Genomic DNA, 114,131 nt, shown 5'->3' on the forward strand with positions numbered 1-114,131 from the left:
ACCGCGCCACTCCAAGCCGTCATCCCCGCGAAGGCGGGGATCCAGAGACTTCAGCGCAATGCCTCGATGAAGCCTTGGATGCCCGCCTTCGCGGGCATGACGGTAGGCGCGGGATTCGCGGTGTCTCTTCCCATGGGAATGGCGGCAGGCGGGTTTTACCGCGCCACTCCAAGCCGTCATCCCCGCGAAGGCGGGGATCCAGAGACTTCAGCGCAATGCCTCGATGAAGCCCTGGATGCCCGCGTTCGCGGGCATGACGTGGGGTGAATTTCGTGGCGCCGTGTGCGGTTGCGAAAGTCCGAACACACGAACGGCCGCACGCGGCGGCCGTTCGCTTTACTGCGGCGCGTGCGCCCGAACGCGGTGCGCCGTCAGCGCTTGCCGCCGAGCAGGTTGCCGCCGATCTTGAGCAGGTCGCCGAGGCCGAGCTGGCCGTCGCCGTCCTGGTCGAGCACCGCGCCGAGCAGGCCGCCGGCGCCGCCCTGTTGCTGGATGCGCTGATGCTCCTGGCCGAGCGCGTCGCCGAGCTGCTGCGGGCTGGCCGCGGCCTGGTTGCCGCCAGAGAACATGCGCTGGGCGAGGTAGGACAGCACGATCGGTGCGAGGATCTTCAGCAGGGTGTTGGCCTGGCCGCCGCCGAGGCCGGTGCTCTGGCCCAGGCCCTGCGCCGCGGTGTCTTCGCGGCCGCCGAAGATGTGGCCGAGGATGCCGGCGCCGTCGGTCTGGCGGCTGCCGCCGCCGCCGAGCACCGCGCCGAGCACGCCGCCCAGATCGAGCCCGGCCGCGCCGCCGCCGCCCGCGTCAGCGTGATCGCGCTGCAGCGCGCCGAACAGCGCCTGCGCGCCTTCGGGCTGGCTGGCGTTGCGGCCCAGCGCGCCGAGCAGCAGCGGCAGCGCCTGGCTCACCGCGCCCTGGGTCTGCGTCTCGGACAGGCCGAGTTGGCTGCCTATTTGCGCCAGCGGCTGGCCCTGGAGCTGGTTGAGGAGATCGTCGGTCAGCGAGGCGCTCATCGTTAAGTTCCGGTGTACGGGGAGTGCAGATGCTAGCGCCGGGCCGTTAGTGCGGAGTGATGCCGGTTGCGCTTTTCGGCGGGGCTGCGAAGCGGCGGTGGCGGCGGTGTGGCGCGTGGGTGGCGAGGGGTTTTTGCGTTGGCACCGGGAGGGTGGATGGAGGGGGCGCGAGAGGAGCGATGGGCGCTTGTTTTGCGGGGGATTCGAGGTCTGCGTTGTGACGGATCGGGCGGTGCCGCAGTTGGCGTATGACGACGCTGTAGTCGGGGGCGCGGTGGCTGGGGTGTCGCGGTCGCGGCTTGCGCCGCTCCTACAGGTAGGCCATGCGGGTGCGGGGCGATTGCGATAGGGCGATTGCGAAAAAAAGCGCCTGACGGTCAGGCCGCCAGGCGCGCAGGTGTCGCACAGGGTTTCTTGCTGCGGCCGCGGCCGCGGCCGCTTATTTCTTCAGATCGAAGCGATCGGCGTTCATGACCTTGTTCCAGGCCGCGACGAAGTCGCGCGCGAACTTCTCCTTGGCGTCGCCGCTGGCGTAGACCTCGGCGATCGCGCGCAGTTGCGAGTGCGAGCCGAACACCAGGTCGACGCGGCTGCCGGTCCACTTGGCCGCGCCGGTCTTGCGGTCGCGGCCTTCGAACGTCTCTTGCGCATCGGAGGTCGGCTTCCACACCGTGCCCATGTCGAGCAGGTTGACGAAGAAGTCGTTGCTCAGCGCGCCGACCTTGTCGGTGAACACGCCGTGCTTGCTGCCGCCGGCGTTGGCGCCGAGCACGCGCAGGCCGCCGACCAATGCGGTCAACTCCGGCGCGCTGAGGTCGAGCAGTTGCGCGCGGTCGACCAGCAGCGCTTCCGCGCTCGGCTTGTACTGGCCTTGCAGGTAGTTGCGGAAGCCGTCGGCGAGCGGTTCGAGCACGGCGAAGGAGTCGATGTCGGTCTGCTCGGCGCTGGCATCCATACGGCCCGGCGCGAACGGCACCTCGACCGACACGCCGGCGTTTTTCGCCGCCTGTTCGACGCCGGCGGCGCCGCCGAGCACGATCAGGTCGGCCAGCGAGACTTTCTTGCCGCCGCCGGCGGAGGCGTTGAAGTCGTTCTGGATGCCTTCCAGCGCCGCCAGCACCTTGGCCAGCTGCGCGGGCTGGTTGACCTCCCAGTCCTTCTGCGGCGCCAGGCGGATGCGCGCGCCGTTGGCGCCGCCGCGCTTGTCCGAGCCGCGGAAGGTCGAGGCCGAGGCCCAGGCGGTGGACACCAGTTCGGACACGCTCAGGCCGGAGGCGAGGATCTTGGCCTTGAGCGCGGCGATGTCGCCGGCATCGATCAACGCGTGGTCCACAGCCGGAATCGGGTCCTGCCAGATCAGCGCTTCGGCCGGCACTTCCTTGCCCAGGTAGCGCACGTGCGGGCCCATGTCGCGGTGGGTCAGCTTGAACCAGGCGCGGGCGAAGGCGTCGGCGAACTGGTCGGGGTTTTCGAAGAAGCGGCGCGAGATCTTCTCGTAGGCCGGATCCAGGCGCAGCGACAGGTCGGTGGTGAGCATGGTCGGCGGCTGGCGCTTGTTGGGATCGTGCGCGTGCGGAATCTTGTTCGCCGCGGCGGGATCCTTGGCCACCCACTGGTGCGCGCCGGCCGGGCTCTTGCTCAGTTCCCACTCGTAGCCGAACAGGTTGGCGAAGAACTCGTTGCTCCACTGCGTCGGCGTGCTGGTCCAGGTGACTTCCAGGCCGCTGGTGATGGCGTCGCCGGCCTTGCCGCTGCCGAAGCTGCTGGCCCAGCCCAGGCCCTGGTCGGCCAGTTCCGCGCCTTCGGGCTCGCGGCCGACGTGCGATTCGGGGCCGGCGCCGTGGGTCTTGCCGAAGCTGTGGCCGCCGGCGATCAGGGCGACGGTCTCTTCGTCGTCCATCGCCATGCGCGCGAAGGTCTCGCGGATGTCGCGTGCGGCGGCGATCGGGTCGGGATTGCCGTTGGGGCCCTGCGGGTTGACGTAGATCAGCCCCATCTGCACCGCGCCGAGCGGATTTTCCAGCACGCGGTCGCCGCTGTAGCGCTTGTCGCCGAGCCACTCGGTTTCCACGCCCCAATACACGCCTTCTTCGGGCTCCCACACGTCGGCGCGGCCGCCGGCGAAGCCGAAGGTCTTGAAGCCCATCGACTCCAGGGCGACGTTGCCGGTGAGGACCAACAGGTCCGCCCAGGAAATCTTGTTGCCGTATTTCTGCTTGATCGGCCACAGCAAGCGCCGGGCCTTGTCGAGGTTGCCGTTGTCGGGCCAGCTGTTGAGCGGGGCGAAGCGCTGCTGCCCGGCGCCGGCGCCGCCGCGGCCGTCGAAGATGCGATAGGTGCCGGCGCTATGCCAGGCCATGCGGATGAACAGCGGGCCGTAATGGCCGAAGTCGGCCGGCCACCATTCCTGCGAATCGGTCATCAGCGCGTGCAGATCGCGCTTGACCGCATCGAGGTCGAGGCTATTGAAGGCTTCGGCGTAATCGAAGTCCGCGCCCATCGGATCGGTCGCGGGCGCCTGTTGGTGCAGGATCTTGAGGTTGAGCTGGTTGGGCCACCAGTCGCGGTTGGAGGTGCCGCCGCCGGCCGCGTGGTTGAAGGGGCATTTGCTGGGGTTCGACATGGGTGCGTGCCTTTGACGGTGGGATCCAACGGTCGGGTGGCGATGGCGCGCGGCGTCGGCCGCGCGCCGCGGCGCTGCGCGAATCAGGAGCAGGGGAGCGGGAGTTGCGGCCGCGGGCCGCGATGCGCGAACGCGTCGACGTCGATGCCCGGCGCGCCGCAGTCGGCGCGTGCGAGCTGAGTTGGATCGTCCGGCTGGCGCATCGCTGGCGTTCGGAGTCGTGGGGTACGAGCGACGATAGGCGGACGCGATGCCGATGTGAAATCGATCCTTTCGACGTATCCGATAGAAATCGACTATGGAGCCGCGCCTGCCGCCTTCATCTCCGCCCGATCATGCGAGCCGGACCATGGCGGCGGCGTGACCGCGCTCGGAAATCGCGACGCGCGCCGCGCAACGCCGCGCTTGTTGCTGCGCAGCACGGCGGCCCGGCCGCGGCGCTGCCTACACTGCAGCGAGCGCCGGCCGCAGTGGCCGGCGTCGTGCGATCCACGGACAAGGAGACAGGACGATGGGACGGACTCGAGCGAAAGGGATGCGGATGGTTTGGATGGCGATGGCGGCGCTGGTGTTCGGGCTGGGCTTCGGCGCGGCTGCGTCGGCGTCCGATCCGGATTGCTACAGCGCGTGCATGGAGCAGTTGAACGATTGCGTCGCCCAGGCCGGCGGCGGCAGCACGCTGCATTGCGGGCGGCAGTATCGGCAGTGCACGTTGGATTGCTCGTTGCTTTGAATGTGCGTGTGCGGTGTGGGTTGCGGCCGCGTGCTTGAGGGGGCGCGGTCGCGGCTTGCGCCGCTCCTACAGGGGGCGGATGTAGGAGCGGCGCTAGGTGGTGATTACTAGGCTTCGTCGGCGGGCAGGCCCAGTGCCTTGGCGACGCCGGCGCCGTAGGCCGGGTCGGCCTTGCTGCAGTTGCCGATGTGGCGGCGCTTGATGAACTCCGGCGCATCGCCCATGGCGCGCGCGGTGTTGTCGAACAGCACCTGTTGCTGGGCCGGCGTCATCAGCCGGAACAGGTCGCCGGGCTGGCGGTAGTAATCGTCGTCGTCCTCGCGGAAGTCCCAGAAATCGGCGTTGCCGTTGATCTTCAGCGGCGGCTCGCGGTATTCGGGCTGTTCCTGCCACTGGCCGTAGCTGTTGGGCTCGTAATGCAGTTCGCCGCCGTAGTTGCCGTCCACGCGCATGGCGCCGTCGCGATGGTTGCTGTGCACCGGGCAGCGCGCGGCGTTGACCGGGATCTGGTGATGGTTGACCCCGAGCCGGTAGCGCTGCGCGTCGGAATAGGCGAACAGCCGCGCCTGCAGCATCTTGTCCGGCGAATAGCTGATGCCCGGCACCAGGTTGTTGGGCGCGAACGCGCTTTGCTCGACGTCGGCGTAGAAATTGTCGGGATTGCGGTTGAGCTCGATCTGGCCGACCTCGATCAACGGATAGTCCTTCTTCGGCCAGACCTTGGTCAGGTCGAAGGGATGGTAGGGAACCTTGTCGGCGTCGAGTTCGGGCATGACCTGGATGTAGACCTTCCACTTGGGGAAGTCGCCGCGCTCGATGGCCTCGAACAGGTCGCGCTGGTGGCTCTCACGGTCGCGCCCGATCAGTTCGCCGGCTTCGGCATCGGTGAGGTTCTTGATGCCCTGCTGGGTCTTAAGGTGGAACTTTACCCAGAACCGCTCGTTGTCGGCGTTGATGAAGCTGTAGGTGTGCGAGCCGAAGCCGTGCATGTGGCGGTAGCTGGCCGGAATGCCGCGGTCGCTCATGACGATGGTGACCTGGTGCAGCGCTTCGGGCAGGCTGGTCCAGAAATCCCAGTTGTTGCGCGCGCTGCGCAGATTGGTGCGCGGGTCGCGCTTGACCGCCTTGTTGAGGTCGGGGAACTTGCGCGGATCGCGCACGAAGAACACCGGCGTGTTGTTGCCGACCAGATCCCAGTTGCCTTCCTCGGTGTAGAACTTCAGCGCGAAGCCGCGGATGTCGCGCTCGGCGTCGGCCGCGCCGCGCTCGCCGGCGACGGTGGTGAAGCGGGCGAACATCGGCGTCTGCTTGCCGATTCCGTCGAAGATCTTGGCGCGGGTGTAGCGGCTGATGTCGCCGCTGACGGTGAAGGTGCCGAACGCGCCGGAGCCCTTGGCGTGCATGCGCCGCTCGGGAATGATCTCGCGGTTTAGGTTGGCGAGCTTCTCGATCAGCCACAGGTCCTGCATCAGCAGCGGGCCGCGCGGGCCGGCGGTCATGCTGTTCTGGTTGTCGACCACCGGCGCGCCGAAGGCGGTGGTGAGTCGGTTGCGCTTGGGGTCGTCGCTCTGGCTCATGCGGGGGCTCGCTGGAGGGGGAGGGGTTCGCGCACCATAAGCGCTGAGCGTGCGCTTTTGAAATCGAATGTTCCGACTCGTTCGATAGCGGGAGGCTATCGGGCGTTCATGGCGTTCAAGGTTGCGTCGCGATGGAAGCAGCGCAGTCGCGGCTTGCGCCGCTCCTACAGGGGCTGCGGATCGTGCATGGGCTGCCTGTAGGAGCAGCGCAAGCCGCGACCGCGAAAACCCGATAACGACGAACCCATCGCAATCCGACCGTGCGCGATTGCGCGCCGCGGCGCGAACCTCAATCCTCGCTCATCACATCGAACTCGCCCGCCAGCACCCGGTCGATGCGCCCGCTGCGCCAGCCGCGCACGCCGTCGCGCACCAGCGGCGAGGGCGAACGGCGATAACGGCGGGCGATGCGGCGTTCGGCTTCGAACGTCGGCGCCTGCGCGGCCTGCGGCTGGCGCGTGCGGCCGGGCAGGTCGGGCGCGACCTGCACCAGCACCGACAGGCGCTGGGTGGCGTCTTCGGCCTTGTCCTCGTACACGTGCAGGCCGGCTTCGTGCTCGAGCAGGTCGAACGCGCCGAAGCCGCTCACCGCCAGCCACGCGCTGCCGCGTTCGCGGTCTTCGCGTAGGACCTGCACGCGCATGTTGCGGCGCTGCGCCCAGCCCTGGTACATCGCCAACACGCGCTGCCACCATTGGCGCAAATCTTCGCCCTGGCGCTGCGTGGAATCGCTCAGGTCGATCTCCACCAGCGCGTCCTGCGGCCGTCCGGCGCGCAGCGCGTCGACCGCCAGCCCGAGCAGGAACAGCAACTGCGCCAGCGACTGGGCGAAGCTGGCATTGCCGCCGTCGCGGCTGAGCCGCTGCTGCAGCCGCACCGCGGTGTCGAGCGCGCTCTCGATGCGGTCGCGGCGTTCGATCCGGTCGAGCGCGGCATGGCGTTCGGGCGATTCCCAGAAGCCGGCCACGGCCATGCGCGCGTAATCGGCTTCGCGTTCGCCGCGCCATTGCGCGCTGAGCACGGTGTCTTCCAGCGCCGCCAGGCGCGCGTCCAGGCGCGCGATCGCGCCGGCGTCGGCGGACGGCGCGTAGACCAGGTCGCGCAGATCGTCCTCGCCCTGCGCCGGCGCGGTATCGCCGGTTAGTGCCGACGCAGGCTGCGCCGGCGCCGGGTCGATGAATTCGACTTCGAGCTTGTCGCCGGCGCTGCGCACGAACAGGAACTGGTCGCCCTGCGGCGCGCGGTGCTCGACGATGCTGCGCGCCAGCGGCGCCAGCAGGTAGTGCTCGATCGCCCGGCGCAGCGGGCGCGCGCCCAGGTCGGGGGTGAAGCCGCGGTCGAGCAGGAACTCGATCGCCGACGGCTCCCATTCCACCGCCCAGTCGCGGTTGCGCAGGCCGCGCCGGGTCAGCACCCGGCCCAGTTCCTTGTGCAGGATCTCGCGCATCAGCGCGCGATCGAGCGGGTTGAACAGCACCACCCGGTCGAGGCGGTTGATGAACTCGCGGCGGAAGGTTTCGTACAGCGCTTTCTCCACCGCGCTGCGCGAATAGCCGCCGCGCACCGAAGTGAAGCCGGGGCCGGCGCTGCGCGAAATGGTCGAGCCGGCGTTGCTGGTGAGGATGATGATGCTGTGGCGGAAATCCACGGTGTGGCCGCTGCTGTCGCTCAGGCGCGCGTCGTCGAACACCTGCAGGAACAGATCCCAGACCTTGGGATGGGCTTTTTCGAATTCGTCCAGCAGCACCACCGAGAACGGCTGCTCGCGGATGCGCGAAGTCAGCGAGCGCACGCCGGCGGCGCCGCCCTGGTCGGCGGTCAGGCGCCAGGCCGAGTCTTCGGATTGGTACTCGCTCATGTCCAGGCGCAGCAGGCGTTCGTCGCTGCCGAACAGCAACTCGCCCAGCGCCTTGGCCAGCTCGGTCTTGCCGGTGCCGGTGGGGCCGGCGAACAGGAACACGCCGATCGGGCGGCCGTTGTCGGTCAGGCCGGCCTTGAGCATGGCGATGCGGTCGAGCAGCGCGTCCACCGCTTCGTCCTGGCCGAGCACGCGGCGCTGGAAGAACGCGCGCAGGCGCTCCAGGTCCAGGCTCTGGCGGTCGTCGATCACCTCCAGCGGCAGGCCGCTGCGCTGGGCGATGGTCGACAGCAGGCGTTCGCCGTCGATCGGCAGCGCCGGCGGCTGCTGCGCTTCGGCGCCGCGCAGCGCGTCGTCGAGCAAGCGCAGCAGGCGGCCGGGTTCGTGCTGTTCGGGGAAGTACTGCGCGGCCATGCGCGCGGCTTCGGCGAGGGTGCGAGCGTCGGCGACCTCGCGGCCGGCGCGCTCGCTTTCCAGGCGCGCCCATTCGGCCGCGAGCGGCGCCAGCGCCAACGGATCGAGCGGGGCGACGCTGAGAATGTCGAAGTGATGCTTGATCACCGGCCGCGCCACTTGCAACTGCGCCAGCTGGCGCGGGCTGATCTCGCCGATCACCCGCAGCTGGCCGCGCTCGATCGCCGGCAGCACCAGGTCGAGCACGCCGGTGGGATCTTGCTTGTAAGCGCCCTTGGACAGCAGGTCGAAGAATTCCGGCGCGCGCCACAACGCCTTGTCGCGATGCAGCACCGACAGCATTTCGCGCACGCGCTCTTCCAGCTCGCCGATGTAGGACTGGCCAGAGAGGATTTCCGCGGCGCTGGCCTCGAACACCAGCCAGCCCTGCGCCTGCAGGCGCTGGCACAGCAGGTCGATCAGCACGCTCTTGCCGACGCCGTGCTCGCCGCTGACCAACACCGAGGCCGCGTCGGCCCCGGTCAGCAGTTCTTCCAGTTGATCCAGTTGCTGGCGCAGCGCCTCGTGCACGATCCGCTGGGCTGGCTTCGGTGCCGGGTTGACTCGCCCGAACGCGCCGAGCACGCGGTTCTCGCGGCGCGCGCCGGCGGCGCGCTCGACTTCGTCCAGCAGCGGTTGCAGCAGGGGCGAGTCGAAGCGCTTGAGGGTTTCGCTGAGCTGCTTGGCGTTGTTCTCGTCGAGCTCGTCGAGCGTCGGCGCGGGCAGCGGCTGGCCGCGTTCGCTGGCCCAGCGCAGGTAATCGCGCAACATCTGCCGCACCGGCGCGAACTCCCACCACCACGGCTGGGCGTGGCGCATCAGCTGCGGCAGGGTTGCGGCGTCGGCCAGGGTTTGCAGATGCTCGATCAGGAAATGCAGCGGATAGCCGCCGTACTGGCCGGCCGGTTCGATCAGCCGCTCGGGCGCGATGTCGCCGCGGCGCGAGGCGGCTTTGACGATCATCGACTGCAGCACGTAGCCGGTGCCGCTGAGCTGGCGGGTCAGCTCGTCGTGGCCGAAGGCGTCGCTGGCGAGCAGGTCGATGCCTTGGTGGAATTCGGGCAGGGCGAGCAGGTCCTGCGGGCGCTGGATGCGTTCGTCGACCGCGTCGATGCGGCGGATCAGGGCGAACAGGCGGTCTTGCGCGGATTCTTCTGCGGCGGGCGCGGGGTCGGCGGGCGTTTCCTCGGCGGCCGCGGGCGCGCTGTCGTCGCCGATGGCGGCGCTGGGCTCGGGCTGGATCGCGACGGCCGGCGGCGCGGCCTGCGTTGCCGCGGCCGGGCGATAGAGGCGGGCGAGAATCAGGCCGGCGACGATGCCGACGAGGAATAGCAGGGCTTCCACATGCGCTCCGGTGTCCGTTCCGGCGCACAGTTTAACGGCTGGGTCGCACGCGGATCGCGACGCAGGCTGCATCGTGGGTGTGGGTGTTGCGGTCGGCGCAGCGGGTGGTGAGTTCGCAGACGGGGCGCGGTGGGAGCCTGGACTTCAGAGCGGCGACGCGATGAAGCCCTGGATGCCCGCCTTCGCGGGCATGACGGTAGGTGGATTGCGCGGCATGCGTGTGCGGTCCGCGGTATGGCGGCAGGTTGCGGCACGGCGGCAGGTTGAGTCTCCCCGCGCCGCTTCCCGGTCGTCATCCCCGCGAACGCGGGGATCCAGAGACTTCAGAGCCATGTCGCGGTGAAGCCCTGGATGCCCGCCTTCGCGGGCATGACGGTAGGTGGGTTGCGCGGCATGCGTGTGCGATTCGCTGCATGGTGGCAGGTTGCGGTACGGCGGCAGGTTGAGTCTCGCCGCGTCGCTCCCCGGTCGTCATCCCTGCGAACGCGGGGATCCAGAGACTTCAGCGCCATCGCGCAACAAACCCGCGGATTCCAACCTGCACGCCCCCAACGCAAACCGATCAGCTCAACGCCTTGATCCGATACAACGCCTCCAACGCCTGCTTCGGCGTCAGTTCGTCCGGATCGATTTCCGCCAGCGCGTCCAGCGCCGCCGAAGACGGCGCGGCGAACAGGCCGAACTGCTGCGGCGCGTCCAGCGCGGCCTTGGCGAACGAGGGCTTGGGCGTTTCGCGGCCCTGGTTCTCCAGTTCGATCAAACGCCCGCGCGCCTGCTTGACCACCGACTTGGGCAGGCCGGCCAGCGCCGCCACCTGCAGGCCGAAGCTGCGGTCGGCCGGGCCGTCCTTGACCGCGTGCATGAACACCAACTGCTCGCCGTGCTCGACCGCGTCGAGATGCACGTTGGCGATGCCGTTGCCCGGTTCGGCCAGCGCGGTCAGTTCGAAGTAATGCGTGGCGAACAAGGTGTAGGCGCGGTTGTGGTGCGCCAGATGGCGCGCGCAGGCCTCGGCCAGGGCCAGGCCGTCGTAGGTCGAGGTGCCGCGGCCGATCTCGTCCATCAGCACCAGCGAGCGGTCGCTGGCGTAGTGCAGGATGTAGCTGGTCTCGCTCATCTCGACCATGAAGGTCGACTGGCCGCGGGCGAGGTCGTCGCCGGCGCCGATGCGGGTGAGGATGCGGTCGATCGGGCCGATCGCGGCGCGCGCGGCCGGCACGAAGCTGCCGATATGCGCGAGCAGCACGATCAGCGCGTTCTGGCGCATGTAGGTCGACTTACCGCCCATGTTCGGGCCGGTGATGACCAGCATGCGGCGGCCGTTGCTGTCGTCGAGCACCAGGTCGTTGGGCTCGAACGGATCCTTGCGCACCGCCTCGACCACCGGATGGCGGCCGCGCAGGATGCACAGGCCCGGCGCTTCGGTGAGCTCAGGCTCGGACCAGTCCAGGCTGGCCGCGCGTTCGGCGAACGCGCACAGCACGTCGAGTTCCGACAGGGCCGCGGCGCAGCGCTTGAGCGGTTCCAGGCGTTCGTTGAGCGCGTCCAGCAACTGTTCGTACAGCAGCCGCTCGCGCGACAGCGCGCGCTCGCGCGCCGACAGCACCTTGTCCTCGAACTGCTTGAGCTCTTCGGTGATGTAGCGCTCGGCGTTGCTCAGGGTCTGGCGGCGGGTGTAGTGGGTCGGCGCCTTCTCGGCCTGGGCCTTGCTGATTTCCAGGTAATAGCCGTGGACGCGGTTGTAGCCGACCTTCAGCGTGGCGATGCCGCTGGCGGCGCGTTCGCGCGCTTCCAGGTCGACCAGGAACTGGTCGGCGTTGGTCGACAGCGTGCGCAGTTCGTCGAGTTCGGCGTCATAGCCGGGCGCGAACACGCCGCCGTCGCGCGCCAGCACCGGCGGCTGCGGCACGATCGCCTCGGCCAGCAGATGCGCGTGCGCGTCGTGCTCGCCGAGTTCGTCGGCCAGCGCGCTCAGGCGCGGCGCATCGAGCGGGCGCAGCAGGCCGCGCACGTCCGGCAGCAGGCCCAGGCCGTCGCGCAGCGTCGACAGGTCGCGCGGGCGTGCGCTGCGCAGGGCGATGCGCGAGAGGATGCGTTCCAGATCGCCGAGCGCGCGGAAACGCTCGCGCACGTCGTCGCCGGCGCGGCTTTCCATCAGCGTGGCCACCGCCTGGTGGCGATGGCGCAGCGCCGCGCGGTCGCGCAGCGGCCGGTGCAGCCAGCGCCGCAACAGCCGCCCGCCCATCGGCGTGACCGTGCTGTCGAGCACGCCGAGCAAGGTGGTGCGGCTGTCGCCGTCGATGCGGCTGTCCAGCTCCAGATGGCGGCGGGTGGCCGCGTTCATGGCGATGGCGCCGTCGCCGGATTCCACCGCGATCGAAGTCAGATGTGGCAAGCGCTGCTTCTGGGTTTCTTCGACATACCCCAGCAGCGCGGCCGCGGCGGCGACTGCCAGCGGCTTGTCTTCCAGGCCGAAGCCGGACAGATCGTGCAGGCCGAAGAAACGCAGCAACTGGCGGCGGCCGCTGTCGACGTCGAACAGCCACGGCGCGCGCCGGCGCATGCCGCTGCGTTCGGATACGAAGGGCGCCCAACCGTCTTCGTCGGGCATCAGCGTTTCGGCCGGCTCCAGCCGCGCCAGCTCGGCTTCCAGCGCATCTTCGCTGGCGACTTCGTTGACCAGGAAACGGCCCGCGGCCAGATCCGCCCAGGCCAGGCCCCAACCGCTCTTGCCGCGCGAGACCGCCAACAGCAAGGTGTCGCGGCGCTCGTTGAGCAGCGCCTCGTCGGTGACCGTGCCCGGGGTGATGATGCGCACCACTTTGCGTTCGACGATGCCCTTGGCCAGCGCCGGATCGCCGATCTGCTCGCAGATCGCCACCGACTCGCCCAGCGCCACCAATCGCGCCAGATACCCCTCGGCGGCGTGATGCGGCACGCCCGCCATCGGAATCGGCTGGCCGGCCGAAGCGCCGCGCTGGGTCAGGGTGATGTCGAGCAATCGCGCGGCCTTGCGCGCGTCGTCGTAGAACAGTTCGTAGAAATCGCCCATGCGGAAGAACAGCAGCACGTCGGGGTGCTCGTTCTTGGCGGCGAAGTATTGCTTCATCAGGGGGGTATGTTCTTCGGACCCCTTGCCTGGGCTGGCTTTCTGGTTTTTCTGCATTTGATTCAAGGCTTTAGTGTTCTTTAGGCTCTGCGCAATGCGGGCAAGTATGGACAACTAGGGCCGACTAAGCACCCCGCAATGTAGCCCCCGTGTAGCCCCGTGCGATAACGTCGGATCTCAGCAGAGAGGTCTGGGGCTACGTATGGAAAACAAGCGGTCTATGAAGGCGGCGCTGACCTCGACCATGGTCAAGGAGCAGTTTTCTTTCGCCCGTATTCCCATCATCGGTAGCACGGGCAAGATCGTTAATTTTGCCCCGAATACGGACCAGAAGCGCTATGTGATCTTTGACTGTCATCGGGACGCCCCGGTGGGGTTCGGCGTAGCAGTCAACCGGACCAGCATGAGCTACATCCTCAAGCGTCGGGTGGGCGCGCGGGTGATGAAGGCAACGATCGGCGATTGCCGGGACGTGCCGCTGGCCCAGGCACGGGAGATGGCCAAGGTCGCCTGGGAGGTCATGCGGACGACCCAAAAGACCCCGGCGGAGGTTCGGGATATCGCGAATGAGGATTTCCGGGTTGCGACGATGACGGTGGCGGAGTGTCTGGCGATGTATCGCAAGCACCTGGTCGAGCGTGCCAAGCCGGCTAAGGACAGCAGCCTGCGGGGGCTGGAGCAGGCGCTTAAGCGCATCGGCCGGCCGGAGATCGACCTGGACGGGCGCGCCGTGGGCGACCTGATCACCGAGAAGCGGATCTTGGAGGCCTTCGACACGCTGGCCCGCGGCAAAAGGACCCTGGCCGCTGGCACTCAGCGCGCCAATCCCGATTCCAAGGCCTATGACCGTCCCACCGTCACGACGGCCGAGATTACTTTCCGCTGGGTCAGTCGGGCCGTGGGCTACTGCATGGACCGCGAAAAGCGGATCGCTGCCAACGGTGGTCGAGCGGCATCGCTGCAGGTCAATCCGTTCCAGGTGCTGCGCGAGGAAGGGCGCTATCGCACCCGGGAGCAGCTGGAGGCTCATTACGAGGCCACCGGCGCGCGTAACCCTCTTCAATTGAGGGATGGTTCCTTGGGGCGTTTCTTGGAAGCGCTCTGGGACAAACGCAAGGTCGATAACCACCGAACGGCGTGCGACTACCTGCTGCTGACATTGCTGTGGGGCACCCGGCGGGGGGAAGCCGCGCCTTTGCGATGGCGTCATCGGATTAGCAGGGAGCAGGCGAGTGTCTGCTCTTGGGTCGACCTGAAGGCAGGGTGGGTCTCGTTCTTCGATACGAAGAATGGGGCCACCCATACTTTGCCGTTGGCGCCGGCGGCTCGGCGGATCCTTATGCTTCGAGGAGAAGCCTCACAGGAAAGCGCCGCGCCCTGGGTCTTCCCTGCCAGGAGCGGAAAGGCGGCTCAAGGGCACTATTTGGATAGCAAGGCGATCCTCCAGGGGCTTAAAGCGAGCGGTGGGATCGAAGAGCTGAGGACACACGATTTGCGACGGACCTTCGCGACAGTCGCAGAGGAAATGACATCTTATGCGGTGGTCAAGCGGCTGCTTAACCACCGGGATTTGCGAGATGTAACGGGGCGGTATCCCCGGGTGGATGATGCGCGGCTGCTGGAAGAGTTGGCGCGGGTCGAGCTGGCAATTCTCCAGTCCGTGGAGAACGTCCGAATCGCGTTGCTGCCGCCGAGATTGTCCTAGATGCGCCTGAGAAGCCGTTTTTCATGAAGTCTTAAGGCGTCCTAGAGCCGAGGCAGCTGGCAGACTTTGTGGGGCAGATGGACAGCGCGCAGTCCAAGGATACGAGTTTTGTGATGTTGGAGTATTCCAATTTCACCCTGAGGATTGGTTATGTCTTCTGATGATCTTGATCGGATCCGCGCGCGCTTGGCCTTGTTGCCGTCCGACACTGCCTTTACTTCAGCCGAAGCAGCCATCTACACCGGGCGTAGCACTCGAACCCTGAAGCGCGCGATCGATGCTGGCGTAGGGCCCAAGCGTGAAAAGAACCCTGACGTCTCGGGACGGGGTGCCACCAACCGCCATACGCGCTATCGCAAGGCTGACCTGGATGCGTGGCGAGAGAGCTTGGTCTCATTCGCCACCGACTTCCGGAGCTTTGATGACCTAACCGCCGATGCGCCGTGGATGCTTGTCGGCGAGCAGTTAACGGGGCATCTGCTCGACCTGGAGAGTGTGGAGGCCATCCTGGAGGCAATGGCTGCCAACACGGTGATCTTCCTGAGGCTGGAGGAAGCGCTGCAACAGTCGTGGGCATCGGATGATCTCCGGAGACCGTATCAAAACGCTTTCGAAGCAGTCTGCCGGGAGGCAGTGCGGGCGGCTGCGGATGCCGCGCAGCGGGATGCTCTGGAGGCCGAGACGGGGCCAGCGTTAGGTGAGGGAAGGGGGCCGTTGAGGCCATGATCCCGTGCAGCGACGCTAAAGGGGCTACCCAAGAGAGTGGGATCTGATTTGACAGCTCTATGCACCATGGAAGAGAGAAGCGTGCGCTTTCGTCAAAGTTAATGAGGATAAGAGAACAGATGCCTGTGGTGGGAAAAGAGCGGCGGGTCGCTGTGGCTGAGGATCGGCAGTATGACGAGGTGCTTGATCGGGAGACGGGACGGACCGTCTCTCTCAATGAATTTTTGAGCGACGCCTGCTATGGGGCGATCGTCGAGGATAAGCGGGTGGCCTTGGAGAACGAGTTGGTCGAGGGGCGCGAACGCTACGTCTGCTTGGACTGCAAGAAGGCCATGGTATTGCGGTCGCTTCGGACGAGAGACAAGACTGAGGATCGCTTCTACTTCCGTCATCGGGCCGACGATGGCGTGTGCACGGGACGCAAGGGATTGTCTCCGGCCGCGATCTGTGCACGGAAGTTCGACAGTGCCAAGGAAGGGGCTCAACACAAGTTGTTTAAGCGCTTGGTCGAAGAGAGCCTCGTCGTGGATCCGAGGTTCACAGATACCCAGACTGAAGCGCGCTGGAAAGACGTCGACGGGGTGCGCTGGCGTCAGCCTGATGTGCAAACCGGTTGGCAAGGGCGACGAGTAGCTTTCGAAGTGCAGCTGTCAACGACCTTTTTGCATGTTATCGCCGAGCGCATGAGCTTCTATCGGAGAAACGCTGGGGATCTGCTTTGGTTGTTTCGGGATCTGGATCCAGATGCCTTCAGGCTGGCGGAAGATGACATCTTCTATTCGAATAACCGCAACGCTTTCCGGGTTGGCCTGGATACGTTGGCGCGTTCCCAGCAGGAGGGGCGTTTTATGTTGGCGTGTGCTTGGCACGAGCCTTATCTGGAACAAGGAGTCCTAAAGGAGCGCTTGCAGCGAGAGATCGTGGGCTTTGATGAGCTCACGTTTGATGTGAGCTCAGGCGGGGTGCCGCGAGCCTATTTTTACGATTACGACGCGGGTTTGGCGACGGCTATTCAGCAGCAAGAGCAGGATCGAAAGGCTGCAGCGGACGCCTGTGACCAAGCCTTGCGCGATGACCTGGAGAAAGCTGTTCTGACTTTCTCAATGGCTACGGATGGCAATGGCGACTGGCAGTCGCTTCGCAATCGATTTCGACAACGTGGGCTAAGCCTGCCCGAGCAGCTTTATTGCGACGGAGGGCCGTTCTATCTGCTCCAAGCCGCCTACTCGGCAAAACATGGACGGCCTGTGGCTTGCAGGCTCAAAAATCTAATGGGTTTGGCCAATAGTCTATTCAATCTCCACAAAAATACGTTGTGGGTGCTTTCGGTCATGTTGGGCCACTTCGATCGCGGCCAAGACCTAATTGCGAATGGCAACCTTGAAGGGTGGAAGAAAAAGCGGGACGAATACCGCGAAGGCTGGTTTCAGGGGGATCCGGCATACGAGCCAGAGCGCCGCCATGACGATCTTTTGGCTTTCCTCTTTCCCAGTGCGGCTGATGCATTGAGGCGGTCGCCAGGACTGACGGAGAGGCTACGACGCCAGCGCGTTTCGACCAGGCCTTAAATGAGGAGGCTTTCGGGCCATGCGCGGGCAAAGGCTGGAGAAGAGGTATCTTTTTGTTCAGTGGGCAGCTGGCTGGGTCGGGAATACCGCGTCGACGCGAGTTCCCATTTGGTGTGGGGCGCGGTAATGGTTCAGCAGGCCACGGCGTTGATAGGGTGCTGATCAAGTAGGGCGATCCACGGGCGCCCAAGACAGGGACGACATGAAGCTCATTCATACAGCGGATTGGCAGCTCGGTAAGGCTTTCGGGCGCTTTGAACCGGAGGTGCGCAGCGCGCTGTCCGAAGCACGTTTCGAAGCGATTGATGCCATCGGAAGGGCGGCCAGCGAGCACGGCGCCGAGCATGTCTTGGTTGCTGGCGACATCTTCGACACCGAAGGCCCGGAAGACCGAACCATCGTTCAAGCGATATCCCGGATGGAGCGCCACCCGTGCCGATGGTGGCTGCTGCCGGGCAATCACGACTTCGTGCGTAACGACGGGCTCTGGGATCGAGTGCGCAAGCGCGCCAGCGATAGCCTCATCGTCCTGTCGGAAGCCCAGCCTCACGAGCTTGAGCCGGGAGTGTGGCTCCTGCCGGCGCCGCTGACCCACCGGCTCAACCTGGATGACCCCACTGATGCATTCGATGCGATGGAGACGCCGGGTGCCCGGCTGCGGATCGGCCTGGCCCACGGTTCCATCCGGGATTTCGGGTCCCGCGGCGAAGCACCGAACCAGCTCGCCCCCGATCGCGCCCGTCGTTCCAACCTGGACTACCTGGCGCTGGGCGATTGGCACGGGGTGCTGGAGGTCGATGCCCGGACCTGGTATTCGGGCACCCCTGAGACGGATCGCTTCAAGCGGGATGCGCCGGGACAGGCGTTGCTCGTCGATCTGGAGCCAGGGCGCGAGCCGGAGGTCACCTCGGTGCAGACAGGGCGCTTTTGTTGGCTCACGCGCGATTGGGCCGTGAACGACTTGGCGGACTTCGATGCCCAGTGCGGCGCCCTGATGAGCACGCTCGATCCTTCGAACACGCTCCTCGATCTGTCCCTAAGCGGTATCACGAACCTGGGGGATCGCTCGGGCATCCTCAGCAAGCTGGAGAACGAGATCGCGCACCGGCTGCGCTACCTGGAAGTGCATGCATCGGAATTGGTGGGGCGCCCCACCCCGGAGGACTTGGCGACGCTGTCCATGGAAGGCGTCCTGGGCATCGCGGCGGCCAAGCTCAATGCCCGGATCGAGGCAGGCGGACCCGATGCGGTGCTGGCTCGCCGTGCCTTGGAGCGGTTGTTCGTCGAATACAGCCGGGGAGAGGCCGCATGAGCCTGCGTCTTCGTCGGATCGCCATCGACAATTTTCGCAAGTTCCGTCAGCCGGTAGTGATTGAAGGCCTGACCGACGGTTTGAACATCCTGATCGAGCCGAACGAGACCGGCAAATCGACCTTGCTGGAAGCGCTGCGGGCGGCGTTTTTCATGAAGTATTCGACCAAAAGCCAACTGGCCCAATCGTATGCGCCGCACGGGGATGCGGTTGCTCCTTCCATCAAGGCGGAGTTCCAGGTGGGCGGCGACCGCTGGTCGGTCAGCAAGCGCTTCCTGAAAAGCCCCATGGTCGAGGTCGAGGGACCGCAAGGGCGAGCGCAAGGCGAGGAGGCGGAGACCCGGCTCCACACCTTGCTCGGGTCGGTGAAAGATGGGCGTGGCGCCGGCGACAGTTCGAACTACGGAACGCTCGGCTTGTTGTGGGTCGTCCAGACCGACGCGTTGGCCGTCAAAGCGCCCGGACAGCTCGTTCGCGACCGAATTCGGTCGACCCTGGAGGCCGAGGTCGGCTCCATCATGGGTGGCCCGGCCTATCAGCGCGTTCGCAGTGGGGTCGACGAGCAGTTCGGCCGATACTGGACCCCGACCGCACAAAGGCGCGGCCCGCAAAAAGACGCCCGTGATCGTCTGGAGCTCGCTGAAAAAGCGGCCAGCGACGCCGCAACCCGCTTGGCCGGCCTGGAACAGGCATTCTCGGACCTCGAAGCCGAACGCACCAAGCTGAAGGTCGTGCTGCGCGACATCGCCGACGACACCGATGCGCAGACCCGGAAAGACCTGGTCGCGTCGCTGGAGGTAGCCCGTAGCGCCGCGCAGGTGCTGGCGACCCGAAAGGCGGAGCATGAGGTGGCCGACTCCAAGGTCCGCACGCTGGAGGATCTGGACGAGCGCCATCGTCACGCCATCCAGAACCAGAGCGCAGCCCAAGCGGCCCTTGCTCAGGTGCAGGAGCAGCGCGGGGCGCTTCGGGAGGATCTGACTCAGGCCGAGCGGGGTGCTGAGCAGGCGCGCATCGCGCTCGAAGGCGCGCGTGCGCAACGCCTTAAGGCGCATACCGCGCTTCGAGCGGGCGAAGCGCGGGCAGAGGCGGCCCAGCGCAGGGCCGCTCTGGTGGCAGCCCGCAACCGCCACCAGGAGCTGTTGGCGCTGGAGGCTCAGCTCGCCGCGGCCCGCGCGGTGGTCGCGACCATGGTCCCCGCGGAGACGCTGGAGAAGCTGGATGAGAACGAGCGTGCTATTGGCCAGGCCCAGGCCGTCCTCGACGCCGGCGCGACCCGTATCCGGGCCGAGGGGGACACTGGGGGGCTGCTGGTCGACGGCGAGCCATTGGGGACCCAGGAGCGGACGATCACGCGTGAGACCCGCATCCAGGTGAGCGGCGCTGAGATCGTGATCTTGCCTCCGCCTGGCACCACAAGCGCTCAGGAGCGGCTCAACGCGGCCCTGGAGCGGCAGCAGGCGGCGCTACGCGACCTGGGGCTCCCCGATGTCGTGGCCGCTCGCGCCAGCCACGACCGCGGACGTGATGCGATGGGCGAAGTCCAGACCCTTCAAGCACGGATCGCTGCGGCTACCCCGGCGGATGATCGGTTGGGCCTGGCGGCCGGAGCGGATGCACTGAAGGCGCTCCTGGCAGACGCGGTTCAGGACGACGATGGGGGCAGCGGCGAGCCGCCGGACATCGATGCGCTGAGGGCGACGGCGAGGGCTGCGGAGGATACGGTGGCTCGGGCAGAGGGTATCCAAGAGAGCGCCATGGCCACCCTGCGTCGGGCCGAAGAGGCGCATTCGCCGCTGGTCACCACTGAGGCGGAGCGACGTAGCGATCTGGCCCACATCATGACAGAGATCCGAGGCATTGAAGGCCGAACGGAGTTCGCCACTTTAGCCACAGGGCTGGCGGACGCTCGCACAGCCCGGGCGGGAGCCGCGGTTCGTTGGGAAGAAGCCCAGCAGAATGCGACGGTGCATGACCAGGACGCAATCAAGCGGAAAATTGAAGCGATCGACGCGCGCGAGCGTGCAGCGTCCGAAAGGCGTGCCAAGTTGGAGAAAGAGATCGCCCGCCTGGGTGGCACAATCGAGAGCGAAGGCGGCAAGGGGTTGGCCGAGCGCGAGGCGGCCGCTCGCGATGAAGTAGGCGCCGCGCGCGCAGCCCTGGAGCGTGTCACCGAGGACGCAGAGGTGATCAAGCTGTTACGCGACACGCTCGACGAGGCGCGCAACGAAACCTCCGCGAAGTTCGTCGGGCCGGTGGCCCAGCAGGCCCGGCGTTACATCGAGCGACTGTTGCCGGGCTGCGAACTGGTGTTCTCCGAGGAGCTGCAGTTGGAGGCCGTGAAGCGCGCAGGAGTAAGTGAGGGCTGCGAGGATCTGTCGCACGGCACTCAGGAGCAACTCGCCGTGTTGACGCGGATTGCGTTTGCCGATCTCTTGCTGGCTCAAGGGCAACCCGTTTCCTTGATCTTGGACGACCCGTTCGCCTATTCGGACGATGCCCGGCTGGATCTGATGATCGATATCCTCAATGAAGTCTCGGAACGGATGCAGGTGATTGTGTTGACCTGCCGCGATCGAGCATTCCGGCATGTGCCGGCGACGCGCGTGGCGATCAATGCGGCCATTGAAGCGACCTGACCAGCGGCTTGGGGAGTCGTAGCCTCCTCTACAGCCTTCTCCCAGGTCCTGAGAAAGTTTCCGCCGAAGCTGGCAACGACTGTCAGCATTGGAGGACCGCTATGGCTCGGCATGCTGTGCGAGGGTACTCGCATGCTTTGGAAGGCTCGAAAAATATCTCTGAAAAAAGCAGAGGGGACTGATCATGCCCACCTACACCCTGAGGTATGAACTCTACTTTCTGAACACCTGCGAGTTCGAGGTTAAGGCTAATACGATCGATGAGGCGATCGCTGCGGCTAAGGAAATTGAGCCCAAATCACAAGGAAATTGGAGGGGGCAGTCTGACACCACGACTAAGCCGCGATTGCAGTCGGTGCGCAATAAGAATGGAGTGGAGCTTGTATGCGTCGACAATCCCTTCTATGTGCCTCGTGGCGAATTGGAAGCTTGCCTGACGGATCAATGGGGCCGCGATCCTGAACTGGCGCACCCGGATAAGCACTGGGTCGCCGAGATTCGGAGGCATATGGCGATGTGGGAGCGCGTTGCGCCTGAAATCACCAAGGAAGGGCGCGCTCACATGAAGCGCGACGCAAAGCGGTTGTGTCGTGGTCGTAAGAAGGGGAAGGGCGGCCGCTAGGGTCGATCGTCGCACGGATGCTTCGAGCCCAATGGTCTTGGCATAGGCTACAACCTAAAGCTACTTCAGCTTCAAGAGGCCGCCAGCCAGCGCAACGCGGTCCCCCGAGCTCAAGGATGCAATTTACTGGGGTCACGCAGCGTTCTGGCGAACTGCCCCTTCGTATACGTCGGCAGGCTGACCGGGGGACTTAGAAGACTGAGCGCAGCCGACATCTTCTTCAGTGTGATTTCCTCCGGTTCCTCCTCGATATAGAACTTTTCGAGCGTAGGCGCTTCCGCGGTCAAGGTGTGTCCCGTGATCTTAGCGATCAGTGGCAAGGCCGCGCCCTTACGCTGCAATGTGGAAGAAACGAGATATCTGAAGCCATGGAATGACAGATATCGATCCGGCACGAACTGTCGCAGGTATGGGTTGAATTGCCTGCTGAATCCAGGCGCATAGCCCGTGCCATCGGGTTCGTCGGTCTTCGGGTTGATATGATGGCGAAGGTGCGGGAAAAGGCGGGAGTGAGGCAGCCGCTTGATGTCCTCTACGAAATCCAGAAGCCCCGCGTCCAATAGAGGTTGGGCGATCGGGATGATGCGAGCCGAAGACTTGCATTTCAGTTTCTGCCTGGATCCATAGCCGCCTTTTCCGATGCGGTCGTCATCCGTAGTAATCCGGATATGAAAGCACCATATCCCATGAACGCATTCGACATCCTTGACCTTCAGCTGAGCGATCTCGTTGACGCGCGCGCCCGTGAATAGGCCGATCATTGGGATCCACCACAAGTGCGGAAGGGTCGCCCAATGGAGGAAGGTGTGACGGTCGAACAGGGCAGTCAGTTCGTTGTCTGTGAAGGATCGGCGCACTGTTGAGCGTTTTGCCCCGCCTACCTTCGTGTTAACGGCGTCGCACGGTGAATGTGAGATCGCGCGCTTCGTTTTTAGATGTTCGAAGAAGGTCGAGATGATCCGCATTCGGTAATGGATCGTGGAGTCAGCCGGCGGCGGTGTATTGGTGGCCCTACCTTCAGCCAGGATCTGCTGATCGGTCATTCCGCGCAATTCACGTCGCAGCAGGCGGGTGGAGGGCCACCACCGCATAGCATCCCAAAAGGCCACGATATGTTCGTGATTGATTTGAGAGACGGGAACGTCCTCGCAGGACGCCAGAAAGATGCGCGCGGCTTGCTGGATGTTTCGCAGATGGCTGGTGCTGAGCCGACGTCGCTTGCACTCGTCTAGGTAGAGCCGCAGTTCCTGCGACAGCAGCCGGGTGGGAGCGGGATAAGGCAGGTCGGCCGGAAACATCGCATGGTTGCCGGTGCGTCGTCGCATGGTGCGTTCGAGCAGTGTTATGACGGTCTCGATGAAATTGATTGCGCCGTATCGATCCTTGATCTTGATGCCGCGCAGTCGCGCTCGACCGATTTGGAGCGTGTCGATGGTGAAGCCGACAGCATCAGGATCCCCAGCCTGCGGGTCTGACAGTTGGATGGCGGTGTTGATGTCCACGGTAGCCTCGTTTTTTGCGAGGTGGTCAACATGGATAGGGTCGAGTCGTTGTCAAGCGCGGTGGCGTCAATGAGCCGAGGTGTGCGGCTGGATGAGGCGCGGAATATCTTGAGTTGAGTCGGTGCCAGAAATCGGAGCGTCTTCAGCGTGAAATCAACGGCTGGTCGGGGGATAAATGTGCATACAGGCGCTATTGTTGTATTTAAGATGGAAAACATCTTATTACGCATAAGTAAGAGTTCTTACACATATGTAAGAAAAACGAATTTTCTGATTTGTGATGGGCGTCTTATTGCAAGAGCGGGTTCCGGTGAGCAAAAGTCACCGATGCATAGTTCGAGAAAGCCGGGGCGGTTCCGGGCATGCAAGATTAACTTTGTGCCCGCGTCCCACGAACTCAGTCTTCGAACCTTCATCAACCCCATGGCCACCAGCAAAGCTCAGTATCACAAGGAGTCGCTCACGCAGGTGCTATTGGCTTGTGGCTTGAAGCCTGAGCGCGAGTGGGAGACGAAGGATAAGTTGCGTGCTTTGATCGATGCCAAGCCTGACTCGGTGGAGTTGCTCGCGGGGGTAGCGGACTTCTGGCTGGATTTGGACAAGAAGACGGGCCCCGCCCGGCGCAAAGCACCGGACCCTGCGAGCCCTTTCCGTAAGCGGGGACAGAAGTGGGTGGCGACCAAGGGCGAGGTTGCCGAGTGGGATTTGGCCTGGCGAATGAAAACGGTGGCTCAGGTCCTTACCCAGTCCAAGAGCGCGCGCGGGCGGAGCATGGCCGCGGCATTCCTGCTCGAACGTATGCCCATGGCCATGTGGTGTGGCGGCACCGAGCCGCAGATGGTGGGCCCAGCGGTCATGCTTCCGTCGAGTGTTGAACGTCTAGCGATTGAAGAACTGGATGTGGTCTGGCTGCGGCCCGACCAAGCGCTGCGGCGGCGCTGGCTGGATCCGCAGGACGCCCAGGACTTCCTGGCGCTGTTCCGCGCCGCGCAAAAGCTCCACGCCGATGAGCTGGAAGAGGTCCAGCGCAACTTCAACACGGCGGATGCCCTGGGCTTACGGGATCACAGCGGCCGCCTGTAACCGCTGTTTGGTGATTTGGCACAAATCCAGAATATAGCCCAGCCGTTTCTGTCTCAGTCTGTGCGACTGGGGTGTATTGGACTAGGGAAGCCCATGGCCGGCCCCGGCTTCATTCCCGTATTCGAGTTCCTATGACCAAGAAAGCCGTGGTGAAGTCGCCCGCAGATCCAGCGCCCGCAGAGGCGCCTGCGCGCATGATCGTTAGTTTGGGAGCCCTGCTGCCGGCGCTGCTGACTGCCGCCACGCTTCTCGGGTTCTGTCTACACCTGATCGGGCATGCCGACGATATTACCTACCTGGCGGCGCTAGGGATCGAGCCTGACCTCATGCCGCAGACGGCTGAGGCGAACGTCATCATGGGCTATGGCGCGGTCATGAATCAGGGCGCCAATCTGCTTGTCACGCCACCGATAGGCAAAATCGCCGTCGTATTCGTCGCGGTCACCATTGCGATCTGGATATCGCAAGTGCCGGCGAGGAGAGCGTCCCCTCCTTTCAAAACATGGCTCAGTCGCCGTCCTCGATGGATCCAAAGGCTGATCGTGTCGAGCTTCGCATCCGTGTTGGGACTGGTCATGGTCGTAGCCTTCGGCGTTGCCCTGCTGGTCGTAGGGGTCACTCCGGCAGGCGTGGGGATGTCCTCAGGAAAAGAGCGGGCTGACAAGATGCGTAAGCGCATAGCAGCGTCGGAGCCTGAGCACCGTTCTGAGCTCTGGCGGGGAGAAAAGCGGGAAGCACAGGGTTACTTGGTCTCCATCAATAATGAGCGACTCGCGATTTACGACATCGATAGCACGTCGCTGCGGGTCTTCCCCAAGGACGGGCTGGAGATCCGGTCGGCGTTGCGGACGGTCGCACCCTCTCGAAGCGGCGATGCCGCGGCCCCATGAGAGTAACGCTGAGTGGAATTGTCGATGGGCGGGTGATGTCCAAAATAGATGCATCCAGCGAGCGGTGCCAATGCGGCCACAAGGCAGTCGTTCGGTCGACGAGCGGGGTGTGAGCGCCATCGGTGGCCTCGACTAGCTGGCTCAATCGCGAGCGTTTGAAAACAGGGAGGCGATATGTCCGTGGAGCAGTATCGACGGGAAGTGGAGCGTCATCAGGACAGTGTGCGCAAGTTGCAGGCCGAAAAGGCGCGCGAGGTGTCCTACGCTGCGTCTGAGCGAAAGAAAGCCGGTGATGCAAGAGCGGGTGCCGCTAGAACATCATCGGTATCGACTGCGAGGACGAAACTCAAGGATGCAGAACGCTACGATAGTAAGGCCGTCAGCCATGATCGACGGATCGCTGATATCGAAGGGAAGATCGCCAGGGCCAGCAAGCAGCAATACGATGCCCAGGTAAAGCTTGGGAATGCTGAGAAGCAGGCCGCGCAGAAGCTGAGCAGAGAGAGGAAGCAGCAAGAACAAGCGGATGCTCGTGCGCGATCTGAGGTCAATGGGCGGCTATCAGAGCACGATCGTCTCCATCGTGCCGCGTTTCGCAGCATCCAGGATCTCCAAGCGCTTCCCGCGACCATCGGGGTCTTGTTCCTTGCCGCCAACCCGTTGGACCAGCAGCAGCTGCGATTGGATGAAGAGGTTCGCGCAATCGGCGAGATGATCCGTAAGTCGGAGCACCGGGATTCCGTGAAGCTCGAATCGCGATGGGCGGTGCGCCCGCTCGATATCCTTCAGGCACTCAACGAGTTCAAGCCGAGGGTGGTTCATTTCAGTGGCCACGGCTCCGAAGATGGTGATCTTGTGCTTCAGGACGGCTCGGGCAATGCCAAGATGGTCTCTAAAGAGGCCATCGTGCAGACCATGATGACCGCGGCGGACGACATCCAACTCGTCTTCTTCAATACCTGTTACTCACGAGACCAGGCCGAAGCCGTGGTGGCGCATGTGCCGGCGGCAATTGGGATGAACACCGCGGTCGGCGATGACGCCGCACGTGTGTTTGCCGCGCAGTTCTACTCGGCCATTGGGTTTGGCCTTTCCGTTGCAACCGCTTTCGCACAAGCCAAGGCGGCGTTGCTGCTGGAGGGGATCCTTGAGGATGATGTCCCAGAGCTATTCATCGCCGAGGGAATTGATCCAGCCGAATTGGTTCTGGTGAAGCCTTGAACCCAGCCGGGCGTGAAGCCCGTTTCCGGGTCGCAGTGGTCCATTGGCCAAAACAAAGCCCCCGAAAAACGGGGGCTTTGACTTATCAGGCGCTTGGTGAGAGTTCTACATCCCAGCCCCGTCCGCGGACAGTGCAATGGCCCGAACCGTGACGCCATTATCCAGATCAGCGCGGCTCATCGCAGTCATCAAAGCTCTCAGTAGGGTGTCAGAAAACTCCGAAATGTGTGCGGCAAAAAAGATGCCAGGTCGAGCTCCCTATCGGGGCTAAAGCGTCATCTTCGGTCCGCCTTGGCTCGGACCGTCCATTGCCTGGGTCTGTGTCTGAGCCTGCTGTTGGGCTTGCTGTTGATTGAGTTGCTCAACGCGGTCCAGGCTCTTCTCTGCAGGTATCTGGGCCGCGCCGTTGGCCTCCACCGCGACATGGTGATGTGGGCCCGCCGGCCCATGGGGCGAGGCATACCCAATGAGGTTAGGTGCGCCATCGGCACCCTTGCCGATGATCACTCCTGAGAGGTTCTGGCCCACGGTAGGATCGGCCTTCACCGCCGCGAGCCCGGCGGCGGCCAGGTTGCGGGCTTCAGTTTGAGTCCAACGGCCATCGGCCTGGGCAGCGCGGTGGAACATCTCGAAGGTCGGTTGATCAGGGTGGCCGGCGCTGTCCGCGCGGAAGGCGGTGGGCGCTGCCGGTGCTTCGATATCAACATCCTTTGGTGCCGGCTTGGGCCCGCCTGTGCTGGTGTCGTTGACCGTCTTCCATGCCAGCTTGCCGTCACTGATATCGGTAAAGCTGAAGCTCTTGCTCGTGCCAGGAAGATCCACGCCATTTCGTTCGATCTGGGCGAGATCCAGCTTCAGGCCCTTCAAATCGATGTGGGCCTCCGGAACTGCTTGCGTGGTGCCTTTGGCTACATCGGCGTGGACTGAGGCGATCGTGGCCAGCACGCTCGGGCCGTAGTAGTTGCGATAGTTGGAATCGCCATGTCGGCCGAGTGTTGCCCCTTGATCATAGTGGCAGGCGGCCACTGCTTCGACCGCGGGGCTTTTGAAGCGGTTTCCGGTGAACTGAAACCCATGATCCGAAAGTTTGATCCCGGGAGCTAGCTCGGCGTGCCTGGCGTTTTCTTTTCGCTCAATGCACCCCGTGGAGGCGTCCATGCGGCGGAGGAACTCCTTCTCGTTGTATCCCCCAGGCTGGCTCGCGATCCGGCTCGCGACCGAGTTCATGCCGATGAGCTCGGACAGTGCTTCGTCGTTACGAGTGAAGTCCAGATAGCGTCTTGCTTCCGGGGTTACATCCACCTTGGACGCGTTGCCTAAGCCCTCTGTGAGCTTGATCTCGATGGCGGTCGATAGTCGGTCGATCTCCGCCGAACGTGCTTTCTCGGTCAGTGCGTGACCCGTCTCATGGCCCAGAGTGCTGGTGATGTTGTCGATGCGCGTCTGGAGCTTGGCATCCTTGTCTGTGAAGGTTTCGGCGCTGACAAAGATGGTGCCGGTCTCTTTGTCGTAATGGCCGCCCTCATGCTTTTCGGCGCTCACACCGATGCGTCTGAGGGTTTTTTGGTTGACGGCGTCGACCATGACGCTGGCCAGGTAAGGGGAACTCGCGATCGATGCCTCGACATCCTGGGCGGCGTTTGGCGGTAGGCCTTTTTGTTTGGCGAACTCGTCGACGAGGGTGCGCAGTTGCGGTGGCAACGGCTCAGCCATGGCGCACCTCGGCGTCGTCCGCGTCGATCTCGACGGACAGCACGCAAGGCCGCCCCTTCGGATCTGCGGCATCGACCGCTCGATAGAGGGTCACGACTAGGTAGAACGTGATGTTGTTGGCGGGCACATCCTTTCGGAACGACCAAGCTTCCTTCAGGTGAGGCGCGTTCTTGGAGCGTGAGTAGCCCAATGCAGCGATGTCGTCACTAAGCGGCTGGAAGTCCAGGCTGCAGGTAGGCAGCGCGTTCTCGGGTTTCCGTGGATCGCCCTTCCAGCCAGCGGGCGTCCAATGGATTTCGACATGCTGGCCTGGCGTGCCCGGATACAGCGTATCCACCGAGACGCTGTAACGACCGCCACCGGTCAACTGGCCTTCGGCCAACTGGCTCTCTGCATCTTCTGGGTCAGGCCCCAGAGGGGCACCCAAAACCCGCGCAACATGGGACGGTTCCGTATCTCGGGCAGTTTTCAAGCTCTTGATGAGCTTCAGCACCCGATCTCGCAGTTCCTCGGTTGCCAGAGCGGGGCCTTGGGTCAGCTGGATGGGGGGAGACGGGGCGCGGTCGGTCTTTGCCGGAGGCGCCGCGCGGGAGGCTGCTTCCGCAGCTCGGTCGGCTGCGGAAGCGGCGGCATCTGCGGCTTGCTCTGGCGTGGCGGTGGCGTCAAAGGCAGTAGGCGATGGGGCCGTCATGGCGGAGTTCTCCTTGGGCGTTGCAGGGGTTGGCTCGGCGGGGGGTTGGGCGCAGGCGGTGAGGCCGGCCAGGGCCAATGGCAGCAGCCAGAAGGGGGTGATGGCGCTCGGCCTCGGTCGCTCGTGAGGCGCAAGCACGGCGTTCCTTGTCGTTTTCACTCGATCTCCTTGCGCCGGCGGCCCTGGTAGGACCAGGAACGGGCTGGTGTCCCGTCAACAATGCGCAACTTTCATTTGCGCAGCAAGCCGTTTTTTCTCGGGCAATCAAAGGCATACCGAGACAGTCGGCGCAGATTTGACGCCCTTCCGAGAGAGTGTGCCAAGTAGGCACATTGGGGGGCGCTTTAGGCCGTTGATGGGGAGCCAAGTCCCGAATGAGGGCTATGGGGAGGCGATCACTCAGGAGGCGACCACAGGCGAGTGCTCGATCGACACATCCACTCCGCCGTCTTTGGCGCGCTGATCGCCGCCCAATAAATGGAAGTGGATTTTTCCGTATGCAGGTGGCTGGAGTTTCTATCACGCGACCCGCATAGGTCGGTTGGCCATGGGCTTCGGGCCGTGCGGCGGCCAGCGCGCGCAAACGGTCGAGAACCCAGTGGCTTAGATGTGGGTCAAAAGCTGCGGCGTCGATACGCAATGGACGCGTATTAGCATTGAATCAAGAGAGAACTGAGCCTTAGGCGGCGTCCCGACCTGATGGAAAAGGGGCGTGCATGAAACGATTGCCAAGAAAGACCTGTAAGGGCCGAACGCAGTTGGCACTGCGGTGTTCAACCATTGGCTGACACTATAGGCCTCACGGTTACTGCGAATTCGTCCCTTGCAACGCATTAGGCGCGCGGCGAAGGTAGTGTTTGAGCACCCAGCCTTCAGCGTCATGCTGTTTGTCCGTAACCTGAAAACGAACATGCACCCAGCGCCCCCGCTGCTCCGTTACGATTACCTCTTGGCCAGGCGCCAAGACCCCTACCATCACGCCCCCGGTCGTTGACGACTTAACACGAACGCTTCGGTCTCCAGCCGTGTAGCGGGGGCCAGGAGAAGGCACGCGTTCGGCCAGCAGCTCCAGAGCAGCGTTGAGGCGCTCCTGCAAGGCTTCCTCCCGGGCGAAGTGGCGTGTCAGAGCCTCTCGATCTTGTTCCGAGCGCGCTTCCGAACTCTTGGCTTCCAGGTGGTCGTGAACGTTTTTAGCGGCATCCTGAAGTAGAGCCGCGAGTGCGATGATAAGCATCAGCACCGTCATCATGTCGGGTCGGGGGTGCTGTGCTGGACCCTCGTTTTCCAAGCGGAGCTGATCGACCAACTGATTTAGGCTCTCTGCATTGCGATCTATCTCCTTCCACGCGGGCTCCAGTTCCGCGTCATTCGCCGCGACACCCGCTGTATCACCGCTTTCGAACGCGTCGGGCGATTGCGGTTCCGCGACTCTCAGCGCGAAACGCAACGCGGCGATGTCCAGGCGGCGAAGCGTATCTTGAAGCGGGTCTGTAGAAGGTAGTGTCGAGATCGCAAGCGCCTGCGTCTTCTGCGCAAGATCGAACGTGGACGCAAAGTCGTTCCAAGACGAAACGGGGTCGGCGTGACCGAGAGCGCGTTTGATGAGCGCTTGAACATCGTTGTGGCGGTCAATCCCAAGGGCGGCGTTCAGCATTTCTTCGTATCTGTGGGTGTTCAAGTCACGGATCAAAGAGTCAACGCTTGTATAAAGGCTACTTTGTATATGGCGTCGATAACCCTCCCGCGAGGTCGGGCCGCGGATCATGTCGTTGAGCTTTTTCAGTTGCTCCGTTGGTGAGGTGAGGATGCTCTGAATGTCTCGCGACTTCGTCGATGAGAGTGTTGCCAATACATCGGCCGCGGCGGAACGCGGATCCTTGGGAAAGAGATTGTCGTTTCTCATGCGGAAGGCTCCAGGTATTCGGTGTAGGTGGCAACAACGATAGCGTTCTAGGTGCACGCTATCACGCATCCGTTTTCCCACGAGTTTCGAAGTCTCGGTGCGTCATCAAGCCAGCGGTTTTAGCGCTATTTCGTGAACCTTCCAGCAGGCCGTAATTTTTTCTAGAAATCAGCAGGTCCCGAGCCCCAGCCTTGTTCAAAAGACCTTCTTGCCGAGGGCAATCAACGCGTTTCGGTAGCTGGAGCCTGCTGCTTTGGCGTTGAAAAGCGCTTGTTGATCTTGGGGCGCGATGGGGGCGTAGACAATCCCTCCTCTGCTGCTGGTATAGAAGCAGTAGAGGCCTGAAAGCATCGGCTGGCCGTAAATCTGGTAAATGCCTTCATCCTGGATGGCGATGAAGATATGCTTCGGCTTTCCATCGTTGTGGGTGGAGTTGATCGCGTCCTTCATCCATGCCGAAGTCCCGTTGTCTCTGTGCCATTTGACGACGGACTTTTTCTCGGATTTGAGGCATTCCAACAAGACGCCCGATTGGCCGCCGATCGTAATAAGAGTCAGGGTCTGCCGATACTTGGACATTGACTTTCGAACCTCCTCTGTTATCCAGAGCCTCCCCGCTAGCAGGATTGGCTATGTTCTGGATCGAGATTACCACCCTGAACGGGGTGGAGGCGCGGCTTGAGAGCATTGGCGAGGAAGACCTGCGAGAACTAATGCCGCTGTTGTCGAGCCTCGGGGCCGCTGGCCACTTTGGCGAGGTCGGTTCCTCAAAGGTGACCGGAGGATGGCTGGCCAATGGGGCGGCCAGCGGATACGACAATGCGCCCACACTTATTGTCAGGGTGTGGCACAGCAGTTCGTCTCACTAGGTTGCCGCCGCCGCAGTCCAGTCTGAGCAATATCCTGGTCTTCGCGCGCCGTTCCGCGAGCCCAGCATCCTCATCGCGCTAGCGCCTCATGATGCGACCGCTATGTCGAGCGGTCCATCTAGTCCGCGGATCCATCAGGCCGGATGCTGTTGATCGTGAATGATCGTAATGGGCTACATCCCGGCCAGGCGGTCGTTCGGGTGTTATCTATCGCCGAGACTAAGCGAAACTTCTTAGCAGCACCAAAACCACAATCCCCAGGATCACCCAGCCGAACACGCCCAGCCCGCCACTTTGCGCAGGAGGCTGCGTCTGCGGTCGATGCGGCATGGTGCCGTGGGATGGCGGTGATTGATGGGTGGTTTGGCCGCGCATCCGATCTAGCACCTGGTTGTTCGCGCTTTTGGGCGTAGGCGGTGGCACTGGGTGCGTCGACGTGGGCGGGATGCGAGGGGAGGAGGACGATGGTGAGGTGTTTCGAGCGCTCACAGGCTTCACCCCCATCTCCCCGAGCACATGGGCGTTACGCGGCGGAGCCTTGGACGAGCCGCTGCCGCCGCGCAGGCGGAACTTGGCTTCCGCTTCCTCAATAATCTGTATCTGCCCGCGCTGACTCACCGTTACTGAAGCGCTTGTATAGCTCCGGCCGCGTGCCGCTACACCGTGATACACCGGGTCAACCAGTCCAGTCACGGACACCCATTTGCCGATCCAGTCTTTGGTGGGCGCGGAGGCGCCCAGTGCGTCCAAGCCGTCGGTCCAGATATTGAGCTTGACCGACGGACCATCCTGCCAGTTGGAGAAATTAACGAACAGAAACGGCTTCCTGGACCGTTTGGTGAGTTGCCGATCCACTGCGACGATCCGGCCGATCAGTTCGATGCGGTTGCCCACCTGGGCGGCCACTTGTGCATACGACAGGGCATCACACACGGTATAAGCGCCCTGGTAGGCCTGTTGAGCCGCCGATGGCGCCGCCCCGAAGGCGACAACAATTTGAGGCACGCCTTTGCCTTGCAAGAACTCGGCAAGGCTCGGCGTTTGATCGATGGGGGATGATGCGACTTGTGCGAGCTTCCTGGCCTCCGCGGCCACTGTGGGGAGCTTGAGCAATTGGGCAAAGACGGGCGAAGACCCTGGGTCGAGGTAATCGTTACGCCGAAATACGACGGCATCTGGATCCGAGCGCGAAGTTCTCCAAATGCCGGGCTGGGCAATTAGGGCCTGAAGGGCGACATCCAGTGCCAAGAAGGAAAACCGATCGAGCGTCTCATTGAAGTAGGTGGCCGAGCGAGCAGGATGCTGAAAGTTCAGCTGGCCCAGTTCAGTGGCGCGTGCTCCCCGGAACGCCTCCACGAACATCCCGTCGTAGTCGATCAACTGGAGTGAGGCGCCTTGTGCTCCCACCATGACATTGCCCGGCTGGATGTCACCGTGGGCGATCTTTTGCCCCTCCAGATAGGCGCTGAGCTGAGTCAGCGACTGGCGGAGCTTACTTAGGGCGGTGGGGGTTGCGTGGTGGGCGTCGAGGAACTCGCTAAGCGTTTCGCCCGCCGCCCAGGCCATCTTGACGACCGGATACGGCCGCTTGTCGATGACGATCCCGTCGGACTGGAAATCGAAGGGTAAGAAGAACGGTGAATGGAGCTGCTTGATCTTGTCGGAGATCAGGCGGTAGCGCTTTTCGAGCTCGGGAGCTTCTTTGTGGAAGCAGCGCAGCGCGTAGCGCTTGCCTGCCGTGTCGATGGTATAGGTGAGCGCAAAGCCGCCGCATAGGGCTCGGGGCATCCCAAGCGAGGTGGTTCGGACGGTGCCGGTCCGGAGCTCGGCGTCGCGCAGGGTTAGCTGCGGCGACGCCAATGCCTGGTTGTATTGTTCCAGCGTCGGGTAAGCCACTTTAGCTCCGCCAGTCGTCAAATCATCGCAATAACTAAGGTGCTGTCGTCTCGACGCATGGCACCGATGTCGCGTTCCCGCTCTACCAGCTCTTCCAAAGTTGCCGCGTCCCTGATTTCCAGCAAACGCTCCAGCGCGCTAGCATCTCCAGAGTTCATGCGTGTGAGTAGCCAGGCCCCTAATGCGTCAGTCATACACAGCAAGAACACGGGACCTTGTAGGTCGCCACGCTTCCAGCTGGCTGTCACGACGAGCTCACTGCGGTCCTGCAGGAGGTCGGCATTGAGCTCGGCTTTGGTGGCTAGTAGGACTGGCTTCTCAAAGAACTGCTCCGCCGTGTCATAGGGCCACTGGCCCAACAGGACTTGACCGTCGGTGAGCGCCGCAAAACTGTCGCCGATACTGAGGATGTCTAGACGGTCACCATCGCGTTCTTGCGCAATCAACAACGTGGCAAAACTACCGCGCTCGAACGCTGCGGCTCGGGACCACGACAATAGTTCGGGATCGTGCAGATCGGCGAAGGCGGACACGCACTCCACGACGCCCTCATGGGTGAAGCCGGTGTCCAGGAACCTGTCCACGAGCAGGCGCGACCAGCTCTTGGCATCGAAGGATTCAGAGGCCCCATCGGATACCACGATGCGTCCGCGCTCGGCGTCCACGCGGTAGGCATCCTCGTTATCGATCGGGGTGTCCGCGTGCTTGGGCACGCTGCCGTGGAACAGGATATGCATGGGGTCAACGCAGCTGCGCAGCGCGCGTGCCGATATCGAAGAAGTCGACGATCTCAGTGACCTCCGCGTTGAACATGAAGCCGCGCGATTCCATCGTGGCCCGGATCCCTTTTTCCTCAGCGGCTTGATGGAGGTGGGGAGGCAATGGGCTGGACATCTGAAACAGCAGCCGGGCGTAGGCGTCAGGCAGGCCCGCGTCGGACGCCGGGAACTTGACGGGGTCGCCGCCCGCGTTGCTTACATGCAGGTTGAACATGAGGATCGTGCCGTCGTTGGTGCCGATTTGCTGGAGCTGGGCCGCCAAGTTCTGGGGATCGCCGTCAGTCGACTCGCCGTCAGTCACATGTAAAACGGTCGGCGGATAGCTGTCCGGATGCGCATCGCACCAAGCGGCGAGTTGGGCCGCTGCCTCAGTGATTGCGTGGCACATAGGAGTGCCGCCACTGGCCTTGGCGTCGAACCAGACGGGAAACTTGATCGACTGATTGACCAGTCCGCCGGCGCCATCGTCCATGCGGCGCGTCCGGTCCTCGACCCTTAGGGGGGAGTTCTCAATAGCAGAGATGGGGTGCATCACGATGTGAGAGAGCGGCCCGGCTAACCCGTTCTCCGCCGTCGAGCCCGAGTAGCCGAGGACGCCTACATGGAAGTAGTCGCGCGTGCCTTCCGATTTGGTGCATCGCGTGATTAGGGTGGCTAGAGTGCGGTTCAGCACATCAGCAACGAATTGGGCCTTAGACTTCCCATTCGTCATCTGGTCCTGCATTGAGCCGGACTGATCCACAAGGAACAAGAAGGCGGTAGGAGTGGTGCGGCTGATCTCGGCGCTATAGCTCATGGGTTGCTCCAGTGTGGTGTTGCGCGACGACCTTAAGTCGACGTTGGATGAGAAGGGTCTCCGGCACGTTTGATGACGCAACAAGAAAGCAGAAGCGGCCTAAGCCGGTCAGAGCTGAGTGTGCTCATCAGGGCCAGAGCTTGAATGAGCTGCCCTCGTGGAATGCAGTTTTGGGTATGTTGTCTGACGCCAGTCCATAACTGCGAAGCAGCCAGCGGGCGTTACCACCAACCTCCTTACCTACCTCGGACCTGCCGTGAAGCATTGTCCGGTTGTCCAGAATAACGATATCGCCAGCACCTAAGACGATTGGGTGGGCTACTTCCTCACAAGCCTGAGCTACTTTGACCAAGGCCTGCTCAGTGGCTTCTGGAGCGGTATAGGAAGGCGCTACATTGCTGTGGCTAAATCGCACCCAAAAATCGTTCACCCCTCGACTAAGAAGCACGCTCACGTCTTCGACTTGATGTGCATCGCCAAGCACAGCGATGGTGCCGTCTTTAAATGTGCCTTGGCACGTAATCAGGAACTGATCTTTCTTAAGCTGCTCGATATCTGCCTCATCGAGGCGAGACAGGATTTGGCGAAGCGGGATGACCATCGTGGCAATGTCATCGGGATTGCGTAGCGCCGCTAGGCACACCGCATCTGGGGAAGGCGCAATCCGCGGGTGCCGACTATCTTGCTGACCTGGGAAAGGAAAGCTCACTGCGTCGGTGTGGCCGCGCATGCCCTTGGTCGATTTTTCTGCGGATCGCCCTTGCCCTGGCATGGCAACGAGGTTGACGAAGAGATGCCCATCGTTCTCAGAGCCATACGACACCGGCGCATGCCCCAAAAGCTGATTGACAGCCAATACCGTCAATCGTGCCGCATTTACGGGCAGGCATATAGGAAGGGGAGCAAAACCCTTAGGAGAGTCCGGTAGCCCCGTCGCCGCATCAAACACACCCTTCAGATGCAGCAAACCATTGGTCAATTGGCCGCGGGTGCTCTTTTCCAGGGTGGATCTAACGCTGGCGTCCAGATGCTGCAGGACGTGCTCGCCGATCGCGGCTGGGTCTTGGTCTATACGAGCAACCCATTGATCCGCATCGGTCTGTGCCAGGGTCTTGTCTACGGCCTGCCGGATCTCTACTTCCATGTGAGAGCTTCCTAAGTGGTTGATTTATTGAGAATTGACATTTGATACAAAAGAGATACAATCAGCGTATTGAGGTGTTGGAGCAACCCTATGTCGACGATATCCCCTGACATTGCCACGCTCGAAAAGAGTTTCCGAGATCGAGCCCAAGAACTAGCACATATTGCCAAAACGCTCCGCGTGACAGAAGTCAATGCTGGAAAGGTTTTGATTACTGCTCAAGGTGTCGGTAGTCGCGAAGTAAGCCTGACCAAAATCGATATGGATGTAGAGTTGGCTCGCTTTGCCGACCTTCTGCACCAGAAGGTCGCCGCTCATGTGTTGGAACTACGTTCTGGAACAAAGCAGCCAGCCAAGACCATCGGTGTCTGGGCTGGGGCGGATCTGTGGTCAGCGCTGGAACAGCGCGCGACGGCGGAGAGAGTGAAGCCAGCACAAATTTATAGAGACCTGATGAAGCACGGTGTTCAGCAACTGGATGCGCGCTTGGACAAGGAGTCATCTAACAAGGTTTTTGCGGAGATGAGTGCCTTGCTGGACAGCTTTGTGGGAGCAGGAAAGGCTCAGAAGATGGTTCGGATCGATAAGAACTTCTACAACCGTGCCGTTTTCATCGCCAAAGAGTTTGGCAGGTCGCTGTCGGAGATTACGGGAATGTGCATTGTGTGTGCATTTGATCAACAGATTCGGCGCTGATTTGTGGAGGAGGACAGGGGTGCACGATGACCTGTATCCCAGCTTTTCTGCTTTGGTTGCGCGGGAGCCTGTCGAAAGCTACGCGATTACGGTGCATCGGGGTTCCAATCCTGCTGTCGCCATCATTGCCCCGCACGGAGGCCAGATTGAGCCAGGAACTTCCGCTCTGACGCGTGCTATCGCGGGCTGCGATTATTCCTACTACTTGTTCGAGGGGCGGAAGGCAGAAAAAAATCGAGATCTGCATGTCACCAGCCATCATTTTGATGAGCCACAGTGCTTGGCCTTGATTAGCGATGCGACAACCGTGTTGGCTATACACGGATGCAGAGGGGAGAACGCCATCAATGTTGGAGGACTGGATGCCCGTTTGGCAGATGACCTTTGCTATGCGCTGCGTAGCAAGGGTTTTCCCACTCATCGCCACGGGCATGCCTATCCGGCTCATCAGCCAATGAACATCTGCAATCGTGGCGCTCGCCGTGCTGGCGCTCAGTTGGAACTGACCATGGATATGCGACAAGCCATGTGTGCCACACAGATTTCGGCCGTGGTTCGCGAAGTGTTGGCGCAGGCTGGCGGGATGTAATCAGCACCGCGTTAGAACTGCGTATCTCCCTTCGCCGCCTCACAGCGCACCCGCTCCTGGTCTTTGACGTTCTTAAATGCCTGAGAGAAAGCAGCCGCCAAGATGCCCGTGGGCATTGCGATCAAGCCGATACCCGCGATGGCCGTCAGCGCTGCAAACACGCGCCCCAGGACCGTCTGTGGAACGGCGTCCCCATAGCCCACCGTAGTCAGGGTCGTCACTGACCACCAGATCGCCCGCGGAATAGAGCCGAAGGCTTCAGGATTGGTGTCGGCTTCCACGGAGTAGAGAACGCCCGCCGATAGCAGGATGACGCCCGCGGAGAGCGCCATGGAAAAGGTCAACTCGTAGCGGCGCTCCAGCACTGCTCCAAGCACGATGCGCATTGCCTGTGAGTATCGGATCAATCGGGACAGTGCCAGCAACCGGAACAAGCGCAGCAACCGAACCAGTAAGGATTGGGCGCCCCATCCAAACAGGAAGGGGATGATCGCCAGAAGGTCGATCAGCGCGTAGAAGCTCAGTGCGTATCTGATCCGGCCGGAGATCCCTTGGTAGATGGGATTGGCCCCTATCGACCACAGCCGCATGAGGTATTCGAAGGAGAAGGCGATGACGAAGCCGGTCTCCAAGGTGCGCAACACGGGCCCAAACGCAGCGATCACCACGGGTTCAGTGCCCACCACGGCAACCGTCACGGACGTCAGGATGAGAACCACACTGACCAACTGAGTGGGGGTGAGCCCACTGGCGTCGCCACGCCCAAACAGAGCGACGTAGACCTGGCGCTGTAATCGCTCGTGCAGCGTGCTCATGGCGATGAGGGGGCCTCAACAAGGGGCTGGACGCCGAATTTGGCGCGGATCCAGGTCATCGCCTCGTCTAGATCGATGTTGGAGCGCGCGTAAGTCTCCCGGAGCAACCGGGGCGAAAGCAGCTCGTCCCACTTCTGACGGGCCAGATTGCTGGCCTTGGCCAGCAGGTCATCGGCAGCAGGGATCGGCTCCGACCCGATGTCGGCCAGTAGATCGGCGATGTCGTTCAGGCTGCGATCAGAGCGCTGCACCTCCACCCCCAAGCTCGCGGCATAGGCCGTGGCGCCACGAGCTGTCAGCAAGCAGGCAATCGCCTCGTTGGCCGCGTCGCCGAGCCAGGTGAGCACCAAGGCGTCGCTCCCTTGGTCGAGCAGGAGCCTGTCTGCCAGTGCCAAGCCGTTGAACGCAGCCCGTCCCTCATCGAGAAAGCGCTGCGCCTGCGTGTCCAAATAACCGGGCGCATCATCGCCAAGGTAGAGTTCGCGCATGCGTTGGCGCACACGCGTATGGACCCGTCCCACGCCGCCACTGAAGAGCGGCGGTGCGCCGCCTTTGGTAGGCATCACATAGATGGTCTTGTGGGCTTCATCGATGTCCTGCACCTCCCAGGTCCGACCGCCGAACAGGATGCGCTGGCCGGGCGAGACCATCTGAACGATCGGCAGGGTTCCCAGCGCCTTGTCCCCTGAAACAATGCGGAACTCCTCATCGCTGGCAAAGGCGGCGTAGAACGAGTAGTGGTTGACGATCCGGTCCCCCACGCGTCCATGAAGCAACAGTCCGGAATGGTCCTGGGTCAGGATTTCCTTCTGCCCCAAGGTTCTGAGCAGTTCGGCGAAGCTTTCCTTGGAAATACCATCGAACGGAGCGTTCGGTGAGCAGAGCAGGGCGAAGGCCTGCCCGGCGCTGAGGCCGCCGTATTGGGCGATGGCTGACAGCAACTGCTGGACCAGGGTGGAGTAGTGCGCGCCCCGCACGGCCGGCGGTTCGAACCAGTGCTCGATGAGCAGGGACACCACGGCCGCTGTCTGCACGGTATCCGTCCGCAGCCGCGTCTGAAGGCCGGACGCCTCGTCCAAGGTGTCTTCGATCACATAGCCGCGCAGGATGGCCGGCTCGCCTTCGCGCCGGCCGGACCGTCCCAGGCGTTGCCGTAGGCTGGCCACCGAGGGCGGCACGCCGATCTGGACGACGCTCTTGACCGCGCCGATGTCGATGCCCAGTTCCAGGGTGCTGGTGCACACGGCTGAAGCCGGGCGCTCGCGTTGCTTCAGGGCGGTTTCGGTGTCGTAGCGGATTTCCTTGGACAGGTTGCCGTGATGTGGCCAGAACTCCGAGGGCACCCGAGCTTGATCACACAGCTCGTTCAGAAGGTGGGTGTAGCGCTCGACTTCCTGACGCCGATTGGGAAAGACCAGATTGTTCGATCCCCGCAAAACCTTAAACAAGTGCTGGGCAATGGCCTTCGAGGCTGGGAGGGTGTTCGGATCGACCTCCACTCCTGCCGCCCGCAATTCGGGCGGTTCCTCATAGCCCTTGACCTTGATCAGCAACTGCGAAGCGGCGGATCCCGTGTCGACGATGGCGGCGGATCGACCCGGTCGAAGGAACTGAGCGGCCAGGCCCATGTCGCCCAAGGTCGCCGACAGACCGATGCGTGGCACTGGGCGGCCCAACGCAACCTCGATGCGATGCAGTAGCGATTGGAGCTGCTTCCCACGTTCGGAGCCGATGAAGGCATGGAGCTCATCGACGATCACGAAGGTGGTGTTTTGGAAGAGGCCCGTAACACCGGTGCCGCGGTTGCATAAGGTGGCCTCCAATGACTCCGGCGTAATCAGCAGCACGCCTTTGGGTTTGGCCAGGAACTTACGCTTGCTGGTCGCGGTGATATCCCCATGCCAGGGCCAGACCGGGACATCGAGGTTCTCGCACAATCGATCCAGGCGGCCGAACTGATCGTTGATCAGGGCTTTGAGTGGGCTGATGTAGACGATCAGGCCGGCCTGGGGCTGCTGGAGCAGATGGGTGAGCGCCGGGAGGAACGCAGCCTCGGTCTTTCCGGAGGCCGTGCTGGCCGCGACGATGACATCCTGGCTCGCCGGCAGGATAAGCGGGATCGCCTGTTCCTGGACGTCGCGTAGCGCGCCCCATCCTTCGGACCACAAGTAGTGTTGGATCCGGGCATCCAGCTGCAGGAACGCTTGGGAGGCCATCGCCGTTCAGAGCTTGAACGATGCCAATTCGTCGTCTGCATCGACGGGCAGATCGCTGTCGCCCCCGTGATCGGCCTCGACCGTGACCTCGCCGATCAGGCTCTGCCAGTCCGTGCCTGGGTTCTGCTCCAGCACGGCGAGCAGGTTGATGAACGAGGTGATCGTGGTGCGAGGCGTGCGGAAGAAGCTGTCGCCTATGCGATTGGCGCAGTGCTCCATGAAGGTGGCGATGGCGGGGTCGGGGAGCAGATAACGCGCGCTGTCGCCGGCGGCATAGACATGACGGATCTTGCCCAGGAGCAGGTAGAAGTCCTCCAGGGTCAGGCTCGACAAGCGCAGGACCGGTCCCGTGTAGTCGACCAACTCGCCGGTAGCGAAGGCGTTCTGGGCTAGGCGGCTTTGCAGTGCGGAATAGCTGTAAACGCCGCGGCGCGGATCCATCAAGAACTCGGGAGTGCCGCCCAGGACGAAGCCCAGGCCCACCGCGGTGCCTTGCAGGGAATCGTTGAGCATGCGCAGGATCTGCTCGTAGTTTGAGCTGCGCGCTTGTGCATTGGAGAGCTTGTAGATATTGACCAGCTCGTCCAGACATACGAACAGCCCGGAGTAGCCAGCCAGGCGCACAAAGCGAGCTACCAGCTTGAGCTGATCGTAGACGGAGGCGTCATCGACAATCGTCCTCACGCCTAACGCCGCGCGGGCGTCGGTCCGGGTCGAGAACTCACCGCGCAGCCAGCGGATGGCATCGGACTTCAGTTGCTCGTTGCCTTCCTCCGCACCCCGGCAGTAAGCGGCGATGACATCGGCGAAGTCGTAGCCGTTGACGAGTTCGGAGAGCTGTTCGAGCTTCGAGCGGATGACCTGTTCGGTCGTGCGGCTTTGCGCCTTGGCTTCGGACTTGGCCGTCGCGATGAACTTCTCCACCACCCCGGCCAACGCGCCGCCCTCGGGCTTGGTGCGAGTGGACAGGTTGCGCATGAGCTCGGCATACAGCGAGCGGGCTTGGCCTCCGGAAGCGTGGAGCCGCCGATCCGGATTGAGGTCCGCGCCGGCCACCACCAGCTTGCGCTCCATCGCGATCGCGCGGATGAGGTTCAGGAAGAACGTCTTGCCGGCGCCATACTCGCCAATGACGAAACGAAACGACGAGCCGCCATCGGCGACACGGTCGATGTCGGCGACCAATGCTTCGATTTCACGGCCACGTGCGACCTGGATTAGGTGTTGACCGGCTCGGGGAACCACGCCGGCGCGCAGGGATTGGATGACGGTGTCGCGGTCCTTGGGACGAATAGGCGTGGTCATGCTTCAATTTTCTCAAGTAGTCCGGTGTTCACCGAAACGGGGTCGTCGCCTTCACACAGCGGCTCGTCAAAGGCATCGAAAGCCGCTTCATTGATCTGCTCCAAGGCGCCATCAAGCATCAGATCCAGGTCCGCTGCCGCATCTGCCAACTCAGCCCGCGTCCATTCCGGGCGCGATAGCAGCAGGCGTAGTAATGCCGCGTGGCTTTCATCCAGGCCGAGCAGAGCGGGGGCCTCTGGTGCCGGTTCCGGATCAGCAACTACAGGTGGCGGAGCGGCCACAGCTTCTTCAACGAAGATCTTCGAGAGCAACTCAGAGACGCGGGCGGTATCTTCTTGCAGGGCGGCGATGCGGGCGGTATCCAGTCGGAAGCCCTGCTTCTCGACCTGCGCGGTGGATACCGGCGCGCCGCCGGCGCCGACTGCATGGACATCGCTGAAGACCCGCTTGGGCTCGACCCCTAGCGCCTTGTAAACCTTCTCCAGGAACTTGACCTCCTCCGGAGAAACGAAGCCGTCGGATTGGGCCAATGCGACCATGGACGCGGCAAGGGCTTCTCGCGCCGAAACCGGAAGGGGTTCCAGCTTCTTTTTCATACCCGCCAAGGTAGGAGGAGAGCCGGTCAGCCATTGCAGGTGTGCCTGCAGTCGTCGCCTCTCTGCCGGAGTCAGATGCGACCAAGCGTCGATCTCGGTGCGCAGGTGAGCGATTTCCCGCTCGTTGAAGTCGCCATCGGCCTGGGCCATGGCCGAGGCCAGCTGTAGCGTGAGTGCGGCTGTCTGATAGTGCGCGGCCGTTCCTACTAGGGCATCCGTCATGGGCTGGGCGAAAAGGACTACCGTGTCTGTTTCCCCTGGTGCGCGGGCACCTGCCAGCACATGCGGCTCGAAGCCGATTTCAGCGCCCTCCAGTGCTCGCGCCAGTGCTCGCACGCGATCACGGTTGATCGGGCCTTTCCCAGCCCCCAGCGTGTCCAGCAGCTTTCGCAGGGACAGCGACAAGCGGCCTTCGCGCATTTGGTCGGTGAGACCTCGCAGGCGCGCCTGAGTGGCGGCCGGCCATAGGCTGGCGGGCAGCAGCAACAGTCCATCAAGGCCACCGGCTGCGTCAGGGTCTTTGCCGACGAGCCGGCTGTAAGCCCCGAGTTCATCGGTGCACTGGTTGGCGATTTCGGCCAACTTCTTGATGGGGGCGGTGAGGGCAGTGACATCCGGCGTGTCGCCGAAGGTCATCGAGATGTCAGCCCCGCGCATGCCGGATGAGGCGGCCTGGTAGGTGAACTTCAGTTTGGTTCGGTTCTTGGGCAGGACGAGCCCCGCGCCCATGACTTCTCGATAGCGCTGGACGAAGAGGCGCTCGAACTCGGCGGGACAGCGGGTCGCGGCTGTTCGCAGATGGGTCTCTGGGCTCAACCGCAGCCACGCCAGAGCCAAATGGGCCGGCAGCGGAGCGCGCGCCAGTGAGGCTTGGCCAAGGGCCAGACGCACATAGAGAGGAAGCTCGTAGGTCCGCGGAAAGTCGGGGATAGGCTGGTCGTAGAGCTGGCCGGAGGAGGCTTGGCCGAGTTCGATCCAGCTCAGTAGCTCGCCGGCATAGCGTTTGAACGAATTCGACTTGTCTCCGTAGATCGCAAGCAGCCGTCGAAGCTCACTGGTAATCGCCGGCCAATCGGCCTTGGCGGCGGGATCGTTCGCATCGACGATAATCCGTCGTTCCAGGCCATAGAAGAACAAGAACACATAACCGATATCGCAGTCGGGATGAGAGCGCCCTTCCGACAGCCAGGACAAATAGGCCCGCCGCTCGTTGGGGGATGCCTCGGCATAACTGGGCCAGTAGCCCATCTGACGCTGGCGGTAATCGCCCGACTTGGCCACTGCGAGGTGGCTGTTGATGAGGCAAGGATCGACTGCGCCGGTGGGCGCTTTCAATCGCGAACCCACATAGATCATGCCTCCGACCAGGTCCACGTCGGCTACCCGCACATGCTCGCCGCGGGGAACCCAGCGGCCCTCCCCGAACCCCAAGGGAAGCTCAGGTAAGGGATGGGACGAGGGGCGCGTCGGTGGGCTGGCGGGAACGGCGTAGAACTCTTCGACTTCCTGCGAGCGAGCCCGCGGCGAGGGCGTGGATGAGGCCGTCGGTGAGGCCGTCGGGCTTGGCCTGGCGGATTGAGACGGTATCGCAGGTGCGGCCGGCGTCCGTGCAGGAGCAGGGGGCGAGTGCTTCGCGGTAAGTTCGGCCAGCGTCGGCTCGTGCCGCTCAGGCATCTGGGGGGAGGAGGGCTTAGCCGTGTTGGCCTGGGTAACCAGAAACCGGATAACTAAGTAGCTAATCCAGCCCAGCAGGCCGAGGACGCCTAGTCCGATCCAGACCTCTTTGGGCACCGCCAGGACTAGCGCCAGTGCGCCAAGGAAAAGCCACAGACCGGCCCCGCCACGAGACGAACGCTTTGCCACTGCCACTGCTCCTTGGCCATTTTGCGGCCCAGCGCCCCCCTAGGCGCCCGCTCCGAGCGAGCATACGCCAAGCCATACGGTGGCGCTGAGCGAGCTATCTCAGCCAGGTGAACCGGGGGCAGCGGGATTGGAGCGTAAATGGCGCCGTCAGGCGCCACGGCGAGAGAGACATACGCCAGCGCGGGCCTAGGTCTCAGTCGGCCTGAGAGGCAGTGCCCGATGCAAACGACTTGAGCAGCTCCAATGCCTTGGTTTGCTTCTTCGCGGGGAGCGAGGCAATGACAAGGATGGCCTCAGCGAGCACATCCGATGCGGCGAAGAAGTAGGCCTCGGGAAGGTCTAGAGCCTTGGCCAGTTCGCGGACGACTTCCAGGCTGGGCTCGGACAGGCCGCGCTCATAGCGGCTCAGTCTAGGAGCCGCGGTATTAGGCTCACCCATGCCCAGCAGCTCCCCGAGATAGGCGAGGGTCCATTCCTTGGCGAGCCGGGCCTTGCGTAGGCGCTTGCCGATGGTGGTGGAAGCAGGAAGAGGGGCGGGCATTCGTCGGCAACGTCATCTGAACCTCCGAAGTTTGCCCCTTTCATCCTAGCAACGCATTTGCATATAGTGCAAATGCGCTTTGTGGCGCTTCCTGGAAGGGGTTCCCATGGATCTGCGACGGTTGACCTTGCTTGTAGGGCTGCTGACCTGTGCTTCCAGCGCCGAGGCGGCGCAGAGCCTGTCGTGCCGTGTTCAGGCGGGCCAGGTAATTGGCACAGCCAAGGTGCCGAGGATCACCCAGTTCGTCTGGAGCGCCGCCCACGGCACCGATGAAGCCACGGGGCCGATCCGGACCAGTCTGGGTCAGGTCGACCAGGGAACCGGCCCCGCCCCCTCGACGGTTCTGACGCTCGGCGGCAAGCGGCTGGCGCTGCCGGCGTCGCTCTCGGGCTCCGTCCGGTTTGGCCATGTCATCGACTACGGCGGCAAGGTGGCGCTGGCTTACCTGGTCGAGCGGGCCGAGGACAGCTCCGCGAGCCCCAGCCAAGCCGTTGTTTTGCTGGGTCCCGGAGGCGTCGTGCTTGAAGCGGATGTGCTGCCTGGGACCGCCGCAACCCCCGGGGAGCACTGCGTAGTCGTCCAGTAACCCGTCGGCATTGCGGTGCCGCCGACGGCTCTGCACATCCATCAGTCGTCTTTCGATCGCGCAAGCCAGGGCGCGACACGCCGCCTCAGCCGGCGTCATCGGCCAAGAAACCACTGCTCCCATAGACCATCTCTCTAAGGACAGATTTCATGTTCACTTTGCTCAAGCTGATCCGGCTGGCGATCACGGCCGTTTGCGCGCTTCTTCTCTTCATTAGTTTTCGCGAAGACGACATCATCGGCTTGATCATGGGTGTTGCGATGGCAGGCTTCGTTCTGGCGGTTGTGTGGCTGGTCCCTCTGCTCTTCCGTCATCACCCGCCCAAACTGCCCGGTCAATTTGCCGGCGGCTTCACCCCTACTGCTGCGCACGACAACATCGCGATCGATGCGAATATGGAGTTGCTGTGGATCCGCGACCCGGTGCGCGGCGAACGCTACTTCCACCGCTCTGACATCCTTGCGGCCAGGACGAATTACGACTGGCGCAATGGCACCTTCCGGCAGCGCATCGAGTTGCAAGTCAACGATGCCGCCTACCCGCAGTATTCGGTGCTGTTCCAGAGGCATTCGGACACTTGGATCAAGACCAGCAAGCGCAATGGTCAGGAGCGCGATGAATGGTTTGACCGGATCAGGGCCTGGACCGGGCTGGTCACTGTGAGGTAAGTCCGCATCAGTCTTATTGATGAAGTCTTACAGCAGATGGACTAGCTGCAGAGCGGTCGACTGGAACTGGACGATTCATGGGCGGATCGTATTGTCGTCCAGCAGCCTCAGCAGTAGATGAGCAATCTCCGCAGCAGCTACCGCCCATTCGTCATCATCGCCGTGGTAGGGCTCTTCCAGCGGATCCTCCTTCCCACCATGGAAGAGGTTATTCCTCACCCGGCGCATAGCCTCGACCAGGGCGCGCGCATCCGACACATGTAGGTCCAACTCTTCAAAGTGAGTTGTGTTCCGGCCGTGAACGACTGTGACCATCTGAATCTTGGGGCGGTTGCGCCCCCCGCCGAGCAGCTTATCCTTCGTCGGCGCTGTCACAAGATCAAAGAAATCTTGTGCGGACAATCGCTCTATCGCTTCGTCAAGCGCGCGCCAGTTTGCCTCCGCCCTTCGGCGGGGACCAATACCGGTGAAACCCGGAATGCTCTTAAGCGTGAACTCCACTAGTCCGAAGGCGCGGAGGAGGTTGATGGCATTGGCGTCGGAGACTGGCATATGCGGGTCCTCGCTCACTTCTCCTGTAATAGGCAGGAGGATGTTATGGCGCGCAGCCGCCGCACCACCGATGGATGCCACTTGCCTCTCGCCATACGCTTTTGAACGAGCGCTCGATAGGCATCGGGCGAAGGCGGGCATTTGTGCTTGTGTCTACGGCTGTTACAGATCCAGCAAGCGGCGGCTATGTTCCCCCTTACGGCTCTCCCGCCGTCCTGCTGGGCGATCAAGTGTTCGGCGGTGCAACGTAGCGACGCGGCCTTCCGTGGGCTAAGACACAACGGCGTTAGCTCATCAGGGGAGCGTTCCCACATGGGAAGGTCGCAGTAGTAACAGAGGCCTTGCTGAGCGCGGAAAGCCTGGGTTCTGAGATGTTGAATATTGGGCATAGCAAGTCCATTGGTTAGGTCAGGGAAATTCCCGCGGTCTCTGTAAAGAACGCGCGGGCACCTGGCGCCTATGGGCTATGCAGGCACAACACCGGGGCTGTAGCCGAGCCGGCAGAAGAGTTATCTCGCCGCTGTAAGGGAGTGTCAAGGGAGGCGACTTGGTCCTGGGTCGAAGTGGACGGCTACTCTCTGGCTTGACGATGCGCATGATGGACATCCCGGGGCAGGGAACGACTGCGCCGGAGACCCGAAGACATCGCTCAATCGGCGGTCAATCAGCGGCCTTAGACCTCAGAACGCCCGCAGGGTCTTGGTCCCAGGCAAACGTCAACTGGCCGCCCGGGCGAGTTGGGATTGGCCGCCGAATCTCTTGAAAACGGTTGTTGATAGGCGTAGGGTCACGAGAAGGCGCCAGCCTGGGTCGTGAGTGGCCCAAAACCGGCAAGCAGCAACCCAGCAGACCCAGCCCCTTTATCTTCGGATGATCCGGGATGCGTCGCGAGCAATCACTCACCGCGGCGTATCTAAAGTCGGAATCCGAACAATGGCTAATCTTTCTACTATTGCCTTCCAGGTGCGGGCTTCACTTGGCACGTCTGGTCTCAAGCTGACACATGCCAATGTGCTTGAGCTGCTTGCTGCGTCTCTCGGCTACGGAACCTATGCCGCGCTAAAGCTCGATAAAAGCATCCGTGCGGACGAAATTTTTACCGTGGAAGACCATGTCGTTCTGCAGTCCGAGCTGCTTTTGAAGCGGTTGCAGAAATTGAGTGTTGATCAGGCCGGTGCTCAAGTGGTGGGCGAAGTGATCTGGAACTTCTTCAATCTGGCCGTGAAGGAGGAAGGTGGCACCTGCCGCTTTCACGCCTCCATGGAAGATTTCGAAGACTTCATCTTCCAAGATGTCCAGGATCGCGCAATGGTCGATGACGATGTGAACGACGCTTACAACGAAACAAACGCCTATATAGATGAGTTCTATACCGACAGCTATGAGTATGAGCCGCTACTGGATGCTGATAACGAGTGGGTGCTGGTAGCGTCCGGGTCGCATACGGGCGATGTCGATCCAGATCGTCCCTACAGCGGTCACACCGGCAGCTTCATCGCTACTTACACGTTCCAAAAATGCGGGCGCGCTGGTTTGATTGAGGATGACCCGGAATTCGGGCTTGATTTTGAGCGTGACTACGATGAAGAGTAGGTCTGCGCGGTCCTAGCAATCGGTTCGCCGGTCAGAGGGCGACAGCAGGCGCTATCGCCCTCTGGCCATGTAGGTTTCCTTTGTGGGGTGCTCTTGGGCTTTTGCATAGACTAAGTTCCGCGGCATCTGATGCGAGTCGATGCCGTGGGCGATAATCACCGGAAACTTGAGCCAAGGAGTGGGGCGTGGAGAAATTTGATTGGTCTAAAGTGGAGTTTGCGCGCACGCCATGGCGGAGCAAGGTCATACCAGATGCTCTTCCAATTCTTATCAAGCGAGCTCAACAAGGCGAGCCGTTGAGCTACAGTGATCTGGCTCAAGAGCTTCACGACACCTACGGTCATGCAATCAAGCCAAGGAAGGACTTATACGGCGCAGTTGCGGGCGGTGTAGCTCAAGCCATTCAGTGGCTTAGCGATCAATGGGGCGAAGCGATCCCGCCACTTCATGTGCTTGTGGTCAACAAGCACACCAAGCATCCCGGGGATGGAGCGTTCACCATTTCGCCCGCCTACTTTAGCGGAAAGGTTTGGAGCACCGAGGGCGAACGGCGAGCGCACCTTCAAGAGGCAATGGAGGATGTCCTAACTTATCCGGATTGGGATCGTGTTGCGCGCGCCCTGGGGGCAACCTTATTGATTCCGTCCGCAGGCGCACGAGGCGAGCAGGGTGCTGACAAGATCATTCCTCTGCCAAGCCTTGATCGGGGCGGTGGCCCGGAGAGCGAAGAGCACAAAGCGCTCAAGAAATGGGTCGCGGCACATCCCGAAGAGTTGGTCGACTTTGGTGTTTTTCCCGTTGGAGGCAATGAGGAACTACTTAGTTCCGGCGATCGCTTGGATGTGCACTTCGATAACGGGATGCAACGCTTGGCCGTAGAGGTAAAAACTAGCAAGTGCAGTGAGAGTGAACTCCAGCGCGGCGTTTATCAGATCGTCAAGTATCGGGCGATCTTGCGCGCTGAGCAAAAGGCCGTCCTGCATGTGCCTAATGGCGAGGCTGTATTGGTTTGCACCCGTGCGCCAAATGCGCAGACACGCCTGCTTATCAAGCGATTGCAGGTGCGATTCCAACAGGTTCCGTTGGAGGCTGAGCAGGGATGACGCAGGAAGAACTGAAAAAGCGCATCGCTCAGGTGGAGGGGTTCATCAGGGCTCTAACCCAACAGTGTCACATGCTGGATGAGCGCCGGCATATCCTGGTCCCGTTGCTTCAGGATGTTCACATACAGCAAGCCCTGAAGAAGAAGTTGGATAGAACAGCAGGGGTGGGTGCCTGGAATCACTTGGCTCCGCTGTTGGGGCAGGATCTGCTCCGCGATCAAGCGCGACTATTCCTCGATGGGGGCACGCGCTCTGGCAGCCTGATCAACTTGTGGCGAAAGATTCAGGTCGATCCAGCGATCAAGAATCATTTCAGGGAGGCTTATGGCCACATGTTGGACAAGCTACACGTTGATGTTGTCGGGGATGGCTCCGATGAGGTTCGCGGACTAGCTTTAGAGAAGTTCAGGAAGAATGACGTGCAAAGAAATTTCGAGAGATTTGACAGTGGCTGGGCTGAAGTAGAAGTCAAAATGGCGGATCTCAGGGGGGATCCGGTCGCAGAAAAGATTAAAACGTTCCGCGACAAGCACCATGCGCACTTCGAGATGAAGGGTTTGGATGAAAAGCCTGAGCCATTTGATGTGGGATCTATCGGCTTGACCTTTGACGAGGTCTTGGGCTTCAGCGACCGTTGCCAAGCGATCGTTGCCGAACTTGGATTACTGCTTACTCAAACGAGTTGGGATCCTAAGGATTTTGGTGCGGCACACGCAAAGCAGGGGCGGGCTATGTGGGCGGCGCTAGCTAGCTGAGGTGTAGAGCATGCGACGAACGGCCCGAGCGATACCTTGGCCTGCGCTGCTCATAGAGTTGGATACTACGGGCGTTTCGCGCGATGACTTGGTCATCCAGGTGGTTTGCGAGCTTGTCGACTGGGCGGACGGTGGCTGGCTGCAAGCAGTGGACAGTTATAGGGGGTTACGGAGCGTTGACCGGTCCAGCACCCCTGAGGCGCTGGCTGTGCATGGGCTCAGTGAGGATGTGCTGCTCGGCAATAAGCTGGAACTGGCCCTCTTGCATAATCTCGTTGAGCGAGCTGCCTGTCTCGTGAGCCGTCACCCGCGCTTCACCGCAAAGAAGCTCCATAGTCTCGTTCCCGCATGCCTAAGTAAACGATGGTATGAGTATCCCGCGCACATCCAGGGCTATCCCGGCGCTGCGTTCCCGGCAACTGAACGGATGAGTGTGATGGCTGGGCGCGCAGAGAGCTTTGACTATGGGCGGCTCCATCCATTGTCGGATCTGCTGAATATCGATGGCGGGCAACGCGTTCTGGTGTTCGATGAAGACGGCCCTCCTGAAGTGTCTGTGCGTTTTGGTCGGAGGAAGGTTCTGGAAGGTTTCGCCGAAGCCTTGCTGAAGTGCGAAGTGGGCACCCGATTTCGTTTGCATGGAAAAGAAGGGTATGACTTCATCACCGGCTACTGTAACGACGGCTCCGCATATCGCGAGCGCGCCTTCAGGCTGGCCACTACACCATCAAACCTCGAATTGGTCAGCGGCCGTCATCTGGACATCTATCTAAAGCAAATTGAAGGAATGACCTATCACCTGGCCTTGAAATAGTGGGTGTCGGAGATGTCGATTGGTTTCGTCTTGGGTGGCGGGGCGTGTTAGCAAGGGATTGGTTTTACGGCGAAGGTGGTATAACCGCAGGGCATGTCAACAAAGGAACGCCTGTGGCTCTTACTACCTTGCAGTCGATCGACGCCGAAATTCGCCAATTGGAAGCCCAAAAGAAGCTGGTCGAAAAACGAGATGCTGAGGTGCCGAAGGCACTGGCAGTGCTGCAGAAGTTCGCCAAGGTCCTCACGCCGGCACAGCGCCGTCAGGTCGGCAAGATCATTGGGGCGGCGATCCAGGACGCTCCCATCGCTACTCGTCGGGCTCGTGGCGCGGGGAAGGTCCGAAAGCTGGGCAAGGTCGCTGCAAAGTATCAGCTGCCCACAGGCGAAACCTGGACCGGCCGAGGTTTGACCCCGAAGGCATTCTCCAGTTGGTTGGGCTCCTCCGAGGGCAAGGCATGGGGCAAAGCCAACCCTGACGGAAAATTTCCGCTCGCCAGCGGCGTATCTGCGAAGGCTGTCAGCAAAAAGGCAGCGAAGAAAGTCGTCAAGAAGCCAGTGAAGAAAGCTTCCAAGAAGCGTGCGGCCAAGAAGGGCTAACGCACTTCGTTCAGGGCGTGGATCGCTTGTCGCTGTGGCACGGCGTGTGCATGACGCATGCGCCTTGCTCCATGTCCAGGGAATTGGGCGCTGACGGTCCGTCAGCGTATCCCCGCCGGTGAGTTCGCATCGCATCGACATTATGAGAACCAATTCTCATTGACCTAGTTGGAGAGTCGCCTTACCACAGAGGCTCCCCCCAACAGGTTGTCGACATGCCCCAGAAGTTGTTCCCTTCGATCTTGCATATCGCCTCACCCTCGACGTCGGAAACGGTCGGTAGCGTTCCCGTTGTGACTTCCCGCTTCCGGTCCGGACACCAAGGCCGGGCGCGAGCCAAGCACGCCTTCCGTTTTCCCGTGGGCCGCCTGGCTCAATTGACAGCGCGACTTAGTGTGCCTGAAGGCACGCATCCGAACCGTGTTCCTGACGATGAGCCTTGGAAAGAAGCGCATCGCAGGATGACCGCCGCGACACAAGGCATCCTGGACCCGGAACTGCAGGCGAGAGCTCGCAAGCTCGTGTTTCCCCACCTCCATCACGCGTGCATCCGCGGCGATGTCGATCTGGTGAGGGCGCTGCTCGATCAAGCACTGGAACCGGATATGTATCCGTGCGCCACGGAGGAAGACAATGAGCCACCGCTGGTCTGGGTGACGCAGGCACGGCTGACACGTCGGACCTGTCCCGACCAACTGCTCGCTGTGGCTGCTTTGCTCTTGTCTCGTGGCGCAGGCGTCGACAAAGGAACGGTGCCCCCGCTGCACTACGCGTTGGAAGGAAGGGACATCGAGATGATCGAGTTACTTTTGGGCTCAGGGGCTGACAGCTCCCTCGTAAAGAAACGGGGTTGATCGAACATAGGGCAGCCTTTGGCTGCCCTGATGTTGTCAGACGGGGCGTCTCGTCGGCGAGCCTCGCTATGCGAAAACGCGTTGCTACCGCGAGCGTCGACGTGTCGCAGGATGCCGGACTTTCCGTGCACGGCTACCACCAGGACAGCCCTTTGGCGGAATTCACCGCCATTCCAGTTGGGATGGCGCGGGCTGAGCAGTCCAAGCGGCTGGCCACCGCTCAAGGTCGTGCCCTGTTCATTCGTAATTGAGGGCTTTGAGCTCGCGACTTTGTGCGATGAGCCAATCCGTGCCTCGTTTGCGATAGGCCTCTCGCTTTGCGGGATCCAGTGCGCTCGCGCGATAGGCCAGCAGCACCCCGAAGATCTCTTCGGATGGCAGCTTCGCGACCCCCGAATCGATAAGCGCCGCGCCGAGCGCCATCTTCCACTGCGTTTCCATGCGTCGCTGCGTATCCCGGATTCGCTCTGCCTCGCGCTGCTTCCTGACCAACTGGCGCGCCGTGAGATGCGCCAGACGCTGCGTTGATCGTTGGATCTGGTCGCGGTATTTCTCATCAATGCTCATGTGTTCTTCTGCTTTGTGGGGCCATACATCCAAGCAAACAATCGATAGCGGTCAAGCGGGATCAACGTTTTTTTCTGCGTGCAGTATCGAGAATAGATTCTTCCCAGGGCTTTGCATATCGAGTGTGCGAGCGAGTGCGCGCGCAAGGATGTGCTACTAATTTTTGCTCATCTTGCGCATTGGCGTGTGCAGAAAAGTCGCAACGTAGCTCGCAAAAAAGTGGGGATAAAACGAAGCAAGAGCGCACATATGCGTCCCCGCGGGACTGCGCGCGCGAGGGGTCTTCGCCCCTCGACCCCGACTGCTGCGCAGTCGCCCCCGATGCTTGACCCGCCTGGGGTCATCGCTTGGCTCTGCGCGCCAAAAGCCTGAAAAAAGAGGTGCGGGAACACCTCAAAGGAGCAGCGAATTGGCCATTTATCACATCCGAATTAAAGTCTTCAAGCGTTCGGCGGGACACAGCGTAATCGCAGCCGCGGCGTATCGAGCGGGGCTTTGTCTTCTTGACCGAGTGACCGGTATCCGCCATGACTACACCCGACGCAAACATGTCGTGGCCAGCCTGAACTTGGCGCCGCAAGGTGCGCCCGAGTGGGCGATGGATCCGACACGGGTCTGGCAGGAAGCCAACAGTGCGGAGCGCCGCGTCGATGCCTGTCTGGCGCGGGAATTCGAGATCTCTCTGCCCCACGAGCTCACCGATGCTCAGCGGTTGAAGTTGGTGGAATCGATCGCGAACGCGCTGATCGAAAAATACGGGTTCGCGATCCAGGCGAGCATCCATGCGCCCGATAAGCCGGCAGGGCTCAACCACCATGTCCATATCCTCGCTACCACCCGGCGGATTGATGAGTTTGGCTTTGGTAAGAAGACACGCGAGCTCGACGGCGGCAAGGAAGGGGGGCGGCAAGTCTATTGGGTTCGTGCCATGGTGGCGGGCAAGATCAACGAGCATTTGAAGGCTGCGGGGCTGTCCGAGCGTGTTGATCACCGCAAGCTCAGCGCTCAGGCCATGGACGCGCTGCAGCGCGGTGATCTGGTGGAGGCGGCGAAACTGTCCAGGCAGCCCACTCAACATCTGGGACGGGCGGCGACGGCATTGCACAAGCGTGGCGAGCTGTCGAAGAGGCAGCGGATCAACGACGGCATTGCCGAAGCGAACCGGGCCAGGATCCAGGCGCTCATGGGCAGGCTGGGGGATTCACTTCCGGCCCGAGCACCTGCATCGCAAGTCCAGGCGGTAGTGACAGGGACCCAAGTCATCGACCCGTCGGTTGCTGTTACGCAGGCGGTCTTGGCTGCATCGTTGAAGGCAGGCAAGCTGACGGTGGGCGCTTCAACGCGGCCTGCGGCGTCCAAGACTGGGAACAAGAAGCAGGACGCCCTGGCCGCGGAGCGGCGGGAGCGGGAAGACGAGATCGAACGGCTGCTGCTGGAGGCTCAGCGCATTTGGCAGGAGGGGCTGAATGAGTCTTTGCGCACGGCGCTGGCCGGCAACATGGCCATCCTGTTCGAGATCAAGCCGCTCATTCGTCAGTATGGGCACCTGTATACCTTCGCGTCCGATGTGAAACAGTTCCATCAAGCGATCACTCAGGCCGAACGGGATAGGTCGCGTTTTCGGCGCCGGATGGAAGCGTGGGGCCGGGCGCGCGTGAAACTGAGCCATGCGAAGGCCGATCTAGACGATTTCGATGCCAAGAACCCCCGTCCAGGCTTGTGGAGCAGGCGCGAATGGGCGGAACGACGGCGCGCGCGAGCCACACGGCTTGCACATCGACAGCGTGATTGTGACCGGGCCTTCAAGGCCACGGATCCCGACGCACAAACGCGGTATAAGCGGCAGTCTGACGAAAGCCTGGCGACGCTTCGTAATGTCGGCAAACGTTTTGCAGAAAGGTATCTGTCTGGTTTGGGCAACCCGGAGCCCGCTCAAAGCGCACCGGTCGAACCGTCCGCTGAGGAAGAGACTCAGCTTCAGGTCTCGAAGAGGCGTGGCCGCGGTTCTCGTAGGCCAGGCGTGTCGCAACCGCTGCCGCGGGGACCTCAAGTTCCGAAGTGACTGGCCTCTTTACAACCAACTGTAAAGCTGGCCCTATAGAGAACACCCAGCCGAATAGCGGCGTGGTTGCTCTTGAGCGTTGGTCTATCGAGGGACTTTGTGCTAAGTGCCTATTATTAGAGCTGAGTTCGCGAGCGGCAGGGCGGATTGACGATATTTTTAAAGCCTCAGCTATTCGGGATTGTATCGAGTATTCCCGCCCAGGAGCGTTACGCGACGTCAATAGGGTGGGGCACCAATGCGATCAGTTGAACCGTGTGTCTCATCCCTTTGTCTTGATTTGGGTGGTTGTATTGGGGCGTTCGGCGCAGAACCGTAAGACTCGCTCCGAACAGAGGTTCCTTACGCGCAGGTAACTGAAAGTCCTCGTCGCACTGAAAACGAACTTGTAGGTCGACGGCTGGGCATTGTTTGCAATTTAAATCAAGCATCTTACAAAGGAATGGAGAAATGAAAGAAGAGGACTGCTTGTCATCCGCTTTGAGGGACTGGATCAACAAGTCGGAGAGTTTCGTGGCAGAGCAGCGAGATGGGCTGCGTATAAGGCAACTTGATGCTGCGCTGGCTCACTGGTTGGAACTAATTTCGTCGGCGAAAGGTGTTGAAATTCTTAGCGACAATGGTTTGGTGCTTCCAGCGGCGGCGATGGCCCGGCTTTGCGCTGAGCACCTTTTTGCACTGGGTGCCATTCTGAAGGATCCTAATGTCGCGGCCTTGATGCTGGGTAGCTCGAAGGAGGAGTTCAATAAGGCGTTGAACGCCCTAAAGGCTGACACTTCTTCTCTTGAACTCCTTAGTGATGAGGTCAAGGAGGAGTTGAGAAATAAATCAGCGATATCTGACCCCGAAAAAAAATCGCTGAAAAGCAGTCAATTCGAGTTGGCCCAAAAAGCCGGCCTTCAGTCTATCTACAACACGCGCTATCGACTGTTATCAATGGTTGCGAGTCATGCGACGGCTCTCTCAATAGGTGAGCAAGAGCAGCATGTCGTTATGCTTCACAAAGTGGCCATTCCAAGCACCATCGAGTTCCTGCAGGAGGCAATGGTGCAAGTTGCAGATGCGCTTCAGACTAACCAGTGACCTGAGCATCGATCGCTTTTCTGCAAAATCCTGGCTGAATCGTCCAGGTTTTTGTAGGCACTCGTCAGTTGTTGCTGCGCGCCGCTTTTCAAGCTTTTGGTGACAGGCCGTCGTTGGAACTGTGCCGTCGGTTGGGAGAATGAGGCGTGGGTCATAGGCGCGCCTGGATGCCTCACAGCCCAGCTCGATGCCCTGAAGGTCAAACCTTCCGGCCTTCTAGCCTATGCGTCTGCGATAGCTGAGTTTTGGAGAGTTTTGCGGTGGGCACTGACACGTTCGAAGATCCGGTGGGGACCCAAGCAGCAATTGCTCTGCGTTGAATTCACGAGGTGCTGGTCTGGCCAGGCACGGCCAGCTCTTGGTTGATGTGGAGGTATCAGATGGCTGAGGGCGGAGCGGCGACAGAAGTTTGGCCTGTCTGGCTTCAGGACCAGCGTGTTCAACGGGCGCTCGAATGGGCAGATCATGTGCAGCGCTGGATCAAGATCAATCTTTATGGTCTGGTGCTACATGCACCGGACCCTGACCACATGGCGGCGGTGGCCTTTGCGGTGGTTTATGAGCACCAAGCTTCTGCCGCTCTCCTCGTAAGGCATGGACTGCTTGGGTCTGCAACAGCTTTGATGCGTCCGTCCTTCGAGGTGTTCGTGCGTGGTCTTTGGCTGCAATGGGCCAACGATCAAGAGCTCGCTCACTTTCAGAAGGGGCACGACACGGCGGTCCCAGAGAAGATGATCTCCAAGGTGGTTCAGCGTTCCGGTGTCCAGCGATACGCAGATTTGTTAGACACCTGGAGTCGGTCTCAAAAGACCATGCATGGATATGTCCATCACGGTTATCAATCCCTGATCCGCCTCTCTGGAATCATCGATACACCGCCTGAGGAGGTCGTGGATCTGTTGGGATTCAGCACCTCAATGGCTCTCCATGCGTCCCTGGAAACGGTGGACCTAGCCGGCAGGCGGGTTCCAGAGGACGAAGTGGCGACACGGCCGCAGTGGGTCGCAGACAAGCAATTAGAGATCGTCGCCATGTTGCGCGCCATGGGGTTGGTTCAGATGTTGGGCAAAGCAGCTCCCACTCCTCCCACCTTTGCGGATGACGATGCGAGTTAGGTGGACGTATTTGTTACTTCTCTTAAGCCTCGGCGCTATATACGACAACGGGCAGGTCTATGGTGCGTCGACTGTAGCCCCGGTGTAGCCCCAGGCCAAAACTTCGCGCAAAAACCCTTAAAAGCAGCCAGAAAACTTAAGCACAGATGTATTGCTTCATCAGCGGGGTGTGCTCGTCGGAGCTCTTTGCGCCGCTGGGTTTCTGGCTTTTCTGCATTTGACTCATGTTTTTGGAGCGCTGCGGCTCGGCGAAGCGCGCGCGAGGGCGGATGGGCGAGGCCGGGTGGGGGACGATGCTGCCGCGTCAGTTTGCCGTGTAGCGCCGGCCTGCGGCCAGCGCCGGCGCGTTCAGACCGGTTTAAGCACGGCGGCGACGACCGCCTGGTAGAGAAAATCTGCGGTGCTGCGGATCTGCGCCGGCGCCATGCCCTGCATGAAAAGCGCCTGCACGCCCGAGGCGGCGGCCCACATCGCGTCCGCGGCGACCTGCGGTTCGACCTGCAGGCGGCCCTCGTCGTGGAGGCGTTCGAGGTAGCCGCGCATCAGCTCGAAGGATTCGCGGGTGACCGACGGGTCCGCGCGCGCGGCCTCGATCATCAGGCGGAACAGGCTGGGGCGTTCGAGGCCGAAGTCGGTCCAGTCCCGCCAGCCCTGGCCGAGATCGGTCAGCGCATCGCTGCTGTGCCGCTGCGCGCGCTTCATGACCATGAACTCCGCGATGCCGCGATCGACCAGCGCCCGCACCAGCCCGTTCTTGTCGCCGAAGTGGTGGTACAGCGTGGGCGCGGTCACCCCAGCCGCCTGGCAGACCGAGCGGGTGGTGACCGCCTCGGCGCCGTGTTCTTCGAGCAACCGGGCGGCCGCGTTCAGGATTTTTTCTTCAGTGCTCATGGCCGGCCTCTTGCATTCGCCAAGTATAGCGGTGATATAGTCCGCGTCCCGACTATAGCGGTGCTATACGATGAGCCCTCACTCGATGAAGCGCGTGTTCCTGACCGGCGGGTCCGGTTTCCTGGGCGGCGTCCTGATCCAGCGCCTGCGCGCCGACGGCGTCGAGGTGGTGGCGCTGGCGCGCAGCGCTGGGTCCGCCGCCGCGGTGGAGGCGCTCGGGGCCCAGGCCTGCCGGGCCGGTCTGGGCGACACCGCGACGATCGCGGCCGCCATGCGCGGTTGCGATACGGTCTTCCATGTCGCCGCCCATTTCACCGAGTGGGACACGTATGCCGCCTTCCACCAGGCCAATGTCGCCGGCACCGAGTCGATGCTGCAGGCGGCGCGCGAGGCGGCGGTGCCGGTGTTCGTCGCCGCCGGCGCGGCCGGCGTGGTGATGGGGCGCCCCGAACCCATGCTCGGCATCCGCGAAGACCGGCCGCTGCGCTTTCCGCGCTGGGCGCCGTACACCGCGAGCAAGGCCGTCGCCGAGCAGCGCGTGCGGCAAGCCGACGGCGACGGGTTCAGGACCGTGGTCGTGCGTCCGCCGATGATCTGGGGCGCCGGCATGCCGATGCTCGACGAGATGCTTCCCCTGGTCGAAGCCGGCCGCTTCGCGCTGCCGGGCGACGGCCAGCACCTGATCTCGACCGCGCACGTGCGCAACGTCGCCCATGCGTTGGTGCTGGCGGCCCGGCACGGCCGCGGCGGCGAAGCCTATTTCGTCAGCGATGGCGACGACATCGCCTTCGCGCGCATGGTCGCCGACCTGCTGGCGGTGCGCGGCTTGGCGCCGGTCGAGCGGACCGCGCCGTTCGCGCTGGCCTGGGCCGCGGCGTCGGCGATGGAACTGGTCTGGCGGACCTTGCGCCTGCGCTCGAAGCAGCCGCTGACCCGGCAGATGCTGCGGATGATCGGCCAGGCGTTCACGCTCGACGATGCGAAAGCGCGCAGCGAACTGGGATACGCGCCGATCGTGCGCCGCAGCGAAGGACTGGAAGAGATGCACCGGCACGCGCGGCGCGCGGCCGATTCACTGCGCTGAGCGGGCGAGCGTGGCCGCAAGCCTGGATTGCAATCGGGCCAGCGCGCCGGCGAGTCGGTGGTAATGCTCGACGCCGGCCGACATTTCGCCCAGGACGGCGAGGATGGCGTCGACGTCCGCCGCCGTTTCGTCGACTGCGCCCGCGGCTTGCGGTCTCGCGCAAGCGGCGGATGCGTTCCTTAGCCGCGCCGGCAGTTCGCGGTAAGCGCCTGCGATGCGCATGAGCCGGTCGTAAGCCGGCTTCACGGCTGCGCGCTCGTCGAAGTGCAGCGCGGCGTCGAGGGCCAGCGCGCTCGCTTCCAGCTCGGCCAGGAATCCGGCCACTTCGTCCTGGATCGGTTCGCTCTCCGGCGTTTCGCCTGCAGCGGTCGCTTGGTCGGTCATCGATGGGCGCGCTCGGGTTGCGGAGGGCGGCGCACAGCTTCGCGCCGCAGGCGCGGCGGCGCAATCGGCGGCGTGGCGGCCGGTAAAACGCTTGCCCGCGATTTCAAAACAGGCCCAGCACGAACCGGGTCAGGGGATTGGCCGGGTCCGACAGCAGCTTGGCGGTCAGCAGCAGCGACATCGCCAGCAGCAAGGGGCGGATCGCTTTGGCGCCGATGCGCAAGGCCAGGTGCGCGCCGAGCTGGCCGCCGAGCACGCTCGACAGCGCCATCAGCAAGCCCAGGGTCCACAGCACCTTGCCGCCGATGATCAGCGCGATCAGCGCGGCGAGGTTGCTGGACAGGTTCAGGAACTTGGTATGGGCGGTGGCCGAGACCAGGCCCATGCCGAACAGCGCGACCAGCGCCGTGGTCAGGAACGCGCCGGTGCCGGGGCCGAAGAAGCCGTCGTAAAAGCCGATCGCGGCGACGAAGCCGATCAGCGCCGCCGGCCCCAGGCGGCTGTGCCGGTCTTCTTCCGAGGCCTTCGGCGCCAGCGCGAAATAAACCACCATCGCGATCAGCAGCACGGGAATCAGGCCGCTGAGGAAGGCCGGGGACACGCGCTGCAGCGTCCAGGCGCCGACCGCCGAACCCGCGAACGCGGCCAGGGCGGGCTTGAGGAAGCGGCGGAAGTCGATCCGTCCTTTGCGCGCGAACGCATACACGGCGCTGGCGGTGCCGAAGCTGCTTTGCAGCTTGTTGGTGGCGATCGCGGCGACCGGCGGGATGCCTGCGGCCATCAGCGCCGGGATCGTCAGCAGGCCGCCGCCGCCGGCGAGGGCGTCGATCGTGCCCGCCACGAACGCCACCGCCATGAGCAGCGCAATCACCTCGATGCCGAATTCCATTGCTTCTGCTTCACCTGAAAGCGATTGCGCGGCATCGGAGTCGAAGCGGCCCCGCGCATTATGGAGGAGCGCGGCGGTGCGCGCTCGGCGCTCGCCCGGGGCGCCGGCGCGTTCGATCGCACATCGCCGGGGCCGTGCCCGGCCGCCGCGGTTGCGAGGGCGTGTGCGAAAACGTGATGCAGCCCGGCGCGGCTGTTGCAGCGCACATTGCGTCGCCGCGAAACCGTACGCTAGCGTCCGGGGGCGGCAGAAGCGACGCCGCGCGCTGCAGGCGGTCCGTCGTCGAGACGGGTCGCAGATCCATCGCGATCATCTGGTTGCGGTCGCGCTTTTCGCGGCCGAATCCGTCGCGGCCGTGGTTGTCACAAGCTGGACTTGTCGTGAAGCGAGCCTGCGTACCGGGTTTGCCGTGTACCGCTGTTCTGCGTTTTCTCATCGGGCGCCCGCGGGTGTCCGCCGCGCGCATCATCTCGAAGGGGAATTAAGGATGAAGTCTTCGTTCCGCACCAACGCGGGGCGGCTGATCCCGGCTGCCGCGCTGCTCGCGCTGTCGGTTCCGGCCATGGCCAGCACCCTCAACCAGAACGTGTCGTGGACCGTCGACCGGTCCGGCACCACCGCCAAGTACCGGGTGGTGGCTTACGGCGATTCGATCTTCGCCGGCTACAACGGTTCGATCAGCAACGCGGCCAAGTATTCGGCGCCCACCGTCGATGCCGAGTACCTGTCGGCGCGCTGGAACGCGGATATCGAAAGCGTGCGCCGGGCCAAGTCCGGCGCGGTGGCGCGCGATGTCTACGAGAACAAGATCGTGGCCGAGCGTTCCTACATGCAGGACGCCTCGACCCGCGTGGTCAGCTTCGAGATGTGCGGCAACGACGGCCTGCAGGCGCGCAGCGCGTTCAAGTCGCAGACCGGCACCTGCGACTACAGCGGCATGGACGCGGCGATCAATTCCTGCAAGACCTACGTGGCCGCGGCGATGGACTACATCAACGCCAACGCCCACGCCAACACCAAGTTGAAGATCGTTTCCAACCTGTACTACCCCGGCTACGCCGCCGACAACGTGCAGAGCTCGTGCAAGGACGCGTCCACCGGCCAGACGGTGAACATGCGCGACCGCTTCCTGCCGGCGATCGCCAAGATGAACTACTGGATGTGCGAATACGCGCGCCAGAAGGGCTTCAAGTGCGCCGACAGCTTCGCCCAGTACATGGGCGCGGACTACGACAGCAACGGCGACGGCCAGATCGATTCCGACGCGCTGCGCTACGTGGCCGGCGAAACCGAGGCCAGCTACGTCACCCGCACTGCGGTGACGCTGCGCGCGACCTTGCGCGACGCCAACACCAAGTTCGTCGCGTCCTCCAGCTCGTACGACTACATCCAGTCCGACGACACCCATCCGACCTACACCGGCGGCACCGTCTCGGCCGGCCTGTGGGGCGGCAGCACCGGCACTGGCGCGTCGCGCTATCCCAGCATCAGCAACGGCCGCAACCCGATCTGGAACCAGTACGGCCACGAGCGCATGGGCTGGGCGCTGTCGGTCTATCAGCCGGCGAACCCGTGACGCAGGTGCGGCGGAGCATCGGCTCGTGAGCGAACGCCGCCAGCAAGACGCCTCGCCGTCCCGCGCGGACGGCGAGGGCCTGCGCGTCGTCGCCAAGACGCCGCCGCCGCGCAGCGGACGGCGGCTGGGCGCGGCCTGCGTCGCCGCCGCAGTGGCGGTGACGCTGGCCGGATGGTGGCTGCAGCCCGATTCGGTGCGCGCGGCGGGCATGGCCGGCAAGGAAGTGCAGCGCGATGGTTTGGCTGCGGCCGGCGCCGCGCCCAGCGAGCGCGCGGCCGAGGCGGGCCCGGCGGGCCGCGCGCCCGCGCCGGGTTCCGGGCCGCAGCCCGCGGCGCAGGAGCCGTCGATGCCGAGCAACGATCCCGACGATTTGGCCGCGTACTTCCGCCCGGGCGATCCCGAACCCACCGGCGCGCAAGTCATTAGCGCCTTGCAACAAGCCGGCGTGCGCACCGGCCTGGGCGCGTTCAACCCGCCCGGCACCAGCCCGCCGCTGGCCGGGCTGGCGGTGCCCGAGGATTTCGAACTGCCTCCGGGCTATGTCCGCCACCACCAGGTGACCGACGAAGGCGTGCCGATCGAGCCTGTGCTGATGTTCGCGCCCGGCTTCGTCCTGCTCGACGCGCGCGGGCGGCCGCGGGCGATGCCGGAGGACCGGATCGTGCCGCCGGACCTCGCGCCGCCCGGGCTGCCGCTGCGGCCGATCCGGATTCCCCCGCACTGACATCGCGACACGGAGCGTTTCGACTTTGATCCAGGAGCGGTGGTCTTCTGTGCGCTGGCGCAGCTTCGCCGGCATCTTCGCCAGTGCGATTTTGTTCGGTCTGTACGCCCGCGGCGGCGTTGCCTGGGTCCTGGGCTTCGTCGCGCTGGTGCCGTGGCTGCTCACGCTGCAGCGCGACGCGACGATGCTGCGCGCGCTGGCCAGCGGCGCGTTGATGAGCGTCGCCTTCGTGGCGGCGGTGTTCTATTGGTTCGGCGCGGCGATCGGCGCCTACCTCGGCATGGGCGCGGCCAGCGCCACCGCGGTGATGCTGTTGCTGGCGCCGGTGCTGCAACCGCAGTTCCTCGCCTTCGCGCTGGTGCGGCAATGGGCCGGGCGTCGTTACGGGGCGGTGTTGCGCGCGCTGGCCGCGGCGTCGGCGTGGGCGGCCTGCGAATGGCTGGCGCCGAAATTGTTGGGCGATACGCTCGGACACGGCCTGTATCCGTCCGCCGTATTGCGCCAGGTCGCCGACCTCGGCGGCGCCGCGGGCCTGAGCGTGTTGCTGCTGCTGGTCAACGAAGCGCTGGCGCTGGCCGTCGAGCAGCGCCGTCGCGGTGCGCGCGTACTGGCGAAGCCGCTGGCGGCGGCCGCGCTGATCTTCGCCTGCATGGCCGGCTACGGCCTGGCCCGACGCGCGGCCCTGCAAGCGCCGACGCCGCCCGCGCCGACGCTGCGCGTGGCCATGATCCAGGCCAGCATCACCGATTACGAACGCCTGCGCCGGCAGATCGGCGCGTACGCGGTGGTGCGCAAGGTGCTCGACACCCACTACGCGCTGTCGGCCTCGGCGATCCGCGACCACGGCGCCGACGTGCTGTTGTGGTCGGAAACCGTGTATCCCACCAGCTTCGGCCATCCGCGCAGCGCCGACGGCGCCGAGCTGGATCGCGAACTGCAAGGCTTCGTCGAGCACGCCGGCGTGCCGCTGGTGTTCGGCACCTACGACCGCGACGCGGCCGGCGAATACAACGCCGCCGCCTTCCTCGAACCGGGCCGCGGCCTGCTCGGTTTCTACCGCAAGACCCATCCGTTCCCGCTGACCGAATACGTGCCGGCGTGGCTGGACGGCCCGTGGCTGCGGCGCGCGCTGCCGTGGACCGGCGGCTGGCGCGCCGGCGACGGCGCGCGGGTGCTGCCGCTGCGCAGCGCCGACGGCCGCGAGGTCGAGGTGGTGCCGCTGATCTGCCTGGACGACGTGCATCCCGACCTGGCCATCGCCGGCGCCCGGCTCGGCGCGCAGGCGATCATCGGGATGTCCAACGATTCGTGGTTCACCGACTACCCGATGGGCGCGCGTCTGCACTTGGCGGTCGCGGCGTTCCGCAGCATCGAGACGCGGCTGCCGCAGGTGCGCGTCACCACCAACGGGCTCAGCGCGATCATCGACGACAGCGGCGAGGTGTTGGCGAGCACGGCGACCGGCGATCAGGCGGTGCTGACGGCCATGATCAGCGCGCGCGATCCGGCGCCGACGTTGATGGTGCGCTGGGGCGACTGGGTCGGACGCGCGGGTGCGGTGTTGCTGCTCGCCCTGGCCGCGCTGTCGCTGTGGCGCGCCTCGCGCCGCCGCGCCGCCGCCGCGCCCGCAATGCAAGCCACCACGCTCGATGTGGTGGTGCTGACGCCGCTGTGGCGGACGCTGGCCGCCGCGCTGAGGCTGTGCGCCGGCGTGGGCCTGCTGTGGCTGGCCTACGACATGATCGCGCGCATCGGCTTGCAGATTCAGTCGCTGGCGCAGTTGCGGCTGTTCGCCGCGGCGGTGGTCGCGCCCGCGCTGGCCGCGTGGGCGATCGAGCGCGCGTTCGCCGCGCAGGCGCGCATCGAGGGCGCGACATGGGTGTTGGAGCAACGCCGGCAGCGCATCGAGCTGCCGCTGGCGTCGCTGGCCGCGCTGCGGCCCTGGCGCATCGCGCTGCCGCGCAGCGGCGTCGACCTGCGCCTGGCCGCGGGGCCGTTGTGGACGCGCAGCATCGCGCTGGCCGGTCCGCGCGCGTTGCAGCGCCTGCTCGCCGCGAGCGGCGCGCCGATCGGCTGGGAAGGCCGTTTCGCCGCGGCCTGGGCCGACTTCGTCCAGGCCCGCGCGGACGCGCGCCGGCCGCGGCTCGATCATGGCCTGGTCAAGTTCGCATTGTTCCCGCTGCTGCTGGCGCTGGTCGCATTCCGCCTGCATCAGGTCATCGCCTTCGGCGGCACCTTCGGCGAGTACTACAGCTACGGGCTCGGCGCTTACCTCAGCGGACTGCTGATCTGGTGGGCGTCGTGGTCGATCGGTTTGATGCTGTTCGCCGCCGTGCTGCGGGCCGGCATCGAAACGGTGGCCGCGCTCGGGTTCGCATTGCGCCGAACCGATGCGGCGGCGTTGCGCGACGCGCTGGAATGGCTCGGCCGCGTGGCGTTCTACCTGGGCGTGCCGGTGTGGCTGGCGTGGCGGTTGCTCGGCGCGCAGTAAGCGCGCGCCGCCGCGCTGGAGCGGCGCGCGCGATCTCGGCGCGGTTCAGTCCTGCGTGTCGGAAAGCGCGGTCTGCCGCTGCCGCGCGGCCTGCGCCGCGTCCGCATCGCCGTTGGCCTGCAAGGCGTCGGCCAGACGCTGCCAGGCCTTGGCCGAGCGCGGGTACAGCCGGGTATTGAGCGCGAACACCCGCAGCGCGGCCTCCAGGCCGCGGCTCTCGCGCAGCGCGGCGGCGGTGTTGTCCAGAGCGCGCTCGCGCTGCGTGTCGTCGAGGCTGCGGTCGGCGCGCAAGGCGGCGGCGAACGCTTCGGTGCGCGTAGCGTCCTGCGCTGTCAAGGCGAAGCCGGCGACCCGCCCGGACAGCGCCTGGGCCGGGAAACGCCGCGGCGACAGCGCGCCGAGCAGATCGTCGACCAAGGTGCGCGACCACACGTTGTGCGCGCTGCCGTTGGTCAGATAGACGACGGTGTAGACATCGCGGTCGAGCGAGGCGCCGAACAGGATCCGCGCCCTGACCACGGTGCCGCCGTCGTGGCCGACGTTGCGGTAACGGCCGCTGTCGCCGCTCTCCCAGCCGGTGAGGAATTCGCCGCGCTCGCCGTCGGGCAGCGTCATCGGCCGCCAGAACTTCAGCAGCGCCGACTTGGATACCAGCTTGCCTGCGGCGACCGCGCGCAGGAACGCGGACAGATCGCCGCGGCTCATGTACAGCGAGCTGTGGCCGAGCGCGTAGTCGGGCCAGGCCACCGCGGGCATCGGCTGCGCGCGGCCGTCCTTGCCCAGATACGCCGGGACCGCCGCGCGCGCCGGCGGGTCGACCCGGCCGAGATAGGTATGGCGAAGGCCCAGCCGGGCCAGGATGCGTTCGCGAACGATCTGCGGATACGGCCGGCCGTACTGGGTTTCCAGCAGGTGCAGCAGCACCACGTAGTTGGTCTGGGTGTAGCGGCTGCGGCTGCCGCTGGCGAATTGCATCGGCTGGGCGGCGGCGTAGTCCAGCGCAGCATGCAGGGTCGCGGGAAAGCGCGCCGTGCCGTTCATCTGCGCCGGGCTGTAGTACTCGGCGACGCCGGAGGTGTGGTTGAGGAACTGGCGCACGCTGATGGCTTTCCACACTGGCGGCAAGTCGCTCAGGTAGTCGCTTGCGGGGCGGTCCAGGTCGATCCGGCCGTTCTCGGCCAACTGCATGACCAGGGTGCTGGCGAACAGTTTGGCGATGGAGAACACCTGGAAGACGTCGTCGTCCTCGATCGGCTTGGCGCTGTCGAGGTCGCGCACGCCGCGGGTGGCCTGGAACAGCGGTTTGCCGTCGCGCGCGATCTCCACCGACTGGCCGACCGTGCCGTAGCGCTGCTCGGCGATGCGCAGTTGCCGGTTCAGCCGCGCGGTCGCGCCGTTGTCGGCCGCGCCGGCGAGCACGGGCGCGCAGGCGAACAGGCAGAGCAGGGCGCGGCGCAGACGTCGGTTCATGGCGGGGCGGTTTCCAGGTTGCGGCAGCGTCGGCGCGTCGGCACCGGCGCGGCCATCCTAGCCGATGCCCGCGCGCGCGCCGGCGCGGCCTGCGCTGCGCGCCGCTGCGGGCCGATTGTGCGGATATCCGCATCCGACCCGCGCAAGCGCGACTAGTCCGCCGCGCGATGCGGGTGCGAGCATCGCCCGGACCTTCGCCGCCGGGAGCTTCGATGAACCTCAGCGCTCGCTTGTTGCGCCGCAAATCGGTCGAGCAGTTGCAACGCCAGGCGCAGGCGCGCGGCGAGCTGCAGCGGGTGCTGGGGCTGTGGCATCTCACCGCGATCGGGCTGGGCGGGATCATCGGCGTCGGCATCTTCGTGCTGACCGGCACCGTCGCCGCCGGCCAGGCCGGACCGGCGGTGGTGCTGTCCTTCCTCATCGCCGGGGTCGCCAGCGCGGCGGCGGCGCTGTGCTACGCCGAGTTCGCCGGGCTGATCCCGGTCTCCGGCAGCGCCTACACCTACGGCTACGCGGTGCTCGGCGAGTTCGCCGGCTGGCTGATCGGCTGGGACTTGCTGCTGGAATTCGCGCTGATCGCCGCGGTGGTGGCGGTGGGCTGGTCGGGCTATGTGCAGGCGCTGCTGGCCGCGGCCGGGGTCGAGTTGCCGCTATGGGCGCGCGGCGCGTACTTCGGCGACGTGCCGGGGCAGATCGTCAACCTGCCGGCGGTGTTCGTGGCGCTGGCGATCACCGCGCTGCTGGCGTTCGGCACCCAGGCCGGCGCGCGCTTCAACACCGTGGTGGTGGCGATCAAGATCGGCGCGGCCGCGCTGGTGATCGTCGCCGGCGCGGCCTTCGTCGACCCGGCGCGCTGGCAGCCGTTCATGCCGTTCGGCTTCGGCGGCGTGGTCGCCGGCGCCTCGATCGTGTTCTTCGCCGTGTTCGGCTACGAAATGATGACCACCGCGGCCGAAGAGGCGATCGACCCGCAACGCGACCTGCCGCGCGCGGTGGTGCTGTCGCTGGCGATCGCGATGACGCTCTATGTCGGCATCTGCCTGGTGCTGACCGGGATCGTGCCCTACGCCACGCTCGACAACGACGCGCCGGTGGCCAACGCCTTCGCCGCGATCGGCCAGCCGCGGGTGATGGTGGCGATCTCGCTGGCCTCGGTGTGCGGGATCACCAGTGTGATCTTCGCCAACCTGATGGCCGGCGCGCGGATCTGGTTCGCGCTGGCGCGCGACGGCCTGCTGCCGCGCTGGTTCGGCCAGACCCATCCGCGCTGGCGCACGCCGTGGCGCACCACCTGGCTGATCGGCGCGGTGGCGGCGCTGGCGGCGGGGCTGTTCACCCTGGAAGAGCTGGCCAAGCTGGTCAACATCGGCGTGCTGTGCGCGTTCGTGGTGATCTGCAGCGCGGTGCTGGTGTTGCGCCGCACCCGGCCCGAACTGGAGCGGCCGTTCCGCACCCCGTTCGCGCCGTGGGTGCCGCTGATCGGAATCGGCTTTTCGCTGTGGCTGATCTCCGGCCTGCCGTGGGTCACCTACGAGCGTTTCGCGCTGTGGCTGCTGATCGGCTGCGCGGTGTACTTCGGATACGGTATCCGCCACAGCAAGCTGGCGAGCGCGCCCGCCGACGCCGGCTGAGCGCGGCGCGCGCGCGCCATAGCGCGCTCAGCGCTGGCCGCTGGCGGCGTGGCCGGCTTCGGCCGCTGGCGCGGCGCCGGGCGCGGCCTGCGCCGCTTCGACGGCTGCGGCGGCGGGCGCGACGGCACGGTGCGCATCGCGGCGGGCGCCGCGCGCATCGGCGGCGACGCCGGGCTTGCCCGCGCGGCACGGCTTGGCCGGCGCGACCACGGCCGTGCGCAGCATGTCGCGGGCGTGGCAGGACGGCAGGAACGCGGCCGCGAGCAGGCAGGCGCCGGCGATCAGCGCGGCCGCGGTCGGTGGCGTAAGCGCTACGCCGAGAGTCGTTTTCATGCGATACCGAAGTAGTGGGGCGGAGCGGCGCCGGGGCCGCGATGCGCGTTCGAACGCGCTTATGCGTCTATGGTGCGGGCGTGCTGCGGATGCGGCATGTGCGGAACGTCCTCCCCCGGGCCGCAGCGCGGAACGCGCGCGAAGCCCGGCATTGCACGCCAACGGCGGCGGCGCTGCCAGCTAGGAACGACCCTAGTGGGCGTGCGCGGCGCGGGGCGCAATGCAGTGGAGCGGGGCATTGCGGTTGCGTTCGCGCCGCGGCGGTGCGCATCGCGGTCGGCGACGATCGCCGCGCCGGCATGGCGCGCAGATTCCTCCCGCGTTCGAGCGGACCTCCTTCGCGCGTTCGAATCGGTAGCCGGCCGCCGGGCGTTCGGTGTCGCGTACCGCGCATCGGCGCGTCGTCCGCAGCGACCTGCGAGCCTGCATACGCGAGCCAAGCCGCAACCCGCGCGCATCGCTCCAAGCGCATCGCCCAAGACGCGAACCGACGATCCCAGGCATGACCCCGCGGACAGCGGACCGCGCCGGAGACCGCATTCGCAGGCTTTTTCCGAACGTTCGTTCGCAAGCTCGCCGAATTGTTTGCCGGAACAAAGGTGCTGCGACGCCGCATGACGGCTGGCTTTGTCATGCTAGTTTTCCGTCCATACCGCATCCCGCGCAGTACGGCCGTCTTCCCCCGCCGATCGCGTATACGTCGTGGATGCCCCGTGCCAAGGAACGCACGCGGACGGCGCAACCTGCCGCGCCGTCGTGAGACATCGAAGTCCAACGGTTTCGCCGCAACACCGTCAAAAGAGGGGAATGCCTGATGCTCGCTCGCCCGCTGGGTCGCAAGACCTTGTCGTTTGCTGTCGCCTTGAGTCTGGCCGCGTCGGCCGCCGCGCATGCGCAAGCGCCCGCCGCCGCCCAGGATGAGGAAGCCAAGACCCTGGCCGGCCTCACCGTCACCGCGCAAAAGCGCGAGGAGGCGATGCAGGATGTGCCGATCTCGATCACCGCCTTGCCCGAGCAATTGCTGCAGGACACCGGCGTGCGCGACATCAAGGACGTGCAGCTGCTGGTGCCCGGGCTGACCGTCAGCAGCACCCAGAGCGAGGTGCAGACGGTGGCGCGCATCCGCGGCATCGGTACGGTCGGCGACAACGCCGGCCTGGAGTCCTCGGTCGGCGTGGTCATCGACGGCGTGTATCGCCCGCGCAACGGCGTGGGCTTCGGCGACCTCGGCGAAGTCGAGCGGATCGAAGTGCTCAAGGGCCCGCAGGGCACGGTGTTCGGCAAGAACACCTCGGCCGGCGTCATCAACGTCATCACCCGCCGGCCCGACTACAACACCAAGGTCGAGGGCGAACTGACCATCGGCGACTACGGCGCGGTCGGCGCGGCCGGTTCGTTCAACACCGCGCTGGGCGAGAACGCGGCGTTCCGCATCTACGGCGCCAAGCGCAAGCGCGACGGCTTCACCGATGTGGAAGTCGGGCGCGGCCCGCGCGGCGAGCGCGAGGACGGCGACCAGAACTTCCACACTTTGCGCGGGCAGTTGCTGTTCGAGCCGACCGAAAACCTCGACATCAACCTGATCGCCGACTACAGCAGCCGCGAGGAGAACTGCTGCGTCGGCCTGACCACGGTGCGCGGCCCGACCTCGGCGATCATCAACGCGCTGGTCGGCGGCGTCGGCGTGGCGCCGGCGGCCGATCCGTTCGCGCGTCGCGCCTGGAGCAACCGGCCGACCACCCAGGACATCAAGGACAAGGGCGTGTCGGCCGAGATCAACTGGATCACGCCCTGGTTCGGCGGCGCCACCTTGACCTCGATCACCGCCGCGCGCGATTGGCAGGCGATCAACGGCCTGGATTTCGACTTCACCACCGCCGACATGATCTACCGCAATCCCGACCCGGACGAATCGCTGACCGGTTTCAAGCAGTTCAGCCAGGAACTGCGCCTGACCGGCGCGACCGACAAGTTGGATTGGATGGTCGGCCTGTTCTATTCCGACGAAGACCTCAAGCGCCACGACTCCTACAGCCTGGGCAGCGCCTACGAGCCTTACTTGTCGACTGCGGTGCTGAGCCAGATCGCCGCGCGCTTCCCGGCCGGCGTGGTCAACACCGCCAACGCCGCGACCTTCCTGTCGCAGGCCAGCGGCCGCCCGTTCGGCAGCAACTTCGGCGGGCTCGGTGCGCTCGACCGCTACCAGCAGAACAGCAAGAGCGTGGCGCTGTTCACCAACAACACCTGGCACGCCACCGACAAGCTCGATTTCACCGTCGGCCTGCGCTACACCAAGGAAAACAAGGAACTCGACTCGGTCTATTCCAACCCCAACGGCGGCCTGGGCTGCGGCGCCGCGCTGGCCAATCCGGCGCGGGTCGGGCAGGCGCTGGCCGCGCGCGGAGTACCGCTGGCGGCGATCAGCACGCTGGTGCCGCAGGTCGTCGGCTTCATGTGCCTGCCGTGGGCCAACGCGCTGCACAACGGGAGGGTGACCAGCCAGGAGCGCGACGAGAAGGAATGGTCGGGCACGCTCAAGGCCGCCTACCGCTGGAACGAGCACGTCATGGGCTACGCCTCGGCCGCGCGCGGCTACAAGGCCGGCGGCTTCAACCTCGACCGCGTGCAGTCCTCCAACGGCCTGTCCTCGGGCACGGCCGGCATCGCCCCGGTCAACGACACTTCGTTCCCGGGCGAGTTCGTCGACAGCTACGAGCTCGGCACCAAGACCACCTGGGCCGGCGGCAACCTGCTGCTCAACGCGACCTTGTTCCACCAGACCTACAGCGACTTCCAGCTCAACAGCTTCCTCGGCACCAGCTTCGTGGTGCGTTCGATCCCCAAGGTGCGTTCGCAGGGCATCGACACCGAAGTGCTGTGGCAGACCGGGATCAAGGGCCTGATGCTGCAGGGCGGCCTGATGTACGCCGACACCCAGTACGGCAAGGATCCGCTGCCCGACGCCGACCTGGCCAAGCTGCCCGGCGCGCGCGCCAGCTTCGCGCCGCTGTGGTCGGCCTCGGCGGCGGTGACCTATCAGTGGGACTTCGGCCCCAGCCTGATCGGCCGCTTCAACATCGGCGCCAAGTACTCCTCCGAGTACAACACCGGCTCCGACCTGGACCCGGAAAAGGCCCAGCCCGCCTACACCGTGGTCAACGCGCGCGTGGGCGTCGGTGCCAAGAACCGGCGCTGGATGGTCGAAGCCTGGGCGCTGAACCTGTTCGACGAGGAATACACCCAGGTCGGCTTCGACGCGCCGCTGCAGACCGGCTCGTGGAACGCCTTCCTCGGCGCGCCGCGGACCTATGGCGTGACCTTGCGGGTGAGTTACTGAGCCATCGGATAGGCGAGGAGTGCAGCCGCGCGCGGAGCGTGCGCGGCTGCCGTCGGCGCCGGTCGCACCTTGCCGTTTCGCTGCGAACGGCCACCCCGCGGTCGCGGCTTGCGCCGCTCCTACAGGCAGATCGCAAGCCTCGGCCACTCGCTGTAGGAGCGGCGCAAGCCGCGACGCGGCCAACTCAGCGTCCGAAGCACCGCCTGCAACCGACGAAACCGCACACCGCCGCACCACCGCGCACACCCGGCCGACCCACCCGGCAAAGCCCGCGCCGCAACGCCCGTTATAGTGGCGCCCATGAGCGCCCACACCCCCGCCATCGCCCCCGCCGAAACCACCGACGCCGCCCTGGATGCCCTGGCCGCCCGGATCGGCGAAACCGCCCGCCGCAACCACCACATGCTGGTCACCGCCGAGAGCTGCACCGGCGGCTGGATCGCCAAGACCCTGACCGACATCGCCGGCTCCTCGGCCTGGTTCGAATGCGGCCTGGTCGCCTACAGCTACGAAGCCAAGCAGGCGCTGTTGAGCGTGCGCCCGCAGACCCTGGAGCAGCACGGCGCGGTCAGCCGCGAAACCGTGATCGAAATGGTCTCCGGCGCCCTGGCCAACACCGGCGCGACCCTCGCCGTCGCGGTCACCGGCATCGCCGGCCCCGGCGGCGGCACCGAGGACAAGCCGGTCGGCACGGTCTGGGTCGCCTGGAAGCGCCGCGGCGGCTACCCGCGCGCCGAAGCCTTCCACTTCGACGGCGACCGCGAAGCGGTGCGGCGGCAGACCGTCGCTGCTGCGCTGCAGGGCCTGGAAACGCTCGCGTCCTGATCCTGGAGCGGGCGCGCAGTTCCGCGATCCCCTGTAGGAGCGGCGCAAGCCGCGACCGCGCTGCGGCAAATCGCGACGAACCCGAAACGCAGCGGCGACTACGCCGGCTGCGGCCCTGCCTCGGCTGCCGAGACGGCCGCGTCGCGGCTCGCGCCGCTCCTACAGGGCGCCATCGCAAGTCCGTGATCTACCTGTAGGAGCGGCGCGAGCCGCGACCGCGCTGCGGCAGATTGCGACGAACGCAAAACGCAGCAGCGACCACGCCGGCTGCGGTCTTGCCTCGGCTGCCGAGACGGCCGCGTCGCGGCTCGCGCCGCTCCTACAGGGGGCGCCCGAACCTGCGCGGTGGCTCAATCCAGCGAACGCTCCCAGATCTGCCCGACCAGATCGTGGCCGAAGCTGTGGTGCGGGTTTTCCTCGACCAGCACGAACCCGAAGCCTTCGTAGATGCGTCTTGCCGCGACCAGGATGTCGTTGGTCCACAAGCGCATGCGCGGATACCCCGCCTCGCGCGCGAAGCCGATACAGGTTTCCACCAAACGCCGCCCCACGCCGAGCCCGCGCGCGCGCGGGTCCACCAGCAGGCAGCGCAACTGCGCGACCGCCGCATCGTCGGCGTTGGCGACCACGAACACGCAGCCGACCCGCTCGCCGTCGATCTCGGCGATCCAGCAGCGCTCGCGCGCCGGATCGTGGCCGCCGGCGAACTGCGCGAACAACCGCGCCACCAGCGCTTCGAACTCGCCGTTCCAGCCGTATTCGTCGGCGTACAGGCGGCCGTGGCGTTCGATCGCCCAGCCGATGTCGCCGATGCCGTACTCGCGCACGCGCAGGCGCTGCGGCGCCGGCAGCGCATGCGCGGTCAGCGCGCGCTCGGCGTCGGCGATCGCGCGCAGCAGGCGCTCGCGGTCCAGCGGCGACAGCGTCGCCAGCATCGCCGCGGTGGTCTCGTGCGAGCGGCGGTCGAGCACGGCGAAGGCGGCGCGGCCGGAACCGGTCAGGCGCAGCGCGAAGCTGCGCGCGTCGTGCTCGCTGCGCTGCTTCTCGACCAGGCCGGCGTCGACGAAGGCCTGCACAATCCGGCTCAGATAGCCCGCGTCCAACCCCAGGGTTTCGCCGATTTCGCGCGCCGCCACCGGCTCGCGCTGGGCCAGTTCGAACAGCACCCGCGCCTGGGTCAGGGTGTAGGGGCTGTCGAGCAAGTCCTCGCGCAGCACGTCGATGCGGCGGGTGTAGAAGCGGTTGAAGGCGCGGACGGCGTCGACCTGGGCGGGGGCGATCGGCTCGGGCGCGGCGTGGGCGGACGCGGACTCGGAGTGCATGGCGGCGGCGCGCTGGGGACGAGCGGGCAGGGTGCGGCAGGTATTTGACTGAGTCAACCAATTTGCGGACGAACGGCCTTGCTCACCCTGCTTGTTAGTAGTAATACTACTAACCATGAGCCTGACCGACACCCAGCAAGCCATCCTCGCGCTGATCGCGGAACGGATCGACGCCGAGGGTTTCCCGCCGTCGCAGACGGAGATCGCGCGCGCCTTCGGTTTCAAGGGCGTGCGCGCCGCGCAGTACCACCTCGAGGCGCTCGAGGCCGCCGGCGCGATCGAACGCCTGCCGGGCCGGGCGCGCGGCATCCGCGTGTTGCAGCCGCCGCCGCAGGCGCAGCGCGAGCTGGGCCTGGTCGCCGCCCCCGCGCAGACCCTGGACGAGGACGCGCTGCGGCTGCCGGTGCTCGGCCGGGTCGCCGCCGGCGCGCCGATCGGCTCGGCCGCCGGCGTCGAGCCGGACAACTACGTCCTGCTCGATCGCAACATGTTCTTCCCGTCGCCCGACTACCTGCTCAAGGTCAAGGGCGACTCGATGCGCGACGAGGGCATCTTCGACGGCGACCTGATCGGCGTGCACCGCACCCACGACGCGCGCTCGGGCCAGATCGTGGTCGCGCGCATCGACGACGAGATCACCGTCAAGCTGCTCAAGATCGGCAAGGACCGCATCCGCCTGCTGCCGCGCAATCCCGATTACGCGCCGATCGAAGTCCTGCCCGACCAGGATTTCGCCATCGAAGGCCTGTATTGCGGCCTGGTCCGGCCCAATCGTTGAGCGCCGCCGCGATGGACTGCGCCCGCCCGTTCGACCGCTACGGCAGCGCGCGCGACTGCGCCGCGGTGGCCGCCGCCGACGCCGCGCTGCGCGGCCTGGACGAGGCGATTTCCGCCGCGCTGGCGCGGGGAAATCCGACCCCGGCACCGGCAACCGCCCGGCAGCGCACGGCCGCTTCGACGGATAATTTGGCTCTCGGCGCCACGGTCTCAGCCTCTGCGATACGCGCCCTCTAACGTATCCCCACCACGACAGACTTAAGGAACACAGCGATGGACGAGAACAAGAAGCGCGCGCTTGCGGCGGCCCTGGGCCAGATCGAGAAGCAATTCGGCAAGGGCTCGGTGATGCGCATGGGCGACCGCCCGGTCGAGGCCGCCGAGGTCATCGGCACCGGCTCGCTGATGCTCGACATCGCTCTGGGCATCGGCGGCCTGCCGAAGGGCCGCGTGGTGGAAATCTACGGCCCGGAATCCTCCGGCAAGACCACCCTGACCCTGCAGGCCATCGCCCAGTGCCAGAAGAACGGCGGCACCGCCGCCTTCATCGACGCCGAACACGCGCTCGACCCGATCTACGCCGGCAAGCTCGGCGTCAACATCGACGACCTGCTGGTCTCCCAGCCCGACACCGGCGAGCAGGCCCTGGAAATCGCCGACATGCTGGTGCGTTCGGCCGCGGTGGACATGGTCGTGATCGACTCGGTCGCCGCGCTGACCCCGAAGGCCGAAATCGAAGGCGAAATGGGCGACCAGCTGCCGGGCCTGCAGGCCCGCCTGATGTCGCAGGCGCTGCGCAAGCTCACCGGCAACATCAAGCGCTCCAACACCCTGGTGATCTTCATCAACCAGCTGCGCATGAAGATCGGCGTGATGATGCCGGGCCAGAGCCCGGAAACCACCACCGGCGGCAACGCGCTGAAGTTCTACGCCTCGGTGCGCCTGGACATCCGCCGCATCGGCGCGATCAAGAAGGGCGACGAGATCATCGGCAACCAGACCAAGATCAAGGTGGTCAAGAACAAACTGGCCCCGCCGTTCAAGCAGATCGTCACCGAAATCCTCTACGGCGAGGGCATTTCGCGCGAGGGCGAGCTGATCGACATGGGCGTGGAAGCCAAGCTGGTCGAGAAGTCGGGCGCCTGGTACAGCTGCGACGGCGAACGCATCGGCCAGGGCAAGGAAAACGCCCGCCAGTACCTCAAGGAAAACCCCGAAATGGCCCAGCGGCTGGAAGCGAATCTGCGCGAGAAGTTCGTGCCGGCCGAGGCCTCGCGCGACGAGGCCGCCGGCGAGGATTGATCCTCGTCGGCCAGACAGCGAATCGTCTTTGCAATGAGTTCCGATCGGGATGACGGACGGCGTCATGGTGGTGACGCCGGCGACACGGCCGGGCAGGGTGGCGAGCCCTCGCCCGGCCGTGGAGCGGTACGTCTGAACGATCTGCGCGCGCGCATGCGCGCCATCGAAACAGGGAGCCGGTCCGCAGACGCGGATCGGCCGTCCCGTGAGTCCTCGCGCTACGAAACCGCGCTCCCTATCGATGCGGATGCCCCGGATCCCGGGCGACTCGCAGGGCAGGGCGGAGATTCGACCAAGCCCCGCGAACTCGCGCCCGAATCGGTCCGCGATCCGCAAGCGCCAGCGCCCCTGCCTGGCCGGCTCAGCGACGACACCAGCCACCCCGGCCACGCTGCCGAGCCGGCCTGTCCCGCAGCTGTCGACGTCGCCCCGCCAAAAGGCGATCTCACCTCCGCGCAAAACACCCCCGAAACCGCCTTCGAACACCCGTTTGCCGACGGCGACGGCCACCTGTTCGACCAAAGTACTAGTGGCCCCTCGCGCCGCGAGCGCCGCCGCGCGTCGCGCGAGCAAAGCCCGACCCAGCGCGCGCTCGGCCTGCTGGTCCGGCGCGAACATTCGCGCAAGGAACTGACCCGCAAACTGACCTCGCGCGGCCTCGACCGCGAGCAGGTCGTCGATGCCGTCGACCGCCTCGCCGAAGCCGGCTGGCAGAACGACGAACGCTTCGCCGAAACCCTGGTCCGCAGCCGCGCCAACAATGGCTACGGCCCGGTCCATATCCGCGCCGAACTGGGCACCCACGGCCTCGACGGCGAGGCCATCGCCGCGGCCATGGCGGCCTTCGAAGGCGACTGGCTGGAGAACGCCCGCGACCTGCTCCGGCGCCGCTTCGGCGAGGACTACGGCGACGACCCGGCGCGGCGCCGCAAGGCCGCCGATCTGCTGATACGGCGGGGCTTTGAGATGGAAACCGTTCGTATCGCCAGCCGTTCGTACGCGCCGGACTGAACGTTCAGGCACTTTTACGGTAGAGCCTTGCGCACAAAGGCCTCCGGCCTGCTAGGCTACGCGGCTTTCGGGTCCCGGGTTGCCTGTTCCAGTCGATGCCCCCATCGTGGTGGCATGGGTTCGGTCGAGCGCTCCGCTCCCGACCAGGCGAATCTTCCCAGGCATGAAAACGACCACCGAAATCCGCAGCGATTTCCTCGAGTTCTTTCGGGGCAAAGGCCACACCATCGTGCCGTCGGCGCCGTTGGTGCCGGCCAACGACCCGACGTTGCTGTTCACCAACTCGGGCATGGTGCAGTTCAAGAACGTGTTTCTCGGCAGCGAGAAGCCGGGCTATGTGCGCGCAGCCGACGTCCAGCGCTGCCTGCGCGCCGGCGGCAAGCACAACGACCTCGACCAGGTCGGCTACACCGCGCGCCACCACACCTTCTTCGAGATGCTCGGCAACTGGTCGTTCGGCGACTACTTCAAGGCCGACGCCATCGCCTGGGCCTGGGAGCTGCTGACCAAGGTCTGGGGACTGCCGGCCGAGCGCCTGCTGGTCACGGTCTACCAGACCGACGACGAAGCCTACGACCTGTGGCACAAGACCATCGGCATTCCGGCCGAGCGGATCGTGCGCATCGGCGACAACAAGGGCGCGCCGTTCGCTTCGGATAATTTCTGGCAGATGGCCGACACCGGCCCCTGCGGTCCGTGCACCGAGATCTTCTACGACCACGGCGCGCACATCGCCGGCGGCCCGCCGGGCTCGCCGGACGAAGACGGCGACCGTTTCATCGAGATCTGGAACCTGGTGTTCATGCAGTTCGACCGCCAGCCCGACGGCACCCTGGTGCCGCTGCCGGCGCCGTGCGTGGACACCGGCATGGGCCTGGAGCGTCTGGCGGCGGTGCTGCAGGGCGTGCACGGCAACTACGAGATCGACCTGTTCCGCCATCTGATCGCGGCCGCGGCGCGAGCCACCGGCACCGCCGATCTGGAAAACAAGTCGCTGCGCGTGATCGCCGACCACATCCGCGCCTGCTCGTTCCTGATCGTCGACGGCGTGCTGCCGTCCAACGACGGCCGCGGCTACGTGCTGCGCCGGATCATCCGCCGCGCCCTGCGCCACGGGTGGATGCTGGGCCAGAAGGGCCCGTTCTTCCACAAGCTGGTGCCGGCGCTGGTCGAGGTGATGGGCGATGCCTATCCCGAATTGACCGCCAAGGCCGAGTTCGTCGCCGCCGCGCTGGCCGCCGAAGAGGAGCGCTTCGCCGCCACCCTCGACTCGGGCATGCGCATCTTCGACGAGATCGCCGCGCGCTCGACCGACGTCATCGCCGGCGCCGACGCGTTCAAGCTCTACGACACCTACGGCTTCCCGGCCGACCTCACCGGCGACATCGCGCGCGAGCGCGGCCTGTCGGTGGACATGGCCGGCTTCGAAGTCGAGATGGAAAAGCAGCAGCGCAAGAGCCGCGAAGGCACCGACTTCGGCAACAAGACCGCGATGCCGGCCGAACTCGCCGCGCGCCTGGCCCCGACCGAATTCCTCGGCTACGACCGCCTCAGCGAAGCCGACCTGCAAGTCGTCGCGCTGCTGCGCGACGGCGTCGCGGTCGACGAGCTGCGCATCGGCGACGAAGGCGCGGTGATCCTCGAGCGCACCCCGTTCTACGCCGAAAGCGGCGGCCAGGTCGGCGACATCGGCCAGCTCGAAGCGGCCGGCACGGGTTTCCGGGTCGACAACACGCTCAAGTTCGCCGGCCAGTTCCACGGCCACATCGGCGTGCTGACCGTCGGCAGCCTCAAGGTCGGCGACCGCGTCAGCGGCGCGGTCGACACCAACCGCCGCGCCGCCACCGTGCTCAACCACTCGGCGACCCATCTGCTGCACGCGGCCCTGCGCCGCCTGCTCGGCGATCACGTCACCCAGAAGGGTTCGCTGGTCGCGCCCGATCGCCTGCGCTTCGACTTCTCGCACTTCAACCCGCTGACCGACGCCGAACTCGCCGAGCTCGAGCGCCAGGTCAACGCCGACGTGCGCCGCAACTACGAAGCCGAAGTCCACCAGATGGGCATGCAGGAAGCCCTGGACTTCGGCGCGATGGCGCTGTTCGGCGAAAAATACGGCGACCGCGTGCGCGTGCTGCGCATGGGCGAGGCCTCGACCGAACTGTGCGGCGGCACCCACGTGTCGCGTACCGGCGACATCGGCCTGTTCAAGATCGTCGCCGAAGGCGGCGTCCAGGCCGGCGTGCGCCGGATTGAGGCGGTGACCGGGCAGGGCGCGCTGGACTACGTGGCCGAAGAGGAAGCGCGCCTGGAGCAGGCCGCGCGCCTGCTCGGCGGCAACCCGGCGGACGTGGCCGACAAGCTGCGCGCGCTGCTGGACCGGCAGAAGAAGCTCGAGCGCGAGCTCGAATCGATCAAGGCCAAGGCCGCCTCCGGCGCCGCGGCCGACCTGGCCGCCTCGGCGGCGCAGATCGGTTCGGTCAAGGTCGTGGCCACCCGGCTGGAAGGTTTCGACGCCAAGGCGTTGCGCGAGGCGGTCGACCGCCTCAAGCAGCAGCTCGGCGATGCAGTGATCGTGCTGGCGGGCGCCAGCGACGGTAAGGCGGCCTTGGTCGCCGGAGTGAACGGAAGCGCGGCTGGCAAGGTCAAGGCGGGGGAACTCCTCTCGCACGTGGCCAGTCAGATCAACGGTAAAGGCGGCGGCCGACCGGATATGGCGCAGGGCGGCGGCGACGACGGCCCGGCCCTGATCCAGGCTCTTGCGGGCGTCGCGCACTGGGTTGAGAGTAAGCTTGTCTGAATGGCGAACAGTGACTGCTATCGCTTGCGACCTCGCTTGACCGGTCGCTAAGATGGTTCACGTTTGTGTACAAATTGAAGCATTCTTCCGCATGGAGAGAATGCCAACGCCGGTGCCTAAGGTGCCGGCTCGAGGAGGTTTTCAATGCTGATCCTGACGCGTCGCGTCGGCGAAACCCTGATGATCGGCGACTCGGTGACCGTCACCGTGCTCGGCGTCAAGGGGAACCAGGTGCGTATCGGTATTACCGCACCTAAAGATGTCGCGGTACATCGCGAGGAGATTTACCAGCGCATTCAGCGCGGCGAGGACGCGTCGGACGATTCGGGCAAACACACGGGCGGCTGATGAAAAAGTTCGCCTGAAACGCAGCGGCGGATATTGCTGTAATTCAGGCGAGCCGTTATGATTGCCGCCCGCATCGCTTAATAGATGCGGAGAGTTGCCCGAGTGGCCGAAGGGGCTCCCCTGCTAAGGGAGTATAGGGTCAAAAACTCTATCGAGGGTTCGAATCCCTCACTCTCCGCCAGTTGTACCGAAGCCGCCTTCGGCGGCTTTTCTTTCGCCGGACCGTCCATGCGACACGGACGGGCCAGCGGAAGGGTTTCACGGAAATGTTGACGGGCTGCAATTCGTCCGCCATAATTTTCCAACTAAGCGCCCGTAGCTCAGCTGGATAGAGCACCAGGCTACGAACTTGGGGGTCGGAGGTTCGAATCCTTCCGGGCGCGCCAAATTGAGAAGCCGGCAATCGCGAGATTGCCGGCTTTTTCTTTGCCTGCGATTCGGCTGCGCGATTACGCGCGCGATTGAGTGCATCGAATCGCGGAAAGGGCGTTCGTAATCGGTTGCTGTGTGCGATTGCGCGGCTTGCGCGGTCGTTCGTGTTGGCGCGGTCGCGGCTTGCGCCGCTCCTACAGGTAGGCCATGCAGCAGCGCCGCACGCGTGGCACGCAACTACCGTTCTCGCATGGGCTACCTGTAGGAGCGGCGCAAGCCGCGACCGCGAACGAAACGTCGCGACGAATGCCGGAAGGGCGGCCGCAATCGGCTGCGATCGCGCGACTTCGCGACCTGCGCGATCGTCATAGCGGCGCGGTCGTGGTTGCTTGTACCGACACTCCGCAACGTCGCGCAAATCCGCACGTCGTAACGCCTCGCCGATCCGATGCTTTCGACGATCGCGACGCCGAACGCGCGCGACCGCTGCAGGTTCTTACGCAATCTGTCGTCATGCCGTCGCGACGATGCAAAGGTGCTTCCCGTCGCGCGCGATACACGTCATAATTGCACTCAGGCGCCCGTAGCTCAGCTGGATAGAGCACCAGGCTACGAACTTGGGGGTCGGAGGTTCGAATCCTTCCGGGCGCGCCAAATTGAGAAGCCGGCAATCGCGAGGTTGCCGGCTTTTTCTTTGCCTGCGATTCGGTGCGCTAGACGACGGAACACGCACGCAATCGGTTGGCGCGTGCGATTGCGTGGCTTGCGCGGTCGAGGGTGGTGGCGCGGTCGCGGCTCGCGCCGCTCCTACAGGCAGATGCGGCGCATCCAGGTGGGCCGTTGTTTCGCGCCGCCGTCAGTGCTTGTCGATGAAACGCAAGCCCACGCCAGGTTCGGTGGCGATGTAGCGCGGGGCGGCGGCGTCGTCGCCGAGTTTGTGGCGCAGTTTGCCGACCAGGATGCGCAGGTAGTGGGTGTCTTCCTGGTGGGTCGGGCCCCATAGTTCGCGCAGCAGTTGCGGTTGGGTCACCACCCGGCCGGCGTGCTGGAACAGCAGGGCGAGCAGCGCGTATTCCTTGCGCGCCAGCGGGACCGGTTCGCCGTCCAGGTGCACTTCGCGCCGGGCCAGGTCGATGCGCAGGCGGCCGTCGTCGAACACCGGCAGGGTTTCGCCCTGCGGGCCGTGGGCGCGCAGCAGGGCGCGCACGCGCGCCATCAGCTCCTGCACGCCGAAGGGTTTGGTCACGTAGTCGTTGGCGCCGCCGTCGAGCGCGGCGACTTTCTCCGCCTCGCTGGAGCGCACGGTCAGCAGGATCACCGGCACGCCCGACCATTGGCGCAGTTCGCGCAGCACGTCGTGGCCGTCGCGGTCGGGCAGGCCGAGGTCGAGGATCACCAGGTCGGCGCCGCGCGTGGCCAGCGATTCCAGCCCGGCGTTGCCGGTGTCGGCCAGGTCCACCGCATAGCCCTGAGCGCGCAGGGCGATGTCGAGGAACTTGCGGATCTGCGGCTCGTCGTCGACCACCAGCACGCGCGCGGGCGGCGGCGCCTGCGGCGTTGCAACGTGCGGATGCGGGGCGTGTTCCTCGGTCATGGCGCGGGGGCGTCGGCCTTGGGTTCGGGTTCGATGGGCGGCAGGGTAATGCGGATCGTGGTGCCGCGGCGACCCTGGGCGTCGGGCTGGCCGGGCAGGGCGACCACGCTGCCGCCGTGGGCGCCGATCATGCCCTGGCAGATCGCCAGGCCCAGGCCGGTGCCCTGGCGGCCGCGGTCGCCGCGCTCCACGCTATAGAACATGTCGAAGATGCGCGCGCGTTCGTCCTCGGGGATGCCGGGGCCGCGGTCGCTGACGTCGATGCGCAGCAAATGGTCCGGGCCGCCGGGCTCGCCGTCGACGCGGCGCGCGTCCACCGTCACCGCCGCGTCGGCCGGGGAGAACTTGACCGCGTTTTCCAGCACGTTGAACAGCGCCTGCTCGATCAGCGCCGGATGCACCCAGATCGGCCCCAGCCCGGGCTGCACGCGCAGCTCGAAGCGCGCCGCCGGCTCGTAGCGCTGCAACCGGGTCACCGCCGAGCCGATCAGCTCGTCCACGCCGATCCAGTCGCGGTTGAGGGCGAGGCCGCCGTGGCCGAGCCGAGTCATGTCGAGCAGGTTCTGGATGTAGCGGTCCAGCCGCTCGCCTTCGATGCGGATGGTTTCCAGCAATGCGTGGCGGTCCTCGCGCGGCATCGCGTCGGCGTAGTTGTCCAGGCTGCTGGCGGCGCCAATGATCGAGGCTAGCGGCGAGCGCAGGTCGTGCGAGACCGAGGACAGCAGCGCCGAGCGCAGGCGCTCGGTCTCGCCGCTGACGCGCGAGTCTTCCAGGTCGGCGACCAGGCGGGTGCGCAGCACCGCCTGGGCGATGTCGTCGGTCATCGCCTCGGCCAGGCGCCGCTGCTCCGGCCCGAGCCGGGTCAGCGACGGCGGCAGGCGCAGGCCGACCAGGCCGGCGGCGGGCTTGTCGCCGGCGTCGCCGGCCAGCGGCAGCAGCCACCAGTCCGAACCGGCGAGCGTGTCGGTGTAGCGACCGGCCGGCTGGCGGTGCTTGAGCGCCCAGTCGGCGGCGGCGCGGTCCTTGTCGCTGAGCTCGGGCAGGTTCGGGCCGGCCAGCGGCGCCTGGCCGACATAGACGAACACCTCGGCGCCGAGCGAGCGCTTGAGCGCGCGCTTGCCCGCGCGCATCACCTGGCCGGCGTCGGCGGCGGTGGCCAGCTCGCGGCCGAGCGTCTGCAACTCGGTGGCGTGGGCGTTGGACGCGCGCAGCGCCAGCACCTGCATGCGCAGCTTCGACGCCAGGCGCCCGGCGACCAGCGCCGCGACCAGGAACAGCGTCACCGTGGTCACGCCCTGGCGCGCGCCGATCAGCAGGGTGTAGCGCGGTTCGATGAAGAAGAAGTTGTAGGCCAGAAAGCACAGCGCCGAAGCCAGCACCGCCGCGGTCATGCGGGTGCGCGCGGCGACCACGACCACGGCGACGATGAACACCAGCGACAAATCGTCAAGGCCGATCCAGCGTTCGGCGAAGCCGGCCAGGATCACCGCCATCGCCACCGCGAACACCGCCAGCGCGGCGTCGCTGCGGCTGAGCAGGCCGCGCAGGCGGCCGCCGTTCTCGCGCAGTGAGCGGCGCGCGCGGGCGCGCGCTTCGGGCGTGCTGACGATGGTCAGTTCGTAATGCGCGCCGCGCTGGATCAACTGCTGGGTCAAGGTGCGGTTGACCATGCGCGCCAGCGGCCGCTCGCGGGTGCGGCCGAGCACGATGGTGGAAACGCCGGCGCGTTCGGCGTGATCGAGCAGGGCGTCGACGATGCTGTTGCCGTGCAGCACCACCGCCTCGCCGCCGAGCCTGCGGGCCAGGGCGAAGGCGCGGTCGAGTTCGCTCTGGCTCTGCGCGTCGGGCGCGCCGCCGGTCTGCACGGTGACCACCAGCCACGGCGCGTCGCGGCGTTCGGCCAGGCGCCGGGCCACGCGCACCAGGTACTCGGATTGGCCCAGGCCGTCGATCGCCACCATCACCGCGCGCCGCAGCGGCACCCCGGGCAGGCCGCGCGCGGTCTGTGCCTCGCGCAGGTCGCTGTCGACGCGGTCGGCGGCGGTCTGCATCGCCAGTTCGCGCAGCGCGGTGAGGTTGGACGGCGAGAAGAACGCCTGCAGCGCGTGCGCGGCCTGTTCGGGCACGTAGACCTTGCCCTGCTGCAGCCGCTCGATCAGCTCGCGCGGCGGCAGGTCGACCAGGACGATGTCGCGCAGGCGGTCGAACAGCGCGTCGGGCACGGTCTCGCTGACGCGCACGCCGGTGATGCGGTGGACGACGTCGTTGAGGCTTTCCAGGTGCTGGATGTTGACCGTGGTGTAGACGTCGATGCCGGCGTCGAGCAGCTCCAGCACGTCCTGCCAGCGCCGCTCGTGGCGGCTGCCGGGCGCGTTGCGGTGGGCGAGCTCGTCGACCAGCGCGACCTTGGGCTGGCGCGCGATCAGCGCGTCGAGGTCCATCTCTTCCAGAGTGCGGCTCTGGTAGTCGCTGCGCTTGCGCGGCAGCACGTCTAGGCCTTCGACCAGGGCCGAGGTTTCGGCGCGGCCGTGGGTTTCGACGATGCCGACCACCACGTCGATGCCGCGGCGCTGCAGTTCGCGCGCGCGGCCGAGCATGGTGTAGGTCTTGCCGACGCCGGGCGCGGCGCCGAGAAAAATGGTGAGGCGGCCGGCGCCCTGGCGTTGCAGTTCGCCCATCAGGGCATCGGCTTGGGCGCTGCGGGGGTCGCTCATCGGTCGGGGTCCTGCTCGGCGGCGCCGGGCGGGTAGGGGCCAGGCGGTGGTGCGCCGGCGGCCGCCGCGTTCGCACCGATGCGCGGGGCGCATCGGTACGGGGCTCGCGCGCAGCATGGTGCTTGCCGCTGCGGCGCGCAAGCCGGCGCGGCGCGGACGCAGTCCGGCCGCGCCGACGCGGTTACAGCGGGTTGCCCGGATTGGCCGGGTTGCAGCCGTGTTCGCGCCAACAGGTCTTGTACATGGCCTGACACAGGGTGGGATTGTCGCCGGCGGCCAGACAGCGGTCGCGTTCGATTCCGCATTCCACGCACGGATGCGCGGCGGCGTAAGCGAAACCGGCGGCGAAGGTGACCGCGCCGGCCAGGGCCAGCAGCATCGTCTTCTTTCCTGCGAACAAGCGCTTCATGTGCTTCTCTCCTTGGCGCCAGATCGTTCTGGCGATTCGAGCCTAGGGGCCCGCGGTCGCAGCGAGCGAATCGCGTTCTCAGTTCCAAGGTTCGCAACATTTGCGATTTTGACAGTTGTTTTTTCGCATCGGGCGATGCAAGCGGCGGCGCCGACGCGCGGTGCGGATCGGCATCGCTCGACTCGGCGCCGCGCTGCGCGCGCACGCTCAGCGCGCCGCATCCAACGCGAGATTGAGCTTGAGCACATTGACGCGCGGCTCGCCCAGCACGCCGAACTGCGGGGCTTCGGTGTTCTGCGCGATCAGCGCTTCGACCTTGGCCGCATCCAGCCCGCGCGCCTTGGCCACGCGCGCGGTCTGCACCTGGGCCGAGCGCGGCGAGATGTGCGGGTCCAGGCCGCCGCCGGATTGGGTCGCAAGCTCGGCCGGCACCGCGCTTTCGGCGATGCCTTCGCGCTGGGCGATGGCCGCGGTTTCTTCGGCCAGGCGCTTGCGCAGGTCGGGATTGCTGCGCGCCTGGTTGCTGCCGGAGGCCGACATCGGGTCGTACTTGGCGGCGGACGGGCGCGGCTGGAAATAGCGCGCGTCGGCGAAGGGTTGCGCGACCAGCGCCGAGCCGACGGCGCGGCCGTCGTGTTCGACGATCGAGCCGGTGGCTTGCGCGGGGAATGCGGTCCGGCCGATCGCGGTGCCGGCCAGCGAGTAGGCCAGGCCGAAGCCGATCAGCGAGACGACGGCGTAGAGCAGCGGCGCGCGCAGGGATTGGCGGTCGTCGATGCTGGCGGCGCAGGTGGGTTGGGTGGTCATGTCGGTGGTCCTTTGTTCGTGAGGGTGTGGCCCTCACCCCAACCCCTCTCCCGCGAGCGGGAGAGGGGCTTTGTTGAGTCAGAAGATCGCGGAAAGCGCCATGTCGATCAGCTTGATCGCGGCGAACGGCAGCAGCACGCCGCCCAGGCCGTAGACCAGCATGTTCCGGCGCAGCAGCGCGACCGCGGTGGCCGGCTTGAAGCGCACGCCGGCCAGGGCCAGCGGGATCAGCGCGGGGATGATGATCGCGTTGAAGATCAGCGCCGCCAGCACCGCGTTGGTCGGGCTCGACAGATGCATGATGTTGAGCGCGGCCATCTGCGGGATCGCGGCGGCGAACAGCGCCGGCAGGATCGCGAAGTACTTGGACACGTCGTTGGCCAGCGAGAACGTGGTCAGCGCGCCGCGGGTGATGAGCTGTTGCTTGCCCACTTCCACCACCGCCAGCAACTTGGCCGGATCGGAATCCAGATCGACCATGTTGCCGGCTTCCTTGGCCGCCTGGGTGCCGGAGTTCATCGCCAGGCCGACGTCGGCCTGGGCCAGCGCCGGGGCGTCGTTGGTGCCGTCGCCGACCATCGCCACCAAGCGGCCGCCGGCCTGCTCGGCGCGGATCCGCGCCAGCTTGTCCTCGGGCCGGGCTTCGGCGATGTAATCGTCCACGCCCGCTTCGGCGGCGATGGCGGCGGCGGTGAGCGGGTTGTCGCCGGTGATCATCACCGTGCGCACGCCCATCGCCCGCAGCCGCGCGAAACGTTCCTTGACCCCGTGCTTGACCACGTCCGACAGCTCGACCACGCCGAGCACATAGCGGCCTTCGGCCACCACCAGCGGGGTGGCGCCGCCGCGCGCGACCTGCTCGACGCGAGCGGCCAGTTCCGGCGCGACCTCGCCGCCGAGCGAGCGCACGTAGTGGGCGATGGAGTCGCCGGCGCCCTTGCGGATCGAGCGTGCGCCGCCCGGATAATCGTCCGGCAGGTCCACGCCGGACATGCGGGTCTGGGCGGTGAACTGGATGTAGTCGGCGCGCTCGGGCTCGGGCGAGCTGCTGTGTTGTTCGCGCGCCAGGCGCACGATCGACTTGCCTTCCGGAGTCGGGTCGGCGAGCGAGGCGAGCAGGGCGGCGTCGCGCAACTGCGAGCGGTCGACGCCGGCGAGCGGATGGAACGCGGTGGCCTGACGGTCGCCGAAGGTGATGGTGCCGGTCTTGTCGAGCAGCAGCACGTCGACGTCGCCGGCCACTTCCACCGCCTTGCCCGACTTCGCCAGCACATTGGCCGACAGCGCGCGGTTCATGCCGGCGATGCCGATGGCCGGCAGCAGGCCGCCGATGGTGGTCGGGATCAGGCACACCAGCAGCGCGATCAGCAACAGCGGGTCGAGTTTGGCGCCGACGAAGCCGGCGAAGAACGGCAGGGTGGCGACCACGATCAGGAAGGTCAGGGTCATCGCCGCCAACAGCATGGTCAGGGCGATTTCGTTCGGCGTCTTCTGCCGGTTGGCGCCTTCCACCAGCGCGATCATGCGGTCGAGGAAGCTCTGGCCGGGCTCGGCGCTGACTTCCACCACGATCTCGTCCGACAGCACCTTGGTGCCGCCGATCACGCCGGAGCGGTCGGTGCCGGCCTCGCGCAGCACCGGCGCGGATTCGCCGGTGACCGCCGATTCGTTGATCGTGGCCAGGCCCTTGACGATTTCGCCGTCGGCCGGGATCAGCTCGCCCGCGGAGACGATCACCCGGTCGCCGGGCTTGAGCGTGGACGCGGCGACGCGGGTTTCGTTGCGGCCGACGGTGTCGAGCTTGCGCGCCACCAGATCGCGGCGCGCGGCGCGCAGCGAGGCCGCCTGGCCGCGGCCGCGCGCTTCGGCCACGGCTTCGGCGAAGTTGGCGAACAGCACGGTCACGAACAAGATCACGGTGACCGCGGCGCCGAACGCGGTGTTGCCGGGAGCGAAGATCGTGATCAGCGCCGACAGCACGGTGCCGAGCAGAACCACGGCCATGATCGGGCTGCGCACGGCGTGATGCGGGGCGAGCTTGACGAAGGATTCGCGGATCGCCGCGCGCAGGCCGGCGGCGTCCAGGCCGGCGACGGCGCCGGTGCGGCGTTGTACGCCCAGATGGGATTGGTTGTTGTTCATAAGGCTTTACCTCACAGAGCCTTGGTCGCCAGCGTGAGGTGGTCGGCGATCGGGCCGAGCACCAGCGCAGGCATGAATTGCAGGACGGTCAGGATCACGATCACCGCGATCAGGGTCAGCGCGAAGGTCGGCGTTTCCGCGTGCAGAGTGCCGCCGCTTTCCGGCGCCACGCGTTTGCGCGCGAGCAGGCCGGCCACCGCCAGCGGCACGATCAGCGCGGGGTAGCGGCCCAGCGCCAGCACCGCGGCGCAGCTCAGGTTCCACCAGTAGGTCGCATCCCCGAGCCCTTCGAAACCCGAGCCGTTGTTGGCGAACGCCGAGGTGTACTCGTAGAACACCTGGCCGATGCCGTGGAAGCCCGGATTGGAATTGCCGGTGATCGAGGGCAGGGCCAGAGTGATCGCGCTGAAGCCCAGCACCACCAGCGGCTGCAGCAGGATCAGCAGGGCCAGCAGGCGCACCTCGGGCGCTTCGATCTTGCGGCCGAACAGTTCCGGCGTGCGCCCGGTCATCAGGCCGGCCAGGAACACCGACAGCAGCAGATACACCAGGAACTGCTGCAGGCCGCAGCCGATGCCGCCCCAGATCGCGTTGATCAGCATGTTGACCATCGCCATGCCGCCGGTCAGCGGCGCCAGCGAGTCGTGCATGGCGTTGACCGAACCGTTGCTGCTCTGTGTGGTCAGCGCCGACCACAGCGCCGAATCGCTGGCGCCGAAGCGGGTTTCCTTGCCTTCCATCAGCGCCACGTCGGCGGTCGTGGCCGAATGCGCCTCCGACCACACCGACAGGCCGGTGGAGACGGTCGACATCAGCAGCATGCTGCCGAACACCAGCGCGGTGAGCTTACGCCGGCCGGTGAACGGGCCGATCATGAAGGTCACCGCGACCGGGATCAGGATCAGCGCGAGGGTTTCGATCAGGTTCGAAAACGGCGTGGGATTTTCCAGCGCGACCGTGCTGTTGGGGCCGTACCAGCCGCCGCCGTTGGTGCCGAGCTGCTTGGCGGCGACCATGGCCGCGACGGGCCCCACAGGAATCTTCTGTTGTTTCAGCTCGACGCTCTGGTCCAGCGGCGAAATCGTCGCACCGCTCTGGAGCGTCGACGGCACGCCTTGCCAAGTGAGCAACGCCGCCCACAGCAGGCACAGCGGAATCATGAAGCGCAGCGTGGCGCGGGTTACGTCGACCCAGTAATTGCCGAGGTCGCGGGTTTCGCCCTCGCGCGCCGCGGCGCCCGGGTTGGCCATCGCCTGGCGGCCGCCGAACAGGCCGCGCAAGGTCGCGACCACGATCGCCAGCCCCATCATCGGCGTCACCACCTGCAGGCCGACGATGCCGACCATCTGCGACAGATAGCTCAGCTGCGTCTGGCCGGAGTAATGCTGCTGGTTGGTGTTGGTGAGGAAGGACACCATGGTGTGCAGCGCGGTGTCCCAGCGCATGTTGGGCACGGCGTCGGGATTGAACGGCAGCCAGGCCTGGGTCATGAACAAGGCCCACACCGCGAGCGCGAGCACCGCGTTGCTGAGCAAGAACGCCAGCGCATAGCCGCGCCAGCTCATGCCGCGCGCCGGGTCGGTGCCCAGCGCGCGGTAGATCGCGCGTTCGACCGGCAGGAACAGCGGGTCCAGGCGCGAGCGGTCGCCGCGCATGACCCGCGCCAGATACAGGCCCAGCGGCCAGCCCAGGCCGACGGCCAGGGCGAAGACCAGGAAGATTTCGATCATGACGAACACCGGAAGGTGGTGGGGCGCAGCCCGCGCATCCGGCGCGGACTGGGCCCGGCGCGACTTCGCTGGAAGGCGAAAGCGCGCAGGAAAATGGAACCGCGACGCGTTCCGCGCGTCGCGGGCGCGCCGTCAGAAATCTTCGGGGCGCAGCACGACGTAGAGCAGGTACGCAGCGGCCACCAGGACCGAGATCGCGCACAGCATCGAGAGCCAGCCGGGCATGGTCGTGTCTCCTGTCAGAAGGACGCCTGGATCGCGGCTTCGACGCGCGAGCCGGCCAGGGAATCGCCGAAGATCCGCTCGGCGTTGCGGTCGGTGCCGTGCGCGGTCAGGCGCAGTTCGAACGGGCTCTTGAACGCCCAGATCGCGCTGAGCTGGCCGTGGGTGTAGCTGCGGTCGTAGACGTCGTCGAGGAAGTAATGGCCGACCGCGGCTTCCAGACGCAGCGCGTCGTTGACCGGGAAGCGCGCGCCGACCTGCGAATAGACGCCGCGGTCCTTGCTGCCGAGCGCTTCGTTGGAATACGCCAGCGACAGCCAGTAGTTGTCGCGGTAAGTCACCGTGCCGTTGAGCTCGGTCCAGTTCAGATCGACCGTGGTGGACGGGTAGCGGTAGTGCAGGACGTTGAGGTCCAGGGCCCAGTCCGGGGCGATCTTGCCGGCCCAGCCGACGGTGAAATCGAGTTCGCTGCTGGCGCGCGTCTCGGGCGCGAATTCGACGCCCGAGCCCCAGACCGAGGCATAGAAGCCGCTGCGATGCGCGGCCTTGAAGCCGACCTGCGCGGCCGGGTCGCCCTGGCTCTGCGAGCTGCCGCGCCAGACGTAGTCGCTGGTCAGCGCGGCCGAACCGCTGAGGGTGAACGAGGGCGTTTCCTCGGCCCGCGCGTTCGCGCCCAGCGCGAGCAGGCCGAGGCCGGCGCAGACGGCCAGCAGCAACGGAGCGGCGGCCTCGCGGCGACGGAACAGGTGGTGCGACGACGACATGGAAGTATCCGCAGAATGGGTGAACGAGGCCGGTTCGGCCACGTGTTCATTCTCGGAAGGTCGGGCGTAAAGCCGCTATTTCGTGATCGGCGTCGCCGCGTAAATTCGGCGTAAAAGATCGCGCCGGCGGCGTAAATGCGGGCGGCTACCTGTAGCAGCGGCGCGAGCCGCGACTGCGGGGTAGCAGGTCGCGTCGTATGTGCGGTGTCGCGGTCGCGGCTTGCGCCGCTCCTACAGGGGCTAGCGCAACAACGCGGCGACTACGGCGTCGGGCCGCTTCATCCAGGCGAAGTGATCGGCGCGAACGCCCAGCTCGCGCGCGCCCAGCTCCGTCGTTTCGACCTGCGCCAGCGGCAGCTTGCCGAGCAGGAAATCCTGCGACGCGCGCGGCACCAGCCAGTCGTCGGTCATGCGCACCGCACGCACGTCGACGCGCACTTGCGCCATGCCGGCTTGCATGTCCGCTTCGATCCCGCGCGCCGCGTACGCGCCGCTCAGCGCGGTGCGGCCCCAGTCGCGGATCAGGCTGCGCGCCTCGGTGCCGCCGAAGCCGATGCGGCGGCCGGGCAGGGTGCCGTTGACCTGGGCCAGCCACGGCAGGAAACGGTAGATCAGCGGCATCGCCAAACGCCGCGGCATCGGCCACGTCGGCCAGTACGGCGCGCCGCTGGCGGCCAGCCACAGCGCGCTGGGAATATTCGGATCGCGCTGCAACGCCGCCAGGCCCAGGCGCATGCACGCCATCTGCCCGCCGAGGCTGTGGCCGCCGACGATGCGGCGCACGCCCGGCAGCGCGGCGACGACTTCGGCGTCGCTGACCGGCAGGTCGTCGAGCAACAGTTCGCGGTAACCCCAATCGCGGTCGCGGCTAGCGCGCAAGCTGCTGCCGCCGTTGCCGCGCCACTCGTGCACGAACACGGCGACGCCGCGCGCGGCCAGCGCGTCGGCGAAGGGCTGGTAGTGGCGCGCGGCCACGCCCAGCGCCGGCAGCCACAGCAGGCTGGCGCTGGGGTTGGGCGGAATCGCGCAGAGCAGCGACCAAGTGTGGCCGTCGGCGGCGGCCAGCGCGCGCTGTTCGTGGAGCACGGGCTCAGCCATGCGGCGCGGCGCCGAAATGATCGAGCACCAACACTTCGCTGCGGCCGGGCCGGTAGCCCTGGCGCAGGGCGAGATGGACGTAATCGGCCGCGGCGATGCAGGCGTCTTCGAGCGAACGCCCCAGGCACAGGTTGGCCGCGACCGCCGAAGCCAGGGTGCAGCCGGTGCCGTGGGCGTCCACCTGCAGGCGCGGGTGCGCGATCTCGCGCGGCGCAGCGCCGGGCGCGGCGAACAGATCAACCACGTCGCCGTCGCCGGGCAGGTGGCCGCCCTTGAGCAGCACCGCGCGCGCGCCGAGCGCGAACAAACCCTCCAGCGCGGCGCGCATGGCGTCGCGGTCGGCGATCGGCGCGCCGATCAGCAATTCGGCTTCGGGCAGGTTCGGGGTGACCACGCTGGCCAGCGGCAGCAGCCGCGTGCGCAGCGCGTCCAGGGCCGAGGGTTCGAGCAGGCGCGCGCCGGAGGTGGCGACCATCACCGGATCGAGCACCAGCCACGTCGGCCGGTAATGCTCCAGCGCATCGGCGACGGCGTGGATGACCTCGGCGGTGGCGAGCATGCCGAGCTTGACCGCGCGCACCTCGAAGTCGTCGAAGCAGGCGTCGATCTGCGCGCGCAGAAAGCCGGTGTCGGGCACGTGCACCGCGCTGACGCCGCGGGTGTGCTGCGCGGTCAGCGCGGCCAACGCGCTGAGGCCGTGCACGCGGTGCGCGGCGAAGGTCTTGAGATCGGCCTGGATGCCGGCGCCGCCGCCGGAATCGGAGCCGGCGATGGTCAGGGCGGAAACGACGGAAGATGCGCTCATGGCGCAAGCGTAGCGAAAAGCGCCCGGCGCGGCAGCGCCGATCCGGGCGTCATCGCGGCGCGGCGGCCCCGTTTCGAACCCGCGTCAGGCCGGCGCAGCGGCCGCGCGTCGAGCGACCCACAGGCGGCGGCCGGCGAACCAGGCCAGCAGCAGCGCCGCCAGCATCAGCAGCGGATCCAGGAACACACACAGCAGGCGCCCGAACCAGGCCCACTCGGTCTGCCAACTGCTGCTGACCTTGGGACGCAGGCCGACGTTGATCACGGTCGTCACACCAGCCAGTTCCGGCACCGGCTGCGTCGCCTGGACCTGCAGCCGGTACCAGCCCGGCGGCGCGGCGAAGCTGGCGGCTTCGCGCCAGAACGTATCGCTGCTCCAGGCGTCCAGGCCTTCGGTCCGCGGTTCGCCCTGGGCGACGACGCGGCCGCTGTCGGCCTCGCTGAGCGACCAGCGCAGCGGCACCACCACGCCTTCGGAGACGCGCTGGCCGTTGCGCGGCACCGGTTCGGCGAGCAGGTTGCGCAGTTGTTCGCGGCCATCGGCCGGGATCAGGAACACCAACTGCATGCGATAGGAATCGCGCGCACGCAGGCGGATGCGCGCATCCAGCGCGCCGCCGCTGGCGACGGCGATCGGCGCGTCCTTCAGCGGTTCGGCCTGCAGATCGTCGGCCCAGAACTCGAAGCCGATCCGCGCCAGCAGCATCAACCCGAACAGCGCCAGCGCGAACCGCAACCCCGACGAGAACGTCCTTGTCTTCGCCTGCATCGTTTACAGGACTTCCGAAGCGTAATCAGCCAGACGCGAGCGCTCGCCGCGGCGCAGGGTCACGTGCGCGCTGTGCGCCCAGCCCTTGAAGCGGTCGACCGCGTAGGTCAGGCCCGAGGTGGTCTCGGTGAGATAAGGCGTGTCGATCTGCTCGACGTTGCCCAGGCAGACGATCTTGGTGCCCGGGCCGGCGCGGGTGATCAAGGTCTTCATCTGCTTCGGCGTCAGGTTCTGCGCCTCGTCCAGGATCAGCCAGCGGCTCAGGAAGGTGCGCCCGCGCATGAAGTTCATCGAGCGGATCTTGATCCGCGAGGCGAGCAGGTCGTTGGTCGCCGCGCGGCCCCAGGCGCCGCCGTCCTGGTTATGGGTCAGCACTTCCAGGTTGTCGGTCAGCGCGCCCATCCACGGCGTCATCTTTTCCTCTTCCGTACCGGGCAGGAAGCCGATGTCCTCGCCGACGCTGACCGTGGCGCGGGTCATGATGATCTCGCGGTAGCGCTGCTGGTCCATCGTCTGCGCCAGGCCCGCGGCCAGCGCCAGCAGGGTCTTGCCGGTGCCGGCGGTGCCGAGCAGGGTGACGAAGTCGATTTCCGGGTCCATCAGCGCGTTGAGCGCGAAGTTCTGCTCGCGGTTGCGCGCGCTGATGCCCCACACCGCATGCTGGTGGTGGCGGAAATCGTCGACGATCTGCAAGGTCACGCGCTCTTCGCCGACCTTGGTGACCTTGAGCTCGGACTCGTCGTCGCCGGGCAGGTACAGGAACTGGTTGGGATACCAGTCGTCGTTCTCGGTGCGGGCGATCTCGTAGAAGGTGCGGCCCTTCTCGGTCCACGACTTCAAGTCCTTGCCGTGGCGCTGCCAGAAGTCGTCCGGCAACGCGGTGGCGCCGGTGTAGAGCAGGCTGAAATCGTCGAGGGCGCGGTCGTTCTCGTAGTCTTCCGACACGATCCCGGCGATCGAGGCCTTGATCCGCAGGTTGATGTCCTTGGACACCAGCACCACCGGCGCGCCCGGCTCGCTCTCCTTGAGCGCGAGCACCGCGCCGAGGATGTGGTTGTCGGGGATGACCGTGCCGAAGCGTTTGCCGGCATCGAACGAATCGGTCTGGAAGCGCAGCTTGCCGATGCTCTGCGCGCCGCGCAGCTGCAGGCCTTGCGGACGCACCAGCGAGATGCCGCTGGAAATCTTGTCGGTGCCCTCGGCCTCGATCAGCTCGTTGAGGAAGCGGCTGACCTGGCGCGCGTTGCGGCTGGCTTCGGAGGTGCCTTTCTTGCCGTTGTCGAGCTCTTCGATGACCTGCATCGGCAGGTAGACGTCGTGCTCCTCGAACTTGAACAGCGCGGTGGGATCGTGCATCAGCACGTTGGTATCCAGCACGTAGATGCGCTTGCTTCGTGTCATCGACAACTCCGCGGGAGATTGGCGTGGCGGCACGCCGGGGGACAGGGAATCGGGACCTCGCGCGCCGGCGCGCAGGCTTGCGCGCACGGCGGCGCCGCCGTGGCCCGCGGGGCGGGACGGCGACGGGTCGGGGAAAGGGGCGGCCTCACTGGGCGGCGTGTTCCTTGAGTGCGGCGAGTACGGCTTCGGCATGCCCGGCGACTTTCACCGGACGCCATGACTGCACGATGACGCCCTTGGGGTCGATCAGGAACGTGCTGCGCTCCACGCCCATGTACTTGCGGCCGTACAGCGATTTTTCCTTGATCACGCCGAAGGCGTTGCACAAGGTTTCGTCCTTGTCGCTGACCAGGTCGAACTTGAAGCCCTGCTTGGCGCAGAAGTTCTGGTGCGACTTGACCGAATCGCGCGACACGCCCAGCACGGTGGCGCCGAGCTTCTTGAACTTCGGCACCGCGGCGTTGAAGTCCAGACCTTCGGTGGTGCAGCCGGGCGTGCTGTCCTTCGGGTAGAAGTACAGCACCAGCCAGCCGCCGGCGTAGTCCTTGAGCTTGACCGTTTCGCCGCTGGACAGGGCCAGGTCGTAGTGGGGGGCTTTGCCGCCGTAAGCGCGATCGCCGGTGTCGAGCATGTCGGAAACTTACCAGTCAGAACTTCATCGGATCCATGATGGCGTCGAGGTTCAGGTGGTCGCAGAACTCGAGGAAATCGTCGCGCAGCGCGGCGATGTGCATGCTGGAAGGCACGCCGATCGTGATCTGGGCCGAGAACATGTCCGCCCCGGTCTGCATCGCGCGGTAGCGCGAGCAGTGCAGGCTTTCGATGGTGATGCCCTGGCGGTCGAAGAAGTCGGCCAGCTGGAACAAGATGCCGGGCTTGTCCGCGGCGACGACTTCGACGATGTAGGGCAGCAGGCTGGACTGCACCTGCTTGGCGCCGGTGCGGTACCACACCAGCTTGAGGCCTTCCTCGCGCTCCAGCCGGGCCAGCATGGCTTCGAGCTTGGCGACCGAATCCCACGACCCCTGGGCCAGGGCGGTGACCGAGACGTCGCGGCCGACCGTGGACAGGCGCGCGTCGACGAGATTGCAGCCCGAATCGGCGATCCGGCGCGTCACCGACAGCAGCGGCGACTCCGGATGCGTCGTATAGGCGTTGATCAGGAGGTGGTTATCGTTCGGCGACGGCCGGGAAGCGGAATCGGTCAAGGCGGCGCCTGCAAGGGGAGCGATGTCGGCTCGGAGAATGAACGGCGTCCCGGGCCCGGGACGCGACTGCGGGTCAGCATACTTGCCCGCGCTTTCGCGCCGCAAGTAACATCGCCCGGTGTATGGCCGTCCGCAGGCGCGGTTTCGTGTCTGCAGGCCCGGTTTGGCGATACGCTGCGGTCCGCAGCGACCGGCCCGCGCCGGCCCGGTCGCCCCGGGGCTCGCGCCGCCGCGGCGGCGGACGTAGCGCCCGGTTCCATCCGTCCCAGCTTCAACCCGCTCCAACCGTCTCACGCGACCGCGCCCGCGGCCGCACCAGCTCACAGGGTTCCAACTTGCGACTTACCGGCAGCATCACCGCGCTGGCGACGCCGTTCACCGCGTCGGCCGAACTCGACCTGGACGCCTGGCGCTCGCTGCTGGCCAAACAGCTGCAGGGCGGCACCCAGGCGGTCGTGGTCGCCGGTTCCACCGGCGAGGCGGCGGCGCTGTTCGACGCCGAGTACGACACCCTGCTGCGCAGCGCGGTGGAATTGATTGCCGGGCGCATCCCGGTGCTGGCCGGCACCGGCCAGTCCAATACCGCCAAGACCATCGAACTGAACCGGCGCGTGGCCGCGCTCGGCGCCGACGCGGCGCTGGTGGTGGCGCCGCCCTACGTGCGCCCGACCCAGGCCGGCCTGCTCGCGCACTACCGCGCGATCGCCGACGACGGCGCGCTGCCGATCGTGCTCTACAACGTGCCCGGCCGCACCGGTTGCGACCTGCTGCCGGCGACGGTGGCCGAGCTGGCCGCGCATCCGCGCATCGTCGGCATCAAGGAAGCGGTGTCCGACCCGCAGCGCATGAACGAGCTGCTGGCGCTGAAGTCCGACGGCTTCGCCGTGCTCAGCGGCGACGACCCGACCGCCTGCCGGGCCATGCTGGCCGGCGCCGACGGCATCGTCTCGGTCGGCTCCAACGCCATGCCGGCCGCGTTCCGCCGCCTGGCCGACCTGGCCCGGGCCGGCAAGCGCGCCGAAGCCGAGGCCTGGGACGCGCGCCTGCGCCCGGCCTACGACTTCCTCGGCGTCGAACCCAACCCCATTCCGGTCAAGGCGCTGCTGGCCGCACAAGGCCTCGGCCACGGCCTGCGTCTGCCGCTGCAGACGCTGTCGGCCGCGCACGCCGACGCGCTGCGCCAGACTACGGCGCTGGCCGCCGAACTCGAACACCTTAGCCGCGCCGATCTCGCGGCCTGAATCCCTGCAGGAGATACCCATGCGTTCCAACGTTTCCATGTCCCGTGCCGTCGTCGCCGGTCTGCTGCTGGCGGTGGTCGCCACGTCGGGCTGCAGCTGGTTCCGCAAGGGCAACAAGCTCTATGCCGAAGCGCCGGAAAACCGTCCGCTGGAAGTGCCGCCGGACCTGGACCTGCCGCGCACCGACGGTGCGATGGCGATCCCGGGCGGCTCGGCCAGCGCCTCGGCCAACCGTCCGACTCAGGCCCAGCCGGGCGCGCCGGCGTCCTCGGCGCTGGGCTTCACCCTCAGCGGCAACCGCGACGACGCCTTCAACAAGGTCGGCGAAGTCCTCGGCAAGACCGAAGGCCTGACCATCGCCAGCCGCGCCCAGCTGCTCGGCGCCTACGACGTCAACTACCAGGGCGGCAACTTCCTGATCCGGGTCAGCGCGGTCGAGGCGGGCGCCTATGTCTCGGCGGTCGACCCGCGCGGCCTGCCGGCCTCGGGCGCCGGCCCGACCAAGCTGATCGCCGACCTGAAGACGGCGCTCGGCGGGCGTTGATCGAACGATTTCGGCCCGTCGCGGCCGGATGCGGAAACGGGCGCCGAGGGCGCCCGTTTTCGTTTGCGGGGGCGGGAGTGGCAGTCGGCTGAGACAAAGGCGTCGGGCCTGAAGGCCCTCCCACAAGAGCGGGCCCGTGCAGGCCGCCAGGCTCTTGTGGGAGGGCCGTGCTCCAGTGGGAGGCTCTTGGGGGGAGCGCCTTGCTCTTGTGGGAGGGCCTTCAGGCCCGACGCTCTTGCTCCAGATCGCCGAAGACCAAAGCTCAGCGCACCGCCAACCGGCTCATGCCCTCATTCAGCATCAGCCGCATCGCCCCGGCGCGCTGCGCCAGCGGCTGTTCGCCCAGGGCGTCGAGCAGCCACGCGAACGACTGGCAGCGCGCCTGCCGCGAGGTTTCGTCGGCGCCGTCGGCGTTGAGCCCGGCGCCGAAGCCGTCGTGCAGGATCATCGCCTTGGCCGCGGCCGACTTCAGCGACTGGCGGGCGCCGGAGGCGTCGTAGGGCTGGCGCGGGCTCTGCAGCCCGCTGGCGGCGATCTCGATCAGCGCATTGCCGAAACGCTGGTGGCTGTCGGGACTGAGCCGTTGCGCGGCCGCCATCAGCGCCTGCGCGCTGCGGTCGGCGGCGGGATCGAACAGGGCGCACAGGGTGGCGGCGTCGGCGCGGTCGCGCGAGGCGTTGCGCAGCGCCTGGAACAGGCCGTCGATGCGCTGGTCGGGCGCGCGCATCAAGGTGTCGTTGGCGCTGGCCATGATCGCGGCCGGGTCCAACTGCGACAGATCCAGTTGCGACAGATCCAGCTGCGAGAGGTCGAAACCGCGGTGCTGGGCGCCGGTCGCGGCGGGGGTGAGGCACAACGCGAGCAGCAGGCCGAACGGCAGGAGCTTGGACATGGCGGCGCGGCGTAGGAAGACCGCGGCCAGTCTAGGCGCGCGCGGATGAACGCATCCGCGCCGAAAATCGGGGAAATTCAGGACGTTGCGGAACTTTTCCGCGGCCGCGCGCGCGGCCTGGCCAGGCTCAGCGTTCGAGCAGGTCGATCTTGCCGGTCTTGCCTTCCCAGTCCTTGGCGTCGGCCAGGGCGTCCTTGCGCGTGGTGATCACCGGCCAGGCCTTGGCCAACTCGGCGTTGAGGGCGACGAAGCCTTCCTGGCCGGCCGGCACGTCGTCCTCGGGGTAGATCGCGTTGATCGGGCACTCCGGCTCGCACAGGGTGCAGTCGATGCACTCGTCCGGATCGATCACCAGGAAATTCGGGCCTTCGTGGAAACAGTCCACCGGGCACACCTCCACGCAGTCGGTGTACTTGCACTTGATGCAGTTCTCGGTGACGACGAAGGGCATGGCTGGGTCCTGTGATGGTCCGGTAGAGCAGGCCGGGCGGGCGATAGTTTAGCCACTCGCGCCGCGCCCGCCCAAGGCCGCGCGTGGCGTCTGGCGCGGCCGCGAGGGCGTCGTGGCGAGCGCGCCGCCACAACGAAAAAGCCCGCGCGAGGCGGGCTTTTTCTGCGACCGAGTCGCTGGTATGGCGCTCCCTACGGGATTCGAACCCGTGTTTTAGCCTTGAGAGGGCCACGTCCTAGGCCTCTAGACGAAGGGAGCGATGATGCTTCCGGCGGGGGCTCCGGCGACCGGAGGCTTCCTGACGGACCGCGCAGTCTCTCAATCCTGTGCGGCCTGCTAGTATATGCGCCGCCGCAGCCTCCGGCAACGGCCTGACCCACGAATTTCTTTCTAGATAAGGCGGCGCGTCCGCGTTCGATGCAAGCCGACAATTCCTCATCCCCTGTTACGACCTCGCTGCGGGTGATCCCGCGCGACCAGCACAATGTCTCGCGCAAGGACATCAGCCCCAATGCGTTGCGGGTGCTGTACCGATTGCGCGACAGCGGCTTCGGCGCCTACCTGGTGGGCGGCGCGGTGCGCGACATCCTGGTCGGCGGCCATCCCAAGGACTTCGACGTGGCCACCGACGCCACGCCCGAACAGGTCAAGGGATTGTTCCGCAACTGCCGCCTGATCGGTCGCCGCTTTCGCCTGGCCCATGTGGTCTACGGCCGCGAGATCATCGAAGTCGCCACCTTCCGCGCCAACAGCGACGACGGCAGCGGCGACCGCGAGACCGACGACGGCGGCCGGCTGCTGCGCGACAACGTCTACGGCAGCATCGAAGACGATGCGGTGCGACGCGACTTCACCGCCAACGCGCTGTATTACGCGGTCGAGGATTTCTCGGTGCGCGACTACGTCGGCGGCTTCGAGGACGTGCAGAACCGCTTGATGCGCCTGATCGGCGATCCGGAAACGCGCTACCGCGAAGACCCGGTGCGCATGCTGCGCGCGGTGCGTCTGGCGGCCAAGCTCGGTTTCGAGATCGAGCGCGGCACCGCCGAGCCGATCCCGCACCTGGCGCCGTTGTTGGCCGAGGCCGCGCCGGCGCGCTTGTTCGAGGAATGCCTCAAGCTGTTCCTGTCCGGCCACGCGGTTGAGAGCTTCCTCGGCCTGGAGCGCTACGGCTTGCTGCCCGCGCTGCTGCCGGAAAGCGCCGCGGCGCTGAAGTCCAACCGCAGCGGCGCGCTGCGGCGCATGGTGCTCGAAGGCCTGAAGGGCACCGACGCGCGCGTGGCCGCCGACGAGCCGGTGTCGCCGGCGTTCCTGTTCGCGCTGCTGCTGTGGCCGGCGTATTGCCGCGACCTCATGGGCTTGCAGGCGCAGGGCGTGCACACGGCCGAGGCGCAGCGCCGCGCGGCCGACCGGGTCACCTTGCACCAGCTCGCCACGATCGCGCTGCCGCGCCGGTTCTCGCTGCCGATGCAGGAGATCTGGCTGCTGCAGTCGCGCTTCCAGCAACGCCAGCGCAAGCGCGTGTTCCGCCTGCTGTCGCATCCGCGCTTCCGCGCCGCGTTCGATTTCCTGAGCCTGCGCACGGCCGCTTCGGACGAGCATTCGGCCGATGTCGAGTTCTGGCGCGAGGCGCAGCAGCATCCTAACGAACTGTTGGCGCAGCAGGAGTCGCAGGCGCGTGAGGCTGAGGACGGCGGCGACGAGGAGGGCGGCGACGGCCGCGCTCCGCGCAAGCGCCGCCGGCGCCGGCGCGCCGCACCGGGCGGCGGCGCGGAGTAAGCGGCTGCGGCGCGGCGCTGTTGCGCCGGCTGCCTGCTTCTCCAAGTCCGCTGTTCCGGGGCCGCTTCGCCCGATCCGCTCCGGTGGGCCCGACGCGGTATCCGCCCGGTCCGCCGCCGGCCGGTTCTTTTCGCTGTCGCGTCGCCATGCCGGCCGTTTTCGCAGCCCGACCGCGTCGCCCCTAGCGCGTTCGCGCGCCAGTACGCCATGACTCCAACCGTTTCCGCCTACATCGGCCTGGGCAGCAATCTCGGCGACAGCGCCGCGGTGTTGCGCGCGGCCCTGCGCGCGCTGGCCGCCTTGCCCGAGTCGCGCCTGCTGCGCGCTTCGCGGCTGTACCGCACCGCGGCCTGGGGCCGCACCGACCAGCCGGACTTCCTCAACGCGGTGGCGCAGCTGGAAACCGCGTTGCCGGCGCGCGAACTGCTGGCGGCGATGCTCGGCATCGAACGCGAAGCCGGACGCGCGCGCCGCGCCGACGGCAGCGACCGCTGGGGCCCGCGCACCCTGGACCTGGACCTGCTGCTGTACGGCGACGCGGTCATCGCCGAAGCCGGCCTGCACGTGCCGCATCCGCACCTGCACGAGCGCGCGTTCGCGCTGGCGCCGCTGGTGGAGATCGCGCCGGAGGTCTCGATCGCAGGCGTCGGCCTCGCGCGCGAGGCGCTGGGCCGGATCGACCTGGGCGGCATCGAAGCCCTGCCGGAAGGCGAGGGCAGCTGAGCTCCGGCCGCATCGCACCCACACCAGCCCCCTGTAGGAGCGGCGCAAGCCGCGACCGCGACAACGCAACCGCGGCGCCAGCGTCCTGGGCCGGCGATCGCGCCATGTCTCGCCCTTTGTCGCAAATCGACACACGCCGCGGCGGATTCGCGGGAACGAAGGCATAGGCCGGTTTCGCCGCAGCCGCATTGTCGCGGTCGCGGCTTGCGCCGCTCCTACAGGGGGCGGCCGGGGTGGCGCGGCGAGATTGACCGTTTCGGGCGGCTCGGTCCGGTGCGCGCGTCTGCGCGCTTGCCTGCGCATGGCGGCCCGACAGCGTTGCGCCGGCGAGGGTCGCCAGGCGGCGGCAACCTGCTAAGTTAGGCGACCTCCCCATCACGTCCGTCGCCACCGGACTTCCGCCCATGTACACCTCGGCTCCGACCGACGCCACGCCTTCCGAGAAGCGCAAGGCCTGGACCGTGCCCATGCTCGCCGACGCCAAGCGCGACGGCCGCAAGCTGGTCATGCTGACCGCCTACGACGCCAGTTTCGCCCGCACCATGGACGCCGCCGGCACCGACCTGGTGCTGGTCGGCGATTCGCTGGGCATGGTCGTGCAGGGCCACAACAGCACCTTGCCGGTGAGTGCGGCCGACATGGCCTACCACACCGCCTGCGTCGCCCGCGGCCTGTCCAAGGCGCTGCTGATCGCCGACCTGCCGTTCGCCTCCGACGCCACGCCCGAGCGCGCGCTCGATGCGTCCATCGCGCTGCTGCGCGCGGGCGCGGCGATGGTCAAGATCGAAGGCGCCGGGCACAAGCTCGAGGTCATCCGCTTCCTGGTCGAACGCGAAATCCCGGTCTGCGCCCATCTCGGCCTGACCCCGCAATCGGTGCTGCGCCTGGGCGGCTACAAGCTGCAGGGCCGCGACGACGCCACTGCGGCCAAGCTGCGCAGCGATGCGCGCGCAGTGGCCGAGGCCGGCGCCGCGCTGCTGGTGCTGGAGTGCGTGCCGACCGGCCTGGCCCAGGCGGTCACCGCCGATCTGGCCATTCCCACCATCGGCATCGGCGCCGGCCCGCACTGCGACGGCCAGGTGCTGGTGCTGCACGACCTGCTCGGGGTCAACTCCGGCCACCGCCGGCCCAAGTTCGTCAAGGACTTCCTGGCCGAAGGCGGCTCGGTCGCCGGCGCCTTCGCCGCTTACGGCGAAGCGGTGCGCGACGGCCGCTTCCCCGACGCCGCACATTCCTACGACTGAGCGCGCGCCGCCGCGGGGCTGGAAATCGCCGCCGCGCGGCCCGACATAGGCCCCAGCGCAGGCTCCCGCGGAGCCTGGCGCCGCAGGCCTCGACCGGCATCCGCCGGCCGCCTGCCCGCGCATGGATCGCGCCGTCACTTCCACGCCGTCTTTCTTCGCGAGTTACCGCATGCTGACCGTCGATCAACTGGGCGCCCTGCGTTCCACCCTGCAGGCCTGGCGCGCGTCCGGCCACAGCGTCGCCTTCGTCCCGACCATGGGCAACCTGCACGAAGGCCACCACTCGCTGATCCGCCTGGCGCGCGAGCGCGCCGACCGGGTGGTGGCGAGCGTGTTCGTCAACCCGACCCAGTTCGGCCCGAACGAGGACTTCAGCCGCTACCCGCGCACCCCCGAGGCCGATGCCGACGGCTTGCGCGCGGCCGGCTGCGACCTGCTGTGGCGGCCGTCGGTGGAGACCATGTACCCCTACGGGGCCGAGCGCACCGTGCAGGTGGCCGTGCCCGGGGTGACCCAAACCCTGGAAGGCGCGCACCGCCCCGGCCATTTCGACGGCGTCGCCACGGTGGTGGCGCGGCTGTTCAACCAGGTCCGCCCGGACGTGGCCGTGTTCGGCCGCAAGGACTACCAGCAACTGGCGGTGATCCGTTACTTGGTGCGCGACCTGGCCTTCCCGATCGAGATCGTGGCCGCGCCGACCCGGCGCGAGGCCGACGGCCTGGCGATGAGCTCGCGCAACCAATACCTGTCGCCGGCCGAGCGCGAGCGCGCGCCGCAGATCCATCGCACCCTGCAGGCGATGCGCGAGGCCGCCCAGGCCGGGCAGGGCCGCGAGGCGGTCGAGGCCGAAGCCGCGCGCCGGCTCACGGACGCCGGCTTCGAGGTCGACTACGCTGCGCTGCGCCGCCCGGACCTGACCCTGCCGGAGGCGGGCGAGACTGACGACGGCGAACGCGTCGCCCTGATCGCCGCCCGCCTGGGCCGCACCCGCCTGATCGACAACCTCGAATTCGCTGCCTGAACGGGGCGGCGGCCGGCGCGAGGCAGCGAAAAGCTGCGTTGCGCCCGAGCCGCGCCCGGCCCATGTTGCAGCGCGCCATGCGCTGTTAGACTTCAGACCCCTTCGCGTCCGCGACGCCCGCGGGCCCACGAGTGACCGACATGCAACTGAACCTGCTCAAGGCCAAGATCCACCGCGCCACCGTCACCCACGCCGAGCTGCATTACGAAGGCTCCTGCGCGATCGACGGCCGCCTGCTCGACATCTCGGGCATCCGCGAGTACGAGATGGTGCACATCTACAACATCAACAGCGGCCACCGCTTCTCCACCTACGCCATCCGCGGCGAAGAGGGCAGCGGGGTGATCTCGGTCAACGGCGCGGCCGCGCACAAGGCCCAGCCGGGCGACCTGGTGATCATCTGCGCCTACGGCATCTGCGACGAAGCCGAGGCGGCCAAGTACAAGCCGACCCTGGTCTACGTGGACCGCGACAACCGGCTCACCCACACCAACCACTCGATGCCGGCCCAGGCCGCCTGAGAACCGAGGCACGATGAGCGACGACTCCCGACTCCACGAGCTGCGCGCCGAAGTCGGGCGCGTCGCTGCCACGCCGCTGTCCCGGCTGATCGCCGCCGACCCCGCCCGGGCCGGCGACTTCGCCCTCAAGGTCGGGCCGATCTACGCCAGCTTCGCCCGCCAGGGCTACGACCGCGACGCCCTGGCCTGGCTGTTCCGCGCCGCCGAAGCGGCCGGCAGCCGCGAGCGCCTGCAGGCGCTGTTCGACGGCCAGACCGTCAACGTCACCGAAGGCCGCCCGGCGCTGCACACCGCGCTGCGCGGCGATTTCTCCCACGCGCCGATCGCCCACGACGCCCACCGCGAGGCGCTCAAGGCGCGCGCGCAGATGCGCGCGGTGGTCGAGGCGCTGAGCGCGAGCGAGGTCACCGACATCGTCAGCGTCGGCATCGGCGGCTCCGACCTCGGCCCGCGCCTGGCGGTCGATGCGCTGAGCGGGCCGAAGCCGGGCCGCTTCCGCGTGCACTTCCTGTCCAACGTCGACGGCCACGCGGCCCAGCGCACGCTGGCCGGGCTCGATCCCAAGCGCACCGCGGCGCTGCTGATCTCCAAGACCTTCAGCACCCAGGAGACGCTGCTCAACGGCGGCATCCTGCGCGACTGGCTCGGCGACGATTCGCGTTTGTACGCGATCAGCGCCAACGTCGAACGCGCGGCGCAGGCCTTCAACATCCCGGCCGAGCGCATCCTGCCGATGTGGGACTGGGTCGGCGGCCGCTACTCGCTGTGGTCGGCGGTGGGTTTGCCGATCGCGCTGGCGATCGGCATGGACGCGTTCGAGCAGTTCCTCTCCGGCGCGGCGCAGATGGACGCGCACGTGCTGCAGACCGAGCTGCCGCGCAACCTCGCCGCCTGGCACGCGCTGACCTCGATCTGGAACCGCAACGGCCAGGGCTACGCGACCCAGGCGGTGCTGGCCTACGACGAACGCCTGAAGCTGCTGTCGAACTACCTGCAGCAGCTGGTGATGGAGAGCCTGGGCAAGTCGGTCAAGCTCGACGGCTCGCCCGTGCACGGCGACACCGTGCCGGTGTGGTGGGGCGGCGCCGGCACCGACACCCAGCACAGCTTCTTCCAGGCGCTGCATCAGGGCACCTCGATCGTTCCGGCCGATTTCATCGGCGTGGTCCGCAGCGACGCGCCGTACCCGCAGAACCACCGCGCCCTGCACGCCAACCTGCTGGCGCAGACCGAGGCCTTCGCCAACGGCCAGCGCAGCGACGACCCGCACCGCGCCTACGCCGGCGGCCGCCCGAGCACGACGATCCTGCTCGACGCGCTTACCCCGGCGTCGCTCGGCGCGCTGCTGTCGATGTACGAGCACAGCGTGTACCTGCAGTCGGTGTTTTGGGGCATCAACGCCTTCGACCAGTTCGGCGTCGAACTGGGCAAGCAGGTCGCCAGCAAGCTGCTGCCGGCACTGGCCGGCGAGGCCGAGGCGGACGATCCGGTGACGCGCGAGTTGTTGGCGCGGTTGCGCGGATAAGTCGCTTGGCTTTGTGTTGACGAACGGCGCTTAGGCGCCGTTCGTCGTTTCAGGCCTCGGCGAAGCTGCGGCGGCTACCTGTAGGAGCGGCGCGAGCCGCGACCGCGACAACGCAACTACGCCGCAAGGTTCGCGGTGGCTGCGTTGTCGCGGTCGCGGCTCGCGCCGCTCCTACAGGGGATTACAGGCAGGCTTCGTGCTTCGCCAGCGCCCATTGCACGTGTTCGCGCACCAGCTCGCTCGGATGCTCCTGGCGCGAACGCAGCGCCGCGATCACCTCCGGCGTCGTCGGCGCATTGCCCAGCGCCACCGCGATATTGCGCAGCCAGCGCTCGTGCCCGCTGCGGCGGATCGCCGAGCCTTCGGTGCGGCGCAGGAACTCGTCCTCGTCCCAGGCGAACAACTGCGCCAACGTGGCCCGGTCGAGATCGTTGCGGGCGCGGAAATCCGGCTCGTCGCTGCGTTGGGCGAACTTGTTCCAAGGGCAGACCAGTTGGCAATCGTCGCAGCCGAAGATGCGGTTGCCGATCGGCTCGCGCAGCTCCAGCGGAATCGCGCCGGCGTGTTCGATGGTGAGGTAGGCGATGCAGCGGCGCGCGTCGAGCCGGTGCGGCGCGATGATGGCCTGGGTCGGGCAGATGTCGATGCAGCGCACGCAGGTGCCGCAGTGCGCGCTGGCCGGCGCGTCCACCGGCAGCGGCAGGTCGACGTAGATCTCGCCGAGGAAGAACCACGAGCCGCCGTCCTTGTCGATCAGGCAGGTGTGCTTGCCGATCCAGCCGAGCCCGGCGTTGCGCGCCAGCGCGCGTTCCAGCACCGGCGCGGAATCGACGAACACGCGATGGCCGAACGGCCCCACCAGTTCCGCCAAACGCTCGGCCAGCCGCTGCAGGCGTTGGCGCATGAGCTTGTGGTAGTCGCGGCCGAGCGCGTAACGCGCGACATAGGCGCGTTCGCCGTCGGCCAGCGTGGCCCAGGCTTCGTCGTCGTCGCGGCGGCCGTAATCCAGGCCGACCGAAATCACCCGCACCGTGCCCGGCAACAACTGCTGCGGCCGCGCGCGCAGCTCGCCGTGGCGCGCCATCCAGTCCATCGAGCCGTGCAGGCCGCGTTCCAGCCAATCCAGCAGATAGGCCTCGTCCTGGCCCAGCTCGACGCCGCTGATGCCGCAGCGCTGGAAGCCGAATTCGCGCGCCAGCTCGCGGATGCGCCGCGCCAGCGCCGAGTAGTCGGGCGCCGGCCGGCCGGCGGGGTCGCCGGGCGCGTCGGAGGAACTGGGGCTGGCGTCGATCTGGCTCACGATGCGCCAAGTATAGAATCCAGGCATGTCCCGGTCCCCCGATATCGCCGTCTCCGCCGAAATGGCAGGAGCGCCGCCAGAAATGCCGGCAGAAACGCCGCTGTACGACACCGCCGCGCTGCGCGCGGTCGAGCGCGCGGCCGCGGCCGAACTCGGCGACGATTTCGAGCTGATGCGCCGCGCCGGCGAAGCGGCCTGGCGCGAATGGCTGGATCGCTGGACCCAGGCCTATTCGCTGCTGGTGGTGTGCGGCCCCGGCAACAACGGCGGCGACGGCTATGTCATGGCGACGCATGCGCTGCGCAACGGCCGCCGGGTGCGCGTGCTGCGCCTGCGCGAGCACGCGCCGCGCGGCGAACTGGCGCAGCGCGCGGCGGCCGAGTACGCCGCAGCCGGCGGCGCGACGATCGAATTCGACGGCGCGCTGCCGGCCGCCGACGCCATCGTCGACGCCTTGTTCGGCATAGGTTTGTCGCGTCCGCCCGACGCAACGGCAGGCGCACTGATCGCGGCGATCAACGCCCACGGCGCGCCGGTGTTCGCGCTCGACGCGCCCAGCGGCGTCGACGCCGACCGCGGCGCCGCGCCCGGCGCGGCGGTGGTCGCCGACTGCACGCTGGAATTCATCGCCCGCAAGCACGGGCTGCGCACCGGCGCGGCGCTCGACTGCGCCGGCGAGCTGTTGCTCGCCGATCTCGGCCTGGACCTGCCTGCGCACGGCGTCTACCCGGTAGCCGAATGGCTGCGCGCGCCGGATTTGCGCCGCTGGCTGCGCCCGCGCCGGCGCGACAGCCACAAGGGCCGCAACGGCCGGGTGCTGTGCATCGGCGGCGACCACGGCCACGGCGGCGCGTTGATGCTGTGCGCGCAGGCCGCCTTGCGCAGCGGCGCCGGCTTGGTCGACGCGGCGACCCGCGCCGAGCACATCGCGCCGCTGCTGGCGCGCCTGCCCGAAGCGATGCCGCGCGCGGTGGAATCCAGCGAAGACGTACGCGCCGCGCTCGCCGCCGCCGACGTGATCGCGATCGGCCCGGGCCTGGGCACGCAGGAGTGGGGCGCGCATTTGTTCGTCGCGGCGCTGACCAGCGGCAAGCCGCTGCTGCTCGACGCCGACGCCTTGAATCTGCTCGCCGCGCAGCCGCGCGCACTGCCCGCCGATTGCATCCTCACCCCGCATCCGGGCGAAGCCGCGCGCCTGCTCGGCAGCGACACCGCGCGCGTGCAGGCCGACAGCTACGCCGCGGTGCGCGCCTTGAGCGAGCGCTATCGCTGCGCGGTGGTGTTGAAGGGCGCGGGCACCTTGGTGCATGCGCCGGGGCAGGGCGTGCGCGCGATCGGCGCGGGCAATCCGGGCATGGCCGTGGGCGGTATGGGCGATGCGCTCAGCGGCGCGATCGCGGCGCTGCGCGCGCAAGGCCTGGACGCGTTCGACGCGGCGAGTTGCGGCGCGCTGCTGCATTCGGTGGCCGGCGATCGCGCTGCGCGCGAAGGCGGCGAACGCGGCCTGTTGCCGAGCGACCTGATGCCGTGGCTGCGCCGCTGCGCCAATCCGCGCGCGGATGAGCGATGATTTCGCGATGAATTCCGACGTCGCTTCCGAACTGCGTCTGCACCTGGCCGACGCCGACGCCACCGACGCGCTCGGCGCCGCGCTCGCGGCCGCGCGCTCGCCTGCGAACGCGCCCGCGTTGCACGTGCACCTGCACGGCGACCTCGGCGCTGGCAAATCGACCCTGGCGCGCGCCCTGTTGCGGGCGCTCGGCGTGCAGGGCGCGATCCGCAGCCCGACCTACACCCTGGTCGAGCGCTACCCGCTCGCCGACGGCGGCGAAGCCTGGCACCTGGACCTGTACCGCATCGGCGACGCCGGCGAGCTGGAGTTCCTCGGCCTGGACGGCGGCGAGGCCAGCCTGTGGCTGATCGAATGGCCCGAGCGCGGCCGCGGCTGGCTGCCGTCGGCCGATCTGCGCATCGATCTGGCCGTGGACGGGGCCGGCCGCAGCGTCCGGCTGGCGGCGGCCAGCGCCGGCGGTCGGGCCTGGCTGGCGGCGCTGGCCGCGGCGACCGGGATAGAGCCGGTTGCGGCCGACTCCTGAACGATTCCCTAGGAAGTGGCGGCAGGTGCCGGATTTGCAAGGAAAAAATACTTGCAATTCCATAATCGCAGCGCTTAACTTACGCCCATGCGAGTCAAGGGGGCCACCGTTCAGAAAGTCCTGATGGGCCTGGCGCTCCTAGCGGCGCTGGCCTGGAATCTCGCTCATGCGAGCGAAATCAAGGGCTTGGAGCTGCGCAACGGTGCCACCGGCACCCGCGCCGAGATCGCTCTGGACGGCGCCGGCGAATACAAAGTCATCAGCCTCAAAGGCCCCGACCGTCTCGTGGTCGACTTGCCGGCCTCGCGCCTGGGCAAGGGCGTCCGGCTTCCGGCCGGCGCCGGCGTCATCAAATCCGTGCGCAGCGGCGAGCCGCAGCCCGGCACCGCGCGCATCGTGTTCGACCTCGCTCAACCCGTGGCGGTGCTCAAGCCGCACATCGAGCAGGGCCCCGGCGGCCCGCGTCTGATCCTGGAATGGCCGGGCGACGGCAGCGAGCCGGCGGCTGCGGTCGCCGCCGCGCCGAAGGCGCCCGATCCCAAGCCCGCCGCGACTGTGGCGGCGTCCGCGCCGACGCCGACCGCCGGGTTCCAGAACGTTCCCGCGCAGAACCCCGCCAGCCCCACGGCCGACGTGCAAGCGGCCGATGCGGCCGTCGCCTCCAACGCCGCCTCCAACGCCGCCGCCAACAAGCTGATCGCCGAACTCGCCGCACGCAACGGCGCCGGCGCACCCACGCAAGCGCCGCCGCATTCCGCGCCGGCGGGCCAGCCGCCGGGCGCCGCTCCGGCCGTGGCCGCCGCCGCCGCGCCGCCGTCCGGCGCGCAGCAGGCCGCCAACCAGGCGGTGTTCGAACAGGCCGCGCAAGCACCGGTGCCGACCACCATTGCCACCGGCGTGCCGACCCGCATCGCCACGGGCGTGCCCACCCGCATCGCCACCGGCGTGCCGACGCCGATGCCCGGTTCGGCCGCCGCCAACGCCGCCGCCAACGCGAGCGCCGCCGCGAGCGCGCCGGCCAACGAGCCCGCGCCGCCGGCCGGCGCGGTCAAGACCTTGAAGGACGTGATGCGCGGCCGCGGCATGCGCCCGCTCATCATCGCCATCGATCCCGGCCACGGCGGCCAGGATCCCGGCGCGATCGGCCAGGGCGGCAAGCGCGAGAAGGACGTCACCCTGGCCATCGGCCGCGAGTTGGCGCGCCAGATCAACGCCACCCCGGGCCTGAAGGCCTACATGACCCGCGACAGCGACGTGTTCATCCCGCTGCCGCGCCGCGCCCAGCTGGCGCGTCAGGCCAAGGCCGACATGTTCGTCTCGATCCACGCCGACGCGGCCGAAAACCGCAGCGCGCGCGGCTCGTCGGTGTACGTGCTTTCGCTCAAGGGCGCGACCTCGCAGCGCGCGCGCTGGCTGGCGGACAAGGAAAACGCCTCCGACCTGATCGGCGGCGTGCGCCTGCAGCAGACCGACAACACCCTGGCTTCGGTGCTGCTCGACCTGACCCAGAGCGGCCACATGAAGGCCTCCGAAGACGCCGCCGCGCACGTGCTCGAAGGCTTGCGCGACGTCGGCAACAACCACAAGCCGCACGTGGAGAAGGCCAACTTCGCGGTCCTGCGCACCTCGGACATGCCGGCGATGCTGGTGGAGACCAACTTCATCTCCAATCCGGACGAAGAGCGCCGCCTGACTGACCCCTCGCACCAGCGCGCGCTGGCGCGCGCAGTGCTCGGCGGCATCAACAACTATTTCACCCGCCAGCCGCCGCCGGGTTCGCTGTACGCCGCGCGCGCCGAGGCCCAGCAGGCCTCGCCGCCGCAGGGTGGCGGTTTCGGCGGCAGCCGCTGACGGCGCGCCGGCGCATTCGACTTCGACGGCCCCGGCGATCCCGGGGCCGTTTTCGTTTCGACCGTTCCCGCAGCGACCGCTGCGGGCGACGCCGCACCGCCAGCGCAACGCTGAGAGCGCAGGATCCGGATCGCTGAGCCGCGGCGGCAGCGGCTATCATCGATTCCCAATCCCCCCGCGGTGCCTGCGCGCACCGGAACGCCGCCGTGACCATCCGTCAGCTCCCCGACATCCTCATCAACCAGATCGCCGCCGGCGAAGTGGTCGAACGGCCCGCGTCCGTGGTCAAGGAGCTGGTCGAGAACGCGCTCGACGCCGGCGCGCGCCGGGTCGACATCGACCTGGAAGAAGGCGGGGTGCGGCTGATCCGGATCCGCGACGACGGCAAGGGCATCGCCGCCGACGAACTGCCGCTGGCGGTGTCGCGCCACGCCACCAGCAAGATCGCCTCGCTCGACGACCTGGAAGGCGTCACCACCCTGGGTTTCCGCGGCGAAGCGCTGCCGTCGATCGCCTCGGTCAGCCGCTTCTCGCTGTGCTCGCGCCGGGTCGGCGAGGAGCGCGGCGCGGTGCTGGAGATCGACGGCGGCCGCATCGGCGAGATCGCGCCCAAGCCGCATCCGCAGGGCACCACGGTCGAGGTGCGCGACCTGTTCTTCAACGTGCCGGCGCGGCGCAAATTCCTGAAGGCCGAGCGCACCGAGCTGGGCCACATCGAGGAATGGCTGCGCCAACTCGCGCTGGCGCGTCCCGATGTGGAACTGCGCGTGTCGCACAACGGCAAGCCGACCCGGCGCTGGAAAGGCGAGGGCGACCAGATCGACCTGGGCCTGTCGGACGTGCGCATCGGCGAGGCGCTGGGCGAGGAATTCGCCCGCAACGCGCTGCGCGTGGACCACAGCGGCGCCGGCCTGCGCCTGCACGGCTGGATCGCGCAGCCCTCGTACAACCGCGCCAGCGCCGATCAGCAATACCTGTACGTCAACGGCCGCGCGGTGCGCGACCGCAGCGTCGCGCATGCGGTCAAGCAGGCGTACTCGGACGTGCTGTTCCACGGCCGCCAGCCGGCGTATGTGCTGTTCCTGGAACTCGATCCGCGCCGGGTCGACGTCAACGTGCATCCGGCCAAGCACGAGGTGCGCTTCCGCGATGCGCGGCTGATCCACGATTTCGTCTATCGCACGCTCAACGACGCGCTGGCCGAAACCCGCGCCGGCAGCCTGCCCTCGGCGCAGACCGGCGAGTTCGGTGGCGGCGGTTATCCGGTCGGGTCGTCTGAATTGACCGGCGCGGCGTCGGCGCCGCCGTCGCAGGCGGGGATGTATCAGTACCGCGCGACCGCGCCGCTGGCGCTGCGCGTGCAGGAGACCCAGGCCGGTTACGCGGCGCTGTACGGCAACAACGGTGGCAGCGGCGCGCCCGCGAGCGGCTACTCCGGTGGCGGCAGCGCCTACGCCGCGCCGAGCGCGCCGGCGCTGCCGCACAGCGACGACGAAACCCTGCCGCCGCTGGGCTACGCCATCGCCCAGTTGCACGGCATCTACGTGCTGGCCGAGACCGCCGAAGGCCTGATCGTGGTCGACATGCACGCCGCGCACGAGCGCATCGGCTACGAGAAGCTCAAGTCCGCCCACGACGGCGCCGGCCTGCGCACCCAGCCGCTGCTGGTGCCGGCGACCCTGGCGGTGTCCGAGCGCGAGGCCGAGGTGGCCGAGCGCGAGGAGGCGACCTTGATCGCGCTGGGCTTCGAAGTCACCCGCGCCGGCTCGCAATCGCTGACCCTGCGCGCGGTGCCGGCGCTGCTCGCCCACGGCGACGTCGAGGCGCTGCTGCGCGACGTGCTGGCCGACCTGCGCGAGCACGGCGAATCGCGCCGGGTCGGCGCGGCCCGCGACGAATTGCTGGCGACCATGGCCTGCCACGGCGCGGTGCGCGCGAATCGCCGTCTCACTTTGCCGGAAATGAACGCCTTGCTGCGCGAAATGGAGGCGACCGAACGCTCCGGGCAATGCAATCATGGGCGCCCGACCTGGGCCCGCTTCACCCTGTCGGAAATCGACCGCTGGTTCCTGCGAGGGCGCTGATGACCGCCGCTGTCCGTTCGCCTGCCGTGACTGTTTCCCGCGCCGCGTTGCCGTGGCGCGGCGCGCTGTGCGCGGCGCTGCTGCTGCCGGCGCTGGCCGCCTGCGATTCGAGCGCGCAAAAGGCCGAGCGCGCCAAGGAGGCCGAGCGCGTCGCCCACGCCAGCGAGGATTTCCAGCGCGACCAACAACTCTGGCGCGAACAGCGCAGCGCCGGGCTGCTCAAGCCCGACGGCTGGACCAGCCTGGTCGGGCTGCACCCGATCGAGGCCGGCGCGCATTACTTCGGCAGCGATCCGGACAACGGCATCCGTCTGAGCGTCGGCCCCGGCCACATCGGCCTGCTGCGGCTGGACAAAGGCCGGCTGCGCTTCGTGCCCGAGCGCGGGCTGGCGCTGACCCTCAACGAACAACCGCTCAAGGGCGCGGCGGTGCTGCTGGCCGACGACTCGCCGGCCGGCCCGACCCGGATCGGCTTCGACGAAGGCAAGGGCGTGCTGACCGCGATCAAGCGCGGCGGCAACTATTACCTGCGCGTGCGCCACGCGGACGCGCCCAGCCGCACCGGCTTCGCCGGCATCGAGTACTGGCCGGCGCAGCAGGACTGGAAGGTCACGGCCAAGTTCGTCGCCCATCCGGCCGGGCAGACCATCGAGGTGGCCAACATCATCGGCGTGGTCGAGCCGACCCCGAACCCCGGCGCGGTCGAGTTCGAGCACGACGGCCGCAGCTATCGCATCGAGGCGCTGGACCAGGGCGGCGAGGAGCTGATGCTGGTGTTCGCCGACCGCACCAGCGGCCACGGCAGCTACAGCGCCGGGCGTTTCCTCGACGTGCCGCGGCCGAACCTGCAGGGCAAGGTCACGGTCGATTTCAACAAGGCCTACAACCCGCCGTG

General features: G+C 66.2%; 96 protein-coding genes, 4 tRNA genes and 2 pseudogenes (1 of these 102 running past the window's edge). 55 read left to right on the forward strand and 47 right to left on the reverse strand.

Going from position 1 to position 114,131, the window contains the following annotated elements; all coding sequences use genetic code 11:
* Window positions 1-267: pseudogene (locus BLU84_RS27465) on the forward strand (hypothetical protein); the annotation flags it as partial.
* Window positions 268-371: 104 nt separating this feature from the next.
* On the opposite strand, the gene BLU84_RS07725 reads toward BLU84_RS27465, so the two are convergent.
* Window positions 372-1,010 carry a DUF937 domain-containing protein gene (locus BLU84_RS07725; protein ID WP_074864823.1) on the reverse strand — a complete coding sequence of 213 codons (639 nt, stop codon included), beginning with the start codon at window positions 1,008-1,010 and terminating at the stop codon, window positions 372-374.
* 439 nt (window positions 1,011-1,449) lie between these two features.
* Window positions 1,450-3,633 (reverse strand): catalase/peroxidase HPI, encoded by a 2,184-nt coding sequence (katG, locus tag BLU84_RS07730; protein WP_074864826.1) that lies wholly within the window; start codon window positions 3,631-3,633, stop codon window positions 1,450-1,452.
* 535 nt (window positions 3,634-4,168) lie between these two features.
* On the opposite strand from katG, the gene BLU84_RS07735 reads away from it, so the two are divergent.
* Window positions 4,169-4,366 carry a hypothetical protein gene (locus BLU84_RS07735; protein ID WP_139174798.1) on the forward strand — a complete coding sequence of 66 codons (198 nt, stop codon included), beginning with the start codon at window positions 4,169-4,171 and terminating at the stop codon, window positions 4,364-4,366.
* A 107-nt stretch (window positions 4,367-4,473) separates the two neighbouring features.
* Here the strand turns inward: BLU84_RS07735 and BLU84_RS07740 are convergent, their stop codons facing one another.
* The 3 genes from BLU84_RS07740 to mutS all read right to left on the reverse strand — a co-directional run bounded on the left by BLU84_RS07740 (window position 4,474) and on the right by mutS (window position 12,764).
* On the reverse strand, window positions 4,474-5,943 hold the full coding sequence (locus tag BLU84_RS07740; protein WP_074864830.1) for a catalase: 1,470 nt from the start codon (window positions 5,941-5,943) through the stop codon (window positions 4,474-4,476).
* Between the two features lie 289 nt (window positions 5,944-6,232).
* Window positions 6,233-9,598, reverse strand: coding sequence for an AAA family ATPase (locus BLU84_RS07745; protein WP_074864833.1), 3,366 nt, complete (start codon window positions 9,596-9,598; stop codon window positions 6,233-6,235).
* 562 nt (window positions 9,599-10,160) lie between these two features.
* Window positions 10,161-12,764 carry a DNA mismatch repair protein MutS gene (gene mutS / locus BLU84_RS07750; RefSeq protein WP_074864835.1) on the reverse strand — a complete coding sequence of 868 codons (2,604 nt, stop codon included), beginning with the start codon at window positions 12,762-12,764 and terminating at the stop codon, window positions 10,161-10,163.
* Window positions 12,765-12,909: 145 nt separating this feature from the next.
* Between mutS and BLU84_RS07755 the strand changes: the two genes are divergently transcribed.
* The 6 genes from BLU84_RS07755 (at window position 12,910) to BLU84_RS26230 (ending at window position 21,279) form a co-directional block, all read left to right on the forward strand.
* Window positions 12,910-14,412 (forward strand): tyrosine-type recombinase/integrase, encoded by a 1,503-nt coding sequence (locus tag BLU84_RS07755; protein ID WP_083382422.1) that lies wholly within the window; start codon window positions 12,910-12,912, stop codon window positions 14,410-14,412.
* A gap of 150 nt (window positions 14,413-14,562) precedes the next feature.
* Entirely contained in the window at window positions 14,563-15,138 is a 576-nt protein-coding gene (locus BLU84_RS26225) for a helix-turn-helix transcriptional regulator (protein ID WP_139174800.1), read from the forward strand.
* A gap of 119 nt (window positions 15,139-15,257) precedes the next feature.
* On the forward strand, window positions 15,258-16,706 hold the full coding sequence (locus BLU84_RS07765; RefSeq protein ID WP_074864843.1) for a DUF6035 family protein: 1,449 nt from the start codon (window positions 15,258-15,260) through the stop codon (window positions 16,704-16,706).
* A 202-nt stretch (window positions 16,707-16,908) separates the two neighbouring features.
* Window positions 16,909-18,018, forward strand: coding sequence for a metallophosphoesterase family protein (locus BLU84_RS07770; protein ID WP_074864846.1), 1,110 nt, complete (start codon window positions 16,909-16,911; stop codon window positions 18,016-18,018).
* Window positions 18,015-20,657: an AAA family ATPase gene (locus tag BLU84_RS07775; protein WP_074864849.1), complete on the forward strand. Its 2,643-nt coding sequence runs from the start codon at window positions 18,015-18,017 to the stop codon at window positions 20,655-20,657. Before BLU84_RS07770 ends, BLU84_RS07775 begins: the two co-directional genes overlap by 4 nt.
* A 184-nt stretch (window positions 20,658-20,841) precedes the next feature.
* Window positions 20,842-21,279, forward strand: a complete 438-nt coding sequence (locus tag BLU84_RS26230) for a hypothetical protein (protein WP_096413446.1) — start codon at window positions 20,842-20,844, stop codon at window positions 21,277-21,279.
* 110 nt (window positions 21,280-21,389) lie between these two features.
* Here BLU84_RS26230 and BLU84_RS07780 read toward each other — a convergent pair whose 3' ends face one another.
* Window positions 21,390-22,781, reverse strand: coding sequence for a site-specific integrase (locus BLU84_RS07780; protein WP_074864852.1), 1,392 nt, complete (start codon window positions 22,779-22,781; stop codon window positions 21,390-21,392).
* A 423-nt stretch (window positions 22,782-23,204) separates the two neighbouring features.
* Between BLU84_RS07780 and BLU84_RS07785 the strand changes: the two genes are divergently transcribed.
* The 3 genes from BLU84_RS07785 (at window position 23,205) to BLU84_RS07795 (ending at window position 25,975) form a co-directional block, all read left to right on the forward strand.
* Window positions 23,205-23,864, forward strand: coding sequence for a hypothetical protein (locus tag BLU84_RS07785; protein WP_074864856.1), 660 nt, complete (start codon window positions 23,205-23,207; stop codon window positions 23,862-23,864).
* 131 nt (window positions 23,865-23,995) lie between these two features.
* Window positions 23,996-24,754: a hypothetical protein gene (locus BLU84_RS07790; protein ID WP_139174802.1), complete on the forward strand. Its 759-nt coding sequence runs from the start codon at window positions 23,996-23,998 to the stop codon at window positions 24,752-24,754.
* Window positions 24,755-24,928: 174 nt separating this feature from the next.
* On the forward strand, window positions 24,929-25,975 hold the full coding sequence (locus tag BLU84_RS07795) for a CHAT domain-containing protein (RefSeq protein ID WP_139174804.1): 1,047 nt from the start codon (window positions 24,929-24,931) through the stop codon (window positions 25,973-25,975).
* Window positions 25,976-26,242: 267 nt separating this feature from the next.
* Here the strand turns inward: BLU84_RS07795 and BLU84_RS07800 are convergent, their stop codons facing one another.
* From BLU84_RS07800 to BLU84_RS07815, 4 genes are all read right to left on the reverse strand, one after another.
* Window positions 26,243-27,688 carry a hypothetical protein gene (locus tag BLU84_RS07800; RefSeq protein ID WP_074864864.1) on the reverse strand — a complete coding sequence of 482 codons (1,446 nt, stop codon included), beginning with the start codon at window positions 27,686-27,688 and terminating at the stop codon, window positions 26,243-26,245.
* Window positions 27,681-28,379: a hypothetical protein gene (locus tag BLU84_RS26235; RefSeq protein WP_139174806.1), complete on the reverse strand. Its 699-nt coding sequence runs from the start codon at window positions 28,377-28,379 to the stop codon at window positions 27,681-27,683. Before BLU84_RS26235 ends, BLU84_RS07800 begins: the two co-directional genes overlap by 8 nt.
* Before the next feature lie 805 nt (window positions 28,380-29,184).
* Window positions 29,185-30,282, reverse strand: coding sequence for an SH3 domain-containing protein (locus BLU84_RS07810; RefSeq protein WP_170849119.1), 1,098 nt, complete (start codon window positions 30,280-30,282; stop codon window positions 29,185-29,187).
* Between the two features lie 195 nt (window positions 30,283-30,477).
* A complete protein-coding gene (locus BLU84_RS07815; protein WP_074864874.1) occupies window positions 30,478-30,861 on the reverse strand; it encodes a hypothetical protein in 384 nt (127 codons plus the stop codon).
* Between the two features lie 53 nt (window positions 30,862-30,914).
* Here BLU84_RS07815 and BLU84_RS07820 point away from each other — a divergent pair, with 53 nt between their 5' ends.
* Window positions 30,915-31,151: a hypothetical protein gene (locus tag BLU84_RS07820; RefSeq protein WP_074864877.1), complete on the forward strand. Its 237-nt coding sequence runs from the start codon at window positions 30,915-30,917 to the stop codon at window positions 31,149-31,151.
* A gap of 219 nt (window positions 31,152-31,370) precedes the next feature.
* Here the strand turns inward: BLU84_RS07820 and BLU84_RS07825 are convergent, their stop codons facing one another.
* From BLU84_RS07825 to BLU84_RS26240, 4 genes are all read right to left on the reverse strand, one after another.
* A complete protein-coding gene (locus BLU84_RS07825; protein ID WP_074864880.1) occupies window positions 31,371-33,047 on the reverse strand; it encodes a protein kinase family protein in 1,677 nt (558 codons plus the stop codon).
* Between the two features lie 17 nt (window positions 33,048-33,064).
* The gene (locus BLU84_RS07830) at window positions 33,065-33,784 is read right to left on the reverse strand and encodes a hypothetical protein (protein WP_074864883.1); all 720 of its coding nucleotides are present in this window, start codon (window positions 33,782-33,784) and stop codon (window positions 33,065-33,067) included.
* 4 nt (window positions 33,785-33,788) lie between these two features.
* On the reverse strand, window positions 33,789-34,622 hold the full coding sequence (locus BLU84_RS07835; RefSeq protein WP_074864886.1) for a vWA domain-containing protein: 834 nt from the start codon (window positions 34,620-34,622) through the stop codon (window positions 33,789-33,791).
* A 127-nt stretch (window positions 34,623-34,749) separates the two neighbouring features.
* A complete protein-coding gene (locus BLU84_RS26240; protein ID WP_139174808.1) occupies window positions 34,750-35,766 on the reverse strand; it encodes a TauD/TfdA family dioxygenase in 1,017 nt (338 codons plus the stop codon).
* 90 nt (window positions 35,767-35,856) lie between these two features.
* Between BLU84_RS26240 and BLU84_RS27080 the strand changes: the two genes are divergently transcribed.
* Window positions 35,857-36,462 (forward strand): hypothetical protein, encoded by a 606-nt coding sequence (locus tag BLU84_RS27080; protein WP_170849120.1) that lies wholly within the window; start codon window positions 35,857-35,859, stop codon window positions 36,460-36,462.
* Window positions 36,463-36,481: 19 nt separating this feature from the next.
* Window positions 36,482-37,051: a poly-gamma-glutamate hydrolase family protein gene (locus tag BLU84_RS07850; protein ID WP_074866430.1), complete on the forward strand. Its 570-nt coding sequence runs from the start codon at window positions 36,482-36,484 to the stop codon at window positions 37,049-37,051.
* An 11-nt stretch (window positions 37,052-37,062) separates the two neighbouring features.
* On the opposite strand, the gene BLU84_RS07855 is transcribed toward BLU84_RS07850, so the two are convergent.
* The 5 genes from BLU84_RS07855 to BLU84_RS07875 form a co-directional block, all read right to left on the reverse strand.
* Complete coding sequence (locus tag BLU84_RS07855; protein ID WP_083382427.1) at window positions 37,063-37,866, reverse strand: ion transporter; 804 nt, start codon at window positions 37,864-37,866, stop codon at window positions 37,063-37,065.
* Window positions 37,863-40,082 (reverse strand): DEAD/DEAH box helicase, encoded by a 2,220-nt coding sequence (locus BLU84_RS07860; RefSeq protein ID WP_074864894.1) that lies wholly within the window; start codon window positions 40,080-40,082, stop codon window positions 37,863-37,865. Before BLU84_RS07860 ends, BLU84_RS07855 begins: the two co-directional genes overlap by 4 nt.
* Before the next feature lie 6 nt (window positions 40,083-40,088).
* Entirely contained in the window at window positions 40,089-41,387 is a 1,299-nt protein-coding gene (locus BLU84_RS07865; RefSeq protein WP_074864898.1) for an ATP-binding protein, read from the reverse strand.
* Window positions 41,384-43,657, reverse strand: coding sequence for a tellurite resistance TerB family protein (locus BLU84_RS07870; protein ID WP_083382494.1), 2,274 nt, complete (start codon window positions 43,655-43,657; stop codon window positions 41,384-41,386). Before BLU84_RS07870 ends, BLU84_RS07865 begins: the two co-directional genes overlap by 4 nt.
* 382 nt (window positions 43,658-44,039) lie before the next feature.
* Complete coding sequence (locus tag BLU84_RS07875; RefSeq protein WP_074864904.1) at window positions 44,040-44,387, reverse strand: helix-turn-helix domain-containing protein; 348 nt, start codon at window positions 44,385-44,387, stop codon at window positions 44,040-44,042.
* Window positions 44,388-44,493: 106 nt separating this feature from the next.
* On the opposite strand from BLU84_RS07875, the gene BLU84_RS07880 reads away from it, so the two are divergent.
* Together BLU84_RS07880 and BLU84_RS07885 are read left to right on the forward strand one after the other, a co-directional pair.
* Window positions 44,494-44,973, forward strand: coding sequence for a hypothetical protein (locus tag BLU84_RS07880; protein ID WP_074864907.1), 480 nt, complete (start codon window positions 44,494-44,496; stop codon window positions 44,971-44,973).
* A gap of 149 nt (window positions 44,974-45,122) precedes the next feature.
* Window positions 45,123-45,641, forward strand: a complete 519-nt coding sequence (locus BLU84_RS07885; protein WP_074864909.1) for a hypothetical protein — start codon at window positions 45,123-45,125, stop codon at window positions 45,639-45,641.
* Between the two features lie 75 nt (window positions 45,642-45,716).
* Here BLU84_RS07885 and BLU84_RS07890 read toward each other — a convergent pair whose 3' ends face one another.
* Both BLU84_RS07890 and BLU84_RS27925 read right to left on the reverse strand, forming a co-directional pair.
* Window positions 45,717-46,193 carry a hypothetical protein gene (locus BLU84_RS07890; RefSeq protein ID WP_074866436.1) on the reverse strand — a complete coding sequence of 159 codons (477 nt, stop codon included), beginning with the start codon at window positions 46,191-46,193 and terminating at the stop codon, window positions 45,717-45,719.
* 14 nt (window positions 46,194-46,207) lie between these two features.
* Window positions 46,208-46,582, reverse strand: coding sequence for an HNH endonuclease (locus BLU84_RS27925; RefSeq protein WP_074864912.1), 375 nt, complete (start codon window positions 46,580-46,582; stop codon window positions 46,208-46,210).
* A 544-nt stretch (window positions 46,583-47,126) separates the two neighbouring features.
* Here BLU84_RS27925 and BLU84_RS07900 point away from each other — a divergent pair.
* The 7 genes from BLU84_RS07900 (at window position 47,127) to BLU84_RS27085 (ending at window position 52,162) form a co-directional block, all read left to right on the forward strand.
* Window positions 47,127-47,786 carry a hypothetical protein gene (locus BLU84_RS07900; RefSeq protein ID WP_074864914.1) on the forward strand — a complete coding sequence of 220 codons (660 nt, stop codon included), beginning with the start codon at window positions 47,127-47,129 and terminating at the stop codon, window positions 47,784-47,786.
* A gap of 185 nt (window positions 47,787-47,971) precedes the next feature.
* Window positions 47,972-48,889: a hypothetical protein gene (locus BLU84_RS07905; protein ID WP_074864917.1), complete on the forward strand. Its 918-nt coding sequence runs from the start codon at window positions 47,972-47,974 to the stop codon at window positions 48,887-48,889.
* Window positions 48,886-49,644, forward strand: coding sequence for an AbiU2 domain-containing protein (locus BLU84_RS07910; RefSeq protein ID WP_083382428.1), 759 nt, complete (start codon window positions 48,886-48,888; stop codon window positions 49,642-49,644). Before BLU84_RS07905 ends, BLU84_RS07910 begins: the two co-directional genes overlap by 4 nt.
* Window positions 49,645-49,732: 88 nt before the next feature.
* Window positions 49,733-50,458, forward strand: coding sequence for a hypothetical protein (locus BLU84_RS26245; protein WP_139174810.1), 726 nt, complete (start codon window positions 49,733-49,735; stop codon window positions 50,456-50,458).
* Window positions 50,459-50,571: 113 nt separating this feature from the next.
* Entirely contained in the window at window positions 50,572-51,057 is a 486-nt protein-coding gene (locus tag BLU84_RS07915; protein ID WP_074864920.1) for an H-NS family nucleoid-associated regulatory protein, read from the forward strand.
* 215 nt (window positions 51,058-51,272) lie between these two features.
* Complete coding sequence (locus tag BLU84_RS26250) at window positions 51,273-51,911, forward strand: ankyrin repeat domain-containing protein (RefSeq protein WP_139174812.1); 639 nt, start codon at window positions 51,273-51,275, stop codon at window positions 51,909-51,911.
* A 101-nt stretch (window positions 51,912-52,012) separates the two neighbouring features.
* Complete coding sequence (locus tag BLU84_RS27085) at window positions 52,013-52,162, forward strand: hypothetical protein (RefSeq protein WP_170849121.1); 150 nt, start codon at window positions 52,013-52,015, stop codon at window positions 52,160-52,162.
* Here the strand turns inward: BLU84_RS27085 and traD are convergent.
* Window positions 52,149-52,478: a conjugal transfer protein TraD gene (gene traD / locus BLU84_RS07925; protein WP_074864926.1), complete on the reverse strand. Its 330-nt coding sequence runs from the start codon at window positions 52,476-52,478 to the stop codon at window positions 52,149-52,151. The genes BLU84_RS27085 and traD overlap by 14 nt on opposite strands.
* A gap of 409 nt (window positions 52,479-52,887) precedes the next feature.
* Here traD and BLU84_RS07930 point away from each other — a divergent pair, with 409 nt between their 5' ends.
* The 3 genes from BLU84_RS07930 (at window position 52,888) to BLU84_RS07940 (ending at window position 56,738) form a co-directional block, all read left to right on the forward strand.
* Window positions 52,888-54,540, forward strand: a complete 1,653-nt coding sequence (locus BLU84_RS07930; protein WP_074864929.1) for a MobA/MobL family protein — start codon at window positions 52,888-52,890, stop codon at window positions 54,538-54,540.
* Window positions 54,541-54,990: 450 nt separating this feature from the next.
* Window positions 54,991-55,623, forward strand: a complete 633-nt coding sequence (locus tag BLU84_RS07935; RefSeq protein WP_139174814.1) for a DUF5677 domain-containing protein — start codon at window positions 54,991-54,993, stop codon at window positions 55,621-55,623.
* 380 nt (window positions 55,624-56,003) lie between these two features.
* Window positions 56,004-56,738, forward strand: coding sequence for a DUF6988 family protein (locus BLU84_RS07940; RefSeq protein WP_139174816.1), 735 nt, complete (start codon window positions 56,004-56,006; stop codon window positions 56,736-56,738).
* A 348-nt stretch (window positions 56,739-57,086) separates the two neighbouring features.
* Here the strand turns inward: BLU84_RS07940 and BLU84_RS07945 are convergent, their stop codons facing one another.
* Window positions 57,087-57,629, reverse strand: coding sequence for a TetR/AcrR family transcriptional regulator (locus BLU84_RS07945; protein ID WP_074864938.1), 543 nt, complete (start codon window positions 57,627-57,629; stop codon window positions 57,087-57,089).
* A gap of 70 nt (window positions 57,630-57,699) precedes the next feature.
* Between BLU84_RS07945 and BLU84_RS07950 the strand changes: the two genes are divergently transcribed.
* The gene (locus BLU84_RS07950) at window positions 57,700-58,713 is read left to right on the forward strand and encodes an NAD-dependent epimerase/dehydratase family protein (RefSeq protein ID WP_211664512.1); all 1,014 of its coding nucleotides are present in this window, start codon (window positions 57,700-57,702) and stop codon (window positions 58,711-58,713) included.
* Here BLU84_RS07950 and BLU84_RS07955 read toward each other — a convergent pair.
* Together BLU84_RS07955 and BLU84_RS07960 are read right to left on the reverse strand one after the other, a co-directional pair.
* Window positions 58,702-59,097 carry a hypothetical protein gene (locus tag BLU84_RS07955; RefSeq protein WP_074864943.1) on the reverse strand — a complete coding sequence of 132 codons (396 nt, stop codon included), beginning with the start codon at window positions 59,095-59,097 and terminating at the stop codon, window positions 58,702-58,704. The two genes, BLU84_RS07950 and BLU84_RS07955, sit on opposite strands and share 12 nt — an antisense overlap.
* A 103-nt stretch (window positions 59,098-59,200) precedes the next feature.
* Window positions 59,201-59,986 (reverse strand): TSUP family transporter, encoded by a 786-nt coding sequence (locus tag BLU84_RS07960; protein WP_074864946.1) that lies wholly within the window; start codon window positions 59,984-59,986, stop codon window positions 59,201-59,203.
* A 487-nt stretch (window positions 59,987-60,473) separates the two neighbouring features.
* Between BLU84_RS07960 and BLU84_RS07965 the strand changes: the two genes are divergently transcribed.
* The 3 genes from BLU84_RS07965 to lnt are packed head-to-tail and all read left to right on the forward strand — an operon-like array spanning window position 60,474 to window position 64,777.
* The gene (locus BLU84_RS07965; RefSeq protein ID WP_074864949.1) at window positions 60,474-61,562 is read left to right on the forward strand and encodes an SGNH/GDSL hydrolase family protein; all 1,089 of its coding nucleotides are present in this window, start codon (window positions 60,474-60,476) and stop codon (window positions 61,560-61,562) included.
* 25 nt (window positions 61,563-61,587) lie between these two features.
* The gene (locus tag BLU84_RS07970) at window positions 61,588-62,286 is read left to right on the forward strand and encodes a hypothetical protein (RefSeq protein WP_074864951.1); all 699 of its coding nucleotides are present in this window, start codon (window positions 61,588-61,590) and stop codon (window positions 62,284-62,286) included.
* A gap of 49 nt (window positions 62,287-62,335) precedes the next feature.
* Window positions 62,336-64,777 (forward strand): apolipoprotein N-acyltransferase, encoded by a 2,442-nt coding sequence (lnt, locus tag BLU84_RS07975; protein ID WP_074864954.1) that lies wholly within the window; start codon window positions 62,336-62,338, stop codon window positions 64,775-64,777.
* A gap of 45 nt (window positions 64,778-64,822) precedes the next feature.
* On the opposite strand, the gene BLU84_RS07980 is transcribed toward lnt, so the two are convergent.
* Entirely contained in the window at window positions 64,823-66,247 is a 1,425-nt protein-coding gene (locus BLU84_RS07980) for a serine hydrolase domain-containing protein (RefSeq protein WP_074864957.1), read from the reverse strand.
* Between the two features lie 212 nt (window positions 66,248-66,459).
* On the opposite strand from BLU84_RS07980, the gene BLU84_RS07985 reads away from it, so the two are divergent.
* Window positions 66,460-67,878: an amino acid permease gene (locus BLU84_RS07985; protein WP_074864960.1), complete on the forward strand. Its 1,419-nt coding sequence runs from the start codon at window positions 66,460-66,462 to the stop codon at window positions 67,876-67,878.
* 27 nt (window positions 67,879-67,905) lie between these two features.
* Here the strand turns inward: BLU84_RS07985 and BLU84_RS07990 are convergent, their stop codons facing one another.
* Window positions 67,906-68,211 (reverse strand): hypothetical protein, encoded by a 306-nt coding sequence (locus BLU84_RS07990; protein ID WP_074864963.1) that lies wholly within the window; start codon window positions 68,209-68,211, stop codon window positions 67,906-67,908.
* An 814-nt stretch (window positions 68,212-69,025) separates the two neighbouring features.
* On the opposite strand from BLU84_RS07990, the gene BLU84_RS07995 reads away from it, so the two are divergent.
* Complete coding sequence (locus BLU84_RS07995; protein WP_074864966.1) at window positions 69,026-71,548, forward strand: TonB-dependent receptor; 2,523 nt, start codon at window positions 69,026-69,028, stop codon at window positions 71,546-71,548.
* A gap of 300 nt (window positions 71,549-71,848) precedes the next feature.
* Entirely contained in the window at window positions 71,849-72,373 is a 525-nt protein-coding gene (locus BLU84_RS08000) for a CinA family protein (RefSeq protein ID WP_074864968.1), read from the forward strand.
* 350 nt (window positions 72,374-72,723) lie between these two features.
* On the opposite strand, the gene BLU84_RS08005 is transcribed toward BLU84_RS08000, so the two are convergent.
* Window positions 72,724-73,695 carry a bifunctional helix-turn-helix transcriptional regulator/GNAT family N-acetyltransferase gene (locus BLU84_RS08005; protein ID WP_074864971.1) on the reverse strand — a complete coding sequence of 324 codons (972 nt, stop codon included), beginning with the start codon at window positions 73,693-73,695 and terminating at the stop codon, window positions 72,724-72,726.
* A gap of 115 nt (window positions 73,696-73,810) precedes the next feature.
* Between BLU84_RS08005 and lexA the strand changes: the two genes are divergently transcribed.
* From lexA to BLU84_RS08050, 9 genes are all read left to right on the forward strand, one after another.
* Window positions 73,811-74,473: a transcriptional repressor LexA gene (gene lexA / locus BLU84_RS08010; RefSeq protein ID WP_074864975.1), complete on the forward strand. Its 663-nt coding sequence runs from the start codon at window positions 73,811-73,813 to the stop codon at window positions 74,471-74,473.
* Window positions 74,470-74,709, forward strand: coding sequence for a hypothetical protein (locus tag BLU84_RS08015; RefSeq protein WP_139174818.1), 240 nt, complete (start codon window positions 74,470-74,472; stop codon window positions 74,707-74,709). Before lexA ends, BLU84_RS08015 begins: the two co-directional genes overlap by 4 nt.
* A gap of 36 nt (window positions 74,710-74,745) precedes the next feature.
* On the forward strand, window positions 74,746-75,774 hold the full coding sequence (gene recA / locus BLU84_RS08020; RefSeq protein WP_074864980.1) for a recombinase RecA: 1,029 nt from the start codon (window positions 74,746-74,748) through the stop codon (window positions 75,772-75,774).
* Window positions 75,775-76,284: 510 nt separating this feature from the next.
* Entirely contained in the window at window positions 76,285-76,785 is a 501-nt protein-coding gene (recX, locus tag BLU84_RS27725; RefSeq protein WP_074866442.1) for a recombination regulator RecX, read from the forward strand.
* A 163-nt stretch (window positions 76,786-76,948) separates the two neighbouring features.
* On the forward strand, window positions 76,949-79,582 hold the full coding sequence (alaS, locus tag BLU84_RS08030) for an alanine--tRNA ligase (protein WP_074864983.1): 2,634 nt from the start codon (window positions 76,949-76,951) through the stop codon (window positions 79,580-79,582).
* Between the two features lie 144 nt (window positions 79,583-79,726).
* On the forward strand, window positions 79,727-79,930 hold the full coding sequence (csrA, locus tag BLU84_RS08035; protein ID WP_057948118.1) for a carbon storage regulator CsrA: 204 nt from the start codon (window positions 79,727-79,729) through the stop codon (window positions 79,928-79,930).
* Between the two features lie 88 nt (window positions 79,931-80,018).
* Window positions 80,019-80,111, forward strand: a tRNA-Ser gene (locus BLU84_RS08040).
* A 128-nt stretch (window positions 80,112-80,239) separates the two neighbouring features.
* A tRNA-Arg gene (locus tag BLU84_RS08045) sits at window positions 80,240-80,316 on the forward strand.
* A gap of 563 nt (window positions 80,317-80,879) precedes the next feature.
* Window positions 80,880-80,956 (forward strand) — tRNA-Arg (locus BLU84_RS08050).
* Window positions 80,957-81,158: 202 nt separating this feature from the next.
* Here BLU84_RS08050 and BLU84_RS08055 read toward each other — a convergent pair.
* From BLU84_RS08055 to BLU84_RS08120, 14 genes are all read right to left on the reverse strand, one after another.
* Entirely contained in the window at window positions 81,159-81,896 is a 738-nt protein-coding gene (locus BLU84_RS08055) for a response regulator (RefSeq protein WP_074864986.1), read from the reverse strand.
* Complete coding sequence (locus tag BLU84_RS08060) at window positions 81,893-84,610, reverse strand: sensor histidine kinase (RefSeq protein ID WP_074864988.1); 2,718 nt, start codon at window positions 84,608-84,610, stop codon at window positions 81,893-81,895. The genes BLU84_RS08055 and BLU84_RS08060 overlap by 4 nt, the downstream gene beginning before the upstream one ends.
* A 181-nt stretch (window positions 84,611-84,791) precedes the next feature.
* Window positions 84,792-85,019, reverse strand: a complete 228-nt coding sequence (locus tag BLU84_RS08065) for a hypothetical protein (protein WP_074864990.1) — start codon at window positions 85,017-85,019, stop codon at window positions 84,792-84,794.
* Window positions 85,020-85,226: 207 nt separating this feature from the next.
* Window positions 85,227-85,826 (reverse strand): potassium-transporting ATPase subunit KdpC, encoded by a 600-nt coding sequence (gene kdpC, locus BLU84_RS08070; protein WP_074864993.1) that lies wholly within the window; start codon window positions 85,824-85,826, stop codon window positions 85,227-85,229.
* A gap of 78 nt (window positions 85,827-85,904) precedes the next feature.
* Window positions 85,905-87,968 carry a potassium-transporting ATPase subunit KdpB gene (gene kdpB / locus BLU84_RS08075; protein ID WP_074864997.1) on the reverse strand — a complete coding sequence of 688 codons (2,064 nt, stop codon included), beginning with the start codon at window positions 87,966-87,968 and terminating at the stop codon, window positions 85,905-85,907.
* A gap of 11 nt (window positions 87,969-87,979) precedes the next feature.
* A complete protein-coding gene (gene kdpA / locus BLU84_RS08080) occupies window positions 87,980-89,698 on the reverse strand; it encodes a potassium-transporting ATPase subunit KdpA (protein ID WP_074865000.1) in 1,719 nt (572 codons plus the stop codon).
* 132 nt (window positions 89,699-89,830) lie between these two features.
* Window positions 89,831-89,923: a potassium-transporting ATPase subunit F gene (locus BLU84_RS08085; RefSeq protein WP_057948112.1), complete on the reverse strand. Its 93-nt coding sequence runs from the start codon at window positions 89,921-89,923 to the stop codon at window positions 89,831-89,833.
* A 14-nt stretch (window positions 89,924-89,937) separates the two neighbouring features.
* Window positions 89,938-90,684: a TorF family putative porin gene (locus BLU84_RS08090; protein ID WP_074865003.1), complete on the reverse strand. Its 747-nt coding sequence runs from the start codon at window positions 90,682-90,684 to the stop codon at window positions 89,938-89,940.
* A 240-nt stretch (window positions 90,685-90,924) separates the two neighbouring features.
* Window positions 90,925-91,782, reverse strand: coding sequence for an alpha/beta hydrolase family protein (locus BLU84_RS08095; protein ID WP_074865007.1), 858 nt, complete (start codon window positions 91,780-91,782; stop codon window positions 90,925-90,927).
* Window positions 91,775-92,587: a bifunctional hydroxymethylpyrimidine kinase/phosphomethylpyrimidine kinase gene (gene thiD, locus BLU84_RS08100; protein WP_074865012.1), complete on the reverse strand. Its 813-nt coding sequence runs from the start codon at window positions 92,585-92,587 to the stop codon at window positions 91,775-91,777. The genes BLU84_RS08095 and thiD overlap by 8 nt, the downstream gene beginning before the upstream one ends.
* Before the next feature lie 84 nt (window positions 92,588-92,671).
* Window positions 92,672-93,355: a DUF5625 family protein gene (locus tag BLU84_RS08105; protein ID WP_139174820.1), complete on the reverse strand. Its 684-nt coding sequence runs from the start codon at window positions 93,353-93,355 to the stop codon at window positions 92,672-92,674.
* A gap of 3 nt (window positions 93,356-93,358) precedes the next feature.
* Complete coding sequence (locus BLU84_RS08110) at window positions 93,359-94,756, reverse strand: PhoH family protein (RefSeq protein ID WP_074865018.1); 1,398 nt, start codon at window positions 94,754-94,756, stop codon at window positions 93,359-93,361.
* A 145-nt stretch (window positions 94,757-94,901) separates the two neighbouring features.
* The gene (locus tag BLU84_RS08115; protein ID WP_074865021.1) at window positions 94,902-95,387 is read right to left on the reverse strand and encodes a peroxiredoxin; all 486 of its coding nucleotides are present in this window, start codon (window positions 95,385-95,387) and stop codon (window positions 94,902-94,904) included.
* Between the two features lie 16 nt (window positions 95,388-95,403).
* Window positions 95,404-95,964: a glycine cleavage system transcriptional repressor gene (locus tag BLU84_RS08120; RefSeq protein WP_074865024.1), complete on the reverse strand. Its 561-nt coding sequence runs from the start codon at window positions 95,962-95,964 to the stop codon at window positions 95,404-95,406.
* Window positions 95,965-96,299: 335 nt separating this feature from the next.
* Between BLU84_RS08120 and dapA the strand changes: the two genes are divergently transcribed.
* A complete protein-coding gene (dapA, locus tag BLU84_RS08125) occupies window positions 96,300-97,205 on the forward strand; it encodes a 4-hydroxy-tetrahydrodipicolinate synthase (RefSeq protein ID WP_074865027.1) in 906 nt (301 codons plus the stop codon).
* Between the two features lie 19 nt (window positions 97,206-97,224).
* The gene (locus BLU84_RS08130; protein WP_074865030.1) at window positions 97,225-97,749 is read left to right on the forward strand and encodes a hypothetical protein; all 525 of its coding nucleotides are present in this window, start codon (window positions 97,225-97,227) and stop codon (window positions 97,747-97,749) included.
* Window positions 97,750-97,944: 195 nt separating this feature from the next.
* On the opposite strand, the pseudogene BLU84_RS28395 reads toward BLU84_RS08130, so the two are convergent.
* The 4 genes and pseudogenes from BLU84_RS28395 to BLU84_RS08145 all read right to left on the reverse strand — a co-directional run.
* Window positions 97,945-97,998 (reverse strand): annotated as a pseudogene (locus tag BLU84_RS28395) (DUF6053 domain-containing protein); the annotation flags it as partial.
* Between the two features lie 13 nt (window positions 97,999-98,011).
* Window positions 98,012-98,641 carry a hypothetical protein gene (locus BLU84_RS08135; protein ID WP_074865033.1) on the reverse strand — a complete coding sequence of 210 codons (630 nt, stop codon included), beginning with the start codon at window positions 98,639-98,641 and terminating at the stop codon, window positions 98,012-98,014.
* A 127-nt stretch (window positions 98,642-98,768) separates the two neighbouring features.
* Entirely contained in the window at window positions 98,769-99,092 is a 324-nt protein-coding gene (fdxA, locus tag BLU84_RS08140; RefSeq protein ID WP_074865034.1) for a ferredoxin FdxA, read from the reverse strand.
* Window positions 99,093-99,274: 182 nt separating this feature from the next.
* A tRNA-Glu gene (locus BLU84_RS08145) sits at window positions 99,275-99,350 on the reverse strand.
* A gap of 159 nt (window positions 99,351-99,509) precedes the next feature.
* On the opposite strand from BLU84_RS08145, the gene pcnB reads away from it, so the two are divergent.
* From pcnB to pgi, 6 genes are all read left to right on the forward strand, one after another.
* Window positions 99,510-100,871 (forward strand): polynucleotide adenylyltransferase PcnB, encoded by a 1,362-nt coding sequence (pcnB, locus tag BLU84_RS08150; RefSeq protein ID WP_074865037.1) that lies wholly within the window; start codon window positions 99,510-99,512, stop codon window positions 100,869-100,871.
* Between the two features lie 207 nt (window positions 100,872-101,078).
* Entirely contained in the window at window positions 101,079-101,594 is a 516-nt protein-coding gene (folK, locus tag BLU84_RS08155; RefSeq protein WP_074865040.1) for a 2-amino-4-hydroxy-6-hydroxymethyldihydropteridine diphosphokinase, read from the forward strand.
* 404 nt (window positions 101,595-101,998) lie between these two features.
* A complete protein-coding gene (panB, locus tag BLU84_RS08160; RefSeq protein ID WP_074865044.1) occupies window positions 101,999-102,838 on the forward strand; it encodes a 3-methyl-2-oxobutanoate hydroxymethyltransferase in 840 nt (279 codons plus the stop codon).
* A 169-nt stretch (window positions 102,839-103,007) separates the two neighbouring features.
* Entirely contained in the window at window positions 103,008-103,859 is an 852-nt protein-coding gene (gene panC, locus BLU84_RS08165) for a pantoate--beta-alanine ligase (protein WP_074866446.1), read from the forward strand.
* 140 nt (window positions 103,860-103,999) lie between these two features.
* Complete coding sequence (panD, locus tag BLU84_RS08170) at window positions 104,000-104,380, forward strand: aspartate 1-decarboxylase (protein WP_074866448.1); 381 nt, start codon at window positions 104,000-104,002, stop codon at window positions 104,378-104,380.
* Between the two features lie 13 nt (window positions 104,381-104,393).
* A complete protein-coding gene (pgi, locus tag BLU84_RS08175; RefSeq protein WP_074865048.1) occupies window positions 104,394-105,905 on the forward strand; it encodes a glucose-6-phosphate isomerase in 1,512 nt (503 codons plus the stop codon).
* A gap of 181 nt (window positions 105,906-106,086) precedes the next feature.
* Here the strand turns inward: pgi and queG are convergent, their stop codons facing one another.
* Window positions 106,087-107,232, reverse strand: a complete 1,146-nt coding sequence (gene queG / locus BLU84_RS08180) for a tRNA epoxyqueuosine(34) reductase QueG (RefSeq protein ID WP_083382431.1) — start codon at window positions 107,230-107,232, stop codon at window positions 106,087-106,089.
* Window positions 107,233-107,287: 55 nt separating this feature from the next.
* Between queG and BLU84_RS08185 the strand changes: the two genes are divergently transcribed.
* From BLU84_RS08185 to BLU84_RS08205, 5 genes are all read left to right on the forward strand, one after another.
* Window positions 107,288-108,775, forward strand: coding sequence for a bifunctional ADP-dependent NAD(P)H-hydrate dehydratase/NAD(P)H-hydrate epimerase (locus BLU84_RS08185; protein ID WP_074865053.1), 1,488 nt, complete (start codon window positions 107,288-107,290; stop codon window positions 108,773-108,775).
* Between the two features lie 7 nt (window positions 108,776-108,782).
* Window positions 108,783-109,301: a tRNA (adenosine(37)-N6)-threonylcarbamoyltransferase complex ATPase subunit type 1 TsaE gene (tsaE, locus tag BLU84_RS08190; protein WP_074866457.1), complete on the forward strand. Its 519-nt coding sequence runs from the start codon at window positions 108,783-108,785 to the stop codon at window positions 109,299-109,301.
* Between the two features lie 123 nt (window positions 109,302-109,424).
* On the forward strand, window positions 109,425-111,152 hold the full coding sequence (locus tag BLU84_RS08195; protein ID WP_083382432.1) for an N-acetylmuramoyl-L-alanine amidase: 1,728 nt from the start codon (window positions 109,425-109,427) through the stop codon (window positions 111,150-111,152).
* 206 nt (window positions 111,153-111,358) lie between these two features.
* A complete protein-coding gene (gene mutL, locus BLU84_RS08200) occupies window positions 111,359-113,236 on the forward strand; it encodes a DNA mismatch repair endonuclease MutL (protein ID WP_074865059.1) in 1,878 nt (625 codons plus the stop codon).
* 26 nt (window positions 113,237-113,262) lie between these two features.
* Window positions 113,263-114,131, forward strand: the 5' portion of a protein-coding gene (locus tag BLU84_RS08205) for a DUF1684 domain-containing protein (RefSeq protein ID WP_233431101.1). 118 nt of this gene lie beyond the right edge of the window; 869 of the gene's 987 nt are visible here — the first part of the coding sequence; the start codon lies at window positions 113,263-113,265; its stop codon lies off the right edge, out of view.

This window comes from Lysobacter enzymogenes (assembly GCF_900106525.1).
GTDB lineage: Bacteria > Pseudomonadota > Gammaproteobacteria > Xanthomonadales > Xanthomonadaceae > Lysobacter > Lysobacter enzymogenes.

Bases quoted from the DNA above. Each gene is read 5' to 3' on its own strand.
- BLU84_RS07865 (WP_074864898.1), bottom strand. From the start codon at position 41,387: ATGACCACGCCTATTCGTCCCAAGGACCGCGACACCGTCATCCAATCC.
- BLU84_RS27925 (WP_074864912.1), bottom strand. From the start codon at position 46,582: ATGCCCAATATTCAACATCTCAGAACCCAGGCTTTCCGCGCTCAGCAA.
- BLU84_RS26250 (WP_139174812.1), top strand. From the start codon at position 51,273: ATGCCCCAGAAGTTGTTCCCTTCGATCTTGCATATCGCCTCACCCTCG.
- BLU84_RS26230 (WP_096413446.1), top strand. From the start codon at position 20,842: ATGCCCACCTACACCCTGAGGTATGAACTCTACTTTCTGAACACCTGC.
- csrA (WP_057948118.1), top strand. From the start codon at position 79,727: ATGCTGATCCTGACGCGTCGCGTCGGCGAAACCCTGATGATCGGCGAC.
- BLU84_RS08195 (WP_083382432.1), top strand. From the start codon at position 109,425: ATGGGCCTGGCGCTCCTAGCGGCGCTGGCCTGGAATCTCGCTCATGCG.
- BLU84_RS07985 (WP_074864960.1), top strand. From the start codon at position 66,460: ATGAACCTCAGCGCTCGCTTGTTGCGCCGCAAATCGGTCGAGCAGTTG.
- BLU84_RS08065 (WP_074864990.1), bottom strand. From the start codon at position 85,019: ATGAAGCGCTTGTTCGCAGGAAAGAAGACGATGCTGCTGGCCCTGGCC.
- BLU84_RS07940 (WP_139174816.1), top strand. From the start codon at position 56,004: ATGGCTGAGGGCGGAGCGGCGACAGAAGTTTGGCCTGTCTGGCTTCAG.
- BLU84_RS07960 (WP_074864946.1), bottom strand. From the start codon at position 59,986: ATGGAATTCGGCATCGAGGTGATTGCGCTGCTCATGGCGGTGGCGTTC.
- BLU84_RS08090 (WP_074865003.1), bottom strand. From the start codon at position 90,684: ATGTCGTCGTCGCACCACCTGTTCCGTCGCCGCGAGGCCGCCGCTCCG.
- BLU84_RS08130 (WP_074865030.1), top strand. From the start codon at position 97,225: ATGCGTTCCAACGTTTCCATGTCCCGTGCCGTCGTCGCCGGTCTGCTG.
- BLU84_RS08115 (WP_074865021.1), bottom strand. From the start codon at position 95,387: ATGCTCGACACCGGCGATCGCGCTTACGGCGGCAAAGCCCCCCACTAC.
- BLU84_RS07990 (WP_074864963.1), bottom strand. From the start codon at position 68,211: ATGAAAACGACTCTCGGCGTAGCGCTTACGCCACCGACCGCGGCCGCG.
- traD (WP_074864926.1), bottom strand. From the start codon at position 52,478: ATGAGCATTGATGAGAAATACCGCGACCAGATCCAACGATCAACGCAG.
- BLU84_RS07810 (WP_170849119.1), bottom strand. From the start codon at position 30,282: ATGAGAAACGACAATCTCTTTCCCAAGGATCCGCGTTCCGCCGCGGCC.
- BLU84_RS07755 (WP_083382422.1), top strand. From the start codon at position 12,910: ATGGAAAACAAGCGGTCTATGAAGGCGGCGCTGACCTCGACCATGGTC.
- BLU84_RS08185 (WP_074865053.1), top strand. From the start codon at position 107,288: ATGCCGGCAGAAACGCCGCTGTACGACACCGCCGCGCTGCGCGCGGTC.
- pgi (WP_074865048.1), top strand. From the start codon at position 104,394: ATGAGCGACGACTCCCGACTCCACGAGCTGCGCGCCGAAGTCGGGCGC.
- BLU84_RS07995 (WP_074864966.1), top strand. From the start codon at position 69,026: ATGCTCGCTCGCCCGCTGGGTCGCAAGACCTTGTCGTTTGCTGTCGCC.
- BLU84_RS07900 (WP_074864914.1), top strand. From the start codon at position 47,127: ATGGCTAATCTTTCTACTATTGCCTTCCAGGTGCGGGCTTCACTTGGC.
- BLU84_RS07785 (WP_074864856.1), top strand. From the start codon at position 23,205: ATGGCCACCAGCAAAGCTCAGTATCACAAGGAGTCGCTCACGCAGGTG.
- BLU84_RS07775 (WP_074864849.1), top strand. From the start codon at position 18,015: ATGAGCCTGCGTCTTCGTCGGATCGCCATCGACAATTTTCGCAAGTTC.
- BLU84_RS07885 (WP_074864909.1), top strand. From the start codon at position 45,123: ATGTTCACTTTGCTCAAGCTGATCCGGCTGGCGATCACGGCCGTTTGC.
- BLU84_RS07795 (WP_139174804.1), top strand. From the start codon at position 24,929: ATGTCCGTGGAGCAGTATCGACGGGAAGTGGAGCGTCATCAGGACAGT.
- BLU84_RS07945 (WP_074864938.1), bottom strand. From the start codon at position 57,629: ATGAGCACTGAAGAAAAAATCCTGAACGCGGCCGCCCGGTTGCTCGAA.
- BLU84_RS08000 (WP_074864968.1), top strand. From the start codon at position 71,849: ATGAGCGCCCACACCCCCGCCATCGCCCCCGCCGAAACCACCGACGCC.
- BLU84_RS07880 (WP_074864907.1), top strand. From the start codon at position 44,494: ATGGATCTGCGACGGTTGACCTTGCTTGTAGGGCTGCTGACCTGTGCT.
- BLU84_RS08110 (WP_074865018.1), bottom strand. From the start codon at position 94,756: ATGACACGAAGCAAGCGCATCTACGTGCTGGATACCAACGTGCTGATG.
- BLU84_RS07815 (WP_074864874.1), bottom strand. From the start codon at position 30,861: ATGTCCAAGTATCGGCAGACCCTGACTCTTATTACGATCGGCGGCCAA.
- alaS (WP_074864983.1), top strand. From the start codon at position 76,949: ATGAAAACGACCACCGAAATCCGCAGCGATTTCCTCGAGTTCTTTCGG.
- BLU84_RS07765 (WP_074864843.1), top strand. From the start codon at position 15,258: ATGCCTGTGGTGGGAAAAGAGCGGCGGGTCGCTGTGGCTGAGGATCGG.
- BLU84_RS07935 (WP_139174814.1), top strand. From the start codon at position 54,991: ATGAAAGAAGAGGACTGCTTGTCATCCGCTTTGAGGGACTGGATCAAC.
- BLU84_RS08060 (WP_074864988.1), bottom strand. From the start codon at position 84,610: ATGAGCGACCCCCGCAGCGCCCAAGCCGATGCCCTGATGGGCGAACTG.
- panB (WP_074865044.1), top strand. From the start codon at position 101,999: ATGTACACCTCGGCTCCGACCGACGCCACGCCTTCCGAGAAGCGCAAG.
- recA (WP_074864980.1), top strand. From the start codon at position 74,746: ATGGACGAGAACAAGAAGCGCGCGCTTGCGGCGGCCCTGGGCCAGATC.
- BLU84_RS07870 (WP_083382494.1), bottom strand. From the start codon at position 43,657: ATGCCTGAGCGGCACGAGCCGACGCTGGCCGAACTTACCGCGAAGCAC.
- queG (WP_083382431.1), bottom strand. From the start codon at position 107,232: ATGCCTGGATTCTATACTTGGCGCATCGTGAGCCAGATCGACGCCAGC.
- thiD (WP_074865012.1), bottom strand. From the start codon at position 92,587: ATGAGCGCATCTTCCGTCGTTTCCGCCCTGACCATCGCCGGCTCCGAT.
- BLU84_RS07820 (WP_074864877.1), top strand. From the start codon at position 30,915: ATGTTCTGGATCGAGATTACCACCCTGAACGGGGTGGAGGCGCGGCTT.
- BLU84_RS08085 (WP_057948112.1), bottom strand. From the start codon at position 89,923: ATGCCCGGCTGGCTCTCGATGCTGTGCGCGATCTCGGTCCTGGTGGCC.
- BLU84_RS26235 (WP_139174806.1), bottom strand. From the start codon at position 28,379: ATGACGGCCCCATCGCCTACTGCCTTTGACGCCACCGCCACGCCAGAG.
- BLU84_RS07800 (WP_074864864.1), bottom strand. From the start codon at position 27,688: ATGGCTGAGCCGTTGCCACCGCAACTGCGCACCCTCGTCGACGAGTTC.
- BLU84_RS08055 (WP_074864986.1), bottom strand. From the start codon at position 81,896: ATGACCGAGGAACACGCCCCGCATCCGCACGTTGCAACGCCGCAGGCG.
- BLU84_RS07725 (WP_074864823.1), bottom strand. From the start codon at position 1,010: ATGAGCGCCTCGCTGACCGACGATCTCCTCAACCAGCTCCAGGGCCAG.
- BLU84_RS27080 (WP_170849120.1), top strand. From the start codon at position 35,857: ATGTCGACGATATCCCCTGACATTGCCACGCTCGAAAAGAGTTTCCGA.
- BLU84_RS07890 (WP_074866436.1), bottom strand. From the start codon at position 46,193: ATGCCAGTCTCCGACGCCAATGCCATCAACCTCCTCCGCGCCTTCGGA.
- lexA (WP_074864975.1), top strand. From the start codon at position 73,811: ATGAGCCTGACCGACACCCAGCAAGCCATCCTCGCGCTGATCGCGGAA.
- BLU84_RS26240 (WP_139174808.1), bottom strand. From the start codon at position 35,766: ATGGAAGTAGAGATCCGGCAGGCCGTAGACAAGACCCTGGCACAGACC.
- BLU84_RS08005 (WP_074864971.1), bottom strand. From the start codon at position 73,695: ATGCACTCCGAGTCCGCGTCCGCCCACGCCGCGCCCGAGCCGATCGCC.
- BLU84_RS07855 (WP_083382427.1), bottom strand. From the start codon at position 37,866: ATGAGCACGCTGCACGAGCGATTACAGCGCCAGGTCTACGTCGCTCTG.
- BLU84_RS07955 (WP_074864943.1), bottom strand. From the start codon at position 59,097: ATGACCGACCAAGCGACCGCTGCAGGCGAAACGCCGGAGAGCGAACCG.
- BLU84_RS07770 (WP_074864846.1), top strand. From the start codon at position 16,909: ATGAAGCTCATTCATACAGCGGATTGGCAGCTCGGTAAGGCTTTCGGG.
- kdpA (WP_074865000.1), bottom strand. From the start codon at position 89,698: ATGATCGAAATCTTCCTGGTCTTCGCCCTGGCCGTCGGCCTGGGCTGG.
- BLU84_RS07950 (WP_211664512.1), top strand. From the start codon at position 57,700: ATGAGCCCTCACTCGATGAAGCGCGTGTTCCTGACCGGCGGGTCCGGT.
- kdpB (WP_074864997.1), bottom strand. From the start codon at position 87,968: ATGAACAACAACCAATCCCATCTGGGCGTACAACGCCGCACCGGCGCC.
- pcnB (WP_074865037.1), top strand. From the start codon at position 99,510: ATGCAAGCCGACAATTCCTCATCCCCTGTTACGACCTCGCTGCGGGTG.
- BLU84_RS07790 (WP_139174802.1), top strand. From the start codon at position 23,996: ATGACCAAGAAAGCCGTGGTGAAGTCGCCCGCAGATCCAGCGCCCGCA.
- kdpC (WP_074864993.1), bottom strand. From the start codon at position 85,826: ATGACCACCCAACCCACCTGCGCCGCCAGCATCGACGACCGCCAATCC.
- tsaE (WP_074866457.1), top strand. From the start codon at position 108,783: ATGAATTCCGACGTCGCTTCCGAACTGCGTCTGCACCTGGCCGACGCC.
- BLU84_RS08095 (WP_074865007.1), bottom strand. From the start codon at position 91,782: ATGGCTGAGCCCGTGCTCCACGAACAGCGCGCGCTGGCCGCCGCCGAC.
- BLU84_RS26225 (WP_139174800.1), top strand. From the start codon at position 14,563: ATGTCTTCTGATGATCTTGATCGGATCCGCGCGCGCTTGGCCTTGTTG.
- BLU84_RS07835 (WP_074864886.1), bottom strand. From the start codon at position 34,622: ATGAGCTATAGCGCCGAGATCAGCCGCACCACTCCTACCGCCTTCTTG.
- BLU84_RS07910 (WP_083382428.1), top strand. From the start codon at position 48,886: ATGACGCAGGAAGAACTGAAAAAGCGCATCGCTCAGGTGGAGGGGTTC.
- BLU84_RS07830 (WP_074864883.1), bottom strand. From the start codon at position 33,784: ATGCATATCCTGTTCCACGGCAGCGTGCCCAAGCACGCGGACACCCCG.
- BLU84_RS08135 (WP_074865033.1), bottom strand. From the start codon at position 98,641: ATGTCCAAGCTCCTGCCGTTCGGCCTGCTGCTCGCGTTGTGCCTCACC.
- BLU84_RS07965 (WP_074864949.1), top strand. From the start codon at position 60,474: ATGAAGTCTTCGTTCCGCACCAACGCGGGGCGGCTGATCCCGGCTGCC.
- katG (WP_074864826.1), bottom strand. From the start codon at position 3,633: ATGTCGAACCCCAGCAAATGCCCCTTCAACCACGCGGCCGGCGGCGGC.
- panD (WP_074866448.1), top strand. From the start codon at position 104,000: ATGCAACTGAACCTGCTCAAGGCCAAGATCCACCGCGCCACCGTCACC.
- fdxA (WP_074865034.1), bottom strand. From the start codon at position 99,092: ATGCCCTTCGTCGTCACCGAGAACTGCATCAAGTGCAAGTACACCGAC.
- BLU84_RS07860 (WP_074864894.1), bottom strand. From the start codon at position 40,082: ATGGCCTCCCAAGCGTTCCTGCAGCTGGATGCCCGGATCCAACACTAC.
- BLU84_RS08105 (WP_139174820.1), bottom strand. From the start codon at position 93,355: ATGCAGGCGAAGACAAGGACGTTCTCGTCGGGGTTGCGGTTCGCGCTG.
- BLU84_RS07875 (WP_074864904.1), bottom strand. From the start codon at position 44,387: ATGCCCGCCCCTCTTCCTGCTTCCACCACCATCGGCAAGCGCCTACGC.
- panC (WP_074866446.1), top strand. From the start codon at position 103,008: ATGCTGACCGTCGATCAACTGGGCGCCCTGCGTTCCACCCTGCAGGCC.
- mutS (WP_074864835.1), bottom strand. From the start codon at position 12,764: ATGCAGAAAAACCAGAAAGCCAGCCCAGGCAAGGGGTCCGAAGAACAT.
- BLU84_RS07735 (WP_139174798.1), top strand. From the start codon at position 4,169: ATGCGGATGGTTTGGATGGCGATGGCGGCGCTGGTGTTCGGGCTGGGC.
- BLU84_RS07740 (WP_074864830.1), bottom strand. From the start codon at position 5,943: ATGAGCCAGAGCGACGACCCCAAGCGCAACCGACTCACCACCGCCTTC.
- folK (WP_074865040.1), top strand. From the start codon at position 101,079: ATGACTCCAACCGTTTCCGCCTACATCGGCCTGGGCAGCAATCTCGGC.
- BLU84_RS07980 (WP_074864957.1), bottom strand. From the start codon at position 66,247: ATGAACCGACGTCTGCGCCGCGCCCTGCTCTGCCTGTTCGCCTGCGCG.